88 protein-coding genes and 1 pseudogene are annotated in these 96,270 nt (G+C 70.3%); 47 read left to right on the top strand and 42 right to left on the bottom strand.

Annotated features, from left to right (window positions below):
• On the top strand, positions 1 to 427 hold a 427-nt coding region (locus ACFOWZ_RS39210), incomplete at its 5' end, for an HNH endonuclease signature motif containing protein (RefSeq protein ID WP_382379024.1).
• 539 nt (positions 428 to 966) lie between these two features.
• Here ACFOWZ_RS39210 and ACFOWZ_RS39205 read toward each other — a convergent pair.
• Together ACFOWZ_RS39205 and ACFOWZ_RS39200 are read right to left on the bottom strand one after the other, a co-directional pair.
• On the bottom strand, positions 967 to 1,485 hold the full coding sequence (locus tag ACFOWZ_RS39205) for a hypothetical protein (RefSeq protein WP_382379023.1): 519 nt from the start codon (positions 1,483 to 1,485) through the stop codon (positions 967 to 969).
• Between the two features lie 87 nt (positions 1,486 to 1,572).
• Positions 1,573 to 1,872 (bottom strand): hypothetical protein, encoded by a 300-nt coding sequence (locus ACFOWZ_RS39200; protein WP_382379022.1) that lies wholly within the window; start codon positions 1,870 to 1,872, stop codon positions 1,573 to 1,575.
• Positions 1,873 to 2,069: 197 nt separating this feature from the next.
• On the opposite strand from ACFOWZ_RS39200, the gene ACFOWZ_RS39195 reads away from it, so the two are divergent.
• From ACFOWZ_RS39195 to ACFOWZ_RS39140, 12 genes are all read left to right on the top strand, one after another.
• A complete protein-coding gene (locus tag ACFOWZ_RS39195) occupies positions 2,070 to 3,320 on the top strand; it encodes an ATP-grasp domain-containing protein (protein WP_382379021.1) in 1,251 nt (416 codons plus the stop codon).
• Positions 3,317 to 4,099, top strand: coding sequence for a Rossmann-like domain-containing protein (locus ACFOWZ_RS39190; RefSeq protein ID WP_382379020.1), 783 nt, complete (start codon positions 3,317 to 3,319; stop codon positions 4,097 to 4,099). The genes ACFOWZ_RS39195 and ACFOWZ_RS39190 overlap by 4 nt, the downstream gene beginning before the upstream one ends.
• The gene (locus ACFOWZ_RS39185; protein WP_382379032.1) at positions 4,099 to 5,154 is read left to right on the top strand and encodes a PLP-dependent cysteine synthase family protein; all 1,056 of its coding nucleotides are present in this window, start codon (positions 4,099 to 4,101) and stop codon (positions 5,152 to 5,154) included. Before ACFOWZ_RS39190 ends, ACFOWZ_RS39185 begins: the two co-directional genes overlap by 1 nt.
• The gene (locus tag ACFOWZ_RS39180; RefSeq protein ID WP_382379019.1) at positions 5,151 to 6,158 is read left to right on the top strand and encodes a dipeptide epimerase; all 1,008 of its coding nucleotides are present in this window, start codon (positions 5,151 to 5,153) and stop codon (positions 6,156 to 6,158) included. Before ACFOWZ_RS39185 ends, ACFOWZ_RS39180 begins: the two co-directional genes overlap by 4 nt.
• On the top strand, positions 6,155 to 7,324 hold the full coding sequence (locus ACFOWZ_RS39175) for an MFS transporter (RefSeq protein WP_382379018.1): 1,170 nt from the start codon (positions 6,155 to 6,157) through the stop codon (positions 7,322 to 7,324). Before ACFOWZ_RS39180 ends, ACFOWZ_RS39175 begins: the two co-directional genes overlap by 4 nt.
• Positions 7,321 to 8,085, top strand: coding sequence for a class I SAM-dependent methyltransferase (locus tag ACFOWZ_RS39170; protein ID WP_382379017.1), 765 nt, complete (start codon positions 7,321 to 7,323; stop codon positions 8,083 to 8,085). The genes ACFOWZ_RS39175 and ACFOWZ_RS39170 overlap by 4 nt, the downstream gene beginning before the upstream one ends.
• Positions 8,086 to 8,096: 11 nt before the next feature.
• Complete coding sequence (locus tag ACFOWZ_RS39165) at positions 8,097 to 9,614, top strand: ABC transporter substrate-binding protein (protein WP_382379016.1); 1,518 nt, start codon at positions 8,097 to 8,099, stop codon at positions 9,612 to 9,614.
• Positions 9,611 to 10,555, top strand: a complete 945-nt coding sequence (locus tag ACFOWZ_RS39160; RefSeq protein ID WP_382379014.1) for an ABC transporter permease — start codon at positions 9,611 to 9,613, stop codon at positions 10,553 to 10,555. Before ACFOWZ_RS39165 ends, ACFOWZ_RS39160 begins: the two co-directional genes overlap by 4 nt.
• Positions 10,552 to 11,325 (top strand): ABC transporter permease, encoded by a 774-nt coding sequence (locus ACFOWZ_RS39155; protein WP_382379013.1) that lies wholly within the window; start codon positions 10,552 to 10,554, stop codon positions 11,323 to 11,325. Before ACFOWZ_RS39160 ends, ACFOWZ_RS39155 begins: the two co-directional genes overlap by 4 nt.
• Positions 11,322 to 12,740, top strand: a complete 1,419-nt coding sequence (locus ACFOWZ_RS39150; protein WP_382379012.1) for an ABC transporter ATP-binding protein — start codon at positions 11,322 to 11,324, stop codon at positions 12,738 to 12,740. The genes ACFOWZ_RS39155 and ACFOWZ_RS39150 overlap by 4 nt, the downstream gene beginning before the upstream one ends.
• Positions 12,737 to 13,297 carry a GNAT family N-acetyltransferase gene (locus ACFOWZ_RS39145; RefSeq protein ID WP_382379011.1) on the top strand — a complete coding sequence of 187 codons (561 nt, stop codon included), beginning with the start codon at positions 12,737 to 12,739 and terminating at the stop codon, positions 13,295 to 13,297. The genes ACFOWZ_RS39150 and ACFOWZ_RS39145 overlap by 4 nt, the downstream gene beginning before the upstream one ends.
• Before the next feature lie 74 nt (positions 13,298 to 13,371).
• Positions 13,372 to 13,713, top strand: coding sequence for a Fur family transcriptional regulator (locus tag ACFOWZ_RS39140; RefSeq protein ID WP_382379010.1), 342 nt, complete (start codon positions 13,372 to 13,374; stop codon positions 13,711 to 13,713).
• Here the strand turns inward: ACFOWZ_RS39140 and ACFOWZ_RS39135 are convergent, their stop codons facing one another.
• A complete protein-coding gene (locus tag ACFOWZ_RS39135; RefSeq protein WP_382379009.1) occupies positions 13,714 to 14,076 on the bottom strand; it encodes an ArsR/SmtB family transcription factor in 363 nt (120 codons plus the stop codon).
• Positions 14,077 to 14,126: 50 nt separating this feature from the next.
• Here ACFOWZ_RS39135 and ACFOWZ_RS39130 point away from each other — a divergent pair, with 50 nt between their 5' ends.
• Together ACFOWZ_RS39130 and ACFOWZ_RS39125 are read left to right on the top strand one after the other, a co-directional pair.
• Positions 14,127 to 16,004: a heavy metal translocating P-type ATPase gene (locus ACFOWZ_RS39130; RefSeq protein ID WP_382379008.1), complete on the top strand. Its 1,878-nt coding sequence runs from the start codon at positions 14,127 to 14,129 to the stop codon at positions 16,002 to 16,004.
• A gap of 25 nt (positions 16,005 to 16,029) precedes the next feature.
• A complete protein-coding gene (locus tag ACFOWZ_RS39125; protein WP_382379007.1) occupies positions 16,030 to 16,329 on the top strand; it encodes a hypothetical protein in 300 nt (99 codons plus the stop codon).
• A gap of 10 nt (positions 16,330 to 16,339) precedes the next feature.
• On the opposite strand, the gene ACFOWZ_RS39120 is transcribed toward ACFOWZ_RS39125, so the two are convergent.
• Positions 16,340 to 18,649 (bottom strand): ATP-binding protein, encoded by a 2,310-nt coding sequence (locus ACFOWZ_RS39120; protein WP_382379006.1) that lies wholly within the window; start codon positions 18,647 to 18,649, stop codon positions 16,340 to 16,342.
• Between the two features lie 191 nt (positions 18,650 to 18,840).
• Between ACFOWZ_RS39120 and ACFOWZ_RS39115 the strand changes: the two genes are divergently transcribed.
• Both ACFOWZ_RS39115 and ACFOWZ_RS39110 read left to right on the top strand, forming a co-directional pair.
• Positions 18,841 to 19,014 carry a DUF5999 family protein gene (locus ACFOWZ_RS39115; RefSeq protein ID WP_169774246.1) on the top strand — a complete coding sequence of 58 codons (174 nt, stop codon included), beginning with the start codon at positions 18,841 to 18,843 and terminating at the stop codon, positions 19,012 to 19,014.
• A gap of 195 nt (positions 19,015 to 19,209) precedes the next feature.
• Positions 19,210 to 19,353: a hypothetical protein gene (locus ACFOWZ_RS39110; RefSeq protein ID WP_156093764.1), complete on the top strand. Its 144-nt coding sequence runs from the start codon at positions 19,210 to 19,212 to the stop codon at positions 19,351 to 19,353.
• Here the strand turns inward: ACFOWZ_RS39110 and ACFOWZ_RS39105 are convergent.
• The 5 genes from ACFOWZ_RS39105 to ACFOWZ_RS39085 all read right to left on the bottom strand — a co-directional run bounded on the left by ACFOWZ_RS39105 (position 19,350) and on the right by ACFOWZ_RS39085 (position 24,623).
• Positions 19,350 to 20,204 carry a hypothetical protein gene (locus ACFOWZ_RS39105; RefSeq protein WP_382379005.1) on the bottom strand — a complete coding sequence of 285 codons (855 nt, stop codon included), beginning with the start codon at positions 20,202 to 20,204 and terminating at the stop codon, positions 19,350 to 19,352. The genes ACFOWZ_RS39110 and ACFOWZ_RS39105 overlap by 4 nt on opposite strands.
• Before the next feature lie 271 nt (positions 20,205 to 20,475).
• On the bottom strand, positions 20,476 to 21,456 hold the full coding sequence (locus ACFOWZ_RS39100) for an RNA polymerase subunit sigma-70 (protein WP_382379004.1): 981 nt from the start codon (positions 21,454 to 21,456) through the stop codon (positions 20,476 to 20,478).
• A gap of 64 nt (positions 21,457 to 21,520) precedes the next feature.
• Entirely contained in the window at positions 21,521 to 22,288 is a 768-nt protein-coding gene (locus tag ACFOWZ_RS39095) for an isocitrate lyase/PEP mutase family protein (RefSeq protein ID WP_382379003.1), read from the bottom strand.
• Positions 22,289 to 22,291: 3 nt separating this feature from the next.
• Positions 22,292 to 23,668, bottom strand: coding sequence for a DHA2 family efflux MFS transporter permease subunit (locus tag ACFOWZ_RS39090; RefSeq protein ID WP_382379002.1), 1,377 nt, complete (start codon positions 23,666 to 23,668; stop codon positions 22,292 to 22,294).
• A 64-nt stretch (positions 23,669 to 23,732) separates the two neighbouring features.
• A complete protein-coding gene (locus tag ACFOWZ_RS39085) occupies positions 23,733 to 24,623 on the bottom strand; it encodes an NmrA family NAD(P)-binding protein (protein ID WP_382379001.1) in 891 nt (296 codons plus the stop codon).
• Between the two features lie 56 nt (positions 24,624 to 24,679).
• Here ACFOWZ_RS39085 and ACFOWZ_RS39080 point away from each other — a divergent pair, with 56 nt between their 5' ends.
• From ACFOWZ_RS39080 to ACFOWZ_RS39065, 4 genes are all read left to right on the top strand, one after another.
• Positions 24,680 to 25,390, top strand: coding sequence for a TetR/AcrR family transcriptional regulator (locus tag ACFOWZ_RS39080; RefSeq protein ID WP_382379000.1), 711 nt, complete (start codon positions 24,680 to 24,682; stop codon positions 25,388 to 25,390).
• Between the two features lie 151 nt (positions 25,391 to 25,541).
• Positions 25,542 to 28,130 (top strand): rifamycin-inactivating phosphotransferase, encoded by a 2,589-nt coding sequence (gene rph, locus ACFOWZ_RS39075; RefSeq protein ID WP_382378999.1) that lies wholly within the window; start codon positions 25,542 to 25,544, stop codon positions 28,128 to 28,130.
• A gap of 113 nt (positions 28,131 to 28,243) precedes the next feature.
• On the top strand, positions 28,244 to 29,095 hold the full coding sequence (locus tag ACFOWZ_RS39070; RefSeq protein ID WP_382378998.1) for a trypsin-like serine protease: 852 nt from the start codon (positions 28,244 to 28,246) through the stop codon (positions 29,093 to 29,095).
• 60 nt (positions 29,096 to 29,155) lie between these two features.
• A complete protein-coding gene (locus ACFOWZ_RS39065) occupies positions 29,156 to 29,452 on the top strand; it encodes a DUF4326 domain-containing protein (RefSeq protein WP_382378997.1) in 297 nt (98 codons plus the stop codon).
• Positions 29,453 to 29,530: 78 nt separating this feature from the next.
• On the opposite strand, the gene ACFOWZ_RS39060 is transcribed toward ACFOWZ_RS39065, so the two are convergent.
• Entirely contained in the window at positions 29,531 to 30,310 is a 780-nt protein-coding gene (locus ACFOWZ_RS39060; RefSeq protein WP_382378996.1) for a hypothetical protein, read from the bottom strand.
• A 148-nt stretch (positions 30,311 to 30,458) separates the two neighbouring features.
• Here ACFOWZ_RS39060 and ACFOWZ_RS39055 point away from each other — a divergent pair, with 148 nt between their 5' ends.
• The 5 genes from ACFOWZ_RS39055 (at position 30,459) to ACFOWZ_RS39035 (ending at position 35,713) form a co-directional block, all read left to right on the top strand.
• Positions 30,459 to 31,085 (top strand): RNA polymerase sigma factor, encoded by a 627-nt coding sequence (locus tag ACFOWZ_RS39055; protein WP_382378995.1) that lies wholly within the window; start codon positions 30,459 to 30,461, stop codon positions 31,083 to 31,085.
• Between the two features lie 34 nt (positions 31,086 to 31,119).
• Positions 31,120 to 31,749: a hypothetical protein gene (locus ACFOWZ_RS39050; protein WP_382378993.1), complete on the top strand. Its 630-nt coding sequence runs from the start codon at positions 31,120 to 31,122 to the stop codon at positions 31,747 to 31,749.
• A gap of 122 nt (positions 31,750 to 31,871) precedes the next feature.
• Positions 31,872 to 32,141: a hypothetical protein gene (locus tag ACFOWZ_RS39045; protein WP_382378992.1), complete on the top strand. Its 270-nt coding sequence runs from the start codon at positions 31,872 to 31,874 to the stop codon at positions 32,139 to 32,141.
• Between the two features lie 339 nt (positions 32,142 to 32,480).
• The gene (locus ACFOWZ_RS39040; protein WP_382378990.1) at positions 32,481 to 33,473 is read left to right on the top strand and encodes a LacI family DNA-binding transcriptional regulator; all 993 of its coding nucleotides are present in this window, start codon (positions 32,481 to 32,483) and stop codon (positions 33,471 to 33,473) included.
• 152 nt (positions 33,474 to 33,625) lie between these two features.
• Positions 33,626 to 35,713, top strand: a complete 2,088-nt coding sequence (locus ACFOWZ_RS39035) for a beta-galactosidase (protein ID WP_382378989.1) — start codon at positions 33,626 to 33,628, stop codon at positions 35,711 to 35,713.
• A 197-nt stretch (positions 35,714 to 35,910) separates the two neighbouring features.
• Here the strand turns inward: ACFOWZ_RS39035 and ACFOWZ_RS39030 are convergent, their stop codons facing one another.
• Both ACFOWZ_RS39030 and ACFOWZ_RS39025 read right to left on the bottom strand, forming a co-directional pair.
• On the bottom strand, positions 35,911 to 36,933 hold the full coding sequence (locus tag ACFOWZ_RS39030) for an LLM class flavin-dependent oxidoreductase (RefSeq protein WP_382378988.1): 1,023 nt from the start codon (positions 36,931 to 36,933) through the stop codon (positions 35,911 to 35,913).
• 75 nt (positions 36,934 to 37,008) lie between these two features.
• Entirely contained in the window at positions 37,009 to 38,403 is a 1,395-nt protein-coding gene (locus tag ACFOWZ_RS39025) for a glutamate--cysteine ligase (RefSeq protein ID WP_382378987.1), read from the bottom strand.
• Between the two features lie 174 nt (positions 38,404 to 38,577).
• Between ACFOWZ_RS39025 and ACFOWZ_RS39020 the strand changes: the two genes are divergently transcribed.
• From ACFOWZ_RS39020 to ACFOWZ_RS39010, 3 genes are all read left to right on the top strand, one after another.
• Positions 38,578 to 39,288: a GAF and ANTAR domain-containing protein gene (locus ACFOWZ_RS39020; protein ID WP_382378986.1), complete on the top strand. Its 711-nt coding sequence runs from the start codon at positions 38,578 to 38,580 to the stop codon at positions 39,286 to 39,288.
• Positions 39,289 to 39,406: 118 nt separating this feature from the next.
• Positions 39,407 to 40,576, top strand: a complete 1,170-nt coding sequence (locus ACFOWZ_RS39015; RefSeq protein WP_382378985.1) for a glycosyltransferase — start codon at positions 39,407 to 39,409, stop codon at positions 40,574 to 40,576.
• A gap of 116 nt (positions 40,577 to 40,692) precedes the next feature.
• The gene (locus tag ACFOWZ_RS39010; RefSeq protein ID WP_382378984.1) at positions 40,693 to 41,076 is read left to right on the top strand and encodes an anti-sigma factor antagonist; all 384 of its coding nucleotides are present in this window, start codon (positions 40,693 to 40,695) and stop codon (positions 41,074 to 41,076) included.
• Between the two features lie 20 nt (positions 41,077 to 41,096).
• Here the strand turns inward: ACFOWZ_RS39010 and ACFOWZ_RS39005 are convergent, their stop codons facing one another.
• Together ACFOWZ_RS39005 and ACFOWZ_RS39000 are read right to left on the bottom strand one after the other, a co-directional pair.
• Complete coding sequence (locus ACFOWZ_RS39005) at positions 41,097 to 41,483, bottom strand: ATP-binding protein (RefSeq protein WP_382378983.1); 387 nt, start codon at positions 41,481 to 41,483, stop codon at positions 41,097 to 41,099.
• 132 nt (positions 41,484 to 41,615) lie between these two features.
• On the bottom strand, positions 41,616 to 41,969 hold the full coding sequence (locus ACFOWZ_RS39000) for an FHA domain-containing protein (RefSeq protein WP_382378982.1): 354 nt from the start codon (positions 41,967 to 41,969) through the stop codon (positions 41,616 to 41,618).
• A 114-nt stretch (positions 41,970 to 42,083) separates the two neighbouring features.
• On the opposite strand from ACFOWZ_RS39000, the gene ACFOWZ_RS38995 reads away from it, so the two are divergent.
• From ACFOWZ_RS38995 to ACFOWZ_RS38980, 4 genes are all read left to right on the top strand, one after another.
• The gene (locus tag ACFOWZ_RS38995; protein ID WP_382378981.1) at positions 42,084 to 42,941 is read left to right on the top strand and encodes a DivIVA domain-containing protein; all 858 of its coding nucleotides are present in this window, start codon (positions 42,084 to 42,086) and stop codon (positions 42,939 to 42,941) included.
• Between the two features lie 82 nt (positions 42,942 to 43,023).
• On the top strand, positions 43,024 to 43,923 hold the full coding sequence (locus tag ACFOWZ_RS38990) for an NADP-dependent oxidoreductase (RefSeq protein WP_382378980.1): 900 nt from the start codon (positions 43,024 to 43,026) through the stop codon (positions 43,921 to 43,923).
• Between the two features lie 111 nt (positions 43,924 to 44,034).
• Positions 44,035 to 45,990 carry a DNA ligase D gene (gene ligD, locus ACFOWZ_RS38985; RefSeq protein ID WP_382379031.1) on the top strand — a complete coding sequence of 652 codons (1,956 nt, stop codon included), beginning with the start codon at positions 44,035 to 44,037 and terminating at the stop codon, positions 45,988 to 45,990.
• Positions 45,991 to 46,095: 105 nt separating this feature from the next.
• A complete protein-coding gene (locus ACFOWZ_RS38980; RefSeq protein ID WP_382378979.1) occupies positions 46,096 to 46,785 on the top strand; it encodes a GAF and ANTAR domain-containing protein in 690 nt (229 codons plus the stop codon).
• Here ACFOWZ_RS38980 and ACFOWZ_RS38975 read toward each other — a convergent pair.
• The 7 genes from ACFOWZ_RS38975 to ACFOWZ_RS38945 all read right to left on the bottom strand — a co-directional run bounded on the left by ACFOWZ_RS38975 (position 46,739) and on the right by ACFOWZ_RS38945 (position 52,113).
• Positions 46,739 to 47,932 (bottom strand): glycosyltransferase, encoded by a 1,194-nt coding sequence (locus tag ACFOWZ_RS38975; protein WP_382378978.1) that lies wholly within the window; start codon positions 47,930 to 47,932, stop codon positions 46,739 to 46,741. The two genes, ACFOWZ_RS38980 and ACFOWZ_RS38975, sit on opposite strands and share 47 nt — an antisense overlap.
• Positions 47,929 to 48,789: a DUF3152 domain-containing protein gene (locus ACFOWZ_RS38970; RefSeq protein ID WP_382378977.1), complete on the bottom strand. Its 861-nt coding sequence runs from the start codon at positions 48,787 to 48,789 to the stop codon at positions 47,929 to 47,931. The genes ACFOWZ_RS38975 and ACFOWZ_RS38970 overlap by 4 nt, the downstream gene beginning before the upstream one ends.
• A 31-nt stretch (positions 48,790 to 48,820) precedes the next feature.
• A complete protein-coding gene (locus ACFOWZ_RS38965; RefSeq protein WP_382378976.1) occupies positions 48,821 to 49,531 on the bottom strand; it encodes a hypothetical protein in 711 nt (236 codons plus the stop codon).
• Positions 49,528 to 50,109 carry a DivIVA domain-containing protein gene (locus tag ACFOWZ_RS38960; protein ID WP_382378975.1) on the bottom strand — a complete coding sequence of 194 codons (582 nt, stop codon included), beginning with the start codon at positions 50,107 to 50,109 and terminating at the stop codon, positions 49,528 to 49,530. The genes ACFOWZ_RS38965 and ACFOWZ_RS38960 overlap by 4 nt, the downstream gene beginning before the upstream one ends.
• Before the next feature lie 192 nt (positions 50,110 to 50,301).
• Positions 50,302 to 50,832 (bottom strand): hypothetical protein, encoded by a 531-nt coding sequence (locus ACFOWZ_RS38955; protein ID WP_382378974.1) that lies wholly within the window; start codon positions 50,830 to 50,832, stop codon positions 50,302 to 50,304.
• 81 nt (positions 50,833 to 50,913) lie between these two features.
• A complete protein-coding gene (locus tag ACFOWZ_RS38950; RefSeq protein ID WP_382378973.1) occupies positions 50,914 to 51,303 on the bottom strand; it encodes a hypothetical protein in 390 nt (129 codons plus the stop codon).
• Between the two features lie 3 nt (positions 51,304 to 51,306).
• On the bottom strand, positions 51,307 to 52,113 hold the full coding sequence (locus ACFOWZ_RS38945; protein WP_382378972.1) for a lysozyme: 807 nt from the start codon (positions 52,111 to 52,113) through the stop codon (positions 51,307 to 51,309).
• Between the two features lie 219 nt (positions 52,114 to 52,332).
• Here ACFOWZ_RS38945 and ACFOWZ_RS38940 point away from each other — a divergent pair, with 219 nt between their 5' ends.
• Entirely contained in the window at positions 52,333 to 54,720 is a 2,388-nt protein-coding gene (locus ACFOWZ_RS38940) for a penicillin-binding protein (RefSeq protein WP_382378971.1), read from the top strand.
• Between the two features lie 154 nt (positions 54,721 to 54,874).
• On the opposite strand, the gene ACFOWZ_RS38935 is transcribed toward ACFOWZ_RS38940, so the two are convergent.
• Entirely contained in the window at positions 54,875 to 55,426 is a 552-nt protein-coding gene (locus ACFOWZ_RS38935; protein WP_382378970.1) for a hypothetical protein, read from the bottom strand.
• Positions 55,427 to 55,547: 121 nt separating this feature from the next.
• On the opposite strand from ACFOWZ_RS38935, the gene ACFOWZ_RS38930 reads away from it, so the two are divergent.
• Entirely contained in the window at positions 55,548 to 56,102 is a 555-nt protein-coding gene (locus tag ACFOWZ_RS38930; RefSeq protein WP_382378969.1) for a TetR/AcrR family transcriptional regulator, read from the top strand.
• Positions 56,103 to 56,249: 147 nt separating this feature from the next.
• Here ACFOWZ_RS38930 and ACFOWZ_RS38925 read toward each other — a convergent pair whose 3' ends face one another.
• From ACFOWZ_RS38925 to ACFOWZ_RS38915, 3 genes are read right to left on the bottom strand one after another with little or no spacing between them, the layout of a single operon-like run.
• Positions 56,250 to 57,266, bottom strand: coding sequence for a Ppx/GppA phosphatase family protein (locus ACFOWZ_RS38925; protein ID WP_382378968.1), 1,017 nt, complete (start codon positions 57,264 to 57,266; stop codon positions 56,250 to 56,252).
• A 36-nt stretch (positions 57,267 to 57,302) separates the two neighbouring features.
• Positions 57,303 to 57,719: a nucleoside deaminase gene (locus ACFOWZ_RS38920; RefSeq protein ID WP_382378967.1), complete on the bottom strand. Its 417-nt coding sequence runs from the start codon at positions 57,717 to 57,719 to the stop codon at positions 57,303 to 57,305.
• Positions 57,716 to 58,543 carry an LLM class flavin-dependent oxidoreductase gene (locus ACFOWZ_RS38915; protein ID WP_382378966.1) on the bottom strand — a complete coding sequence of 276 codons (828 nt, stop codon included), beginning with the start codon at positions 58,541 to 58,543 and terminating at the stop codon, positions 57,716 to 57,718. The genes ACFOWZ_RS38920 and ACFOWZ_RS38915 overlap by 4 nt, the downstream gene beginning before the upstream one ends.
• Positions 58,544 to 58,636: 93 nt before the next feature.
• Here ACFOWZ_RS38915 and ACFOWZ_RS38910 point away from each other — a divergent pair, with 93 nt between their 5' ends.
• Both ACFOWZ_RS38910 and ACFOWZ_RS38905 read left to right on the top strand, forming a co-directional pair.
• Positions 58,637 to 59,095: an Lrp/AsnC family transcriptional regulator gene (locus ACFOWZ_RS38910; RefSeq protein WP_382378965.1), complete on the top strand. Its 459-nt coding sequence runs from the start codon at positions 58,637 to 58,639 to the stop codon at positions 59,093 to 59,095.
• A gap of 50 nt (positions 59,096 to 59,145) precedes the next feature.
• Positions 59,146 to 59,559 (top strand): DUF3592 domain-containing protein, encoded by a 414-nt coding sequence (locus ACFOWZ_RS38905; protein ID WP_382378964.1) that lies wholly within the window; start codon positions 59,146 to 59,148, stop codon positions 59,557 to 59,559.
• A gap of 1 nt (position 59,560) precedes the next feature.
• Here ACFOWZ_RS38905 and ACFOWZ_RS38900 read toward each other — a convergent pair whose 3' ends face one another.
• Entirely contained in the window at positions 59,561 to 59,821 is a 261-nt protein-coding gene (locus ACFOWZ_RS38900) for a hypothetical protein (RefSeq protein WP_382378963.1), read from the bottom strand.
• Positions 59,822 to 59,938: 117 nt separating this feature from the next.
• Here ACFOWZ_RS38900 and ACFOWZ_RS38895 point away from each other — a divergent pair, with 117 nt between their 5' ends.
• Entirely contained in the window at positions 59,939 to 63,130 is a 3,192-nt protein-coding gene (locus ACFOWZ_RS38895; RefSeq protein ID WP_382378962.1) for a S8 family serine peptidase, read from the top strand.
• Here ACFOWZ_RS38895 and ACFOWZ_RS38890 read toward each other — a convergent pair.
• Complete coding sequence (locus ACFOWZ_RS38890) at positions 63,123 to 63,374, bottom strand: hypothetical protein (RefSeq protein WP_382378961.1); 252 nt, start codon at positions 63,372 to 63,374, stop codon at positions 63,123 to 63,125. The two genes, ACFOWZ_RS38895 and ACFOWZ_RS38890, sit on opposite strands and share 8 nt — an antisense overlap.
• Positions 63,375 to 63,567: 193 nt before the next feature.
• A complete protein-coding gene (locus tag ACFOWZ_RS38885; protein WP_382378960.1) occupies positions 63,568 to 63,903 on the bottom strand; it encodes a hypothetical protein in 336 nt (111 codons plus the stop codon).
• Between the two features lie 277 nt (positions 63,904 to 64,180).
• On the opposite strand from ACFOWZ_RS38885, the gene ACFOWZ_RS38880 reads away from it, so the two are divergent.
• Entirely contained in the window at positions 64,181 to 65,266 is a 1,086-nt protein-coding gene (locus ACFOWZ_RS38880) for a VanZ family protein (protein WP_382378959.1), read from the top strand.
• A gap of 149 nt (positions 65,267 to 65,415) precedes the next feature.
• On the opposite strand, the pseudogene tnpA reads toward ACFOWZ_RS38880, so the two are convergent.
• Positions 65,416 to 65,823, bottom strand: a pseudogene (tnpA, locus tag ACFOWZ_RS38875) (IS200/IS605 family transposase); the annotation flags it as partial.
• A gap of 26 nt (positions 65,824 to 65,849) precedes the next feature.
• On the opposite strand from tnpA, the gene ACFOWZ_RS38870 reads away from it, so the two are divergent.
• Both ACFOWZ_RS38870 and ACFOWZ_RS38865 read left to right on the top strand, forming a co-directional pair.
• Positions 65,850 to 67,118 (top strand): RNA-guided endonuclease InsQ/TnpB family protein, encoded by a 1,269-nt coding sequence (locus ACFOWZ_RS38870; protein ID WP_382378958.1) that lies wholly within the window; start codon positions 65,850 to 65,852, stop codon positions 67,116 to 67,118.
• The gene (locus tag ACFOWZ_RS38865; RefSeq protein WP_382378957.1) at positions 67,115 to 67,423 is read left to right on the top strand and encodes a hypothetical protein; all 309 of its coding nucleotides are present in this window, start codon (positions 67,115 to 67,117) and stop codon (positions 67,421 to 67,423) included. Before ACFOWZ_RS38870 ends, ACFOWZ_RS38865 begins: the two co-directional genes overlap by 4 nt.
• An 88-nt stretch (positions 67,424 to 67,511) precedes the next feature.
• On the opposite strand, the gene ACFOWZ_RS38860 is transcribed toward ACFOWZ_RS38865, so the two are convergent.
• The 10 genes from ACFOWZ_RS38860 to ACFOWZ_RS38815 all read right to left on the bottom strand — a co-directional run bounded on the left by ACFOWZ_RS38860 (position 67,512) and on the right by ACFOWZ_RS38815 (position 87,165).
• Positions 67,512 to 68,135 carry a glyoxalase gene (locus ACFOWZ_RS38860; protein WP_382378956.1) on the bottom strand — a complete coding sequence of 208 codons (624 nt, stop codon included), beginning with the start codon at positions 68,133 to 68,135 and terminating at the stop codon, positions 67,512 to 67,514.
• Positions 68,136 to 68,202: 67 nt separating this feature from the next.
• Entirely contained in the window at positions 68,203 to 69,441 is a 1,239-nt protein-coding gene (locus tag ACFOWZ_RS38855; protein ID WP_382378955.1) for a neprosin family prolyl endopeptidase, read from the bottom strand.
• Between the two features lie 11 nt (positions 69,442 to 69,452).
• Positions 69,453 to 71,438, bottom strand: coding sequence for a WD40 repeat domain-containing protein (locus ACFOWZ_RS38850; RefSeq protein ID WP_382378954.1), 1,986 nt, complete (start codon positions 71,436 to 71,438; stop codon positions 69,453 to 69,455).
• Entirely contained in the window at positions 71,435 to 73,477 is a 2,043-nt protein-coding gene (locus ACFOWZ_RS38845; protein ID WP_382378953.1) for a WD40 repeat domain-containing protein, read from the bottom strand. The genes ACFOWZ_RS38850 and ACFOWZ_RS38845 overlap by 4 nt, the downstream gene beginning before the upstream one ends.
• A complete protein-coding gene (locus ACFOWZ_RS38840; protein ID WP_382378952.1) occupies positions 73,474 to 76,887 on the bottom strand; it encodes a hypothetical protein in 3,414 nt (1,137 codons plus the stop codon). The genes ACFOWZ_RS38845 and ACFOWZ_RS38840 overlap by 4 nt, the downstream gene beginning before the upstream one ends.
• Complete coding sequence (locus ACFOWZ_RS38835) at positions 76,884 to 81,545, bottom strand: WD40 repeat domain-containing protein (RefSeq protein WP_382378951.1); 4,662 nt, start codon at positions 81,543 to 81,545, stop codon at positions 76,884 to 76,886. The genes ACFOWZ_RS38840 and ACFOWZ_RS38835 overlap by 4 nt, the downstream gene beginning before the upstream one ends.
• Positions 81,546 to 81,783: 238 nt before the next feature.
• Positions 81,784 to 84,168 (bottom strand): bifunctional salicylyl-CoA 5-hydroxylase/oxidoreductase, encoded by a 2,385-nt coding sequence (locus tag ACFOWZ_RS38830; RefSeq protein WP_382378950.1) that lies wholly within the window; start codon positions 84,166 to 84,168, stop codon positions 81,784 to 81,786.
• Entirely contained in the window at positions 84,165 to 85,751 is a 1,587-nt protein-coding gene (locus tag ACFOWZ_RS38825) for an AMP-binding protein (RefSeq protein ID WP_382378949.1), read from the bottom strand. The genes ACFOWZ_RS38830 and ACFOWZ_RS38825 overlap by 4 nt, the downstream gene beginning before the upstream one ends.
• A gap of 38 nt (positions 85,752 to 85,789) precedes the next feature.
• Positions 85,790 to 86,686 (bottom strand): acyl-CoA thioesterase, encoded by an 897-nt coding sequence (locus ACFOWZ_RS38820; protein ID WP_382378948.1) that lies wholly within the window; start codon positions 86,684 to 86,686, stop codon positions 85,790 to 85,792.
• The gene (locus ACFOWZ_RS38815; RefSeq protein ID WP_382378947.1) at positions 86,683 to 87,165 is read right to left on the bottom strand and encodes a cupin domain-containing protein; all 483 of its coding nucleotides are present in this window, start codon (positions 87,163 to 87,165) and stop codon (positions 86,683 to 86,685) included. Before ACFOWZ_RS38815 ends, ACFOWZ_RS38820 begins: the two co-directional genes overlap by 4 nt.
• A gap of 40 nt (positions 87,166 to 87,205) precedes the next feature.
• Here ACFOWZ_RS38815 and ACFOWZ_RS38810 point away from each other — a divergent pair, with 40 nt between their 5' ends.
• From ACFOWZ_RS38810 to ACFOWZ_RS38800, 3 genes are read left to right on the top strand one after another with little or no spacing between them, the layout of a single operon-like run.
• Entirely contained in the window at positions 87,206 to 87,622 is a 417-nt protein-coding gene (locus ACFOWZ_RS38810; RefSeq protein WP_382378946.1) for a RidA family protein, read from the top strand.
• Positions 87,623 to 87,663: 41 nt separating this feature from the next.
• Complete coding sequence (locus ACFOWZ_RS38805; RefSeq protein WP_382378945.1) at positions 87,664 to 88,515, top strand: fumarylacetoacetate hydrolase family protein; 852 nt, start codon at positions 87,664 to 87,666, stop codon at positions 88,513 to 88,515.
• Entirely contained in the window at positions 88,512 to 89,372 is an 861-nt protein-coding gene (locus ACFOWZ_RS38800) for a PaaX family transcriptional regulator (protein WP_382379030.1), read from the top strand. Before ACFOWZ_RS38805 ends, ACFOWZ_RS38800 begins: the two co-directional genes overlap by 4 nt.
• Before the next feature lie 76 nt (positions 89,373 to 89,448).
• Here ACFOWZ_RS38800 and ACFOWZ_RS38795 read toward each other — a convergent pair whose 3' ends face one another.
• A complete protein-coding gene (locus ACFOWZ_RS38795) occupies positions 89,449 to 90,594 on the bottom strand; it encodes a hypothetical protein (RefSeq protein WP_382378944.1) in 1,146 nt (381 codons plus the stop codon).
• Positions 90,595 to 90,853: 259 nt separating this feature from the next.
• Here ACFOWZ_RS38795 and ACFOWZ_RS38790 point away from each other — a divergent pair, with 259 nt between their 5' ends.
• On the top strand, positions 90,854 to 91,966 hold the full coding sequence (locus tag ACFOWZ_RS38790) for a DUF3068 domain-containing protein (RefSeq protein ID WP_382378943.1): 1,113 nt from the start codon (positions 90,854 to 90,856) through the stop codon (positions 91,964 to 91,966).
• On the opposite strand, the gene ACFOWZ_RS38785 is transcribed toward ACFOWZ_RS38790, so the two are convergent.
• Positions 91,951 to 93,078 carry a hypothetical protein gene (locus ACFOWZ_RS38785; RefSeq protein ID WP_382378942.1) on the bottom strand — a complete coding sequence of 376 codons (1,128 nt, stop codon included), beginning with the start codon at positions 93,076 to 93,078 and terminating at the stop codon, positions 91,951 to 91,953. The two genes, ACFOWZ_RS38790 and ACFOWZ_RS38785, sit on opposite strands and share 16 nt — an antisense overlap.
• Before the next feature lie 238 nt (positions 93,079 to 93,316).
• Here ACFOWZ_RS38785 and ACFOWZ_RS38780 point away from each other — a divergent pair, with 238 nt between their 5' ends.
• Entirely contained in the window at positions 93,317 to 94,273 is a 957-nt protein-coding gene (locus ACFOWZ_RS38780; protein ID WP_382378941.1) for a DUF3068 domain-containing protein, read from the top strand.
• Here the strand turns inward: ACFOWZ_RS38780 and ACFOWZ_RS38775 are convergent.
• Positions 94,270 to 94,884 carry a class I SAM-dependent methyltransferase gene (locus ACFOWZ_RS38775; RefSeq protein ID WP_382378940.1) on the bottom strand — a complete coding sequence of 205 codons (615 nt, stop codon included), beginning with the start codon at positions 94,882 to 94,884 and terminating at the stop codon, positions 94,270 to 94,272. The two genes, ACFOWZ_RS38780 and ACFOWZ_RS38775, sit on opposite strands and share 4 nt — an antisense overlap.
• A 210-nt stretch (positions 94,885 to 95,094) precedes the next feature.
• On the opposite strand from ACFOWZ_RS38775, the gene ACFOWZ_RS38770 reads away from it, so the two are divergent.
• Positions 95,095 to 96,261 (top strand): glycosyltransferase family 4 protein, encoded by a 1,167-nt coding sequence (locus tag ACFOWZ_RS38770; protein WP_382378939.1) that lies wholly within the window; start codon positions 95,095 to 95,097, stop codon positions 96,259 to 96,261.
• The last annotated feature ends 9 nt before the right edge of the window (positions 96,262 to 96,270 follow it).

Here is a 96,270-nt window from a genome sequence, read left to right as displayed (position 1 = left end):
GCAGGTCGGCGAGGCGATGCTGGACACCGGCCAGCACCTCCCCGCCGACCAGCTCCGCCGATTGGCCTGCGACACGGGCATCATCCCCGCCGTACTGGGCGGCGAAGGCCAGCCACTGGACATCGGCCGCAAAACCCGCACCTTCCCCGCCCGCATCCGCCGCGCCCTCGTCCTCCGAGACCGAGGCTGCGCCTTCCCCGGCTGCGACAGACCACCCCGGCACTGCGACGGCCACCACGTCCGGCACTGGGCCGACGGCGGGGACACCTCGGTCGACAACGCGGTGCTGCTGTGCCGTGCGCACCACACGCTGATCCACCAGAGCAAGTGGGAAGTCAAGATGGCCAACGGCATCCCGACCTTCTACCCGCCAGCCTGGCTCGACCCCCAGCGAACGCCCAGACGCAACCTGATCAACACCGCCTGACCACGGCCAGGCGGTGCCGATGAAGGCCGCCCCGGCCACGGCCAGGCACTCTCGCCACGCCGAGAAACCAACGGCGGCATGGGGCGGTCGTTACCCCCCTGCCTCGCGGTACTACAGCCGCGTAGAGACAATTCCGGGAGGCGATTCCCGCGAGGCTAATCCGGCGAGGGCAATCCCGCGAGATCAATCCTGCGGAGCTAGTCCCGCAGAGGTAATCCCGCATGAGCGTCCTGCGTGGTCACGTCCAGTGCAGTCAATCTCGCGGAGCCGAAACCGAGCACCCAACAACCGCGATGGCGAAGCCGAGCCGGACAGGGCAATGCGTCATCGGGCAACCGGTAATGACGGAAGCCGACCAACAAACGCAACCACGCACGCTTGCGATTGGGGCTTGACTTTGGGAGCGAGGTGCTACGCTGGTTGGATCGGCCGGGCTCCTTATTGCCCGGCTTTTCAAGGCCGATGAGCGCCTCGCAAGGGCCCCGAAGTCAAGCCCCAATCGCACTCGTCGCGAAGCGGCGATGAAATGACCCGGCTCGTCAGTTGCTGTTGCCGGGCTTCCAGCCGAGGTAGTTGCGGAAGTACCGCACCGAGCTGCCGTGCCCGATCTTGCCGCCGACGCTGGTCGACCAGAAGCCGCCGTTGCCGTCGGCGATGCCCACGTGCCCGTACTGGCTGGTGTTCCAGAAGACGAACGCGCCCTTGGGCGGCGTGCCGGTGGTGTGCCGGGCGCCGTCCGAGGACCTCCAGTGCGCGATGGCCGACGCGTGGTGCGTGCTGCGGCTCCACGCGAGGCGCACGGCCCGCTCGCAGTACCCCTCGTACGCGGTGCTGCCGCGGCGGTCGGACATCCACTTGATCGCGCCGGCCGCGGTCTGCTGGATGCCGATCTCGCTGTCGACCGACGGCGCGGTGGCGGTGTCCTCCAGCCACGGAGCCGCGACCTCGACGCCGGTGACGTAGGCGTCCCCGGCGGTGGCGCCCGCCTGCCCGGCGGTGCTGATGAGAGCCGCGCCCAGCAGGCCGACGACCGCGGCCGTCACTTTGGTGAACCGCATGAACATCCCCTTTTCACATGACTGCTGTGTTGCTCACGCAGCCTGAAGGGGCGTCATCCACGGCCGATACACGCTCAATACATGGCGTCAGTGCTCGTCGTAGTGCTCCTCGTGGACGGCGTGGCGGTGGCCGTCGTGCACGTAGTCGACGTGGTCGCCGTGCGGAACCGACACGTGCCCGCACCCCTCGCCGTGCGCGTGCCCGTGGTCGGAGTGCGGGCGGTGGTTGTCGCCCGGCTCGCACTCGTCGAAGTGCCCGTCGTGGGCCTTGTGCAGGTGGCCGTCGTGCACGTAGTCGACGTGATCGCCGTGCGGAACCGACACGTGCCCACAGCCCTCGCCGTGCGCGTGGCCGTGATCGGAGTGTTCCAGGTGTGTCGTGGTCATGAGCCTGCCTTTCCCCTGTCACTCGGACGACCTGAGCGGTCACCGAACGCAGCAAAGTATTAGGCCATGCGCATGAACGGCGCACGCCGAACGCGCACCCGATCGGCCGCCAACAGGAGGCGGTGGATCTTCACAATCGACAATGATTACCATGTTCCTCAATCCGCCGCGGGTGTCGCGGCCGACGAGGAGGACACGTGGCTCACCTGTTGATGATCGAGAGCTGGGTCGGCGCGATGAGCTCGCTGCTGCCCAGGGCGATCAACGAGTCAGGGCACCGCTTCACCTTCATGACCCGCGATCTGCACCACTACCTGCGTGCCGCGCCCGCGCAGCCGCACCCGTTGCTGGCGGCGGAGAACGTGCTCACCGCGGAGACCAACGACGTGAGCGCCCTGCTCGGCCACGTCGAGCGCCTGCACGCGGTCCTGCGCTTCGACGGCGTGATCTCCTCGTGCGACTACTACCTCCCGACGACCGCGCGGGTCGCGGCCCACCTCGGTCTGCCCGGTCCTGATCCACTGGCCGTGGAACGGGCCTGCCGCAAGGACCTCACCCGCACCGCCCTGCACGAGGCCGGGGTGCCGGGTCCCCGTTTCGCCCTCGCCGAGGACTGGCCCGCGCTCGCCAAGGCCGCCGCGGAGCTGGGCTACCCGCTGGTGGTCAAGCCGGTCGACCTGTGCGCCGGGATGTACGTGCGCAAGGTGACCGATGAGGCAGAGCTGCGCGAGGCGTTCGCCGCGATCGAGGCGTTCCCGGTCAACGCCCGCAACCAGCCGAGGGTGCCCGCGGTGCTGCTCGAGGAGCTGCTGACCGGGCCCGAGGTGAGCGTGGAGACCGTCACGGTGGACGGTGCGACGCACGTCGTCGGCGTCACCGACAAGAGCGTCGCGGGCGAGCCGTGGTTCGTCGAGAGCGGGCACATGTTCCCCGCCGATCTGGACACCGCCGCGGCCGAGGCGGTCGCCGTCGCCGCGATCGAGGCGCTGGGTCTGGACCGCGGTGTCGCGCACACCGAGGTCAAGCTGACGCCGGAGGGCCCGAAGCTCGTCGAGGTCAACCCGCGGCCCGCGGGCAACCAGATCACCGAGCTGGTCCGGCGCGTCACGGGCATCGACCTGCCCGCCGCGTACGCCCAGCTGGCCGTCGGTGAACGGCCGGACCTGCGCCCGGCGGACACCGGGGTGCGCAGTGCCGCGATCTCGTTCCTGCTGCCTCCGCGCTCCGGCCAGGTGGCGTCCATCCGCGGTGCGGAGAAGCTCGCCGGCACCGAGGGCGTCGTGGAGTGGGCGGTCAAGCAACCCGGTCACCGGGCGGGCGATCCGACCAGCAACAACAGCTACCTCGGGCACGTCGTGGTGACCGATCCGGCCGGTCTCGGCGCGCGTGCACGGGCCGAGCAGCTCGTGGGTGGCCTGTCCGTCGACTACGCCGAGGAGTCCGAGTGACGCTCGCAGACCTCGTCGAGCTCGTCCGCGGCGGCGGGCTCGGGCTCGACCCGGCCGGTTGTCCGGTGAGCGTCGGGTTCACGACCAGGCAGGGCGCCCGGCACGCCACCCGTGGGCAGTCGTACCGCAACACGGTCGTGAGCCTTCGTGTGGAGGAGGCGGTCGGTTCCTGCGCGGTGGAGGACATCTCCGACGGTGAGGTGCACGGCTGTGTCGGCGCATCGGTGCTCGACCTGCTCGACCATGCGAACCCTGCCATCCGCACCGCCGCGCTGGACGCGTACCTCGCGCACGTGCGTCCGCATCACTTGTGCGCCACCAAGTCCATCACCGTCGGACCCGGCAGCTCACTGGCGAAGTCGATGGCTCGTGCGGAAGCCGTGATCGACCTTCTTGACCCCGCACCGGGTGACCAGGTGTTGGTGGTGGGCGTCGTCAACTCGCTGCTGCACCACCTGCGCTCGCGAGGCGTGACGTACGTGCCGTGCGATCTCAAGGGCGGTCGGACCGAGTGGGACGAACCGATCGCCACGGACGCAGAGAGCGCGCTGGACGCGTGCAACCTTGTGCTGGCATCCGGCATGACGGTCGGCAACGGCACGTTCGAACCGTTGCTCGCTGCGGGCAAGCCGATGGTGATGTTCGCGCAGACCGCCGGCGCGATCCTGCCGTGGTTCATCGGCAGCGGCGTGCGTGCCGTGTCCGCTGAGCCGTACCCGTTCTTCTGGCTCGACGGCGGCCCGACGACGATCCACCACTACACGGAGCGTCCGTCGTGATGATCCCGCGCCAGAACCGGCACCTGCTCGGTCTCCTGGGTCAGAGCCCGGTGGCCCGCATAGAAACGCCGCTGCCGCACCGGCACGGTGGTTTCTGGGCCAAGCTGGAATGCCTCAGCGCCGGCGGCATGAAGGCGCGGCCCGCCGTGTCGATGCTGCGTGCCGCACGCGAACGCGGCGAGCTGCGGCCCGGCGCGGTGGTCGTGGAGTCGACCAGCGGCACGCTCGGCGTCGGCCTCGCGTTCGCCGGTCAGGCCTTCGGCCACCCGGTCGTGCTGGTGGTGGACAGCGAGCTGGAGCCGTCGATGCGTGCCCTGCTGCGCGCGCACGGAGCCAGGTTGGAGGTCGTGGACCGGCCGCACCCGGTGGGCGGCTGGCAGCAGGCGCGGCTGGACCGGCTCCAGGCGGTGCTGCGCGAGTTCCCCGACGCGTACTGGCCCGACCAGTACAACAACCCGGACAACCCCAGGGGCTACGCCGGACTCGCGAGGGAACTGGTGGAGCAGCTGGAACCTGTCGACGTGCTGGTGTGCAGCGTCGGCACGGGCGGGCACAGCGCGGGCGTCGTCCGGGAGCTGCGGCGGTACTGGCCCGGTGTGCGGCTGATCGGCGTGGACACGATCGGTTCGACGATCTTCGGCCAGCCCGCGCGGTCCAGGGTGATGCGAGGACTGGGCAGCAGCATCCACCCGCGCAACGTCGCCTACGCCGAGTTCGACGAGGTGCACTGGCTGGGCCCGGTCGAGGTGGTCGACGCCTGCCGCAGGCTCGCCCGCGACGCCTTCGTCACCGGCGGCTGGAGCACCGGCGCGGTCGCACTCGTCGCGGCCTGGGCCGCCAGGGTCGAGCCGGGGGCGGTGGTCGCGACGATCTTCCCCGACGGCGCGCACCGCTACCTCGGCACGATCTTCGACGACGAGTTCTGCCACGCCCGCGGCCTGCTCGGCACGGCTTCGGACCGTCCGGTGGAGATCGGCGACCCGCACCACGTCGAGGCGACGGGCTGGACGCGGACCCGGTCGGTCGTCGCGCCCAGGGCGGCGGTGCTCGCGTGAACCTCACCTGGGAGGTCTACGGTCTCGACCTGGCCACACCGCTGCGCATCTCCAGGTCGGTGATGTCCCGCCGGGACGCCGTGCGGGTCGTTCTCGAGCACGACGGGCTGCGCGGCCACGGCGAGGTGGTGACGAGCACGTACTACGGCCTCTCGGTTGAGGCAATCACGTCCTGTTTGGACAGTCTCTCCCTGGACGAGCCGGAGACCGCGCTCGACGTTCTGCACGCGGACGACACGATCCCGGCGGGAGTGCGGGCGGCGGTGGACGCGGCTCTGCACGACCTGCTCGGGTTGCGCGGGTCTGTCCCGGTGCACGCGCTCGTGGGTGTTGAGCGCTGGCAGGACGTGCCGACGGCCTACACGATCGGCATCACGGACGACCCCGCGGCATTGGCCTCGGGTCTGGTCGAGCGCGGGTTCTCCGTGCTGAAGCTCAAGGCTGGGGCGGATCCGGAACGCGATGTCGCCACCGTGACCGCGGTACGGGCCGCCGCGCCCGACGCACGCCTGATCCTCGACCCCAACGGCGGCTGGAGCCCGGACGAGACGATGCGGGTGGTCGAGAAGATCACCGCGGCCGGTGTCGTGCTGGACGCGGTGGAGCAACCGATCCCGCCCGGTGATCCAGATGCGCTGGCGTGGGTCCGGGAGCGTTGTCCGGCACCGCTGGTCGCCGACGAGGACGCCGCCACGGTCGCCGACGTGCGGCGGCTGGCGGGCGCGGTGGACGGCGTGAACGTGAAGCTCGCGAAGTGCGGTGGCCTGCGCCCGGCGCTGGAGATCGTGGCGGCCGCTCGTGAGGGCGGGCTGGATGTGATGCTCGGCTGCCTGGTCGCCAGCTCGCTGGGGATCGCGCCGGCCGTTCACCTCGCGGGGCATGCGCGGTGGGTCGATTTGGACGGGCACCTGTTGCTGGCGCACGACCCGTGGGCGGGGATCGGCGGGGAGGACGGCACGTTGCGGCTCGCCGGGGCGCCGGGGCTCGGGGTGGTGCGGCGATGACCCGCCGCTTCGCCCTCCCCGTCCGGCTCCTGCTGGTCAACCAGTTCGCCGTCAACACCGGCTTCTACCTGCTCATCCCCTACCTCGCCACCCACCTCGGCAGCCTCGGCATGTCCGCCGCCGTGATCGGCGTCGTGCTCGGCGTGCGCACGCTCAGCCAGCAGGGCCTGTTCCTGGTGGGAGGCACGGCGTCGGATCGGCTCGGCCCGCGCACCGCCATCCTCGTCGGCTGCGCCCTGCGCGCGGTCGGGTTCGGGCTGTTCGCGATCGGCGAGTCGCTCGCCGTCGTGCTGGCCGCGTCGGTGCTCAGCGGGCTGGCCGGGGCGCTGTTCAACCCGGCCGTGCGGGCCTACATCGCGTTGGAGGCGGGTGAGGCGCGCACCGAGGCTTTCGCGCGGTTCAACGTCTACGCGCAGGCCGGTGCGTTGTTCGGCCCGGTGCTCGGCAGTGTGTTGCTGCTGTGGGACTTCCGGGTGTCCGCGCTCGTGGCGGCCGGGATCTTCGCGGTGCTGACGGTCGCGCAGGCCGTCGTGCTGCCCGCGCGTCCGGCGACCCGCAAGGGCGGCTCGATCCTCGGCGACTGGCGGGAGTGCATGGCCAATCGCCGGTTCGTGGCGTTCACGTGTGTGTTGAGTGTGATGTTCGTGCTGCAGAACCAGCTCTACCTGTTGCTGCCGATCCAGGCGCAGAAGGCCACCGGGTCGAACGCGGTGGTCGCGGCGCTGTTCATCGTCTCCACCGTCGTCACGCTGCTGTTCCAGGTCCGCCTCACCCGCCTGCTGGCCGAACGCGAACGCGGCCCGGTGATCGCGGTGGGACTGGGCGTCATGGGGGCGGGTTTCGCGGCGCCCGCGCTGTGGTCGGGGCTCGTGCCGGTGCTCGTCGCCACGCTCGCGCTGGCCGTCGGGGTGATGATCGCGCATCCCCTGGTCTACGACCTGATCCCGAAGTTCGGCCCGGACAGCCTGGCCGGCACCCACTTCGGCGTGTTCTACCTGGGATCCGGTATCGCCGCGGCCGCCGGCAACGCCGCTATCGGCTGGGTGAGCGGGTTCGGCGACCGGCTCGCGTCGCTGCTGTGCGTCGCGATCGGGCTCGCCGGGGCCGCCGGGATGGCCTGGGTGCACCGCCGTGGGGCTCTCACCCTGGAAGGGGCCGTCCGATGAACCTGCTCACCGACAACCCCGAGCTGTACGAGCACCAGTTCCCCGACCCCGGCCACGTCGCGGCCCGGTTCGTGGACGACGTGGTCACCAGGTTCGACGGGGGCCGGGACCTGCTCGACGTCGGATGCGGCACCGGCCGTGACGCGGGGTGGTTGTCCCGCAACGGTTATCGCGTCGCCGGGATCGACAGCTCGGAGAGCATGCTCACCCACGTCCGGATACACCACCCCGAAGTCGACGTGATGCTGGCCGACATGCGCGGCTTCGACCTGAGCCGCACGTTCGACGTGATCACGTGTCTGGACAGCGCGATGCTGTACTGCCACACCAACGCCGACCTCGACGCGTTCCTCAGCCGGTGCCGCGCGCACCTGAGGCCCGGCGGGCTGTTCGTCGCGGAGATGCGCAACGGCGCGTTCTTCCTCGGCAACACCGAACTGCTCGACGGCGTGCGCACCCGCTCGGTGACGTGGCGCGGCACCGAGTACACCTCGCACACCGAGCTGTGGATCGACCACGCCGCACAGTTGTTGCGCCGCCGCCGCACCTGGGAGTGGGGCGCCGAACCGCTCGTGCAGCGGTCGGCGTGGCGGCTGCTGTTCCCCCAGGAGCTGCGCCACCTGCTCGACCTCGCCGGGTTCGAGGTCCTCGCCCTGTTCGACTCCCCCGGTCCGCGCACGGACCAGCCGTGGTCGGCGAACGCCCCGCTGAGCACCGCGCTGTCCGGCGACCGCCTCCACGTCGTGGCCCGCCTCCGCTGAAAGGAACCAGAATGTCCCTCAACCGCCGCGGTTTCCTCGGTCTCACCACCTTGACGGTCGCCACCCTGGCAGGGTGTGGCAGCACTCCGGCTTCGGCCCCGCGCACCGGTGGCAGGCTGCGCGCCGCCTTCGCGGGGGGCGGTGCCAAGGAGGTCCTCGACCCGCACCTCGCGAACCTGTTCGTCGAGGCCGCTCGGTCCAAGGCGCTGTACGACAAGCTCGCGGACCTCGGCAACGACGTGTCCCCGCAGCCGAGGCTGGCGGAGAAGTGGGAGCCGAGCGCGGACCTCGCCCGCTGGCGGATCACGTTGCGCCAGGCGAAGTTCCACGACGGCAGACCGGTTCGCGCCCAGGACGTGCTCGCCAGCTACGCGCGCATCCTCGACCCGAACCGGGCGTTCCGCGCCAAGTCGAGCCTCGCGCTGATCGACCTGCCGAACAGCCGCGCCGTCGACGACCGCACGGTGGAGTTCGCGCTGAAGCGGCCGTTCGCCGAGTTCCCCAACGCCCTGGCGGCGTTCGGCGCGTACATCGTGCCCGAGGGCACCGAGGACTTCACGAAGCCCGTCGGGTCGGGAGCGTTCAGCTTCGTGTCGTTCGAGCCGGGCAAGTCCGTGCTGCTCAAGCGGAACCCGGACTACTGGGAGGGCGCGCCGCTGCTGGACGAGCTGGAGTTCCTGATCGCCAACGAGGAGTCCGCGCGCACCAACGCGTTGCTGGGCGGCCAGGTCGAGTACGCGCACGACCTGACGCCGACCACCGCGCGCAGCCACGCCTCCGGTGACCGGATGGCGATCCACCGCGCGCCCAACAGCGCCGTGCAGGCGTTCGCCATGAAGCTCGACCGGGCGCCGTTCGACAACCGCGACCTGCGCGAGGCGTTGTTCCTGCTCGTCGACCGCCCCCAGCTCGTGGAGTCGGTGCTCGCGGGCAGCGGCCAGGTCGGCAACGACCTGTTCGGCAAGGGCTACCAGCACTACGCCTCGTCGATTCCGCAGCGGGAACGGGACCTCGACAAGGCGAAGTTCCTGATCCGCAAGGCAGGCGCCGAGGGCCTGACGGTCAAGCTCGACACGTCCACCGCCGCAGCCGGCATGGTCGAGGCCGCCACGGTGTTCGCCGACCAGGCCAAGGGATCCGGCCTGACGATCGAGGTCGTCCAGGGCAACAAGGACAGCTACTGGGCCGACACGCTCAAGAACGGCTCGCTGTCGAGCTTCCGCTCCGGCGCGATGCCGATCGAGACCCACATCGCGCAACGCCTGCTGAAGGGCGCGGGCACCAACGTGACCAAGTGGAACCGCCCGGAGTTCGACGCCCTCTACGAGAAGGCGGTGTCCACTTCGGACGAAGGCGCGCGGAACGAGGCGTACGTGGAGATGCAGCGCGTGCTGCACGCCGAGGGCGGCTACCTGATGTGGGGCTTCGCCGACTGGATCGTGGGCGCGAAGCCGAACGTCGGCGGCATCTCCACCGCGCCCGCGAACACCCTGGACTGGGCACGTTTCGACAAGGTGTGGCTCGGGTGAGCCTCGCCTCCTACGCGGCCCGCCGGGTGGCGCTCGGGCTGGTGCAGGTGCTGGCCGTGGTCACTCTGGTGTTCCTGCTCGTCCAGGCCCTGCCCGGCGACGCGGCGGTGGCGCTGGCGGGCGACAACCCGGACCCCGCGCGGATCTCGGCGATCCGCGCGGCCATGGGCCTCGACCGCCCGATGTCCGAACGGTTCGTGTCGTGGCTGGCTGGCTTGCCCCGACTGGACTTCGGCGTGTCCCTCGTGTCGGGACGGCCGGTGGCGGACTTCCTGTTCGCCGGGATCGGCCCGACAGTCGTGCTGGCAGCGCTGACCCTGGTGCTGCTGGTGCCGATCTCGGTCCTGGCCGGCGTGCTGGCCGCATTGCGCGAGGGCAGCCTGCTGGACCGCGCGCTGACGTCGGTGAGCGTGGCGCTGCACTCGATCCCGGAGTTCGCGCTGGCGATCGTGCTGATCGCGGTGTTCGGCGTGCAGCTGGCCTGGCTCCCCCCGACCGCGGTGGGCGCGGACCTCCTGACCCAGCCCGCGGTGCTGGTGCTGCCGCTGGTGGTGCTGCTGGCCCGCCCGATCTGCTCGATCAGCCGCCTGGTGCGCGCGGGCATGCTCGACGCGCTGGCCTCGGACTACGTGCGCCACGCCCGCCGCCTCGGGCTGGGCGAGACGCGGATCCGCTTCGCCCACGCCCTGCCGAACGCCCTGGCGCCGGCGGTGCAGCAGGTCGCGCGGACCACGGACTGGTTGCTGGGCGGGGTGATCGTGGTGGAGGCGGTGTTCGTGATTCCGGGGCTGGGGACGGTGCTGGTGGACGCGGTGGCGGGCAGGGACCTGCCGGTGGTGCAGGGCCTGGCGGTGGTGTTCGCGGTGACGACGGTGGCGGTGAACCTGGTGGCCGATCTGGTGGCGTTCCGGCTGGCGCCGCGGGCGGGGGTGGTCGCGTGAAGCGCGCAGGCATCGGCGCTCTCCTCATCGCCGCACCCCTGACCCTGGCCCTCCTGGGCCCCCTGTTCGTCCCCGACGACCACCCCCGCACCGCCCCCTTCATGCCGCAAGGCCTCCTGGGCACCGACTTCGTGGGCCGAGACGCCTGGCACCAGGTCCTCGCAGGCGGCCAAACAGTCGTGCTCGTGGCGCTGATCGCCACCGCCCTCTCGTACGTAGTGGGCGTTCCGTACGGCGTCGTCGCGGCCACCGCCCGCCTCAGGCTGGTCGACGAGGCGCTGATGCGACCGCTCGACGTCGTGCTGGCGGTGCCGTCACTGCTGGTCCTGATCCTCGTAGCGGCCATTGCGGGACAAGGACTTCCGGTCCTCATAGCGGTGGTCGCGCTCGTCAACTTCCCCGACGTCGCCCGCCTGTCGCGTGCGGCGGCGCTGGAGATCTCCGGACGTCCCGCCTTGGAGGCGATGCGCATGCAGGGCGAGTCGTGGTGGCAGACCTCGATCGTCTACACCGGACGGTCGATGGTGCGCACGTTCGCCGCCGACCTGGGTGTGCGGCTCACCGGGGCGTTGTACCTGGTGGCGTCGGCCAGTTTTCTCGGGGTCGGGGTGCCGCCCGGCGCGGCGGACTGGGCCGTGATGGTGGATCGGAACCGGGGTGGGTTGTTCCTGCAACCGCTGACGGTCGTGGTGCCCGCGTTGCTCATCGTGTCGTTGTCCGTCGGGCTGAACCTGGTGTTCGACCGCGCCCTCAGGAAGGTACGGACATGAGCCCGGTCGTGCTTGTCGAGGACCTGCGGGCCGAAGCGAACGAAAACGTGCTGCTCGACGGGGTCAGCTTCGCGCTGTCCGCGGGACGGGTCCTGGCACTGGTCGGCGCTTCCGGCAGCGGCAAGACCACGACCGGCCTGGCGTTGCTCGGAGAGCGGTCGTCCGGCGTGACCGTCAGCGGTCGGGTGAGCCTCAGCGGACGTGTCGGGTTCGTGCCCCAGCAACCCGCATCCGCGCTCAACCCGGTGCGCAGGCTGGACTCGGTGTTCCGGGAGATCGCGGCGCTGCAAGACGGTGATCCCGAAGTGCTCATCAGCACCGCGCTGCGCCGGGCGCGGGTGCCGGCCGACCTGCTGCGGCGCTACCCGCACCAGCTCTCCGGCGGGCAGCAGCAACGGGTCGTGCTCGCGCAGGCGCTGGTCGGCGATCCGGCGGTCCTGGTGGCCGACGAACCCACCACCGGGCAGGACGCCCTGACCCGCAACGAGGTCGTCGACGAGCTCGCCGCCGTTGTCGCTCAGGGCGTGGCGCTCGTGCTGCTGACGCACGACGTCGAGGTGGTGCGGGCGCTCGCCGACGAGATCGTGGTGCTGCGCGCCGGACGCGTCGTCGAAGCCGGACCAGCCACAGAACTGCTGACCGACCCGCGCGACGACTACACCCGCGCGTTGCTCGACACCGTGCCGCCGGCACGCACCACTGCGCCGGAACGGGCACCACGGCTGCGGGTCCGCGGCCTGACTGCCCGGTACCGCAACGCGATTGTCCTGCACGAAGTCGAGCTGGAGGTCGGCGAACGGCTGGCGGTCGTCGGGCGCTCCGGCAGCGGCAAGACCACCCTCGGCCGGTGCCTCGCCGGGCTGCACCAGCAGGCCACCGGCGAGGTGCTGCTGCACGACCGGCCGCTCGCCCGGTCGCTGCGCCGCCGGTCACGGGCGGAACTGGCCGCCGTGCAGTACGTGTTCCAGGACGCGCGGGGGTCGTTCGACGAGCACCGCGATGTCCTGAACCAGGTCGCCAGGACGGCGGTGCGCCTGCGCGGAGTGCGTCCGGCCGACGCACGTGCCGCAGCACTCGCTGCCCTGAACCGCGTCGGACTCGCGGAGGAGACGGTGCTGCGCCGGCCGCGCGGCCTGTCCGGTGGCGAGCTCCAACGGGCCGCGCTGGTGCGCGCCCTGCTCGCCGAACCCGAGGTGCTCGTGTGCGACGAGATCACCTCGGGCCTGGACGCGGTGACCCGCCAAGGGTTGCTCGACCTGCTCGCGGGCGTGCCGTGCGCGCTCGTGCTGATCAGCCACGACCTCGACGTCGTGGCCCGCCTCGCCGACCGGGTGGTCGTGCTCCACGAAGGCCGTGTCGTCGCGCACGGCCCCGTGGAGACGACCCTCGACGGCGCCGAAGAGAGGATGAAGTGATCAAGCACCACAAGGGGTCCCACGAGGTGCGGCTGGCGACCCACGCCGACCTGCCGGGCGCCCGCAGCGTCATGCTGGACACCTTCTACCGCGAGTTCGGTCACGGCTACCGCCCCCAGTGGCACACGGACGTGATCGACCTGGCCGGCACCTACCTGGACACCCCCAGGCACGCGCTGTTCGTCGCGGTCGACGGCGACGAGGTCGTGGGCACCACGGCCGTGCGGGCCCAGGGACCGGCCAGCCCGCCCCACCCGGCCTGGCTCGCCGAGCGCTACTCGGGCGACCGGACAGCGCAGCTGTTCCGGGTGTACGTCCGGCCGTCACACCGCCGCCTCGGCCTCGCCCGCGCCCTCGTCGACGCCGCGGTCCGGTTCATCGCCGAAACCCCCGGCTACGAACAGATCTACCTGCACACGGACACCCGAGTGCCCGGCGCGGAAGCGTTCTGGCGCTCGGTCGCGGTCGAGGTGTGCGACGCCCGCGACGGAGATCCCGAGCGCAACCAGACCGTGCACTTCGAGATTCCCGTACCGGCCATGGCCGAACTGAGGTGACGCACGTCGTGGGTGGAAAACGCAGTGCTCGCAACGGTTTCCACCCACGACCGCTGTCGCCCAGCACACGGTTCGTGCTGACAGCCCTCGGGCGTGAAGGCACGTTCGCCAGCACGAGCGAGCTCCACCAGCGGATCCACGACCTCGGCCACCCGCTGGGAACGTCCACTGTGTACAGAGCGCTCCGGCGCCTCCGCGACCGCGGCCTGGTCGACGTCATGGTCGACGAACACGGTGAACGGCGCTACCGCCGGTGCTCGGACCGCCCCCACCACCACCTCGTCTGCTCGGCGTGCCACCGCACGATCGAGATCCCGGCGAGCTCGGCCCCTCTCCCGGCTTGGACACCCGCCGAGGGCTACACAGACGTGCTCGTGCGTGTGACGATCACGGGCACGTGCGCCGAGTGCACCTGATCAAGCGGTGTCGATGACGTCGTCGGTCGCACCGAGACCCAGGTGTTCGATGTGGTAGACGGCCTCGTCCAGCAACATCGCGACGTGGTTGTCGTACAGGCTGTAGACCACGCTGCGACCCTGGCGCGTACCGGTCACCAGCCCCAGCGCGCGCAGCAGCCGCAGCTGGTGGGACACCGCGGACTGCTCCATCTCCACGGCCTCCGCGAGCTCGCCGACCGGACAGGCCCCGTGCCGCAGGCGGGTCAGGATGCGCAGGCGGCTCGGCGTGGCGAGGGCCTGGAGCGTGGCGGCCACCGTCGCCGCCGACTCCGCGTCCAGCTGTGCGGGCGGCGTGGACCTGCCCTCGACTCCGTGACCCATGACGACATCTTACTCAGTGAACACATGAAGAGGTCTTCAGATGTTCCTGTATGGTGCTGATCGTGACTACGACGCTTGCCCTGGACGCGCCGCACCGCACACCACCACCCCTGCACCGTTCCGTCTTCACCCTCACCGAGGTCCGGTGGGCGACCGCCGCCACCGCGTTGTTCCTGGCAGGGCTCACCGTCAAGCTCGCAGGCGGTCCTGCGTGGAGCTGGTGGGCGTTGCTGCTGGGCTGCTACCTCGCGGGCGGCTGGGAGCCCGCGCTCGCCGGGTTCCAGGCGCTGCGCGAACGGACCCTCGACGTCGACCTGCTGATGATCGTCGCCGCGATCGGCGCCGCCGCGATCGGACAGGTCGTCGACGGCGGTCTGCTGATCGTCATCTTCGCCACGTCGGGTGCGCTGGAGGCCGTGCTCACCCAGCGGACAGCCGACTCCGTGCGCGGCTTGCTCGACCTCGCACCGCAGCGAGCCACCCTGCTGGAGGACGGCCGCGAACGGGAGGTCGACGCGGTGGCTCTGCGCATCGGCGACGAGATCCTGGTGCGCCCCGGCGAACGGATCGGCGGGGACGGCGTGGTCGTGACCGGCCGCAGTGAGGCGGACCAGGCCTCGATCACCGGCGAGTCGCTGCCGATGCCGAAGGAACCCGGCTCCGAGGTCTTCGCGGGCTCGCTCAACGGCACCGGTGCCCTGCGCGTCCGGATCACCCGCGCGGCCAGGGACACCGTCGTCGCCCGGATCGTGGCGATGGTCGAGGAGGCGTCCGCCACCAAGGCGAAGACCCAGCTGTTCATCGAGAAGGTCGAGCAGCGCTACTCGTTCGGCGTCGTGGCCGTGACTCTGGCGTTGTTCGCGGTGCCGCTGCTGTTCGGCGCGGCCCTCGAACCGACGCTGCTGCGCGCGATGACCTTCATGATCGTCGCTTCGCCGTGCGCGCTCGTGCTGGCCACCATGCCGCCGCTGCTGGCCGCCATCGCCAACGCCGGAAAACGCGGCGTGCTGGTGAAGTCCGCCGTGGCCGTGGAGCAGCTGGGCACGGTGGACGCGGTCGCGTTCGACAAGACCGGCACGCTCACCGAAGGCACCCCGCACGTCGTCGGCATCACCACCGACGAGAAGGAGGACGAGGTCCTCGCGCTGGCCGCCGCGGCCGAACAGTTCAGCGAGCACCCGATCGGCCGCGCGATCGTCGAGGCCGCGCGGCAACGCGACCTGGTCGTGCCGTCCGCCACCGGTTTCCGCGCCACGCCCGGCATCGGCGTGACGGCACGGGTCGGGCACCGCACCGTCTCGGTCCACCGGGCCGACTCTTCGCCGAACGACAACACGACCGTCGTCGTCACCGCGGACCACCGGCAGATCGGTGTCATCGAACTGGCCGACCGCCTCCGCCCGTCCAGCGGCCAGGCCGTCCGCGATCTCGCCGTCCTGACCGGACGAAATCCCGTGCTGCTGACCGGGGACAACCATCTCGCCGCCCAGCGCGTCGCGAACGCGGTCGGCATCATCGACGTCCGCGCGGAACTGCTGCCGCAGGACAAGGTGAGGGCGGTCGGCGAGATCGGCGGCAGGGTGCTGTTCGTCGGAGACGGCGTGAACGACGCTCCGGCACTCGCGACCGCGCACAGCGGCATCGCCATGGGGCGCAAGGGATCCGCGCTCACCGTGGACACCGCCGACGCCGTGGTGGTGGGCGACGACCTGGCCGTGGTGCCCGCGCTGGTGGCGCTGGCCCGCCGGGCGAGGAGGGTCGTGATCGCCAACCTCGCGATCGCCGGCACGTTCATCGTGGCGCTGTCCGCGTGGGACCTGTTCGGCACGTTGCCGCTCCCGCTCGGCGTCGCCGGGCACGAGGGCTCGACCGTGCTGGTCGCGCTCAACGGCATGCGGCTGCTGAGCAAGCGGGCCTGGCGGTCGTGAGCCGCACTGGGCACACTGACGAGTCGTGTCCGACCGACCTGAGATCGTGTGCATCTGCGGCTCCACCCGGTTCGTCGACGAGCTGCGTGCGGCGAACCGCGAGCTGACCCTCGCGGGCGTCATCGTCGTCGCGCCGAGCGAACCAGGTGAGTCGATCACCACCGAGCAGCGGGCCGTGGTGAACGCCCTCCACCTGCGCAAGATCGACCTGGCTGACCGGGTTCTGGTCGTCAACCCGGGCGGCTACATCGGCGAGGCCACGAGCAGGGAGATCGCCCACGCCTTCGCGACCGGCAAGCCGATCTCGTTCACCGACCCCGTATGACCAGCTCGGCCTAGGACCGTTGCTCCGACACCCAGGTCGCGACCTGCACCCTGGACTTGAACCCGAGCTTGGCGAGGATGTTCTCGGTGTGGGTCTCGGCCGTCCGCACCGAGATCACCAGGCGGTCCGCGATCTCCCTGCTGGTCAGGCCTTCCGCGATGAGCCCGGCGATCTCCGTCTCGCGCCGGGTCAGCACGCGGGGCGCCTCCTGCACCGGTTCGGCCGGAGCTTCCTCGTTCAGGGAGAACGCGATGGCCTCGTCGACGCTCATCCTCCGCCCGCGTTCGAACGCGGCGTCGAACCCGGCGTCGCCCAGCTGTGCGCGCGCGACCCGCTCGGCTTCCTCGTGGTACGGGTACATGTGCTGGTAGGTGCTCAGCGGGCGGGCCATGATCTCCCAGACCTTGTCCGCCGCGCCGAGCAGCGTCGCCGCCGGTGCCGCGTGGCCCAGGGCGGCCTCCACCCACGACAGCGACTCCACCGACCAGCCGATCCCGGTGAGGTCGCGGATGTCGCGGCGCAGGCTGATGCTCTCGCGGTACAGCTCGGCGGCGCGGTCGTGTTCGCCCCGCGCCATCGCGAAGATTCCCATGGACCAGAGTGCGTACGAGCGGTGGAAGCACTCGCCCGGTGGTTCGGTGATCCGCAGCCACTCCTCGTGGCAGGCGGTCGCGCGGGCCACGTCACCGACGAGTCCCACCGCGCTCGAGTAGCTCAGCATCAGGTCGAGGCGGCGTGGCACGTCGACGCCGGGTGGCAGCAGCGCGAGGCCCCGCTCGAACACCTCGATGGCCTTCGGCAGGTTTCCGCTGTACAGGTCGACGCTGCCCTCGACCCAGTCGGCGAAGGCGGCGACGGTCGGATCGGCCATGATCTCTGGAACGGCCGTGACGTCGGCGAGGCGCTTCAGAGCGACGTCGAACTCGCCGTCCGCGGACGCCAGGCTGCCGTCGGTGAGCACGGCCCTGGCACGGATGGCGGACGGCGGGACGCGCCGGTCGAGGGCCCGCGCGAGCCACAAGCGGCCCTCTCTGGACCACCCTCGGCCCCACCAGTAGAAGTGGAAGAGCCCCGAAAGCATCCGGAACGCGGCGTCCAGCTCCCCCGGTTCCTTCAGGCTGTGGTCCACGGCCGCCTGGACGTTGGCGTGCTCGCGGTCCAGCCGGGCGAACCAGAACACCTGCCGGGAGCTCACCCACTCGGCGTTGGCCTGCTCGATGAGGCCGAGGTAGAAGTCGCGGTGCGCGCGGAGCAGTTCGGCGTGCTCGCCGGTGTGCTGCAGCTGCTCGACGCCGAACTCCCGGATGGTCTCCAGCATCCGGTACCGCATCACGTCGCCGTGCTGCTCCGCGACGAGGATCGACTTGTCCAGCAACGAGGTCACGGTGCTCAGCACGTCCTCGGTCGCGAGTCCGCCCGCGCAGCACACCTGCTCGGCGGCGTCGAGCTCGAACCCACCGGCGAACACCGAGAGCCGGGCCCACAGCTGCCGTTCCCGTTCCGAGCACAGGCCGTGGCTCCACTCGATGCACGAGCGGAGCGTCTGCTGCCGGGCTGGCAGGTGCCGCAGCCGGGTGGTCAGCAGCTGCGGCTGGTCCAGCAGCCGGGTGAGGATCTCCTTCTCCGACAACGCCCGCACCCGTGCGGCTGCCAGCTCGATCGCGAGCGGCAGACCGTCCAGGCGCTGGCAGATCTGGGCCACCACGTCCCCGTTGTCGGCGCTCACGGTGAACCCGAGCCGCACGGACGCCGCCCGTTCGGCGAACAACACGACGGCCTCGGACCTGCTCAGCTCCTGCTCACCCACCGGTCGCTCCGGGTCGGGGAGGCTGAGCGGTGGCACCGGCATCACGACCTCGCCCGGCACACCCAGGCACTCCCGGCTCGTGGCGAGGATCCGCAACTCCGGACAGTGCGGCAGCAACGCGCCGGCCAGCCCGGCGACCGCGTCCACGAGGTGTTCGGAGTTGTCCAGCACCAGCAGCAGCCGGCGGGACGTCAGGTAGGCGACGAGCATCTCGACGGACGTGCGGCCCGCCTCGCGCATCCCGACGGCCAGCGCCACGGCGTTCGCCACCAGCTCCGCGTCGCGCAGCTCGTCCAGTTCGACCAGCACCACACCGTCCGGGAACGCCCGGTGCACCGCGCGGCTCACTTCGAGGGCCAGTCGCGTCTTGCCCACTCCGCCCGGTCCTGTGAGAGTCACGAGGCGTGACGCCGACAGCAGGCGCCTGCCCTCGTCCACCTCGCGCCGGCGGCCGACGAAACTGCTCAGTTCCAGAGGAAGTCCCGACGCCCTCCTCCGGACGACCGTGCTCATACCAACGCACGGTAGTGCGGCGTCGTCCGCCACGCAGAGTGGAATCCGGCAACGTTTCGGCCAACATCCGTACGCGTCTACGTACTTCTCCCGATGTGTTCGCGAGCCGGGAGGACCACTCTTTCTTCATGTGGCCCGGAACACACAGGCCGGTGCAGAACCGGCCGCCGGGTTCACCGGGAGCGCAAGCCATGTGCCAGCACCAGCCGCAGTGCCCCGCCGCGGCGGATCCGCGCGGCCAGTGGGCCGAGATCGCGGTCGCCCACCCCGAGCAGGGCTGGTACCTGCTCTGCAACGGGATCGTGTTGTTCGACGACGGCGGTCTCATGCTGCCGGACCACCGCGTCGTCGCTCCCGCCGCCTGAACTCGCTCGGGGGTGGTCTGCTTCGTCGGCTGCCCTCAGCGGTGCCCGGTGCACTCCCCGATGCCTGTGTCGCCTCCCCCGACGGACGCAGGCTTCCACCGGGCGGGCGGGGGTGGACGGTCTGCTCGCCGCAGCGCGCCTCTGCGGTCGGGCCGTCCGCCCCGCCTTTCGACCTCACGACTTCGGAGAGACGTCATGACCATCGACTCCGCACCACAACCCTGCCCGCGGTGCCTGCGGCCGACGGTGCTGGTCACCAACCGGCGCGGCCGCGAGTGGCTGCACGTCGGCACGTGGCTCACCCGGTGCGGCCGGGTCGCCGCGGAGCTCGTGCGTTAAGACGGCCGGAGAACCTCGCGCAGCGCGTCCGACACACCGCGTCCGTCGCCGGGGTCGAGCGCCGCGTAGATGAGCGCCTGCACCGACGTGACGAACAGGTCGCGGCTCTCCTTCGTGTCGTCCCCGGCTCCCGCCAGGTGCTGTGCGAACCCCGACGTCTGGGCGGACACCATCGCGCTGAGCGTCTCGGCCGTGACGCCGGGCCGGAACTTCACGCCGAGCAGCCGCAAACCCTCCTCGTACACCGGTACCCATCGCGTGGAATAGGCGTCGAGCAACTCGCGGTAGGCGGTCATGGCCACGGCTCGCCACTTCTCGTCGATGACGAGTGAGAGCTGGAAGAGCCAGTACTTCGCGAATCGGATGCGCATCCGCAGGTCGTGGATCGCGATCTTTGAGACGAGATCGGTGAGGTCGAGCTCACCGCCCCGCACTTTCGGCAGTGCGGCGAGCGCCTGGCGCGGTCCGTAGTTCAGGAAAAGTCCCCAGCGCGGCGCCTTGCACGTGTACTTGACGAGGCACATGAAGTAGTTCGCCATGCCGCCGGCGCCTTTCCACCGGTCGGTGAACGCGCCTTCGCCGACGTGCACGTCGTCGTACGGCAACTTCTCCGCGATCTCGGCGGCCCGGCGCAGCACCATGGGCCTCGTCAACCGGGCGCCCGCGAGCTCGTCGCGGCTGCCTCGGCTCCGGCCGGAGAGCTGGTCCTCGATTTCCTTGAGCCCGGCCTTGAGGAACACCATCGTGGCGATGTAGACGCATCGGCGCGGGTTGCGCGGATCCGCCTGGCTGGGCCGGGAGATGTAACCGCGGAACAGTTCCGGCCAGTCGACTTCGTCGTTGAAGTGCACTGGACCCCCTTGAAGATCACCTCATTCCAGCACACCGGTGGGGTGGCGACAACGTCCTGAACAGGAGGATGACGGGCCGCATTTCGGCCGCCATCGTGGAATCACGGTGTTCGGCCGAGAGGAAACGTCATGGAGAACCTGGTGGAGAGCTCGTTGTTGTCCGCTCGACTGGTCGAGGTGCTGCTCGTCCTGCTGGCGGCCGTCGTGTGCGGAAGCTGCCGGGAGAAGGGCCCTCCGCAGTGACCGGTCGCCGCGGTGGTGGCCCACCGCCTCAGCGACTCCACACCGGAGGGAAACCCGCGGCGGTGACGAGCTCTAGCCCCTCGAACTTGGTCGAGCGGGAGAAGCGCCCGTCGACCAGCGTCAGCACCCACAGGCAGTCCGCGCGCAGCACGCCCGAGGCGTCACGCCGGTAGCCGGCCATCGCGGGCTGACCGTTGGCCCTGGTCGGCAGCAACCGGACGTTGCCCCGCGTGGACGCGAAGTTCCGTTCCAGGAAAGGAATGCAGACGTGCACCCCCTTGAACCAGCTGGTGTGCGGCACGGCTTCGAGGCTGAAGTCGTCGTGGATGACCTCCCGGATCGCGGCGGCATCTCCCGCTTCGAACGCGGTGATGTAGCGGTCGAGCAGGGCGCGTTCGAGCTCGAGGTCCGGCGGCTCCAGCCGTTCGCCTTCCAGGTCCAGCTCGTCGAGCCTCCTGCGGGCGCGTTGCAGGAGGCTCTTCACCGCCGCCACGCTGACGTCGAGCGTCTCGGCGATCTCCGCGGCGGACCACGAGAGCACTTCCCGCAGCAGGAGCGCCGCCCGTTGCCGCACCGGCAGGTACTGCAGGGCCGCGATCAGCGCCAGCCGCACCGACTCCCGCCGGACGACCACGTCCTCGGGGCGGTGGCTCAGCACGGCGTCGGGCAGCGGCGAGAGCCAGGCGATGGACTCGTCACCGGCGACGCGGACACCGGGGTCGCTCTCCGGTGCGCCGAGGCCGGAGGGCAGCACCCTCCGGCTCCGGTGGTTCAACGCCGTGATGCAGGTGTTGGTCGCGATCCGGTACAGCCAGGTCTTGACCGAGGACCGTCCCTCGAACCCGGCCAGGCCGCGCACTGCGCGCAGGTACGTCTCCTGGACGGCGTCCTCGGCGTCCTGGTACGAGCCCGTCATCTGATAGCAGTGCACGACCAGCCCGTCGCGCAGCAGGCCGAACTCGTCGTGCAGCCGCACGCTGGTCAACGGTGGTAGCACCTCAGCAGACACGTCACGCTCCCGGTCGCAGGTCTTCAACTCTTCCTCGGACTCCGCGGCCGGGCAAAAGGAATCGCTACCGCAGCAGATTCGTCTCTGCGCTGAGCCGGTCGAGCGCGGCGCTGAAGCCGGACGCCCCTGCGCGGTAGAAGCGCGGGCCGTAGGACACTCGCGCCACCCCGAGTGCTCGCAACGCCTCCAGGTCGAGCTCGTCGGTGGTGTTCCCGTTGACCGGCGCCGGCACCTCGGCGACCATCCGGGCCAGGTTGTGGCTGGTCGACCCGCCGATCGGGTAGACGCAGTCCGCGCCCGCGTCCCGGTAGAGCCTCCCCCGCCGGATCGCCTCGTCGAGCCGGTCGGACTCGGCGATCCCGCCCGACGGCAGGAACACGTCGATCCTCGCGTTGACGACGATCGGGACTCCGGCGGCGTCCGCGGCGGCACGCACCTGAGCGAGCCGATCCGCTTGCGCCGCAGCGTCCACGAGGCCGCCCGCCCGGTGGTCGGTGTCCTCCAGGTTGCAGCCCGCGGCACCGGACTCCACCAACCGCGCCACCAGCTCGTCCGGCGGCAGGCCGTAGCCCGCCTCCGCGTCGACCGTCACCGGGACGGGCACGGCGGCGGTGATCCGGGCGACGACCGCGAACATCTCCTGCCACGGCGCGTTCTCGCCGTCGCGGTGGCCGAGCGACTCCGCCACGGCCGCGCTCGACGTCGCCACGACGGGAAAGCCCTTCTCCGCCACGAGTTCCGCGCTGGGCACGTCCCACGCGTTCGGCAGGACGAGCATCTTCCCGTGGTGGAGCTCGCGCAGCAGGTCGGCGTGCGCCTTGAGGTCGGACATGAACTACCCCTTCCGCGGAATGACGGTTCCGGCGAGCGCACCCACGACCGCGAGGCCCGCACCGGTCAGGACGGCGGCGGTGAAGCCGCGGGAGAACTCCTCGCTCGACGCGTAGCTCCCGGCCGCGGTGAAGCCGACGACCAGCACCGCGCCGCCGAACGCGCCGCCGAGCTGCCGCATGGAGCTGAAGGCGCCGGACGCCTTGCCGATGAACTGCGGCGCCACCGAGGTCAGCACGGCGCTCTGCGCGGCGGGCAGGCACATCGCGATGCCCGTTCCGGAGAGCACCATCGGCACGACGATCGCCGCGTACCCGACCGACGGCTCGGCGACGAGGGCGATCCAGACCATGGACAGCGCGTGCAGGCCGAGCCCGGCGACGACGAAAGGCCGTTCACCGAACCGGCCGACGTTGCGCCCCACCCACTGCGGCACGACCACCGTGGTGAGACCCCACGGTGCCAGCGCGAGCCCCGCCGCCAGCGGCCCGTACCCCAGTCCGGTCTGCAGGAACTGGGCCATGAAGAACACCACGCCGAACGCGGAGCTCCAGTGGAAGAAGATCACCACGTTGGCCGCGGTGAACCGGCGCGAGCGGAACAGGTGCAGAGGCAGCATCGGATGCGCCGCACGGCGTTGCCAGGCAACGAACATCCCGATCGCCACCAGTCCCGCCACGCCGGACCCCACGACCTCGGCGCTGCCCCACCCCTCCGCGTTGCCCTGGATCAACGCCCACATGAGGCCGAACGTCCCGGCGCCCATCAGCACGACTCCCGGCACGTCGACGGCGCGGTCCGGGCCGTGGCTCTCGTCGATCCTCGTCAGCGCGAGCCACAGCAGCACCACGCCGATCGGGACGTTGATCCAGAAGATCCACGGCCAGGAGATGCCCGCCACGACCGCACCGCCGACGAGCGGCCCCAGCGGCACGGCGATCCCGCTCACGCTCGCGAACACGCCGAGGGCCTTCGGTCGCAGCTCCGGCGGGAACGCCGCCCCGAGCAACGCCAGGGCGAGCGGCATGACGAACGCCGCCCCGGCGCCCTGGACCACCCGTCCCGCGACCAGCACCTCGATGGTCGGCGCGACCGCGCAGACCAGTGACGCCACCGAGAACACCGTGACACCGGCCGCGAACACCCGCCGGCGACCCCACCGGTCACCGGCCGCCGCAGCAGTCATGAGCAGCACGGCGAAGCTCAGCCCGTAGGCGTTCACCGTCCACTCCAGCTCGGTGATCGACGCACCGAGGTCCGTCCTGATCGCCGTCAGCGCGGTCGCGACGACCAGCGCGTCCAGGACGACCATCAGCGACGCGACCGAGGTGATCACCAGCACCCACGTCCGCGTCGATCTCCGCTTCACCACCGTGACCACGTGCATCTCCTCCTGCCGGAACTTCGCGGAGACATGGACTCCGAGCGGCGGCAGGAGGAATCGCTCAGCGGCGCACGACTTCCTCGAGCACCGCGCGCGCCGGGATCGCCGGACGGCCGAGCAGGTGCTCCAGCGTCGGATCGGTCACGGCGAACTCACCGGCCCGCGCCGCGCGGAACATGCCGAGCGTGAACTCGGCCGCCGCGACCGGTACGCCCTGGGCCGTCACGGTCGCCTTCCACTCCTCGTCGTCCACGACGACACGGCTGATCGTCCGGCCGGTGAGTTCGCTGAGAACCCTTGCCACGTCGGAGAAGTCGAGCGTCTCGGGAGCAGTCAGCGGCGGCGTGACACCGTCGAGCGCACCGGGACGCGTCAACGCGACGACGTCCGCCTCGACCAGGTCGTCGTGCGCGGTCCACGAGACCGGGCCGTCCTGCGGGAGCCGGAACTCGCCGGTCTCCAGCGCGGCGGGCACGTACAGCTCGAACGTGCTCGCGTAGAAGCCGTGGCGCAGAGCGGTGTGCGGGATGCCCTGCCCGGCCAGGTGCTTCTCGGTCCCCGCGTGCTGACGCCCCGGGTCGAACAACGAACCGGGCGACGCGGCCTGGTGGCTCGTGTAGAGCACGCGAGAGACACCCGCGCGCACGGCGGCGTCGATCGCGGCCGCGTTGGCCTCGGCGGCCTGCGGGCCCCGGATCGCGGCCGAGACGACCAGCACCTGATCGGCATCCGCGAATGCGTGCTCCAGCGTGGCGGGGTCGGTGAAGTCGCCCGCACGCACACGAACGCCCCTGTCGGCGAGCGCGGCGGCCTTGTCCGGGTCGCGCACGCTGACGCCCACGGTGTCGGCGGGAACGTGGTCGAGCAGCTTCTCGACGATCTTGCGGCCGAGCCGTCCAGTGGCTCCGGTGACGACGATCATGGCTTCCTCCAGCCTGAACCAGTGATTCACAGAAACGCTACCACTGATTCGGATCACTGATATCAAGATCCTGATACCATCGATCCATGCCGGAGCTCACCGACACCCGGTCCGCGATCGTCTCGGCCGCGACCCACCTGCTGCGCACCAGCGGCGCCCGCGCGGTGACGACCCGCGCGGTCGCCCAGGAGGCGGGTGTGCCGCCACCGACGATCTTCCGGCTGTTCGGCGACAAGGACGGTCTCCTGGAGGCGGTCGCGGAACGCGTGATGGCGGACCACGTCGCGGACAAGGCGGCGAAGGCGGCCGGCGAGAACGGCGACCCGGTCGAGGACCTGCGTGCCGCCTGGCGCGCCCACCTCGCGTTCACCCTCGCGAACCCCGACGTGTTCCTGCTCCTCGTCGACCCGGAGCGGCGACGCCGGTCGTCCGCCACCGCGGCCGGAACCGAGGTGCTGCGGGCCAGAGTCGCACGGGTGGCGGCCGCGGGGTTGTTGAAGTTCTCGCAGGAACGCGCGGTCGACATGATCCACGCCGCCGGCAGCGGCGCCGCGCTCGCGTTGCTGGGCAGGCTAGAAGAACACCGCGACCCGGATCTCGCGGACGCGTTGCTGGACGCGGTGCTCGGGGAGATCCTCACCAACACGCCCGCACGGCCCGACACCGGGCCCGCCGCCCTCGTCGTCGCGTTTCTCGCGGCTCTGCCTCAGCTCCCCGCACTCAGCGACGCGGAAAGAACGCTGCTGTCGGAGTGGCTCACCCGTGTGATGACCGAACTCCAGGCCAGACGATCGTGAGAATTCGGGCGAAAAAAGCAAAGGCAAGGAGATTCGCACTCCCTGCCACTTTCAACTTATAGCGCACAGGGGGTCTTGCGGCAAGGCCCCCGTCGTGCCGCAGAATCTGCACCCGCAGCCACCACCTGCGGAAATTGGGGGAAAGGTACGGATGGGCAGCTTTGTGCTCGATCTGAGGGAGATCGACCGAACGCACCTCGCGACGTGCGGCGGGAAGGGCGCACACCTGGGAGAACTTTCACGGATCGACGGCGTTCGAGTACCGCCGGGCTTTTGCGTCACCACTGACGCGTTCGAGCGATTCATGCGGAACATCCCGTCGATCGACGAGCACCTGGACCGGTTGGCGGGCCTGGACCCGGACGACCGAGAGGCGATCCGCACGGGCAGTGCGGAGATCCGGCGGGTGCTGGAGGACAGCGCCGTTCCCGACGACGTCGCCGCGGCGATCAGGGACGCACTCGCCGAGGCCGCGTACGCCGTGCGGTCGAGCGCGACGGCGGAGGACCTGCCGACGGCGTCGTTCGCGGGCCAGCAGGACACCTACCTCAACGTCGTGGGACCGGACGCGGTCCTGGAACACGTCCGCCGGTGCTGGGCCTCGTTGTTCACCGAGCGGGCCGTGACCTACCGGCTGCGCAACGGTTTCGGCCACCGCGGGGTCAGCATGGCCGTGGTCGTGCAGCAGATGGTCTTCCCGCACGCGGCCGGCGTTCTCTTCACCGCCGACCCCGTCACGTCGAACCGGAAGGTCGCGGCCGTGGAGGCCGGTTTCGGCCTCGGCGAGGCCGTGGTGTCAGGCCTGGTGAACACCGACGTCTACAAGGTCGTCGACGACGAGATCGTCGAGAAGACGGTCTCCGCCAAGGCTTTGGCGATCCAGGCCGTGCCGGACGGCGGTACCCGGGAGCAGGCGATCGACCCCGCCGAGAGGGAGGTCCCGACGCTGACGGACGCCCAGGTCGTGCGGCTCGCGCGGCTCGGACGGCGGATCGAGGCGCACTTCGGCCGCCCGCAGGACATCGAGTGGTGCCTGGCGGACGACGAGTTCCAGGTCGTGCAGAGCCGGCCGATCACCACGCTGTTCCCGATTCCGGAGAGTGGCGACCAGGAGAACCACGTCTACGTCTCCGTCGGTCACCAGCAGATGATGACCGACGCCATGAAGCCACTGGGTCTGTCGGTGTGGCAGCTGACGACGCCGCGGCCGATGGCGGTGGCGGGCGGACGGCTGTTCGTCGACGTCACCCCGATCCTGGCCGCGCCCACGAGCCGGGCGGCGTTCATGGACGTCGCGGGGAAGTCCGACGCGCTGATGGGCGACGCGCTGCGGACCGTGATCGACCGCGACGGCTTCCTCCCGTCCGTTCCCGGCGACGGCACCGCGCAGCCGATCCCCGGTGCCGTGCCGGCGACGATCGAGACCGATCCGGACGTCGTCACGGAGTTGATCGCGAACGCCGAGGCGTCCGTCGCCGCGCTGAAGAACGACATCGCGGTGAAGACCGGAGCCGAGCTGGTCGACTTCGTCCTCGCCGACTTCCAGGAGCTGCGCCGGATCCTGTTCGACCCGCGCAGCAGCCAGGTGATCATGGCGGGGATGCAGGCCACCTGGTGGCTCAACGAGAAGCTGCACGAGTGGCTGGGCGAGAAGAACGCGGCCGACACCCTCACGCTCTCCGCTCCCCACAACGTCACGTCGGAGATGGGCCTCGCGCTGCTCGACGTCGCGGACGTGATCCGCCCGCATCCCGAGGTCGTGGCGTTCCTCCAGAACGTCGAGGACGAGGACTTCCTGGACGAGCTGGACGGGCTCGCGGGCGGGAAGGAAGCACGCGGTGCCCTGGAGGACTACCTCGCGAAGTACGGCATGCGCTGCGTCGGCGAGATCGACATCACGAGGCCGCGGTGGAGCGAACGTCCCTCCGCACTGCTGCCCCTGATCCTCACCAACGTCAGGAACTTCGAGCAGGGCGCCGGTGAACGCCGCTTCGAGCAGGGACGGCAGGAGGCGGCGGACTTCGAACAGCAGCTGCTGGAACGCCTGCGGGCCCTGCCGGACGGGGACGAGAAGGCCGGCGAGACCAAGCGGATGATCGATCGCGTCCGGACGTTCATCGGCTACCGCGAGTACCCGAAGTACTCCATGATCAGCCGCTACTCCGTCTACAAGCAGGCCTTGCTGGACGAGGCCGGACGTCTCGTGCGAGACGGCGTGCTGCGGGACGTGGAAGACGTTTTCTTCCTGACACTGCAAGAACTCCACGACGTCGTGCGGTCCGGGCAGGTCGACGACGAGCTGATCCACGAGCGCAGGGAGGCGTTCGGAACGTACGAGACGCTCACGCCGCCGCGGGTGCTGACCTCCGACGGTGAGGCCGTCACCGGGGCGTACCACCGCGACGACCTGCCGGACGGCGCGCTCGCGGGCCTGCCGGTGTCCGGCGGGACGATCGAGGGGCGGGCCCGAGTCGTCCTGGACATGGCGGAGGCCGACGTCGAACCCGGTGACATCCTCGTCACCGCGCACACGGATCCCAGCTGGTCACCATTGTTCGCGGCGATCGCGGGCCTCGTGACCGAGGTCGGGGGCCCGATGACCCACGGCGCGGTGGTCGCACGGGAGTACGGCCTGCCGGCGGTCGTGGCGGTCGAGAACGCCACCCGGTTGATCAGGGACGGGCAGCGGATCCGGATCAACGGGACCGACGGGTACGTGGAGATCCTCGACGCGAAGTGACGAGCGGGGTGCCGGACACCGCGTTCGGCACCCCCGCGAGTCATCTGTGAAGGGTGTTGCGGCGGTTGGCGCAGAGGTTGAATCCCCCGCACGCCGTCGAAAGGGCTTCATCCATGCGTCTGATCAGAGCAACCGCGGTCACCGCCGCGCTCCTCGTCGTCTCCGCACTGCCCGCGTCCGCGATCAACTCCTACAACGCCGCTCCCGCGCCCGAACGCACCGAGGTCGGTGCGCTCGTCGCGACCTGGGACAACGACGACGACCCGGCGACCCCGGACCGCGTCGACTGGGTCTGCAGCGGCACCATGATCGATGCCGACACGTTCCTCACCGCCGCCCACTGCACCAGCGACTGGCCGGCGAACGTGAAGTTCTTCGTGTCACTCGCCCAGGACGTCCAGACCGCACTGGACAACGCCACGGGCACCCCGGCGCAGATCGCCGCCGCGGTCGCCGTGCCGGGCACCGCGCACACCCACCCCGCCTACCCCGGTTCGGCCGACGACACGCACGACATCGCCGTCATCCAGGTGTCCGCCCAGCAGATCAAGGCGCGCTGGTCGTTCACCCCGGCGACGCTGCCCACGGCGAACCGGCTGGGCGAGCTCGGGCCGCAGGGCCTCAACACCACGTCCTGGCTGGTCGCGGGCTACGGCACGCAGGAGGCCCGCCGCGGCCCCGGCGGCCAGACCCACCCCGGCGGCGGCGTCCGCATGAAGGCGCCGGTGACGTTCAACGCGCTGAACAACGCGTGGGTGCGGCTCGCCATGACCGCGCCGCAGGGCAACGGCGGCGCCTGCTACGGCGACTCGGGTGGCCCGAACTTCGCCACGATCGACGGCAGGTTCACCCTCGCCGCCACGACGATCACCGGTGACACGCCGTGCTACGCGACGAACGTCGTCTACCGGCTCGACACGCCCGGTGCCAGGGACTTCCTGCGCCCGTTCGTGACGCTGCCCTGATCGAGGGACGAGGTGTGCCCGGCCGGGCACACCTCGTCCGGGCTGCCCGATGATGGTGCGATGACCGTGGTCAACCTCAAAGGACACCGCGACGACCCGGACTACGCCGACGTCGTGTACGTCGGCAGGGCGATGCACCGCGGCGGGTGGCACCTCGACGCGTCCCCGTTCGCGAACCCGTTCAAGCCCGGCCCCGACGGCACGCGCGAAGAGGTCGTGGAGAAGTACCGCGCGTGGCTGCTCGGCCGCCCGGACCTGCTCGCCCGCCTGCCGGAGCTGCGCGGCCGCACGCTGGGCTGCTGGTGCGTGCCGCTGCCGTGTCACGCGGAGGTGCTCGAGGAGCTCGCCAACGCGTGACTCGGGGTGTCCCCTGGCGGCCTGCCGGCTGCTGGTGCGCGCCGCTTCCGTGCCACGACGAACCCGCCACCGCCTGACTCAGGGCGCCCCGTTGACCTCCTGTCGCGTGCGCTCGTGCTCCTCCTGGTCGAGGATCTCCCAGGTCGCCTGGCCGATCGCGAGCACTCCGCGCGCGGGCAGCGGAATGTTGCCGATCATCGGGTTGTCCTTCGCCCTCACCGGTTTGCCGAGGTCGGTTCCGTCGAGCGTCGCGCGTGAGGACTCGATGAAGTACATCCGCTCCGGCATCAGCTTCCCGTTGTGGCCGTTCGGCATGACGCCGGCCATCTTGACCCGGCCCAGGCCCAGGGTGCGGGCGATGAGTTCGCGGGCGCGCACCAGGGGCTGCGGTCGCCAGGTCGCGAGGGGCAGCGCGGCGCTCATGGCGTTGACGACGTCGAGCAGGCGCGTGGTGCCGACGGTCATCGTCCAGTCCAGCGCCGGCGAGTCCACCGTGACGCGCAGCGAGGTCCTGCCGGTCCAGGTGACGTCGATGCGGGCGTGGGCGGTGTGGCGGCACGCGGCGCCGTAGTAGCGCGGGCACGCCGTGTCCAGGCGTGGGCCGTCGACGTGGATCGACCAGTCGCCGCCGGGCTCGCGGTGCCAGAGGGAGCGGTACGGGCCGAAGTCGCTTTCGGGGAACACGCGCAGGGCGAGCACGTGGCCGGAGTCGAACGGCAGGCCGAACACGCCCCACCCCTTGGCGTACTCGTGGCCGGGCCACGGCGCGGTTCCTGTGCCTGCGGGCAGGGTCGACAACGAAGACAGGTCGATCACGATCATCACCTCACGTCCGAGTCCACGGCTCGGTCGAGTCACGGGAGTCGACGGTAGGCCGATCTACCCGAAACCGCGCGTCGACGCAGCTCACGGGCGGTCAGCGTCCGATGTGGACGAGCGGTTGGTACACATCCGGCTCGATGACAAGGGGTTGGCAGGAGGCTGACGTTCGTTCAGGATGCCGCGCGTGCAGAGTGCGGCGGGGTTCGGCGACAGCGGTGAGATCTCCGGTGTCACGTGGGTGCCGCAGCGCTCGGCCGCTGTCACACCGGACGAGGTGCTGGCCGCGGCCCGCCGGGGTGACGAGGACGCGTTCCGGGTGCTCTACCGGGACTTCCAGCCGAAGCTGCTGCGATACCTGCGGGTGCTGGTGGGCGCGGACGCCGAGGACGTCGCGTCCGACTCCTGGTTGCAGATCGCGCGGGACCTGGGGTCGTTCCGCGGGGACCTCGACGGGTTCCGCGGCTGGGCGACCACGATCGGCCGCAACCGCGCGATGGACCACCTGCGCCGCCAGCAGCGGCGGCCGGTCGTGCAGGGGACCGTCGAGGAACTGGCAGAGCCCGCAGGGCCGGACGACACCGCCCAGGCCGCCGTGGACTCCGTGGCCACCGACGCCGCACTCGCGCTCATCGCCCGTCTGCCCAGGGATCAGGCGGAAGCGGTGCTGCTGCGAGTCGTCGTCGGCCTCGACGCCAAAGCCGCCGCGAAGGTGCTCGGCAAGCGCCCCGGCGCCGTCCGCACGGCAGCGCACCGGGGCCTGCGCACACTGGCCGCACACCTCGATCCACCAGGGCGAACACCACCGGAGTGACAAAAAACGAAGCCCTGACGCTGAAGGACATGAGATGAGCGACCACCGTTCCCGCCGCATCGGCCGACGCACCGCGGAGCACCTGCTTCGCGGACGGTCGAGGGCCACCGGACACGACCGCCTGAGCGACCTGCTCACGGCGGCCGCCGCCCCGGCCCGCGACGGTGAGCTGGCCGGTGAACAGGCCGCCGTGGCCGCGTTCCGCGCCGCTCGTCTCGCCCCGGCCCCTCAGCGACGGAGACCCTGGATGCTCAAGATCGCACTGGCGAACGTGCTGACCGCGAAGATCGCCGGCGTCACGGCCCTCGCCGCGGGCGGCATCGCACTGGCCGCCGCGACGGGCACCCTGCCCGGTCACCAGCGCGAGGAACCCGTGCTCCCGGCGGGTTCGGAGGTCGTGACGACCACCCCTGCAACGCAGACTCCGGAGAAGAAGCCCGACAACACCGCATCCCCCTCGCCGTCGCTCAAGGGCCTCTGCCAGGCCTACACCGCCGGCGCGGGCGGCAAGGCCAAGGACAACCCGGCGTTCAGCGCGCTGGTCACGGCCGCGGGCGGCCCCGACCGCGTGCCCGCCTTCTGCGCCGACCTGCTCGGCGACAAGCCCGGCAAGCCCGAGAAGCCCGACCACCCCCAGGGCAAGCCCACGCACCCGAACCGCTGACCCCCGGACGACCCGGTTGCCCCTCTCCCTCACCGGGTCGTCCACTCCGGACGGGCGGCGGCCTGCCCCTCACGCCGCCGCTCGTCCGCCCCTTCCCACCGCTCGGAAGTTGGAGGATCGCCTTGACCGACGACTGTCCGCACGTGATCTCCGCCGGCAGCTACCTGCTCGAGATGCTCACCCCTGAGGAGACCGCCGAGTTCCGCCTCCACAGCGCGCACTGCCTGCAGTGCCAACGGGAAATCGTGGCTCTGACGCCCGGCGCCCTGTTCCTGCAGGAGCTCAGGGCCGACATCCTGGCGTGCGAGCAGAACCTGTGCGACGCGCCGCCGCTGCTGTCGACAGTGGCGGCGCGGGAGCTGCGGTGGCTGCGGGACTGCAGCACGGCGTGAAGCCCGGCCGCGCGGCTGCACCCCACTCACCGCGGGTTGTTTGGCGCGAAAAGCACGTTCGGGCCATCTAGCGGCCCGAACGTGCTTTCCCCGCCAAACAGCAGGGGGCGACACGTCGTGTGCACCCCTGGCTGTTCGACCTCAGTAGCGGCCGGCCACGCATGCGCCCTACCGCTCACCGATTCCGTCCCGTCTTTCTGCAAGTAGCCCCTTGACGCCGCGTCCCCGCCCCCGCACTATGACTGCGCAGTCATGACTACGCAGTCATACAGTCCACGCAAGATCGGCAAAGCAGCCGCGGGAGCTACCATGACCCAACAGATGAGTGGGAGCTCAGCAATGCCGCGCAGCGTGGACGTCGCCCGTCTGGCCGGTGTCTCGCAGAAGACTGTGTCCAGGGTCTTCAACGACGAGCCGTACGTGTCCGCCGACGTCCGCCGCCGAGTGCTGGACGCCGCCGAACAGCTCGGCTACCGGCTCAACAACGCGGCACGTGCGCTCGCCTCGGGACGTACCCGGTCCATCGGCGTGATCGCACTCGGCACCGCCCTCTACGGTCCGGCTTCGCTGCTCCTCGGCATCGAGCGGGCCGCGCGGGACACCGGCTACGCGTTGCACGTCGTCAGCACCGCGGAGGGCGACCCGGCCGGGGTGGCCGGGGCGGTGAGCTCGTTGCTGGACCAGGGTGTGGACGGCATCGTGGTCTCCGAGCCGATCGACGACGGTCCCGTGCCGGTCAAGGTCGACGTGCCGGTGCTCGTTCTCGGCGCGCCACCGGCCTTCGCGGCGCCGCGCGTCCTCACCGCCAGCGTCAACGCTCACGACATGGCGCGGGTGGCCACCGAGCACCTGCTCGACCTCGGCCACGCGACCGTGCACCACGTCGCGGGTCCGCAGCGCTGGTTCGCCGCCAAGGACCGGCTCGACGGCTGGCGCGCCGCACTCGCCGCGCGTGACGCCGCCGAGCCACCGGTGTTCGAAGGCGACTGGTCAGCGGGCTCCGGGTACGAAGCCGGTCGTCAGCTGCCCGCGGATGCCACCGCGGTGTTCGCGGCGAACGACGACATGGCGATCGGGCTGATCCGCGCGCTGACCGAGGCCGGCCGGAAGGTGCCGGAGGACGTCAGCGTCGTCGGCTTCGACGACGTTCCCGTCGCCGCCTACGTCACCCCTCCCCTGACGACGGTGCGACAGCCGTTCGACTCGGTCGCACGAGAAGGACTCGCCCTTCTGGTGCACGCCATAGAGCAACCGGGACAGGCACTTCCGGTCACGGACGGCCAACAGGTCGACCTGATCGTCCGCGCCTCCACCGCACCCCCGCCCGCCTGAACGCGAGCACCACCCTTCCCGAGCACGCCACCGGCTCGCGTGCCGGTCACCCCTGCCCGCCTCCAGGAGGCGGCTTTCCTGCTGCTCCAACGGTATTGGCAGACCGGTCTGGCCACCGGCGCCGTCAAGTGATGATTTCGGAGGTTCTGCCCATGGCGGTTCTGCCCGCCCGTGTCCTGTTCGGTGCCGCGTACTACCACGAGTACCAGCTCCGCGACCGGTTGCAGGAAGACCTGGACCTGATGGTGGAGGCCGGCTTCACCGTCATCAGGGTCGGCGAGTCCGTCTGGTCCACCTGGGAGCCGGAGAACGGCCGGTTCGACCTCGACTGGTTCCAGCCGGTGCTCGACGGCGCCCACGAGCGCGGCATCTCGGTGATCATCGGAACGCCGACCTACGCGGTGCCGCCGTGGCTCGCCCGGCAGTACCCGGAGATCACCGGTGAACGCGCCACCGGGCAACGGATCGGCTGGGGCGCGCGGCAGGAGGTCGACTTCACGCACCCGGCGTTCCTCTTCCACGCCGAGCGGGTGATCCGCGCGATCATGGCCCGCTACGCCGACCACCCGGCCGTGATCGGGTTCCAGGTCGACAACGAGCCGGGCAACGAGCTGCTGCACAACCACGGCGTGTTCCAGCGGTTCGTCGACCACCTTCGCCAGAAGTACGGCGACGTCGAGACGCTCAACCGCGAGTGGGGCCTGGTCTACTGGTCGCACCGGCTGTCCACGTGGGCCGACCTGTGGACCCCCGACGGCAACTTCCAGCCGCAGTACGACGTCGCGTGGCGGGAGTTCCAGGCCCGCCAGGTGACCGAGTTCATCGCGTGGCAGGCCGGCATCGTGCGCGAGTACACCCGGCCCGGGCACTTCGTCACCACGTGCATCTCGTACACGCGGCGCGCCGTGGCCGACGACGAGCTGAGCGCGAACCTCGACATCGCGTCCGGCAACCCCTACTACGACATGCAGGACGGCCTGGCGCTGCCGGACCAGACGCCGGACGACTTCGAGCAGCACTGGAAGACCACCGGCGTCTGGGCGCTCTACCAGACCGCCGACTGGATGTTCTCCTCGCGCCAGGAACCGTTCCTGGTCACCGAGACCAACGCCGGCTACATCGGTCACGCCTGGGACAACCGGCCCGCTTTCGACGGCCAGTGGCGGCAGGCGGCGTGGGCGCTGGTGGCACGGGGCGCGCGCATGATCGAGTACTGGCACTGGCACACGCTGCACTTCGGCGCCGAGACCTACTGGGGCGGAATCCTGCCCCACAACGGCAAACCCGGCCGCACCTATGCGCAACTCGCCGCGCTGGGGGCCGAGTTCGACACCGCGGGCGCGCTCGTCGCGGGCCTCGAACCGGACGCCGACATCACGATGGTCTACTCGACGCCCAGCAAGTGGCTCATGCAGAAGTACCCGCCTCTGTCCACTGCGGACGGTGAGCCGGACCCCGCCGCGTACCACCGGATCATCGACCCGTTCTACCGCGGTGCCTTCGACGCGAAGAGGCAGGTGCGCATGGTCCACGCCGCGCAGCTGAGCGACCGGATGACACCGGAAGAGGCCGCGGCGCGGCACCCGGTGCTGATCGCGGCCGCGCTGTACGTGGTGGACGACGCGACGATCGACTGGCTCGAGGCCTACGCCCGCGCGGGCGGTCACCTCGTGCTCGGGCCGCGCACCGCGTACGCCGACCACGAGGCACGGGCCCGTCCCGAGATCGCCCCGGCGCGGCTGGTCGAGGCCGCGGGCGTGAGGTACGACGAGTTCAGCAACCTCCGCACGCCGGTTCCGGTGCGAGGCCTGACCGAGAACGCCACGGCCACGCACTGGGTCGACGGGCTCACCGTGATCGACGCGGAGGTCCTGGCGGAGTACGACCACCCGCACTTCGGCCGCTGGCCCGCCGTCACCTCCCGCGCGCACGGCAGCGGGCGCGTGACGTGCGTGGGCACCGTGCCGGGCCGCGACCTGGCGTGTGCCCTGGCCGAGTGGTTGGTGCCCCTGCCCACCAGCGGATGGCGCGACCTGCCCGCGTCCGTCACGGCGACGACCGGCACCTCGACGGACGGCCGCCGCGTCCACGTCCTGCACAACTGGAGCTGGGAACCCGTGCGCGCCAAGGCACCCGTGGAGCTCACCGACGTGCTGGCGGGCGACTGCGTCCCGGCCGGAGCGGAGGTGGAACTGGGCGCCTGGGACGTGCGCGTGTTCGCTTCCGTTCCGACCGGGTGAGGAGCAACAGTTGATCTCCCTGCACAGACGCCGCACGTGGTTGGTCGCGGTGTTGCTCGTCCTGGCGGGTGGCACGCTCAGCGCGTCACCCGCCGTCGCCCAAGGTCCGTCGGTGCTCGTGGCGCCGTCCGGCGACTGGCCCTCCCGTACTCGACGAGAGTGCGAAAGCTCCTCGCGTACTCCACCGCCGGCTGCGGTCAGCGCCAGCCCAGTGCCGGCGCGACGTGCACGAGGATGTTCTCGATCACGTGTGCGCAGTACTCGGCGCCGAGCTGGTTCGGCACGGTCAGCAGCAGCGTGTCGGCCTCGGCGATCGCCTCGTCCCCGGCCAGCTGCTCGACGAGCACGTCGGGCTCGGCGGCGTAGGAGCGACCGAAGATGGCCCGGTTCGGGCCGTCGATGAAGCCGACCTGGTCGCTGCTCTCGCCGTCACCGCCGAAGTACATGTCGTCGAGGTCGGTCGTGATCGCGAAGATGCTGCGCGACACCGAGACGCGCGGCTCGCGCTCCCACCCGGCCTCGGTCCACGCCTTGCGGAACGCCCGGATCTGGTCGGCCTGCTGGACGTGGAACGGCGCGCCGCCCTCGTCGAACTTCAGCGTCGAGCTCATCAGGTTCATGCCCTGCTCGGCCGCCCACACCGCCGTGCCGTTGGACCCCGCGCCCCACCAGATGCGGTCGCGCAGGCCCGGCGAGTGCGGTTCCAGGCGCAGCAGGCCCGGCGGGTTCGGGAACATCGGCCGCGGGTTGGGCCGCGCGAAGCCCTCGCCCTCGAGCACCTTCAGGAAGACCTCCGTGTGCCTGCGGGCCATCTCGGCGTCGGTCTCACCCTCGGCGGGCTGGTAGCCGAAGTGCCGCCAGCCGTCGACGACCTGCTCGGGCGATCCCCTGGAGATGCCGAGCTGGAGCCTGCCGCCCGCGATGAGGTCGGCGGACCCCGCGTCCTCGACCATGTACATCGGGTTCTCGTACCGCATGTCGATCACGCCGGTACCGATCTCGATGCGCTCGGTCTTCGCACCGATCGCCGCCAGCAACGGGAACGGCGACGCGAGCTGCCTCGCGAAGTGGTGCACCCGGAAGTAGGCGCCGTCCGCACCCAGCTCCTCCGCGGCCACCGCCAGGTCGATCGACTGCAGCAACGTGTCCGACGCGGACCTCGTCTGCGAGCCCGGGCTCTCCGACCAGTGCCCGAAGGACAGAAAACCGATCTTCTTCATGCGGCGCGACACACTTCCGTCCGTGTAGTTGAACTTGAAACTAATAACACAGCGGCGTGCGCTCGCATTCCACGCTCAGGCCGCCGGGGGCACTCGCAGCGGCAACAGGGTGTCCATGGCGGTCGCGTGCAGCATGCGCGCGACCGTCGAGCTGGCCACCACGCTGATCGGCACGCCCCGGTCGAGTCCGAGCGCGCGGATCCTGGCGAGCGCGGGAATGCAGGACGAGCCGAAGAAGACCGCGTCGGACAGGTCGAGCACGATCTCCCGCGCACCCGCGTCCACCGCCTCCGCACATCGCCGCTCCAGCGCGTCGCTGTTCGACAGGTCCACGTCCGCGGCCATCTTCACCTCGACGACGCCGCGGCGCGACGGGTGATCCGCGGCATCGGCCTCCAGCAGGTCCAGCACGGCCTCGACGCCGCCGTCTCGGAACGCGCGGCGCTGGCGGTCCGCACCACAGCCGTCGCGGTCCAGCGCCCGCAGACCGTGCTCGACCAGCGGCAGGTCACCGTTGACCGCGAGCACCGGCCGCAGCCGGTCCACGAGCCCGTCCAGCTGCTGCCGCACCGGGACCAGCCGTCCGGACAGCACGTCCAGGGCGCTGCCGGCGAGGCCGTCCCTCGCCGCGCGCCAGCAGGCCTGGCGCAGGGTCTCGACGGGGACCGGCACCGGCGGAACACCACGTTCGACGTCCATCACCGCGTTGGCGACCAACGCGCGCACGAGGGCCGCGAGCAGCACGGCGTCGTCCACGCTGGCGGCGACGTCCGCGACGCGCACCTCGACCGTCGGCCAGCGGGAAGAGGGCCGAACGTCCCAGTAGACCATCGCCGGGTCCAGGGCCGTGCCCGCCTCCAGCAACATGTCACACACGGCCTGATAGTGCTCCCACGACGTGAAGAACGGCGGTGGACCGGCGACCGGCCACTGCGACCAGACCATCGAACGCCAGCTCGCGAACCCGGTGTCCGCACCGCGCGAGAACGGCGAGTTGGCGGTGACCGCGCCCAGCACGGGCAGCCACGGCCGCACGTGGTTGCTGACCTGCACCGCGGTCTCCCGATCGGGAACGGCGACGTGCACGTGGCACCCGCAGATCAGCTGCTGCGTCGCCAGCGCCCCGAACTCGTGGGCGATCAGCCGGTACCGCACACCGTCCGTGATGACACCCTCCGTGTCGCCGACCGGCGGAGCGCCCACCGCGATCGCACGGCAGCCCGCCTCCCGCGCGGCCTTCGCGACGGCCCGCCGCAGGGCGCGCAGCTCACGCCGCGCCTGCTCGGCGTCGCCGCACACCGAGGTGTTGATCTCCACCTGCGTCCAGGTGAGCTCGTGCTCCAGCTCCAGCCCGAACGCCTCGCGAGCGACGGCGACGACCTCGGCCGCCTTGTTCACGGCGACACCGGTCACCGGATCGACCAGGAGGAACTCCTCCTCCACGCCAACGGTCGGAAGTGTCTGCTCCACGTCTCACCGCCCTGCTCAGAGCGCGCGTGCGCGGCGAAGGTCGAGGCATCCGTCCGTCCCGACGGGACCGGACGGCCACGACCGTCCACCTGGGATACCCCGGATCGGTGTCACCAACCGGATGGCCCCCAACGGCACCGCGTGATTCGGCGCCGGTTCGGGTAACCGCCTCTCATGGCCGACCACACCGCAGGAGAAAGCCAGGACCTGGCCACCCACCTGACCCAGATCGCCCGCATGCTCCAGCAGCAGGGCGGCGAGCAGGCGACGATGGACGCGATCGTGCACGCGGCGGTGGGCACCATTCCCGGAGCCGAACACGCGGGCATCATGACCGTGCTGCGCCGGAGCGAGGTCCGGACCGTCGCCACGACCGGCGACCTGCCGTGCGAGGTCGACCAGGCCCAGCTCGAAGCCGGCCAGGGTCCGTGCCTGACCGCGCTGTTCGACGAGAAGATCGTCTCGGTGCCCGACCTCGAACAGGACGGCAGGTGGCCGCTGTTCGTCGAGAGGGCGGTGAAGCTGGAGGTGGCGAGCATGCTGTCGTTCCAGCTGTTCGTCGAGAACGACGACCTGGGCGCGCTCAACCTCTACGCGAGCGGGGTCAACGCGTTCAGCGACGAGTCCGAGCACGTCGGTTCCTTGTTCGCCGGGCACGCGGCGATCGCCCTGTCCACCGCGCAGGAACGCAGGCACCTCGGCGAAGCGGTGCAGACGCGCGACCTGATCGGGCAGGCGAAGGGCATCCTGATGGAGCGCCACGGCCTCGACGCGGACCAGGCGTTCGCCGCGCTCACCCGCGTCAGCCAGCTCACCAACACCAAGCTGCGCGACCTCGCCGAACAGCTCACCCGCACCGGAAAGCTCCCGAAGCCCGGCCACTGACCAGGACAACGGTTTCCGATCACCGAATGTGGGTACCCGCCGCCATCGTCGAAGATCGACGACCGGTGACTCCGAGTTGAGCAGACAGCTCGTCTTACCTCAACCGTTGGAGTGCCAAGTGAAGATCGCCATGGTGTCCGCCCACGCCAGTCCGCTGGGGCAGGACCTGGATCCGCACGTCACCGGTCTCGCGGCTGCCCTGTGCCGCCACGGCCACGACGTGACGGTCTACCACCGCCGAGACGACCCGGACCTGCCCGACCGAGTGCGCGCGGCCCACGGGTACGACGTGGTGCACGTGCCGGCCGGGCCTCCGACGCGGCTCGACGACGACCACGCCCTGCCGCACATGGGCGACTTCGCGTCGTTCCTGTTGCGCGAGTGGGCCGGGTCCCAGCCCGACGGGGTGCACGGGCACCGCTGGATGTCCGGACTGGTGAGCGTGCTCGGCGGGCGACGGGTGCGTGTACCCGTCGTGCAGACGTTCCACTCGCTGGCCGGGTCCGGGAACCACCGAGGTCCTGTCGAGCGCGGCAAGATCGAGGCGCTGGTCGCGAAGGAGGCCGCGCACGTCCTCGCCACCAGTTCGAGCGAAGCCTTCGCCCTCACGGCGGCGGGCGTCGACCGCAGGAAGATCTCGGTCGTGACCAGCGGCGTCGACCTCGACGCGTTCACCCCGGACGGACCTCTCGCTCACCGCGATCAGAAGTACCGCGTCGTCGTCGCGGGATCGTTGCCGTCGCACGAGAACATCGACGCCATGTTCACCGCACTGTCGCGAGTGGACGGTGCCGAGCTGGTGATCACCGGACTTCCCGGAGACTCTCCCGCGACCGCGGAACTGCGGGCACGGGCGGAGAAGATCGGTGTGGCGCCGAGGGTCGTGCTCGTCGGCTCGGTCGCACACGAGGCCGTTCCCGCGCTGCTGCGGTCTGCCGACGCGGTGGTGTGCGCGCCCGCGCACGAACCGTCCGGTGCTGTCGCGCTCGAAGCGATGGCGTGCGGCGTTCCGGTCCTCGCGACCGCGGCCGGTGAACTCGCCGACGTAGTGGTCGACGGCGTCACGGGACTGCTCGTCACGCCCGATGACTCCGACGGTCTGGCACGGGCGCTGCACAGGCTGTTGCTGGACGACACCCTGCGGCAGGAGTTCTCGATGGCGAGCCTGGACCGCATCGACGCCAGGTACTCCTGGAACCAGGTCGCGCGGGAGGTCCTGCGCGTCTACGAACGCGCGGGCGTTTCGTCTGCGAAAACCACTGAGCTGTCAGTGGATCCGGTCCTGTAGGGCAGTTCGCGGGAGGCGGCGTGGTTGGCGATTGTCGTTTCGACGTCTACAGTCTGAAGATGACCGGTTGAGCCTGCAGCTGCGTCTTCCGACACCGGGGGGCGAGGAGGCTCGAAATGCCGAACATCTTTCACTTGCCGATGCACGTGCAGCGCGAGGTGCACGGGCTGGCGATCGTCGTGCGCGCCGCCGGCGAACTCGATCAGGAGACCGTCCACGCTCTGCGGCTCGAACTGAGGACCGCGGTCGCGATGGCCACACCACCGTTCCCGGTCGTGGTGGACCTGACCGGACTCACGTTCTTCGGCTCCGCCGGACTCAACGAACTCGTGAGACAACAGCGCCGCGCCGGTGCCACCGGCATCCCGTTGCGGATCGCCGCGGCCCACCGCGCGGTGCTGCGCCCGGTCACGGCGTCCGGCCTCGACCAGGTGCTCGAGCTGTACCCGGACGTCGAGCAGGCGCTGACCGCCGGCAGGAGCGTCCGGCCGACGGGCTGAACCAGTCCGATGTGGACGTTTCAGGCGGGGTGCGCCGCGCCGTCCAGCGAGAACTCGGCCCACACCGTCTTGTGGTCGCCTCGGCTCAGGACACCCCACCGGCTCGCCATGCGCTCGACCAGCACCAGACCGCGCCCGCGGAACGACCCAGCGGTGGACTTCCCCGGCGCGGGCAGCGCCTGAGGGCTGCTGTCGTCGACCTCCACGCGGACCACCCTGCCACCAGCCTTCAGCGCCACCCGCACGTCACGCGGACCTCGCGCGTGGTCGTAGGCGTTGCTGACGAGTTCGGTGCACACCAGCAGAACGTCTCCGAGCAGGTCGTCGGGGAACTTCGCGAGGGTCGTCCGCAGCCAGCGCCTGATGTGCACCAGAGGCGGCGTCTCGTCCGGAAGCTCGTGACTCACGACCTCGGCTGACGCCAATGGCACTCTCTCGCCAGACTCACACCCGTCCAAGAATTGCTCCATTGCTCGCAGCACGTGGGCCGAACGAAGGAGTACCCGCGCCGCGAGCGCGCAAACTGGCCCCCTGCGCCGTCAGCTCGCACGGGCGAGTGGCCGCAGGTCCACGGGCCGGCGCGCCGGCCGAGGCGCACGGAAGATCATCCGGTGGTCGCCGATCCAGATCGCGTCACCGTCGTGCAGCACCGCCCGCTGAACGGGACTGCGGTTGAGGTAGGTGCCGTTGAGCGAGCCGAGGTCTTCGAGGACGACCAGGTTCCCTTCGCGACGCAGCTCCGCGTGGCGCCGCGACACGGTGACGTCGTCGAGAACGACGCCACAGCCGGGATCACGTCCGATGACGACCGACTCCGTGAGTTCGACGGTGAGAGGGTGCGGTCCGGTGATCGTCAGCGTCGCGGCGCCGACGGGTGCGGCTTCACCGATCATGCTCTGCTCCTGCTGTTCCCTTCGTCAGTTCCACCGAGAGCTTTCTAGCACTCTCCACGCCCGAGTGCTAAGAGTGGTGCAGAGGCTCGCACACACCGGAAGGAGCGGAACACCATGCAGACCCGCGGGGACCTCCTGCCCCTGCGCACCGGGTTCGACGTCGTCTGGCGCGGCTACGACCGGGAACAGGTCGATCAGCACGTCGACGCCGTCGAGAACGACCTGAGGATCCTCACCGCCGACCGCAATGCCGCGGTGACACGCGCCGACGCACTGGCACAGCAGTTGCAGGCCGCGCGGTCCGAGATCACCGAGCTGCGCGGGCGGATCGACCGGATCTCCCGGACCCCGGTCGACACCGAGGGCCTCACAGAACGGCTGCGGCGCATGGTGGAGCTGGCGCACGACGAGGCCGAGGAGATCACCCAGCGCGCCAGGGCGGTCGCCGACAGGAGCTGGTCGTCCGCGGACGAGACGACCCGCCGGCTGCGGCGCCGGGCCGAGCACCTCGTCGGGCAGCTCGAGCAGCGGCACGCGGAGGCGGAGGCGGAGCACCGGGCGTTGATGGACCGCGCGCACGCCGAGGTGGAGGCGATGACCCGGCAGGCCGAACGCCGCCGCCGCGAGCTGGACGAGCAGGCGGCGCAGGCGCGCAGGCGTGTACAGGACGACTTCGAGCAGGCCGTGGCGCTGCGGCGGGCCGAGGCCGCGCGGGCGCTGGCCGAGCAGGAGCGTGCCGCACGGGCCCGCGCCGAGAGCTGCGTCCGCGAGGCGGCCGAACACGCGCGGCGCATCGTGGCCGACGCCGAGGAACGCGTCGAGGTGTTGCGGCGGGTGCGGTCCCGGATCGCCGCCCAGCTCCGGGCCGTCGACCGGCTGCTCTCCGACACGGCGCCGCTGCTCTCCGAACCGGAGGACGAACCGCGGCTGGCGGAACTGATTCCCGTGCAGGAACGTGCCCTGGCCGGTTGACCCGTCGCCGAGCCGGAAGCCGCGGCCAGGTCCACACTGGTGGTCCGCTGGGGAATCCCTTCCAGTGAAAGGCAGATCCGCCATGCGCGCTGTGCGTTTCCACGAGTTCGGCGACCCGCACGTCCTCACCGTCGAGGACGCCCCGGATCCGCACGCAGGACCCGGTGAGATCCGGATCAGAGTCCAGGCCACGAGCGTGAACCCGATCGACTGGAAGATCCGCGCCGGGTACATGGCCCAGGTCATCCCTACCACGTTCCCCGCGATCACCGGCTACGACGCGACCGGTGTCGTCGACGAGATCGGCGAGGGCGTCACCGGCGTGAAGACCGGTGACCGGGTGTTCGGCCTGGGCCAGGGCACCACCGCCGAGCACGCCGTGCTCACCGCCTGGGCACCTGTGCCCGGCACGTGGACGACCGAACAGGCCGGCGCGGCGGGCCTGGCCTCCGCAACCGCCGTCGAGAGCCTCAACACCCTGGGCGACCTCTCCGGCAAGACGCTGCTCGTCGAGGGCGCCGCCGGTGGTGTCGGGTCGGCCGCCGTGCAGATCGCCGTCGCCCGCGGCGCCACGGTGATCGGCACCGCGAGCGAGCGCAACCACGACTACCTCCGCGAGCTCGGCGCGATTCCGACCACCTACGGCGAAGGCCTGGCCGAACGGGTCGCCGCCGTCGCACCCGCCGGTGTGGATGCCGCGCTGGACACGGCGGGCTCCGGCTCGCTGGCCGATCTCGTGGCCATCGTCGGTGACGCCTCGCGCGTCGCGACGATCGCCGACTTCGGTGCCGCCGCGCTCGGTGTCGCGCTCGTCGCGGGCAACGCGAACGCCGCCGCCACCCTCGCGGACGCGGCGCGGCACGGCCAGGCCGGCGCCTACACCCCGCACGTGGAGGCCACCTATCCGTTGGAGAAGGCCACCGACGCCCAGGCGCACGTCCAGGGCGGTCACACCCGAGGCAAGGTCGTCATCACGCTCTGACGCGCACGGTTAGGCCGATCGGGCTACCTTCAGATTCCTGGTGAGCGGGCAACACACCAGGGATCGGAGGCCGCCGTGGCACACGACTCCGTTCCCCCGTGGATCGACCCCATGCTCGCCAAGCCCGACGGCGGCCGGCTGCGCGAGGGCCCGCAGTGGGCGTACGAGTACAAGCTGGACGGCTACCGCGTGGCGATGAGGATCGCCGCGGACGGTACGACGGTGCTGACCAGCCGCAACGGGCTCGACCTCACGGCGGAGTTCGCCGAGCTGACCGGGGTGCTGCGCGGGCGTACCGCCGTGCTCGACGGCGAGGTGGTGGTCTACAACGAGTCCGGCCAGATCGACTTCGGCCTGCTGCAGCAACGAAGGGGCCGCTTCCAGAAGCACCGCACCGCCCGCCGCGACGACCCGTTCACCGACGTCCCGGTGCGGTTCCTCGTGTTCGACCTCCTCCAGCTCGACGACGAACTGCTGCTGGGCCGGCGCTACGAAGAGCGACGACGCTTGCTCACCTCGTTGCCGATGCCCGACCCGTTCCACGTGGCGGTCGTGCCGTCGTTCAGCGCCGTCGAACTGGCCGCCGAACGCCTCACCCCGCAACGACTGCTGGAACGGGTGGCCGCGGAGGGCCACGAAGGGCTGGTCGCGAAACGCCTCGACTCGCCCTACATCCCCGGCAAAAGACCGGATTTCTGGTGCAAGCACCCGCTCGTGCAGACCCGTGAGGTCATCGTCTGCGGCTGGCGGCCGGGCCAGAGCGGTTTCACCGGCACCGTGGGCGGCCTGCTGCTCGGCGCGCACGACCCGGCCACCGGCGAGCTCGTCTACATCGGCGACGTCGGCACCGGCTTCACCCGGCAGGAACGCGACCTCCTGCGCGACCGCCTCCAGCCCCTGGAACGCCGCAGCCACCCGTTCGCGACCACTCCCCCGCGCGAGGACGTCGTGCGCGCCAGGTGGGTGGACCCGGTGCTGGTCGGCGAGGTGAGGTTTCGGCAGTTCAGCCGCGGCGAGGGCGGCAGGCTCCGGCACACGGCGTGGCGCGGCCTGCGTGCCGACCGCGAGCCCGGCGAGGTGACCGCACCGGAACCCGGCCGCCCGCAACCCGCACCTCTCCCGACCACCAGAACAGACGACCACCCCGCACCTCCCGAGGTGACCAACCGGGTCACCGTCAAGGCGGGCGGCCGCACCCTCGCACTGTCCAACTTGGACAAACCCCTGTACCCGGACGGCACCGCCAAAAGCGAGGTGATCGCCTACTACACCCGGATCGCACCGTTCCTCCTGCCGCACCTGCGCGACCGCCCTGTCACGTTCGTCCGGTTCCCCGACGGCGTGCACGGCCAGAAGTTCTTCCAGAAGAACGTCGACGCCAGCGCACCCTCCTGGCTGCCGGCAGTTCCGTTGCGCGGCGGCGGTTCCCGGCGCGGCTCGGACGAGATCGTGCGGTACCCGTTGATCCACGAGCTCGCCGGGCTCGTCTGGGCCGCCAACCTCGCCGCCCTCGAACTGCACGTTCCTCAGTGGACGGTCACCGGCGGCACGAGGAACCTCCCGGACCGGCTCGTGTTCGACCTCGATCCCGGTCCCGGCACCACCGTCGTCGACTGCTGCCGCGTGGCGGAACGGCTGCACGACGTGCTGGCCGGTGACGGGCTCACCCCGGTCGCCACCACGTCCGGGTCGAAGGGCCTGCAGGTCTACGCGGGGATCGACGCACCGGCGGCGCAGTCGCCGTCCGCCTACGCGAAGGCCGTCGCGGTGGCGTTCGAGCGGGAGACACCCGATCTGGTGACGTCGACGATGGCGAAGGTGCGCCGCGAGGGCAAGGTCTTCATCGACTGGTCGCAGAACAACCCGGCCAAGACCACCATCACGCCCTACTCGCTGCGCGGCCGCGACGAGCCGACAGTGGCCACTCCGGTCACCTGGGACGAGGTCCGCCAGTGCCGCCGTCCCGAGCAGCTGACGTTCACCGCGGACGACGTGCTGGACCGCGTCGCGGAGGTCGGTGACCTCTTCGCGCCGATCGAGCAGAGGAGGGCGCCGCTGGCCGGTTGACGGTTCACCGAAACGGTGACATGTGTGACACGACAACGTGTTTGCACAGACCGCCGTTCAGGGTACGAAAATCAGGTGCGCCGGACATTTGATGATGGAGGCATCATGACCGCGACTGATGACGGCGGGTTCAGACAGCTCGCCGAGACCCTCAGCCACGTGGCGAGAACCCTGCAAGCCGAGCCGGACGTGGACACCACGTTGCACGCGATCGTGAAGGCCGCCGTCGAGTACGTCCCCGATGCCGAACACGCCGGGATCTCCCTGGTCGAACGCGGCAAGATCCGCACCGTCGCCCCGACCAGCGGCATCGTCGAGATCATCGACAAGCTGCAGTACGACTTCCACGAAGGGCCGTGCGTCGACGCGATCGCCGAGCGCCAGACCTACCGCGTCGGCGACGTCGGCAAGGAAATCCGGTGGCCCGCCTTCGGCCCGACAGCGGCGGAGAACGGCATCCACTCGTTGCTCTCCTATCGGTTGTTCGTGACGGACCGGACACTCGGCGCGCTCAACCTGTACTCGAGCCGCTTCGACGCGTTCGACGAACGCACCGAAGAAGACGGTCTGCTGTTCGCGACGCACGCCGCGATCGCCCTGGTCGGCGCGCAGCGTGAGGCGCAGCTCGGCATCGCCGTCGAGAACCGCGACATCATCTCGACCGCCAAGGGCATCCTCATGGAGCGCCACCACCTCGACGCCGCCTCCGCCTTCCGGATGCTGGTGGAGGCTTCGCAGTCGACGAACGTCAAACTGCACGACGCGGCGGCGTGGCTCGTGGAGAACCGCAGCTAGGCGCGCGCTGCGCGGCGATCACCTCGGGTCCTGCCGCGCGCTCGTAGGCCCGTGCGATGTCGAACGCCACGCGGTCCCACGCGTAGCGGACGCGCGTGCGGTCCTGACCGGCGGCACCCAGCTCCTGACGTCGGGTGTCGTCGGCCAGCACTCCCCGCAACGCCCGTGCCAGCAGCACGGGTTTGCGCGGCGGCACGTGCAGGCCGGTCACCTCGTGCACCACGGACTCCGTGTGGCCGCCTGACGACACCACCACCGGTACGCCGCACGCCATCGCTTCGAGCGGCACCATGCCGAACGACGCGTGCCACTGAGGACACGCCACGACGTCCGCGGACCGGATCAGCGCGGGTACGTCCGAGTGCGGCACGCGCCCGAGGAAGGTGACCCTGTCGGCGACGCCGTGCCGTGCCGCCAACGCCCGCAGCCGCTGGAGGTCCTCGGGCAGCCCGGAACCGGCGACGACCAGTTCGGTCCACGTCACCGCGGCGAGCGCGCCGATCAGGTCGTCGACGCCGTCGCGCGGCGAAAGTCCTGCCACCGCGAGGATGCGGGGCATCCCGTTGCGCGGCGCGACCGGGCCGTTCAGCGTGAACATCCGCGTGTCCACGCCCCACGGGACGATCGAGATCCTGGATCGGCGCACGCCCAACCGGGCGAGCTCGTTCGCCTCGTGGCCGGACGTGGCGATCACACCCGCCGCCCCGCGCCCGGCGAGCCGTTCGATTCCCGCCGAGTCGCCGCCCTCGATCCCGTGGTAGCTCAGCACTACCGGGATTGCAGCTCGGCGCGCGCCGAGCACCGCCGCCAGTCCGGACGTCCAGTGGTGCGCGTGGACGACGTCCGGCGGTTCGCTCGCCCAGCAGGCGTCCAGGTTCCGTGCGAACTCCCCGATGTGCGGGACGACCGCGTCCTGACCGAGCACCGCGGCGGGACCGGCCGGCACGTGCACGACCTCGATGCCGCGCTCCACCCGGACGTGACGCGGTAGCCGCGGATCGGTCCGGCGGGTGTGGATCGTCAGCTCGTGTCCCTGCCGTGCCAGCGCTTCCGAGAGCTGTGCGACGTGGAGGCGCTGCCCGACGGCGTCCGGGTCGCGCCGCGCGGTGAGGGGGTTGTCCCGCACGGAGACCATCGCGATCTTCACCTCGCCACCTCCGGGTGCGGCCACGGGTTCGCGACGCACGTCTTGCCGTCACGCGGGATGCGCAGGCCCTGGGGTGCGGTGGCGGTGATCGCGGCGAGCTCGTCGTTCGAGACGGAGAACGTCTGCTGCATCATCACGGGCGCGGGAGCGCCGTTGGCGGGACAGGGTTCGTGGCCGTGGCCGAGGAAGTGCCCGATCTCGTGGTTGATCAGGTACTTCCGGTAGCCCGCCAGGTCACCGGCGAACGACTCGGCGCCGCGGAACCACCGCGGCGCGCTCACGTACACGACGCCGTTCAGGTAGCACGAGGTGTCGTAGGGCAGGGCGAACCCGCAGGTCGCCCGGGCCGTTTCCGTTGCGGTGAGCCGGATCCGCACGTCCGGCTGCGCCACGTCCACGCGGCGGAACGCGACGTCACCGGACGCGATCCAGCCCCTCGGGTCCGCCAGAACCTGGTCGACCGCCGCGGCGAACGGTTGCTGGGCCTGTGGTGGCACGACGCCCTGTTCGACCTCCACGGAATAGGTCCGCACCCGGCCCGCGCCGACCTGCGCGGTCGTGCCCGCGACGGTCCGCCACCAGCCTTCGCCCTGGGAGCGCACCGGTTCCCCCGGCGGCAGCTCAGGACCTGGCCTGCGCGCGGCCTGAGCGGCCACGGCGGCGCTGGACGACGGTGGTGGGGTTGACGACGGCGGCGACGTCCGGACGGAGATGCTCGCCACCACGGGCGGAACCTGCGGCTGCGCGACGTCCTGGTGTTGCGGCGGCGCAGGAGCGGGCCAGCTCTTCAGCAGACCGATGGTCACTCCTGCCAGCATCGCGGCGAAGACGTACATGACGATTCTGCCGATGGTCACGTGAGGTCACTCCCCCCTGTCACGAGCACGATCACGAGCAGCTGAACAGCACCGGGCAGGTCGCTTGGTGCAGCGCCGCCCGCGCCGCCGGTTGGAGTCCTTCCGCCGGTGCGCGTTCCCGGCCCGACACCACGAGCAGGTCGCTCGGGAACGACCGCACCTCCTGGCCCACGGACCTGGTTTCGCGCACGAGTTCGACGATCACGCCGGGACAGGCGGCGTGAACGAGGTCGGCGGCGGCGTCGAGCGAGTCGGCCGCACCCGCGTACGGACGTGTCAGCACCCGCAGGCGGGTGGCTCCGCGCGCACGGCAGAACGTGATCGCCCGGCGCAGCACGCCCTCTCCCCCGACGGGATCGGTCACCGCTGTCACCACCCCGTGGCACCCGGCGAGCGCGGCGTTGGAACCGCCCAGGACGACGACGTCGCGGAGATCGCGGCCCGCGAGCGGCGGCGCGGTCATCGCGCAGGCGCGGGAGATGACCACCAGTCCGCCTTCCCAGCGGGCCAGGTGGTGGCCGTGGTGTTCGATGTGGACGGACAGATCCGGGTGCTGCGAGAGCAAAGCCGCGATGTCGGCGTGCGCGGGGTCGTTCTCCGCGGCGGCGTGCACCACCAGGCCGACGCCGAGCGCGGACGCACACGCGGCGGCCCACCGGACACCGGCGGCACCGCAGTCGCGGACGTCGACCAGCACGCAGGTCGCTGTGACGGCAACGGGTTCGGGAACGAGGGCGGTCATCGTGTCACGCTCGGCACGTCTGTCCGTTCGACGACGGCGAGAACGGGTTCGCCGTGCCGGGGCAGCGGCAGGTTCGGCGTGGTCGCGACCTCGTCGTACCAGTGGTCCAGCAACCGTTGCCGCTCAGCCAGATCGGCGAGCATGAGCCGGGACTGCTCCAGCGCCTCGCCGACGATCTCCCTGGCGCGCCGGTTCGCCTCGGCCAGCCTGCGCTGGGACTCCTGTTCGGCTTCGTCGAGCAGGCGGGCGGCGTTCTCCTCGCGAGTGCGGGCGCCGGCCTCGATCTGCTCGGCCTTCTGCCTCGCCACGTGCAGCAGGTACCGGATGCACCCGGAGACGGCGTTCTCGTTGCTGTAGCCCGCATGGATCTTCCGGTACTCGGTGAGCTCCGTGCGCGCTTCCTCCAGGTGACGGCTGAGGTCCTCCGCCGTGGTGAGAGCGGCGTCGCGGTCCGCGCAGGCGCTGCCGAGCAGGTGCTCGAGCCGCGCGTACGCCTCGTCGACCTGGTCCCGGTCGTAGCCGAGCCATCGGGTCCGGAAGCTCCTCCGACCCTCGTTCAGGATGTCGTCGATGGCCATTGCCCTTGTCCCTCCTGAACGTGGGCGGTGGTTCTGTCGAGTGGCAGATACCCCTGCTCAGGCCTGCCAGTCATTCTTGACCAGGTAAGCACCCTCTCTAGTGAATTCCTCACAGAGTGTCATCGGCAGCGGCTGTGCGCACACGTAGGCGCGCCGATCCGTGCGCACCGGCGCGCCTCGGACGTGCTCGGGTCAGCTCTGCCGGTTCCGCAGGAAACCGAGGTAGGACTCGGCGGCCGCGCGAGCCCTTTCCCGCAGCGCCTGGGGATCCGTGGCGGCCGCGGCCTCGAGACCCTCGCAGCTGGAGGCGAGCACGTCGGGTCCGAGCGCGGTCATGGCCAGGTCGGGCAGCTCGCTCTTCACGCACCGGGTGGCGCGCCCGACGGCGTCGGGACTGCAGTAGTCCTGCGGCGAGTAGCACTTCTCGACGACACCGTCGAGAACGGGCTTGGCGCGCGCGTAGATCAGTTCGAGTCCACCGAGCCCGGACACGGCCTTGGGCAGCACGACGTCGGTGAGCTCCTTGACGTCGCGCCGGTCTGTTCCTGGCCGTAGCTGGGCACCGCAGACGCGCGACATGAACTCCTCGCGGGTGATCTTCGTCAGCGTGCCGACGGTGTCGCTGAGGTTGCCGTAGCACGCGATCGCGTTCGCTGCCGTGGGAGCGAGCACCAGCGGGATCGCGGCGCACAATGCGGCAAGTGCGGTCGTCCGGGTTTTCACGTCGTCCTCCTGGGAATGCGGTCGATCGGACGATCCGCTGGTACCCGGGCACGATCGTGAATTGAACATCGGCGGCGAAGTTCAACCGCATCGAGTGACGGTGAATTCGTGTTCGACTTTCGCGTCCAGCACCAGCGGCGTCGCGCTGCGGACACGTGCCAGGAACGTGTGACCCCCTTCAGCGGGTGAGAAATTCTCGAGAGTGACGCGGTTTCCGTCGCGGCGAGTGGCGATCGTCGCGTTGTCGACGAGAACTTCCACTCGATCCAGGACGCTGTCGTCACCGGCCGTCACGCTGATGTCGGGCACGGCCGCCGCCGTCAGGACGGCGCCGTCGTTCAGACCGTCGACGACGAGGCCGGCTCGTTCGATGTGGACGACGGAGCCCACCACGACGGTCGACGACACGGCGAAGACCACGGCGAGGAAGACGAGCAGGACGAGCTCCGACCTGCGGGCCGACGCGTGCACCGGTCATCCCGAAGCGAGCGCGGCGAGCCGGTCTGCGCCGCCGTTGAAGACGTTCTGGTCGATGGGCGACGAGGTGAACTGCCAGATCGTGTGGAACGGCCAGCGGTACGGCAGCGGGCCGACGGCGGGCGCGTACCTCGCGATCCACAGCGCGTTGGTCGAGCTGAAGTCGCCCGTGCGGCCGGTGCACCTGTCCCACCACAACGTGGACGTGTAGATCACCGGCCAGCGCTTGGTGAGCGCGTGGTAGGTGTCGCTGAAGCTGCGGATCCAGCCCACCATCGCGGCGTGGTTCAGGCCGTAGCAGGTGTCGCCGCCGTACGGGTTGTACTCGATGTCGAGTGTGCCGGGCAGGGTCTTGCCGTCGCGCGACCAGCCGCCGCCGTTCTGCACGAAGAACCTCGCCTGCGTCGCGCCGTCGGACTTGTTCGGCAGCGCGAAGTGGTAGGAGCCCCTGATCATCCCCACGGCCGCGGAACCGGTGTACTGCTGCGTGAAGTTGGGGTTTCGGTACCCGGTCCCCTCGGTCGCCTTGACGTAGGCGAACCTCTTGCCGTTGCGCCACCAGTGTCCCCAGTCGACCTTGCCCTGGTGGCTGCTGACGTCGATGCCGTCGACCCGGCCCACGCCGAGGTCCGGTGGGGTCAGCGGCATCTCGCCGGTGCCCTCGTGCTTGGCGATCTGCGAGCCCGCGGAGTGGTCTTCCGAGCCGTCGGCCGCGTGCGCGGTGGCCGGGCTCAGAATGCTCACGACCAACGCGATCGCAGCGGTGCGAATGACGAGATGACCGGCACATGGTTGCGACGACATTGGTTTTCCTCCCCGCACGTGAATGGTCCTGATGGCCAGCTACCCGTGCCGGGAACGGAAAAACCGGACAGCGATTTGTTGACACAAGAGGGTGAGCAAGAGGCTGCATTGGCACTCGCGGTGACGAATTCTCGTCGTCCAGTTCATTCGATGCGGGCGCCTGATCGCTGTTTCGCCGGGTAACCGTCTTCAGGCGCATTCAGCGAGGGGAGTCCGACCGTGGAACGCAAACCGATCGTGCGCTGTGCCGGCGAGCTCGCCGCCTGCTGCCTGCTCGCCGGTGTGCTGCTCGCCGGGCTCCTCTTCCCCGCCACCGCGACGCTCGGAGCGTTGTCCAACAAGATCAGCGACCAGGTGAAGTCGACCCTGGCGCTGATGCTGACGACGGATCCGCCGCTGATGACGACCGTGACGGACTCCGGCGGGGCGCCGATCGCGCACCTGTACGACCAGTACCGGGTGCGGACACCACCGGACAAGATCTCGCCGCACATGAAGACCGCGTTGCTCGCGATCGAGGACCGCCGCTTCTACGACCACCACGGCGTCGACTGGCTCGCGACCCTGCGTGCCGCCGCCCGCAACAACTCCAGCGGTTCGGTGCAGCAGGGCGCCTCCACGCTCACGCAGCAGTACGTGAAGAACTACCTCGTCCACGTGCTCGCCCGCACCGACAAGAACGCCCAGCGCGCGGCCCAGGAGCAGAGCGTCACCCGCAAGCTCCGCGAGGCGCGCATCGCGGTGGGCCTGGAAACCGCGCTGAGCAAGGACGAGATCCTGGCGCGCTACCTCGACCTGGTCCCGTTCGGGTCGACGATCTTCGGTGTCGGCGCGGCCGCGCAGGCCTACTTCGACACGACGCCGGACAAGCTGACGATCACCCAGGCCGCGACGCTCGCGGGCATGGTGAACAGCCCGACCGCGCTGGACCCGGAAGCACGGCCGGACAAGGCTTTGGAGCGCCGCAACCTCGTGATCGACGCGATGATGGCGGACGAGAAGCTCCCGAAGGACGAAGCCGAACGCTACAAGGCCGCACCTTTGGGCCTCAGCGAACCCGTGCGCCCGTTGCAGACTGGCTGTGTGGGCGCCGGACCGTCGTACGGCTTCTTCTGCTCGTTCCTCGTGAACTACCTGACCGAGGCCGGGTTCAACCTGGAGGAGCTGAAGATCGGCGGTTACCGGATCGAGACCACGCTCGACCCGCGCATCACCGAGAACGCGAAGCAGGCCGTCGAGAGGCAGGCCCCGAAGACCACTCCCGGCGTGGCGAACACCATGGCGGTCGTCCGTCCGGGCAAGGACGCGCACGAGGTCGTCGCCCTGGTGGCCAACCGCGACTACGGCCTGAACAAGGACCAGTTCCAGACCCAGTTCGACCTGCCGAGCGGCGTGGAGAACAAGTTCGGCACGGGCTCGGTCTACAAGATCTTCACCGCGGCCGCCGCCCTGGAGAAGGGCCTCGGCATCGACACGGTCGTCGCCGCCCCCAACTCCTACACCTCGAAGGTGTTCAAGGGCGGCGCCACGTCCTGTCCTCCCACCGGCGAACCGAACACCCATTGGTACTGCCTCGCCAACCACAACGACCGCTACCCGCCGCAGATGCCGCTGCGCCAGGCACTCGCGACCTCGCCCAACACGGCGTTCGTGATCCTGGAGGAGAAGACGGGCCTGGACGCCGTGGTGGACATGGCTTCCCGGCTGGGCATGCGCAGGACGATGGCCACGAACATCGCCGGCGTTCCTCCAGACCCCAAGGGCGACAAGGAACTCCGCGTCTCCCAGGCCGAGTACTACAAGTCCAACGGCAACGCCTCGTTCACCCTCGGCCCCGCGCCGTCCAGCACCCTCGAACTCGCGAACGTGGCCGCGACCATCATCAGCGGCGGCACGTGGTGCGACCCCACCCCCGTCCGCCGAGTCCTCGACCGGCACGGCAAACCCGTTGACCTGAAACGACCTGCGTGCGAACAGGCCGTGCCCACGCCGTTGGCCAACGCGCTCGCCGTGGGCCTGAGCGAGGACAGCAAGGGCATGGGTACCGCGTCCCTGACCGCGCGCAAGGCCGGCTGGAAGCGCCCGATGATGGGCAAGACCGGCACGACCGAGGAGTACAAGTCCGCCGCCTACCTCGGCGCCACCCCCGACTACGCCGGCGCGGTGCAGGTGTTCAACGACAGCACCTCGCCGAAGGGCATCTGCGTCAGCGCGGGCCCGCCCCGCCTGTGCGCTTCGGGCAACATCTACGGCGGCACCGTGCCGGCCGCCACCTGGTTCGACACGATGATGAAGGCGCACGCCGACCTGCCGGAGAAGCCCCTGCCCGAGGTCGAGGACCGCTACCGGCACGGCGACGGCCAGATGAAGGTGCCCGACGTGGTGGGCTCCGACGTCGGCCGGGCGTCGGCGGTGCTGCGGGAGGCGGGCTACCAGGTGACGACCGTGCAGGTCAGCTCGCCGCAGCCACCTGGCGCGGTGGTCGCACAGTCGCCCCAGGGGATCGCTTTCCGGGGCACCGCGGTGACGTTGTCCGTCAGCAGCGGGGCGCCGCCGACCGATGCCGCGCCGCCGGTGGACGCGGCTTCGGCGCCGCCCACGAGCTGACCGGAGTGGCGGGGAGCCGGGGTGGTGTGACGGAAGCAGGGTGGGGCGACTGGAAGCAGGGTGGTGCGGGACGCGGAGTGGGGCGGGAAGTGGGGTGGAGCGGGAAGCGGGGTGGGGCGAAGTTGGTGAGCGTGCCCCACCCGACGCCGCACGCTCAGCGCCCGCTGGCCACCCCAGGCCGCAACCGCACCGCCGACACCAGGAAGAAGATCCCACCGATCAACGCGTACCCCGCCAGGTTCGCGAGCGTCGCACCGTCCGCCCCGGCCTGGAGGATGAACGACGTTCCCGCCAGAACCGAGATCCCACCGCTGAGGATCATCGGCCACTGCCCGCCCATGCCCCGCCGCACGACACCGACGCCGAGCTGCACCAGCCCCGCCACGATCGCCCACGCACCCCACACCCGCAGCACGCCGGGAATCCCCGACGACGCGGCGACCGCAAGACCCGCAGCGGCCAGCAGGCTGATCGCGACGTTCACGTAGAGCCCGGCGCCCGCCCTCGTCTCCTTCGACGCGCGGAGGTCGACGATCGCGGCGGCCACGTCGAACACCGGGTACAGCACCAGCAGCGCGACGCTCACCGGCCCGAGGCTGGACGCCGTCGCGAACAGCAACCCTGCCCAGACCAGGGCGAAGGCGAAGCGGACGAAGTACAGGCGCCGCAGTGCGGTCCCGCTGTCCTGAAGGGCAATGGTGCTCATGACTCTCTCCGAGTAGATAGAACGTTCGGTCTCCCTATCGACCATCGCAGCCCCACTCGCCCACGTCAAGACCGAACGTTCTATCTGCTAACGTGGCCACCACGACGAAGGGGAACAACACGTGTCCGAAGCGCGATCGCGACTGCTGACCACAGCAAGCCGCCTCTTCTACTCGGAGGGCCTCCACTCGGTGGGCGTCGACCGGATCATCTCCGAGGCGTCCGTGACCCGCGCGACCTTCTACCGCCACTTCCCCGGCAAGGAAGACCTGCTCGTCGCCTACCTGGACTTCGCCGACCAGGCAATCCGCACCCAGGTGGAAACCGCCCGCAACACCATGCAAGACCCGACCGACGTCCTGCGAGCCGTAGCGAGGTCGATCGCCGACGGCATCCGCTCACAAGGCTTCCGCGGCTGCGCCTTCCTCAACGCCGCAGCGGAATACCCCGACCCCGAACACCCGGTGCACCAGGCAGTCCTCGCACACCGGCAGTGGTTCCTCGACACCGTCACAGACCTGCTGGCTCGAACCGGAGAAGGCTCACCCGGCCCCGCCGCACGACACTTCGTCATGCTGCGCGACGGCGCGATGGCGGCGGGCTGCCTCACCGATCCGGCGCCGATCTGCGAGACGTTCCTGCAAGGGGTCGAAGGGATCCTGCGGTACCGGAGCTGAGCGAGCGGAACGGCAGCGGACCCGCGACGCCAGATGCTGCGGCAGCATGCGCGCGGCACCAGCCCCCACAGCACCACCCGACGGCACCAGACCCCGCGGCACCAGACCTGAGCTGCCGGACCTCAGCGACTCGCCCGGCCCCGAGCCCTACACCGGGTCCCCGTGCAACGGCGTAACCGTCGCATCAGCAGCCTCAGGCAGCCGAACCAGCGGCTGCAACGGCAACGCCACCTCCGCATCCGCCATGGTCGCGAGGTGCTGCAGCATGATCCCCTCCCGCAACGCCCACGGACAGATCCGCACCTGCTCAACCCCCAACGCCGACATGGCCGAATGGGCCACCACCGCCCCGGCCAGGATCTGCCGCGCGCGAGGCTGAGACACCCCGCGCAGCCGCCCCCGTTGCTTGGCCGACAGCTGGGCCAGCCGAGGAATCCACTCCCGGACATCGCTGACGTGCAAAGTGCGCCGAACGAACGGCCCCTCCCGCTGCGGCGGTGCCCCAGCCAGGCGAGCCAGCTGCTTGAACGTCTTGGACGTCGCGACCACGCGCTGCGGCACGCTTTCCCACCGCAGCCGGTCGACCACCTCGGCGAGGGTGTCGTGGACGTGTCGCCGCAACGCCTTGAGCTGGCCGCGGCGCGGTGGGTCGTGGTGCAGGAAGGCTCGTGTCAGGCGGCCCGCGCCCACGGGCAGCGACAACGCCAACTCGGGCTCGGCGTCGCGGCCCAGGGCTATCTCCATCGAGCCGCCGCCGATGTCCAGCAGCAGCAAGCGTCCAGCCGACCAGCCGTACCAGCGGTGTGCGGCGACGTAGGTCAGGCGGGCTTCCTGCTGGCCTGACAGGTACTGCGGGCGGATGCCGACCACGCGCTGGATCTCGTCGATGATCTCCTCGCGGTTGGTCGCGTCCCTGATGGCGGAGGTGACGAACGTGTAGAGCTGGTCGACGCCGTGGTGGTAGGCGGCCGCGACCGCGTCCTTGACCGCCCGCACCGCCCGTTCGACGCCGGCCTGGTCGATGGAGCCGTCGGCGTCGATCGCCTCGCCGAGCAGGGTCGGTTCCTTCACGCAGTGCGCCGGCAGCGGTGGTGCGCCCGCGCGGACGTCGACCACCTGCAGCTGTGCCGAGTTCGATCCGATGTCCAGTACGCCCAGACGCATGGACTGTCCCTACCCCGCCACGGTTGCGGCAAACCGTCAGGGGTAGTAGCCCTCGACCGGCACCTTCGCCTCGTCGTACAAGTACGGGCCGTCGGTGGGCACGGCCGGGAAGCCGCCCGACGTCTTCAAGCCGTTCAGCTGGTCGCCCGACAACGCGAACACCACGCGGCCGATTCCCGACCGGGCCAGCGCGCCCGCACACATGCCGCACGGCTCGCAGCTCGTGTACATCGTGGTGCCGGCGGCCGTGGCGGCGTCCAGGGAGCGGGCCGCCCAGCGGGCCAGCTTCAGCTCGGGGTGGGCCGAGATGTCCTCGTCGGTGATGGTGGAGTTGCGTTCCTCCGCGAGCACGGAGCCGTCCGGGCCGACCAGCAGCGAGCCGAACGGCGGGTTGCCGCCTTCGCGTGCCTCGGCCGCCAGTGCGATCGCCCGGCGCAGGTGTTCCTCGTTCACGTGAAGTCCTTTCGTACTGCGGCCAGTGCGTCCCAGGCGACGTCCGGACGCCGCGTCTCCTCCGGATCGCCCGCGAACGGGTCGAGCACCACGGCGTGTGCTCCGTCCGCTCGCAGTTGGCGCAGGTCCCCCACGACCTGCTCGAGCGTGCCCTCGCCCAGCCTGCGGTCGGCGAGCGGTTGGTCGGTCAGTCTCAGGAGGATGCGTGGCGCCAGGGCGGGTCGCGGGCGTCCCTCCTCCAAAGACAGAGTTTCCAGCCGTGCCAACGTTTCCCGCCACACCTGGGGTGTCTGCCGCAACGGGTGCCAGGCGTCGCCGAGCCGGATCGCCCGGCGCAGGCCGCCGTCGCTGTGGCCGCCGACCCAGATCGGGATGTCGCCCGCGCGGTAGCCCTCGTCCCGCCACGCCTCGCGCACCGTCGTGATCAGCTCGTCGGTGAGCTTGCCGCGACGCTCGAACGGCACGCCCAAAGCGGCGAACTCCTCGCGCGCCCAGCCGATTCCGAGCCCGAGCACGAAACGGCCGCCGCTCAGGTCGGCCAGGTTCGCCGCCATCCGCGCGACCAGCAGCGGATGCCGGTACGGCGCGATCAGCACGGTCGTGCCCAGGGTGATCCGCTCGGTCACGCCGGCGAGCCACGACAGCGCCGTGAACGGTTCGTAGAACGGTGCCGGGTACTGCGAGGCCACGTCGGGGGTCACCACCACGTGGTCGGACATCATCAGCAGGTCGAAGCCCAGACCCTCCACGGTCCGCGCCCACTCGCGCAGCACGGCCGGGCTGGTGCCGGGACCGAAGTTCGGGACGTTCACGCCGATCAACACGTGATCAAGGCTAGGGCCCCCGAAGCAGCCGGTGAAGGGATTCTTCACGGCATCCAACGCCGCAGACCGTGGATTTGACGGTAACTTGCCCGTATGACCGAGACCTTGGACCTCACGGACTGGGCGATCCTGGCCGAGCTGCAGCAGGACGGCAGGGTCCCGATCACCGAGCTCGGCCGCCGGGTGAACCTCAGCGCCTCGGCCACCACCGAACGCGTGAAGCGCCTGGAGAGCATCGGCGTCATCACCGGCTACCACGCGAGTGTCGACCTCGGAAAGGCCGGCTACGGCGTCCTGGCCGTGGTGCGCCTGAAGTACCCCGGCAACCAGCACCAGCCGCTGCACAAGCTGCTCGCCGAACGCACCGAGATCCTGGAGTGCCTGCGCACCACCGGCGAGGACTGCTACACGCTCAAGGTCGCCGCCACGTCGATGCCGCACCTGGAGAAGGTCGTCGACGAGCTGATGGCGTTCGGCAGCACCACGACCAGCATCGTCTACAGCCAGAGCATGGCGTACCGGGGCGTGGGCGCACCGCCTCCGGAGAACTGACCTGTCACGTTCGGGGTCGGCGAAACGATGTTGCGGACGAGGGAGGCGTGGTGGCGAAGCTGAAGTCGGGGACCGGCCGGTTCATGGCCGGGGTCCTGCTGGTGGGCGCGGTCTGGGGGCTCGTGGGCGTGATCCAGGCGTCCACCGAGCAGAGGTCGTGGGCCAGCACCGAGGGCACCGTCCAGGAGCGCCTGAAGTCGGGCAAGAGCGTCTCGGTCAAGGTCGAGTTCCCGCTCCCGGACGGCTCGAAGCAGGTCGCGACCCTGTCGGAGAACGGACCCGCACGCCAGCCCGGTGAGCGCGTGACGGTCCGCTACGACCTGCAGGACGGCAAGGTGACCGAGGCCGCGCTGGCGGACAACGACGAGGCGCACTGGGTGTGGAGCGTCATCCTGGGCTTCGTGATCCTCGGTGCCCTCTTCGCGAACTTCGTGGCCTGGACGTCTCCGCCGAGGTACGACTGAGTCACCTCCGCCAGCCCGCCAGCACGGCACGTGCCGCGACGAGGTCGTCGACGGCCACCACGTCGTGTCCGCCGGCCAGCACGAGGTCGTTCTCGGAGGCGACCACGAGCATGGCGCGCTTCTCGGCCAGCGACTTCGCCTGCCGGACAACGCCTTTCGCGTCGACGCGGACGAGCGTGACCGACGGGTCCGTCCAGTGGTACCCGTCCACGGCGCTCAACCTCTCGACGCCGTCCAGGCTGAACCGAGTGAATCTCGGCATGTCACCCACCTCCAGTGGTGCTCACCGAATTGGTCTACACCAATAGGCCGCACGAAGGTAAGGGGCCAGTCGGTTCCGGCCCCTCCACGATCGCGCCGGGTGACGTAGACCGGCGACATGCGACGACTTCGAACGCTGGCGGCCGGGTTCGGGTTGATCATGTCCCTCGCCGCCGCGGCACCGGCCGGCGAGGTCCCACCGTCCGAACAGGACAGATCTGTCACGCTGGTCACCGGCGACCAGGTGCTGGAACGCAAGATTCCTGGCGGCTCCTCGGTCTACGTGCCGCAGCCGGGGAACGGGCGCGACGGGATCCGGTTCGTGCAGTACGGGATTTCCGGGCACCACTACGTCATTCCGTCCGACGCGGCACCGCTCGTGGCGGCGGGCAAACTCGACGAGCAGCTCTTCGACGTGCCGGAACTGCTCGCCCAGGGTGAAGAACTGCGGCTCGTGGTGCAGCACGGCGACAAGACCGCGCTGCCACACTCTCAACGGCTCGCGAGCCTGCCCGCAACCGCTGTGCAGGTGCCGAAAGCCCGCACGGCGGACCTCTGGCCGAAGCTCACCGGCGCCGACGTCACCAAGGTGTGGCTCGACCGCAAGGTCCAGGTCTCGCTGCACGAGAGCATGCCGCAGATCGGCATGCCGGCGGCGTGGTCGGCCGGGTACACCGGCCGGGGCGTGCCGGTCGCGGTGCTCGACACCGGCGTGGACGTGAACCACCCCGACCTGGCCGGCGCGGTCGTGGCGGAACGCGACTTCACCGGCAGCACCAGCGGGACGGCCGACCGGTACGGCCACGGCACCCACGTCTCCTCGATCATCCGCGGCACCGGAACCGCGTCGGACGGCCGGTTCCGCGGCGGGGCGCCCGCCACGTCGCTGCTGTCCGGCAAGGTGCTGGACGACTGGGGTTCGGGCTACGTCTCCTGGGTCGTGGCGGGGATGGAGTGGGCGGCGGAGAACGGCGCGCGGGTCGTGAACCTCAGCCTGGGCACGAGCGTGCCCAGCGCGGGCGACGACCTCATGTCGGTCGCCGTCGACCGTCTCACGAAGCAGACCGGCGCGTTGTTCGTCGTCGCCGCCGGGAACAACCCGGCCGTGCTGGGCTCCCCCGCCGCCGCACGGGAGGCGTTGACCGTCGGTGCGGTGACCAAGCAGGACGTCGTCGCCGGTTTCTCCGCTCGCGGCCCCCGCTCGTTCGACAGCCTGCTCAAGCCCGACATCACCGCCCCTGGCGTCGACATCACCGCGGCACGGGCGAAGGACACCGAGATGGGCGCACCGGTGGACGACCGCTACACCACGGCTTCGGGCACGTCGATGGCGGCGCCGCACGTCGCCGCGGCCGCCGCGGTGCTGGCCGGGAGCCATCCCGGCTGGCGGGCACCGGAGCTGAAGGCCGCCCTCATGAGCACCGCGAAGGCGCTGCCGGGCGAGACCGTGTACGCGCAGGGTGCCGGGCGGGTCGACGTCGCACGGCTGGTCCGCCAGCACACCTACGCGAGGCCGGGTGCGGTGAGCTTCGGCCCGGTGCACGACCAGGACCAGCAACAAGTCGTGACCGTGCACAACACCGGAACGGCACCGGTCACCCTGAAACTCGCCCTCGACGTGCGCGACCCGAGCGGAAACCCCGCCCCGGCAGGAATGTTCGGCACGGACACCGACCAGGTGACGGTCCCGGCCACGGGTAGCGCCCAGGTCACCGTGCGGGCCCGGACGCAGGCGTCCGCACCGCCCGGCAACTACGGCGGCTGGCTGGTGGGGTCCTCTGTGGACGACGTCGTCCGGGTCCCGGTCGCGCTGACCAAGGAGGCCGTGCCGCACCACGTCATCGACCTCGTGACGCTCGACAGCACGGGCAAACGCGTGACGGGCTACCCGATCTGCGTCAGCCTCGACACCGGCGAGCGCTGCCAGTTCATCCAGCGCGAGGACGGCCGGCTCTCGGCACGGGTTCCGGCGGGACGGCACCTGCTGGCCACGAACGTCTTCGAGCCGGGATCGAAGCCGGACACCTGGCAGGTGTCCGCGGTCGTGCGGTTCGTCTCCGTCGGCAGGGACAGCACGTTCGCCCTCGACGCGAGGACCGCCCGTCCGTCCCAGGTCACCGTGGACCGGACCGGGAGCACCGACCTGGGCGGCATGATCACGCTGGCCTGCGACACGCCCGCGGGCAAGGCGATGTTCAGCGCCTCGGCACCGCGGCTCACCGACCTCCGCGTCGCACCGGCGAAGGACGAGATCGACGCGAAGTGCCGCAGCACGTTCGGCACGGTGCTCGTGTCCGAAAAGGACACCTACCACCTCGTGTTCCCGTCCGTCGGCGACGTTCCCGCGCCGGAGTGGGCCGTCCACGACGACCAGCTCGCGGCCGTCGAGACCAGGAACGCCGTCCAGGGCACCGCAAAGCAGCACGCCGTCAAGACCATCTCCCCGATCTCCGACGGGTGGTTCGTCGTGCCGTGGACCTCGCTGACCGTGCCGCTGCCCAGCACGCGGACCGAACACCGCTCGCCAGGGCCGTGGACCTGGTACACGTACTTCAACACCTACAACAGCGACGGCGAGATGTTCCTGTCGCAGCAGATCGCCAACACCACGTACCCGACGGCAGGCCCGCGCACCGAACGGTGGAACGCCGCCGTGTTCGGGCCGAGCCTCGCGCCCGTGGACAGCACGGCCTACCGCTACGGCGACACCGTGCTCTTCCAGATCCCTCTCTACGGCGACCAGTCCCCCGACCACTCGGGTTACCTGCCCGGCATGACCGGCACGGTGTCGTTGTTCCGCGACCACGAGCTCATCGGGCCGGGCTCGATCCCGTTCGGCAACGTGAGCGCCTGGGCCCAGATCCCGGCCGAACCGGGCCGCTACCGGCTCGTCGTGGAGGCCGAGCAGTCGTCGCTACCGCTGTCGTCGCGGATCAACGCCGAATGGACGTTCCACTCGGGCCACGTCGACGACTCGACGCAGATCCCGTTGCCGCTTCAGGTGATCCGGTTCGCGCCGCCGGTCGACGACCGCAACACGGCACCGGTGGGCCAGGAGTTCCGCGTTCCGGTGTCCGTGCAACGGCTCGCGGGCGCACCGCCGTCCGTCGTCATGGGCATCTCCGTGTTCGCCTCGTACGACGAAGGAACGACGTGGTTCCCGGTGCAGCTCGTGCCGTCCGCGACGGGCTGGGACGCGGTTCTGCACCACCCGCCGGGCGCTCGCACGGTGTCGTTGCGCGCCACGGCGACCGACGCGGAGGACAATTCGGTGCAGCAGACCGTCCTGCGCGCCTACGAGCTCAGGTAGCCGAGGACCAGTCGACGTCGTCCCACTCCACCTCGTGAGTCCCGCGGTGCAGCACGCGCTCGATCCGTTCGAGCAGCCACGGCGGCTGGATGCCGGGCCGCTCGAACCCGAGCAGGCGTCCTCGCCACCGCGGGGACACACCACCGATCTCCGCGCTGAGCGTGAGCAGCGTGACGAGGTAGGAGCCGGCCAGGTTCGCCAACGCGGCGCGGGGTCCGAGGCGTTCGCGGACGAGGTCGAACACGGACGTCCGCTCACCGCGGCGACCCTGCCGGACATCTCGGCGTAGAGGCAGATGCCGACGACACCGACGACCACGACCCAGGCGAGCCGCATGCCGAACCGGGCACCCGTCTCGGAGTTCGCGACCAGGTCGCCGATGTCGACGAAGCCGCCGATCGCGGTGAGGATGCCGAGCGTGACGGCCAGGAAGCGTTTCACCGCAGGCCCTCCAGCACCGTGGTGAGCTCGTCCCCGACCGCGGCGAGCCCGTCCACCGCACCGGTCGCCGCGGCCCGGTCGTCGTCCTCCAGCCCGGCGTCGAGGTCACCGAACAGGCGAGCGGAGTCCTGCAGCAGCGGCAGCACCTCGTCCCGCAGGTCCCGTGAGCTCTGGTCGTGCACCTGCGACTCGGCGATGTCCGAGATCGCGGCCGCCACGCTCTTGCGCGCGTCTTCGAGCACAGTGGACTCGTACGGGCCGAACGTGTTGCCTCCCAGGGCCGTTTGCCCGGTGATGCAGGCGGTGCCGACCGAGGGCACCGCGTTCTGCACGCTCGTCTCCACAGTGGACCGGAACTGTCCCGGTGTCCGGGGCCGGACACGATCAGCACCACGGCGAGCAGCAACGCCCCCCAAGCCGATCAGCACCGCCCGTCGACGCGTTCGCACCCCGACCGCCTACCCGCGTTCGGTGTGCTCGAAACCTGGGACCGACCGGCGGTACCCGCTGCCGCCGTCCGACGGATCTTCACCGGACGTGGTTTGGCCGGGTGGCGCCAACGGGCACAAGAGCGCTCGGTGTGGGAGCACGAGTCGGAGCGGTGAAAGCATGATGGTGTCGTACTGGGAGACCGCACGAACGGGGTTCCTGGCGTTCGTGGGCACAGGGCTGCTGGTGCTCGTTCCCCTGGTGTCGCTGCACTACTACCGGTTCGGGCGGGTGGAACCGCGGCGGGCGTTCGTGCTGTACGGCCTGCTCCTCTACGGGCTCGTGGCGCTGGCGTTGATCTTCCTGCCGTTCCCGGCCGCGCAGGTGTGCCGGGGCGAGCAGATGCTCTCGACGGTGCCGTTCCAGTGGTGGACGGACATGAACAACAACCTGGCGGCGAACGGGCGTTCCGGCATCACGGCGATGGTGACCTCGCAGGCGTTCCTCCAGCAGCTGTTCAACGTCGCGCTGTTCGTGCCGCTGGGAGTGGTGCTGCGCAAGGCGTACGGCAAGGGGGCGTTCGCCGTCGTCGCGATCGGCCTGGCGCTGTCCCTGGCCGTGGAGGTGGTCCAGTACACCGGCAACCTCGGCTACTACCCGTGCCCGTACCGGATCGCCGACGTGGACGACCTGATGTCGAACACCTTCGGCGCGTTGCTGGGGTGGATGGTGGCGCCGGCCGCGCTGGTGGTGCCGAGGGTTCCGCACCCGGACGACTCGACCGCGCCCGCCGGCACCGTGACCGTGCCCCGCAGGCTGCTCGGGCTGGTCGCGGACCTCGTGCTGGTGATCGTGATCGCGAAGCTGTTCCTGCACTCCGATCCGCGGTGGGCGGTGTGCGTGCTGGTCGTGTTCCGCGTCGTGGTGCCGGCCGTGGCCAACGGGAACACCGTCGGCGGAGTGCTGCTGGGCTACCGGATCCGCGCCGAGGACGGCTCGCGGGCGAACCCGCTGCAGCTCGCGTTGCGGGAACTGCTCGGCGTCACCGGTCTGGTGGCCTACGCGGCCGTGGTGTCGCCGATCATCGGCATCGGCAGGTTCGACCTCGTCGTCGTGGCCTGGTTCGTCCTCGGCACGTTCGTCGTCCCGGTGTTCCGGCGTGACCAGCGCGGCTGGCACGAGCAGGTGGCGCGGACCCGTGACGTGTTCGCCGCCCGGACGTCCGGGTACCCGGACCGCCATGACGACCTACACGCACACGGCTGAGGCCGACATCCCGGCCGACACGCTGTTCGGGTTCCTCGCCGAGCCCAGGAACCTGCCGCGCTACCGGTAATGCGGGTCAGTGCGCCGGGCTTCAGCCCCGTGGTGAGGTCCCGCGTGGGAGGCCGGTGACGGCCGAGCGTGTCCTGGACCGGTCGGTTTTGCTGCTCGATGTACTGGCGCAGTATGGAGATCGGGGCGCCACCGACCGAACCTGCGAAGTAGGAGCCCGACCAGAGTCGTTGTGCCCGCCAGTAGTGGCGGGCGAGTTCGGGGAATTCCTGTTGTATCCGGCGGAAGGAGACGCCCTTGAGGGAGTTGACCGGCTTCGAGATCGCGGCCGTGGGCGGAAAGTTCACGAGCAGGTGCACGTGGCTGTTCTCGCCGTTGAACTCGACCAGCTCGGTGCCGAAGCCGACGCAGACCGCTCGCATGATCTCTTCCGGCCGGGTCGGGTGCCGGTTGCTGAACACCTTGTGCCGGTCCTTCGTAACGAAGATCATGTGCGTGCGAAGCGAAAGACTGTGCCGACCAGTACGAACACCCGCAAGATCTGCCATTTGGGTCAATCCGATACGGTCCGGTTGTGCAGCTGCGGTACAACTTTCGCGTCTACCCGGAGCCCAGTCAGCGGGACGCGTTGGCGCGGGCGTTCGGGTGTGCGCGGGTGGTGTTCAACGACGCGCTGCGCGCACGCCGGACAGCGCACGAGAACGGTGAGCCGTACCCCTCGGACGGTGCACTGTCGAAGCAAGTCATCACGCTGGCCAAGGCGACGCCAGAGCGGGCGTGGCTGGGTGAGGTGTCGGCGGTGGTGTTGCAGCAGGCGCTGGCGGATCTGAACACCGCGTACCGCAATTTCTTCGCCTCGGTCACGGGTAACCGGAAGGGCCGCAAGGTGGCGCCGCCGCGGTTGCGGTCCCGCAAGGACAGCCGGCAGGCGATCCGGTTCACGCGCAACGCCCGGTTCACGGTGCTGGGCAACGGGCGGTTGCGGTTGCCGAAGATCGGTGACCTTCCCGTGCGCTGGTCGCGTGAGCTGCCGGCTGAGCCGTCCTCGGTGACGATCGTCAAGGACGCGGCAGGCCGGTACTTCGCCTCGTTCGTCGTCACCGCGGGGCGGGACGAGTCGTTGCCGGTGGCCGGGTCGGAGGTCGGTATCGATCTGGGGCTGACGCATTTCGCGGTGCTTTCGGACGGTACGAAGGTGGCCGCGCCGAGGTTCCTGCGGCAGGCGGCGCGCAGGCTGCGGCGGCTGCAGAAGTCGTTGAGCCGCAAGGCCAAGGGCTCCAACAACCGCAGAAAAGCTGTCGCCAAGGTGGCCCGCGCGCATGCGCGGGTGGCCGACACGCGGCGGGACTGGCAGCACAAACTGTCCACGGCGATCATCCGCGACAACCAAGCGGTGTACGTCGAGGACCTGTGCGTGGCCGGTCTCGGCCGGACCCGGCTGGCGAAGTCCGTGCACGACGCCGGGTGGTCCGGTTTCACCGGCATGCTGGAGTACAAGGCTGTACGCCACGGGCGTGTATTCGCCCGGATCGACCGGTTCACACCCACGTCGCAGACCTGCTCGGAGTGCGGGCGGGTCGACGGGCCGAAACCGCTGTCCGTGCGGTCGTGGACGTGCCTGTGCGGCGCGACTCATGACCGGGACGTCAATGCTGCCAGGAATGTGTTGGCCGCCGGGCAGGCGGACAACTCAAACGACCGTGGAGCGCGGGTAAGACCAGCACGTGTGCTGGCACCGCGCCGTGAAGCGGTAACCCACCCGGACGCCGCGCGGTCCACGCGCAGCGTGGAAGGAATCTCCGTCGCCCTTCAGGACGGAGAGGATGTCAATTTCCGCAGATGACGGCCGCCGAACCCGAGGGCGGTGACCAGGTCCACGTGGAGGCCGAGGTGCACGGCCACCACGTCGAGGGCGAGGCGTGGGTGCGGCCCGACGCGCAACGCCGCACGCTCGAGTGGGGAGCCGAGGGACCGGACGACTACCACGGCGAGCTCCAGGTCGAGGAGCTGTCGCCGGGACGGTCGCGCATCACCGTGAGCCTGCACAGCGTGCGAGAGGCGCAGGGCGACGAGGTGCAGCGCGGGCTCGAGCAGACGGTCGCGGTGCTCACGCAGACGGCGGCGGCCGACGACCGCTCGTCCGGCTGAGGCCTGGGAGCATGTCACCCGAGTAATGCCCGGCGGTGGGCGGCGGCCGCAGGCCGAGCGGGCGGCCGGCCCGCTCGCCGCACCCGGATCACGCGCCGAGCTGGCCGACCGGTTGCCCTGACCAGGCGAACCCGTCCGGGTCGGTGAACGAGGTCGCACCACTCACGACGATCCGGTGCGATCCGGAGCCCTCCGGGGACACGCCGGCGTCCTTGGCGAGCGCCTTCCGCCGGTACAGGCCCAGCTTCACCGGCCCGGAGGACGCGAACTGCACGTACATGCGGCCGAAGCTCTTCTCCACCGTGAAGCCCTGGTCGAGGTAGCACTGCTTGGTCGCCGCCACGTCGGTGACGCCCAGGAGCAGCACGACGTCGTCGATCTGCCCGGTGGCGGGGCCGGTGTCCTTCTTCGCCGAGGTCGCGATCTTCCAGATGGTGCCGTCGGGGGCCTGCACGACACCGCCCCAGCCCCAGATGGACTTCGAGACGGGCTTGAGCACCGTGGCGCCGGCGTCCACCGCGGCACCGACCAGGGCCTTGACGTCGGCGGGCTGCGACACGACGAGGGACAGGGTGAAGCCGCGGAAGCCGGTCGTCGGTTCCTGCGACTCGCGCAGGCGCAGCTGGGGGCCGAGGCCGAAAGCCTTGGCGTAGAAGCGTTCGGCGGCCGCGAGGTCGGCCACTTCGAGGATGATCGCGTCGATTGAGGTCATGCCGGAAACGGTAGGTGCGGCCCGGCAGCCGGTGCTTCTCGATTCCTGACCGACTGCCGGACGAGGCTCACAGCGGGCAGTTCGTCCCGCCGGGTCCGCCGAAGAAGATGTGGGTGCCCCACGCGCTGTCCGTGCTCGACGCGATCGCCACCCGGTAGCAGCCCGGCGACACCTCTCCCGGAACGAGCTGGGCCGCGACCGGGATGCCCGCCGTGTTGTTGACGCCGATCAGTCGCTGGTAGGCGGCCTTGCCGAAGCCCTCGGACGGGAACCGGCCCGAACCCATCGGCGGGAAGAAGCTGAACCCGGTGGTGGTCTCCCCGCCGAAGGACGCCTGGAACGCACCGGATCCGAGGGTGCCGTTCGAGAAGAGGCTCGCGGGGTAGGAGCCGACCCACACACCGCTGGCGTGGAACCACCACCGGTTCTGCGTCAGCGTGAAGCCCATCCGGACGTGCCACTGGGTGCCGTCCGTCTGCGACACCGGTGTCATCGCGCCGTGCAGGACGTGGTTGGCGCCAGGCGTGTAGGCGAAACCGCCTGGGCTGTAGTCGTTGTAGAAGCTCGCGCCTTTGGCGTAGTTGTTGTTGGTGTAAAACACGAACAGGCGTGGCAGCGTGTCGTGGACGACGTTCGGCGGAGCGGCGATGACCCCGGCCCGCCAGCCGCACTCCACGGTCTGCAAGGTGACGAAGGGAAGCATCCCGGTCGAGTACCACTGCTGCGACGCGGACGACAGCAGTGTCGGCGAGGTCAGGTTGTGTGGCCAGATGTTGACGTCGCTCGCGCCACCGAGGTTGGGCACCTCCTGCCTGGCTTGGGCGTGGCGGCGCACGTTGTCCCCCGCCTTCGGCCCGATCAGGAAGTCGTCCAACGTGGAGTGGTCGGCGGCCAGCCGTTCGAGGTTGTGGCGCAGCACCGGGACCGTGCCGGGCGGGCACCACCTCTGGTTGCCGTAGTCGTCGTGGTTCTCGGGGCTCAGCGGCGGCGGGATCGGTCTGCTCTCCCCCAGGGCGGGGTCGTCGTGGTCGCCACCGGTCAGCTCCAGAGGCGGGTCGGGCGGTTCGGGGACCTCGCTGCTGTCGCGCAACGCGAACTGCTGCTCGACCGGCACGCAGTCCACGACCTCGCCGCCGGGTTCGACGAAGCTGTGCCGCACGTCCACGCCGTCGTAGCGGCTGAGCAGGAACTCGCGCATCTGGTCGAACGAGTCGTTGTCCGGTTTCACCTCGCTGCTGCTCTCCTGCAGCGAGGCGTACTTGACGGACGAGAGCGACTTGCGGAAGTCCTCGAACGGTTCGATCATCGCGGTTCCTCTCACAACGGGATCGTGCTGAACGTTCGGACGTGCTCGTCGTCGCACGCGGTGGCCAGCACCGTGCCGTCGGCGCTGTGGGCGAGGTGCCGCACGACAGCCGGATGGGCGATGCGACCGGCCGGCGCGCCGTCCGGGTCGACGACCGACACCAGGCCGGACTCGGTCGCGATCGCCAGCGACCGGTCGGGGTGGAAGCTCAGCGCCGTGACCGGGCTGGTCTGAGGAAACGTGTGCAGCAGCACGCCGGTGGCGTTCCACAGCCGGACGGCCTGTTCCGCGCCCGCGGTCGCGAGTGTGCCGTCCGCGCTGATCGCCACCGCCACGACGTCGCTGGGGTGCGTGACCTGGCGCAGTGTCGTGCCGGTGGCCGCGTCGACGACCCGCGCCGTGCCGTCCGTGACGCCGACGGCCAGCAGGTCGCCGCTGAACGCGATCCCGGACGCCTTGCCGTTGGGGTGGGAGATCCGGTGCAGTTCGGTGCCGTCGCGCAGGTCGAGGATTCTCGTGACGTGGTCGTTGCAGGCCGTCGCCACGTGGTGCGCGCCCAACGCGACGGCTGTGACCGACTGCGGGTGCAGGTGAATCCACAATGGACTCTGTTGCGCTGGATCAGCGCCAGCGTCGAGGGCGTACAGACGGGCGGTGCGGTCGGCGCACGCCACGGCGACCCGCTGGCCGCTGGTGGCGACGTCGTTCACCGCGCCACCGAGCGTCGCCGCCCAGACCGGCACGCCCTTCTCGGCGGTGAACACGTGCACCAGCCGCGCGGTGCTGCCCGTGACGACGTGCTGACCGTCGTCGCTCATCGCGATCGAGGTCAGCTTGCCCGTGTGCGATCGTTCCATCAGCACCGCGCCGGTCGTGGCGTCGACAGCGGTCGCGGTGGACGCGTCGTCTGCCGCAGCGGCCCGTCCGGCACCTGCCGCGACCTGGAAGATCTTGCCGCGCACCCGCCGTCGGGACAGTTCCAGCTGCCGGGTGTCGTAGAGCCTGAGGAACCCGTTTCCGCCCGCGGCCAGCTGGGAGCCGTCAGGACTGTGGGCGAACGCGCGCACGGGATCGCGGACGTCCTGCCACAGCACCGCACCCGTGCGCGTGTCGAGCACAGCGAGACCCTGCTCCTCCGATTCAGCGCAGAACTCGCGGTTCGTGGCGAGGCGGTTGCCGTTCGGGCTGAACGAGACCGGGCGGGTGAAGTTGGAGTCCAGGGTGCCGTACTCGGTCAGGCACACCCGCTGGCCGTCGTCGACCCGGCAGACGGCGATTCCGCGCATCAGCAGCGCGGCGGTGGTTCGCCCGTCCGGGCTGATCCGCCGGGGCCGGATGCTGTCGAAGCTCACGGGGGCCAAGTCGAGCGTCGAGGTCGCCACGACCCCTCCGGTGCCCGGATCGACGAGCGTTGCCTGGCTGGCACGGCACAGCACCAGCCTGTTGTCGTCGCGGAACGCCATGGCCATCGGCACCGCGGTCACCGGAGTGGTCACGAGGACGGCACCGGTCGTGAGATTCCACAGGAGCAGGCGCGAGCTCTCAGCGACCGCGAGGGTCTTCGAGTCGGAGCTGAACGCGACCCTCGATGCGCCGTCGCCGACGTCGCGCACCACCTGCCCGGTCGCCGCGTCGACCAGCAACACCCGAGAGGAACCGGTCTCGTGCACCAGGAAGCGTCCGTCCGGGCTGAAGAGGACGTCCGCGGTTCCGGCCAGGTCGAAGATCGTGTCGCCGGTCGAGCCGACCAGCAGCTTCACCCGGCCCGTCGACTCGGACACCGCGACGCGTCCGTCCGCCCGGACCGCCGCACCGGTCACCCCTCGGTCACCGGAAACGTGCCACCGCACCGATCCTGTGGAGGCGTCGACGCGCACGACCCCGCCGGTCGGTGGGGCGGCGCCCACGACGAGCCACTGGCCCGACGGGTGCCAGGCGACGACGCCGCTCTGGAACGGCAGTGCCACCTCGGTCCGCACCACCGCCACCGCGGTCACGGCGGGCCCGCGGCGAAGACCCGGACGACGTCGTCCTCGCACGCGGTCGCCAGCAAGGCGCCGTCCGCGCTGAAGGCGAAGTCCCGCACCGGTTTCGGGTGCCGCAGCACCACCAGGTCCTGTCCGGTCCGCACATCGCTCACCACGACCGTCGGTCCGCCGGAAGCCACGCACAGCCCCGTGCCACCCGCCGCGAAACCCAGGCTCGTCACCGGACTGGTCGTGGTCACCCTGCGCACTTCGACCGGTTGCGCGGTGATGTCGTGGACCAGCACGAGGTTGTCTGCCCACGCGGTCGCGAGCAACGTCCCGTCCTGGCTCACAGCGACCAGGGAGCAGGCGAAGTTGCGGGTGACGCGGGTCCGCACGGCCAGCGCGACGGGGTCGACGATCGTGACTGCGCCGTCCTCGTTCGCGGTGACCAGCACGGAACCGAACGCGAGGCCGAACACCTTGCCGTCGCCCTCGACCGACATCACCTCGGCGCCGGTTTCGGCGTTGAACAACCGCGTCCTGCGGTCGACGCATCCGGTGGCCACCCACCGTCCGTCGGGACTGATCGCGACACGGGTGACGGTCTGCGGATGGGTCACCGGGTTCGCCCACCGGGCGCCGCCGTCGAGGCTGCGCAGCAACCGGGCCGTCCGTCCACTCGCGACAGCGATCCACTCCCCCGCGGTCCCGCCGACCGCGAGCCCGTTGACCACGCCGATCTGCTCTACCTTCCACGACCGGTCGCCGACGACGGAGAACAGCCGCGCGCCGCTCGTTCCGCCGACCACGACCGACTGGCTGTGGTCGGCGAACCCGAGCGCGGACACACCGCCCGGCACAGGTTTGCGCGCCACGGGCACACCGCTCTCGGCGGCGAGCACGGTCACCGAGGAGTTGTCGTCGGCCACCGCGACGAACGGAGTCCCTGCCGGTGACATCTCGATCACCGTGATGGCGCCGACCTTCTGACGGGACACTTCGAGACCGGTCTCGTGGATGCGCACGAACCCGGTCAGGTCGGCGTTGGCACCGCACGCGGCGATCCGCGTGCCGTCCGGGCTGAACTCGACGTCGCGCACCCGGTCGGACGTGGTGGCCTGCCACAGCGGGGTTCCCGTGGCCGCGTCCAGCACGACGAAACCGGCGATCGACGGGTTGCCGACGGTCTGGTTCACCGCCATCCGCCGCAGGTCGGGGCTGAAGACGACCTTGCTCGCCTCCGGCACGTCGGCCAGCGCTGCGAACCGCGGTTTGCCGTCGTCCACCCGGTACAGGCCGACGCCCGGCTCGACCACGCCCGCCACCCACCGCGAGTCCGGGGTGAACACCACCCCGCCCACCTGGAGTTCGGGATGGGGCCGCACCTCGGGCCCCGGCACGATGTCGGGGAACGCGTAGAGCCGGATCGTCCCGTCCCAGCACCCCGCCGCGAGCCACTTCCCGTCCGGGCTGAAGGCCACGTTCAGGGTGCCGCGGTCGATCGCCACGACGCCCATGCCCTGGGGGTTGTCAAGGTCGACCAACGCGATGCCGGCGCCTCCTGGCGCGGCGATCCAGCGCGAGTCGGGGCTGAACACCACCTGGGCGCGGCCGCTCTGCCACTCCCACGGACCGAGCTGCTGCCCGGTGGCGACGTCGGCGGCCCAGAGGATCTGCCGCATCCCGTGGAACACGTCGGTGCCCCACCACGCCGCGCGCCGCCCGTTCGCGCTGAAGGCCGTGCTCTCCGCCCAGATGCCCTGGAACCCGAACCGCAGCGTGCCGTTCTGCGCGTTCACCACACCGGTCATCGCGCCCGCGACCGCGATCGACTGGCCGTCCGGGCTGAAGGCGACGTCGTGGACCGGGCCGCAGTTCGTCACCGACCAGCCCGGCGGGCCCGGTTCCGCGGACAGCGTGCTGAGCACGCCGACGGTGTTGAAGTCACCGATCCACGCGCCTGGCTGCGCGGCGCCGATCGCCACCTGCGAGGAGTCCGGCGCCCACGACACCCTGGATCCCGGCTGGGTCAGGGCCGTCGCGTTGACCTGTCGTCCGGCGCTCATGACTGCCACTCCGCGGGGATCAGGACCGTGTCCACGAACACGGTGCGCTGGGTCAGGTCCTTCGGGACGTCGGTGTTCGCGACACCGGGGAGGTTCTCGGACTCGCACAGCCGCAACCGCACCCGGCCGGACTGCGGCAACGTGAGCGGCGGGATGGTGCCGTCAGCGGCGCGGACGACGGTGTTCACCCTGCGCCACGCGGACACGGCCGGGTCGTCGGAGACCAGGTCCAGCTTCTCCGCGTCGATCCCGGCGGGACAGCTCTCCAGCACGACCTCGAGCCGGTTGAGCGGTGTCGGCGAGACCCCGCTGACCGTGACGCGCACCTGGTTGCCGTTGCGCTCGACGACAACGCGCCGGTCGGGCATCACCGGAACGGTGTCAGCACTGACCACAGTGGACAGTTGCAGCCCGGTGATGCTGTCCGGCTGGTAGCGGGCGACGACGAGGCTGACGAACGGGTGGTAGGACTGACCGGTAGAGGGCAGGGACAGCTCGACGTCGGCGTGCCAGCGGTCTCCGTTCGGCGAGACGGGATACGGCACCACGGTCACCGGCTGGCCGGTCTCGGGCAACGTCAGCTGTGTGATCACGCCGGGCGTGCGGAACCAGTCCGCCGGCGTGACCGTCGCGACGGAAGGCGTGCCGAACAACGGATCGCGGCCCGTCCTCGTGCCGCCCGGTCCGACGATCACCGCGAGCTGTTCCCCCTCACCGGTCTCGAACCACGGCCGCCCGACCTCGACGCGCAGTCGTTGCCCCAGGCGCGTGTGCTCGATCCGGTTGGGGCTCGGCCGGGTGCGCTGCCACCGGAACGCGGGCGTCACACCAAGCACGGCGGGCGGGGTGGGCCGTGCGGACGACAGGACGTTCACCCGCCCCTGGGTCACCCTCGCCTCGAACGCGCTCTGGGGCTCGCTTTCCTTGAAATACTCCCGGAAACGGCTCAGCGCGTTCAACGTATAGGTGATCCAGCGGTGCTTGGTGTCGCCGAACTCGTGCCGCACCGGCACGCGCGTGACCGGGTCGTCGCTGCGGGCGATGGTCTCGCTGTGCAGGTGCTCGACGACCACCTGCCGTCCGCCGGGACCTGCCTGTGCGCCGACGTCCTCGAACTCGGTCCACGTCGCGGAGATGTCGAGCCGCCCGGTGCTGTCGGTGTCGAGGCCTTCCTTCGGGAAGACCGCGTTGAGGACAGCCGTGGTGTCGTGGTGGGCACGGGTGACGTCGAGTGGCGTGGTCCAGCGCGGGTCGGCGAGCGGGCGTTTCACCGCGTGCACGACCAGGATCCGGCGTGGCGGGGTGACCACGGGGTTGCGGCCGCGTTTGGTGTCGTCGGGTGAGATCGGCGGGTTCGCCGCCAGGAAGTCTCGGATCGCCAGGTGGTTCTCCAGCTCTCCGTCTATTGTGGACGAAAGTTCGACAACGGCCTGCTCCGCCTTGGCGAGGGTGAGTTCGAGCGTGTTGGCGTCCCGCCAGCGCAGTGTCACCGGGACCGACGGGTCGGTGTGCGCGGCGAGTTTCACGACCTTCGGCTTGCGGTCGGGCCAGCGCGGCACCCAGTCGCTGTCGTCGCCGAGTGGCTCGGGTGGTCCGCCGGGTGCCTTGGGGACGTGGGCCATGACGCCGTTCGCGACCGGGTCGGGCAGTCCGGTTCCTGTTGCGTCGGCGTGCATCGCCCGTTGGGCCAGCGCGAAGGACTGTTCGTCGGTCAGCGCGTCCAGCATGCGGTGTTGCTCGACGAGGGTGAACGACACGGTCGGCGGGTGCAGCTCCCGCGTCTCGGTGAGCGGGTAGTCCGGGTCGTCGGCGTGGAGCTGTTCCGGGGTGCGGTCGCGGTCGCTGCGGACCACCATCCGGTCGAGCGCGGCGCCTGCGGCGAACGTGGCGGGACCGCGCAACGCGGGCGGCTGCACGGGGTCGTGCCTGCGGTAGGTGACGCTCGCGCTGGCCGCCGCGTTGCCGTCCAGCTCGGTGAGCCCGAGGCCGCCGCCCGCCATGTCGGCGACGCGCACGCGCAGCTGGTAGCGGTCGGCGAACCGCAGCGCGGGCAGCCGCCCTGGCGGGATCGCGAAGTTCCAGCCGAAGTCGAACGGCAGCGGGTGCTCGGGGTTGCGCGCGGGACCCGGTGTGTCCGCGCGCAGGTTCGGCCGGGGCAGCGTGAGGCTCCAGCCGTCCCAGCGCAGCACGACCTCGTCGGCCCGCAGCACCCCGTCGGCGCCGCGCACGGCCGCGAACGGCTTCATGTGCCCTTCCTCGCGTCCGGCGGCGAGATCGATGCCGTTGACGCTGTATTTCGCGTCGCGTTCGCACACCGACCGCCACGCCGAGCCTTCGCGCCGCACGTCCACGCGGTAGCCGAGCACGAGGTCGTCCGCGGTCAGCTCGGCGTCGGCCATCGAGTCCGCGGCCTGGTGCAGGTCGCCGAGGTGCAGCCGGTTCGCGAAGTCCGCCTGCCGTCCGGGCCGCAGCACCGCGAACCCGGCCGAGCGGATCGACGGCATCGTGGCGTGCTGCGGCGGGTTCTTCGCGTTGTCGTGCGCGGCCTGGCGCAGCCCGCCGACCACCCCGTCGACGTCGAACGTCGAGATCGCCCACCGGCCGGGTTCTGGTGGGGCGGTCGGGTCGGTGAGCGAACGGGAGTCCGACAGGTCCAGCACACCGGCGCGGATCCCGGACGCCGTGCCCGGCGTGGCGGCGGGGCGGAAGACCGTGTCGGTCAGCTCGTAGCGCGTCCACGGCGAGGTGACCAGCGCCCGCAGGAACGGCGGGTCGACGCACCGCACGGACAGCGCCCGGCCGCCGGTCGGTGCGCCCAGCTTGAGGTCCGCGACGTCGACCAGCAGCTCGAACACCAGCCCCAGCTCCAGCAGGACGGCCGGGTGCTCACGCAGTGTCGAGACGGTGCGGTGGAAGTCCGGTGCTGCGGGAACGGGCGGCTCGACCGCGGTCGGCGGCGCTGTGGGGAGCGGCGCGGCCCAGCCCGCGATCTCGCGGCGGATCAACGCGTCCGTGCCACCGGGGTCGTTCTTCGCGCCCTCGCGCGTGACGGCGCGGAACGTCTCGGCGGCCTTGCGCGCGTCCTGGAACGTGCCCGACACCGTTGGCGGGGGCACGGTCTTCTGCTCCCACTCGTTGACCAGTCCCGCGTCGCCGCCGAAGAACGCGGTCCACACGTTCGACCGCGCGCGAGCGACGTGCTCGATCCGGTGCGTGCCAACGGCTTCTCCGGCCGAGGTGCGGGTGCGCAGCTGGAAACCCGCGTCGTTGACGAGGGTGGACGGCCAGTCGTCGAGCCCGAAGTCGCTGATGCTGCCGGCCGCGAGTCGTGGCACGACGAGCACGCGGATCGAGGCTTTGCCGGTCGGCCTGAGGCCGTTGGGGACCGCCACCCACAACAGCTCGCTCATGGCCTCACCTCGAACATCCGCACCACGTGGTCGTCGCACCCCGTCACGACACCTGGCCCGAACGCCAGGCACCGCACCGGTCTCGGGTGGATCAACCGGCCGATCTCGCTGCCGCTCACCGGATCCAGCACCCGTGCCACCGGGTGCTCGGTCGCCACCACGAGAGCGCCGTCCGCGTCGAACCCGAGCGCGGTCACCGGTGCGGCGGGGGTGAACCTGTGCAGCGGGGTGCCGTCGGTCCGCCACACGCGGACGTCCGGTCCCGCCGTGGCGACCAGCGATCCGTCGCTGTTCACCGCCACCAGGCCGACCGGGCCGTCGTGCTCGATCCGGCGCCGGTTCCCGCCGGTGATCACGCTCGCGCTGCCGTCGTCGCTGGCGCTCGCGATGGTCCCGTTCGCGCTCGCGGCCAGCGCTCGGATCCGCGCGTCGTGCTCGAACTCGTGCCGCACAGCGCCCGTGGCCAGGTCGAGCACGCGGATCCGGCGGTCCTGCGCGGCGGTGGCCACGAAGTCGGGACCGGTCACGACGTGCGTGACCGCCGCGGGGTGCTGCTGCGCCCACCGGGGCTGGTGGTCGTCCACGCTGTCCGCCGCCTCCTGGTCGAACAGCCGCGCGAACCGGTCGTTGCTCGCGGTGGCGACGAACCCGTCCTGGCTGAACGCCACGGCGTTGACCGGCCCACGGTGCTTCGCCACCCAGCGCTTCTCCGTGCCGAGGTCGAAGTGGCGGCACCGACCGTCGGTGTTGCCCGTCACGACTCCTCTGCCGTCGGGGCTGACCGCGACCGAGGTGATCACCCCGGAGTGCACGCGTTCGAGCAGCAGACCGTTCTCGCGGAAGACCGTCAGAACCGCCTCTTCGCGGGTCGACACCGCCGCCACGACGCCCGCCGCGGTGGCCACGGCCGTCACCGGACCGCCGCAGTCCTGGCGCGCCCGCACGGCGTTGCCGGTCTCGTAGACCCGCACGAAGTCCACCCCGCACGCGACGACCCGCGCCCCGTCGCCGCTGAACGCCAGGTCGGTGACCGGCTGCCGGTCCTGCCACACCACCGCACCGGTCCGCGTGTCCAGCACCGTCACACCAGAGCGCAGGCCGATGGTGTTGACCGCGAACTCACCGCCGTCGGGCCGGAACGACATGGCCGTTGTGGCCGGAATCGACGGCAAATTCATCCCGGCCAGCGTCTGTCCACTTGCGACATCGATGAGGTTCACGACGTGCCTGAAGAGCCCGACCTGCGAGATGGACGCGAGGGCCCGCCCGTCAGGGCTGAAGCGGATGGTGTCGGCGGCTCGGTCGCTCGCCCTCCGCAGCTCGGGAGCGCTGACGCGAGACCGTTCGGTGATCACCCCGTCGACGAGCCGCGGCTCGTACTCGATGACCGTGGCGAACCGTCCGCTCGCCACGAGCACACCGCCGTCCTCGGTGAACGCGCAGGCCGACGCGAACCCGTCGTGCTCGTTCATCTGCCACACCACCGCTCCGGACCGGCTGTCCACCAACGAAGGCGTGCCCGTGCAGAGCTGGGCCGAGTCGGCGCTGAAGACCGGTGACGCGAGGCAGCGACCCTGCCGGTGCAGCAGGGCTCCGGAATCGGCGTCGAGCACCAACACCGCGTCGCTGAGAACACCGAGCAGCTTCGAGTCAGGGCTGAACCCCGGGCGTCCCTGACCGGGCACGCTCCACCGCAGTTGTCCGGTCTCGGCGTCGAGAACGCAGAGGCGCGCGTCGCCGGTGCCCACCGCGATCCGCTTCCCGTCGGGCGACACCGCGATCTCCAGACACCACAGTTCGTCGACCCGCCAGCGCTCCTGACCGGTCTGGGCGTCCAGCACGGTGAGCCCGAGCGGGTCGTTGCCGAGGCGGCCGGCACCGACCGCGACCCACCGGTCGTCCGGGCTCCACACGACCCGGCCGGCCGCGTGCGCCACGGCGGTGTGGAACACGACGCGGAACTCGTGCGGTGGCGTGGTTTCCGCTTGCACGGCAAGCATGATCTGGTTGTCGTTGCCGGACTCGTCGGCGAACGCGGCCCGGTACTCCCGCCACTGCGCCAGCGCGTCGAAGGCAGCCACGTCGTCCAGCGGGTGCATCCGGGTGCCGCTCCCGCCCGCCAGCACCCACTCACCGCTGTCCAGCTCGACGCTGTCCGACCACAGCGTCAGGTCGATCTCGATCACCAGCGTCGCCCGGCCGACCAGTGCCTTGCGCTGCGCGTGGTAGGTCATCGACAGGCACAGCTCGATCGACACCGAGATCAGCCCGAGCACCTCGACGCACCCGCCGATGCGCAGGTACCCGGTCAGCGTCACCGCTCCCCCGCGTTCGAGCGCGAACCGGACCCCGCCCAGCGCGTGGACCTCACCGGACGCGATGACGAAGTCCACCGCGACGAACGCGCCGAACTCCAGTGCGATCTCGAACAGCCGCAGCCCGTCCCGGTCGAGCTCGATCTCGACGTACCCGCCGCCGCCGAACATCATGACGCTGAGCTGGAACGGGTTGGCGCGGCTCGCGAACCCCAGCGCGACCACGACCGGTCCACCGGTGAACGGGATGTCGATGCGTGCCGAGAAAGCGATGTTGCGCATCACGAACACACCGGCCGCGATCGGCGCCAGCGGTAGCGCGTACCGGACCCTGATCCCGGTCGGCGACACGTCGAGCAGCTTGCCCGCCGCGCCGAAGTCGACCGCGTCCTGGAGCTTCTCCAGCAGCTGCAACGCCCCCAGGAACTCGGCCTTCACCCCGCGCACGTCCACCGAGGGCGCGCTGCCGCCGCGCTGGGTGAACTTCATCTCGGCGAACGTCAGCCGCAGCACGGCCTTCGGGCCGGGTGGCAGCTCGAACGCGAAGTCCTTGACCGTGCACACCCTCTCGTTCGTGCCGACGTCGAGGTCGAGCCGCGCCGACGGCCGCGCGACGAACGGCCCGACCGACTTGAGCGTCACGTCGGTCCACCGCAACCGGATCTCCGGCGGCGACCCGGGAATCGGGACCGACGTGATCTGCGGCGGCCGTTTGAGCTGGTGCAGCAACGACTTCAGCGACATCCCCAGCAACGTCGCCGCGTCGGACGGGAACAGACTCGCGGGGTCGATCAGCCCGGTGGCCGGGTTCGGCAGCGCCTGCAGGCTGACGGGCCCGAGCGTGCGCGAGATGGCGTTGGTGGCGTACTTCAACGCGACCAGCCCACCGGACTTGTCCGCGTTGCGGGAGAAGTCGATGTCCCGCCCCTGCGCGGGCAGCATCTCCAGCAGAACGTCCTCGGCCGCGCTCTGCAGGTACTTCGGCGCGAACCGCACCTTCGACACCGCGTTGTCATTCCGCAACACCCGCAACGCCGGCAGCGCCACCTCGAGCTCGGTCAGCACCGGCCGATACCCGTCACGCACCTCACCGAGCCCGCCCACGGTGATCGAGTGCACCTCGTGCACATCACCCGCGGCCCGCTGCGGCGCCTTGACCAGATCCAGCACCGCCCCCGGCAACGCCGCCCTGCTCGTCCCGTAGTCGGCCGCGAGCCGCCGCGCGAGCTCCGGACTGGCCAGCGTGTCGACCGCGGGCCGCCGGTCCTCGACGAACAGCAACGGCAACCTGAAGCTCACCCCACCGGCCCGCACCCCGAACTGCACCACCTGCCCGGTGAGCGTGGTGGGCCAGAAGTGCGTGAGCACGTTCCCCGCACCCGGCAACGCGGTGGTGAAGTGGTTGGGTGACGCCAAATCCGTTATAGAGGCCGTCGTGATCTCCACGTCCCCCAACGGAAACCCGCGCCGCACCACACCGTCACTCGGCGCGCGCCTCACCGGTTCGACCACGGTCAACACCCGCGTCGCCCGCACGACAGCCGCCCCACCCGCCGCCGCGTCGAACGTCCTGGTGAACACCTGCACGAACTGCGCCCGGTGCCCCAACGGGTAGAGCACGCCCCGCGCCAACGTGCGCACGTGCATGTCCCGGCCGAGCACGGCGTGGTGCTCCCACTCGAAGTTGGGCCACGTCCCAACCACGTCGAGCGTGCCCCCAACGGTGCTGAGCTCGAGCCGCTTCACCGCCGCGGGCTTCTGGTTGCTCTCGTCGAACACCCGCAACCGACCGTCGCGCGCCAACGTCAGCGAGTTGCCCGATGCGAACGCCGGGTCGGCCGTGTCCGCGCGCTGCCGGTCGCTGGCGCGCACCTGGTCGGCTGTCAGCCGGGTCCGCCACATCCCGCTGACCTCGGCGGACGTCACCGGGCTGACTGGGTGGCGGCACGCGACTGGGCCGGCTGGGCTGAGGAGCAGTCGCCACGGGAGCTCGACGGCCGCGGCGACCACGGGATTGGCCGCCAGTGCGGCGAGCACGCCCTGTGTGGTCAGCGGGATGCGCGTACCTGCGGGGACCTCGACGGTCACCTGGCTTCCTGCCGACAGCACGCCCCGCCAGCCGGGCACCGTGCCCCCGGCCCCGTTGGACAGCTGCACGGGGGCGGCGGAACCGGGCGGCGATGCCTCCTCGCCCACGTGCTGGGGCGGGAACAACACCTCCAGCCTGGCTCCGGCGGACGCGGTCAGCACCGGCACGCCGGATTCCGTCTCGCTCGTGAAATTGGACCACCGGACGCCGACGACGAGGTGGTCGTCGGGGCGCACGAGCAGGTGGGACGCCATCGGCCGACACCTCCGTCCACGGGAAGCGGGTCCCGGTGTAAGGGAGTCGGTGGTGGTATCCGGGTGTTACGCGCCGCCCGTTCGGATCTGCGGCACAACACCCGATCGGCCTAACCGCGCGGCCCGGCTCAGCCCTCCGTTGATCTCGGTCAGGCCGGTGCCCGGTATATCCGATATGAGTTGTCGGCGAGATGGATGAAGGGAACCTTCCTCCACCTGAGGTCGATGAAGTTTCCCTTCATCGAGGAACCACCACCGCCTCACGCCGCGGCACCCACCGCAGGTGCACGTTCCGATCCCCCTCCTCCGCCCGCAACAACGACAACCGCGGCCGCACCGCATCCGTCCGCGCCGAAGGCGGCTTCCGGCTCCCCGCCCGGTACTGCACAGGCCACTCCACCCGGTACTCCTGCTCAGCAGCCGCGTGCAGCGTCCAATGCGGGTCGTACAGGTGCGTCCGCCCGATCGCACAAAGATCCGCACGCCCAGCCAGCAAAATCGAGTTCACGTCGTCGTAAGACGCGATCGCCCCGACAGCGATCACCGCAGCACCGGTACCCGCCGCGACCTCGTGACGGATCCGGTCAGCGAACGGCGTCTGGTACGACCGCCCGTACGCCGGGCGCTCATCCGCCGTGACCTGCCCCGACGACACGTCGATGGCGTCGGCACCGGCCGCGATGAACGCGCGGGCGATCTCGACGGCGTCGTGTTCGGTGTTGCCGTCGGGGGCCCAGTCGGTGGCCGAGATGCGCACGATCATCGGGCGGTCGGCTGGCCACACCGCGCGGACCGCCTCGAACACCTCCAGCGGGTACCGCAGCCGGTTCTCCACACAGCCGCCGTACGCGTCGGTTCGCTGGTTCGCAAGAGGCGACAGGAACGACGACAGCAGGTAGCCGTGGGCGCAGTGCAGTTCGAGCAGGTCGAACCCACAAGAGGCACCGCGGCGCGCGGCGGCTGCGAACGAAGCCGTGATCTGGTCCATCTCGGCGCGGTCCAACTCGCGCGGGACCGGGGAGCCCGGACCGTACGGCAGGGGTGACGGGCCCACGACGGGCCAGTTGCCGTCGGGCAGCGGCTCGTCCATGCCCTCCCACATCAGGCGGGTCGAACCCTTGCGGCCCGAGTGGCCCAGTTGCAGGCCGATGCGGGCGGTGCTCCGCGTGTGGACGAACGACACGATTCGCTCCCACGAGTCGCGCTGCTCGTCGGTCCACAGGCCGGTGCAGCCCGGCGTGATCCGGCCCGATGCAGAGACGCACACCATTTCGGTCATCACCAGGCCCGCGCCGCCCATGGCCTTGGAACCCAGGTGCACCAGGTGGAAGTCACCCGGCACGCCGTCGACGGCGGAGTACATGTCCATCGGCGAGACGATCACGCGGTTCTTCAGCTGCAAACTCCCCAACCGGAACGGCTGGAACATCGCCGGCGCAACAGCCGAACACCCCTCCGAGGCCGCGAAAGCCGCGTCCACGCGGTCGGCGAACTCCGAGTCGCGGGTGCGGAGGTTGTCGTAGGTGATGCGGCGGGAGCGCGTCAGCAGGTTGAAGCAGAACCGGGTCGCCTCCTGGCCTGCGTACATGCCGATGTTCTCGAACCACTCCAGCGACGCCTGCGCGGCACGCTGCGTCGACAGCACGACCGGGCGGCGCTCGGCTTCGTAGGCGGTCAGCGCCGTTTCCACGTCGGGGTGTTCGTGCAGGCACGCGGCCAGCGCCAGCGAGTCCTCCATGGCGAGCTTGGTGCCGGAGCCGATCGAGAAGTGCGCGGTGTGGGCGGCGTCGCCGACGAGGACGAGGTTGCCGTCGTGCCAACGCTCGTTGCGCACGGTGGTGAAGCTCAGCCACTTCGAGTTGTTCGCGAACACCTCGTGGCCGGCCAACTCCTCGGCGAACAGCGAACGGATCCGGTCGACGGCACGCTCGTCGGACTCACCCGGCGCGAACTCCTCGAACGTGTCGAAACCCGCCCGGCGCCACACGTCCTCGTGCATCTCGACGATGAACGTCGACCCGGTGTCGGAGTAGGGATAACCGTGGACCTGCACGGTCCCCCACTCGGTGTCCTTGATGAAGAACTGGAACGCCTCGAACACCAGGTCCGTGCCCAGCCACATGTACTTGTTGTTCCGACGGTCCAAAGTGGTCCGGAAAACATCCGCAAAGGACTGTCGCACCAACGAGTTGACGCCGTCCGCCCCGACCACCAGATCGTGAGCACCGCGCAGGAACGAGACATCCGGCGCGGGCGTCGAGAAGTGCACCACCACGCCGAGATCGCGGCACCGCTGCTGCAACAGGGCGAGCAGCTCCTTGCGGCTCATCGCGGCAAATCCCTGCCCGCCAACGGTGTGGGTCTCGCCGCCGTAGTGGATGTCGATGTCGGTCCACCGCGCGAACCGGCGCGTCATCGCGTCGGCGAACTCCGGGTCGGCGTTCTCGATGCCGCCGAGGGTCTCGTCGGAGAACACCACGCCGAAGCCGAACGTGTCGTCCGGCGCGTTGCGTTCCCAGACGGTGATGTCGTGCGCGGGGTCGAGCTGCTTCATCAGCGCGGCGAAGTACAGGCCGCCCGGCCCGCCGCCGACGACGGCGATCTTCTTGGCAGCGATCTTCACGCGGGCACCTCGTCCTCGACGATCTTGCGGAGCGCGAACCGCTGCAGCTTGCCGCTCGCGTTGCGCGGCAAGGCTTCCACGAACCGCACGTCGCGCGGGTACTTGTAGGGGGCGATGGTCCGCTTCACGTGGTCCTGGATCTCCTCGGCCTTCGCGGCGTCGCCCTCGACGCCCTCCCGCAGCACCACGAACGCGCACACGACCGAGCCGCGTTCGTCGTCGGGTTTGGCGACGACGGCGGACTCCACCACGTCGGGGTGGGTGTCGACGGCCTCCTCCACCTCGGGGCCGCCGATGTTGTAGCCGGAAGAGACGATCATGTGGTCGCTGCGGGCGTGGTAGTGGAAGTAGCCGTCGGAGTCCCGGTGGAAGACGTCGCCGGTGACGTTCCAGCCGTTGACCACGTAGTCCTTCTGGCGTTCGTCGTCGAGGTAGCGGCAGCCGACCGGGCCGATCACGCCGAGGCGTCCCGGAACGCCTGGGCCGAGTTCGAGACCGTCGGGGTCGAGCACGGTGGCGCGGTAGCCCGGCACGGGCTTCCCGGTGGAGCCGGGACGGATGTCGTCACCGGCGGCGGAGATGAAGATGTGCAACAACTCCGTGGCACCGATCCCGTCGATCACCCGCAGGCCGAGCCGGTCGCGCAGCCGTTCCCACGTCTGCAACGGGATGTGCTCCCCTGCTGACACCGCGGTCCGCAGACCCTTGAGCTTGACGTCGGCGCCGTCGCGCAGGATCGCCTTGTACGCGGTCGGTGCGGTCGCGAGCACGGTGACTCCGTGCTGTGCCACCAGATCCGCGACCTGCGCGGGCGTGGCGGCCTCGGTCAGCAGGGCGCAGGCACCGGCGCGCAACGGGAACACCACGAGCATGCCCAGGCCGAACGTGAACGCGAACGGCGCCGTGCAGGCGACGAGGTCGTCCGGGTTCAGCCGCAGCACGTGCCGGCCGAACGTGTTGTCGATCGACAGGACGTCGCGGTGGAAGTGCATGGTGATCTTCGGCGACCCGGTGCTCCCGGACGTGGGCGCCAGCAACGCCACGTCGTCGGCGGCGGTGTCCACGGCGGTGAACTCCCCCGGCTTGCCGGCACAACGCGCCGCGAGGTCGTCGTAACCCACTACCGTCAAAGACGGAAGGGCTTCGACGTCCTCGATGAACCTGTTGTCCACCAACGCGATCGTCGGACGCGTCCGCTCCACGATCGGCGCGAGCTCACGGGTGCGCAGTGCGGCCATGGTCGTCACCAGGACACCACCGGCCTTCAGCACTCCGAGCCAGGCGGCCACCGTCCACGGGTTGTTGGGCGACCGCAGCAGAACCCGTTGTCCCGGCACGAGACCGAGGTCCTCGACCAGGACGTGCGCCACCTGGTTCGCGCGGGTGAGCAGGTCGCCGTAGGACCACACCTCCCCCGACGGCGTGCGCAACGCCGGGCGGTCCGGTCCGAACCGCGCCGCCGGGACGTCGATCAGTTCGGTGGCGGCGTTGAGACGGTCCGGGTACTGCAGCTCCGGCGTCGTGAACTCGATCGCCGGCCACAGCGCCGCCGGTGGGAGATGATCACGAGCGAAGGTGTCCATGGTCAGTCCTTCCGCGGGCGGCGGGTCAGGCAGTGACGTCAAGCGGGGCGGATCATGCCCTCCTGGGCAACGGTGGCGAGGTGGCGCTGGTCGCGGGTGAAGAACCGGCCGGTGCCGAGCCCTCGCCCCGCATCGGCGGCGACCGCCTCCTGCACGTAGAGCAACCAGTCGTCGACCGGTGCCTCGCGGTGGAACCACATGGCGTGGTCGAGGCTCGCGGTGACCAGTCCCGGCTGCGCCCACGGCAGGTCGAGCACCCGCAGGATCGGCTCCAGGATCGTGTAGTCGCACATGTACGCCAGTGCGGCCAGGTCGCGTTGGGCGTCGGTCAGGCCCTCGACCGGGCGCAACGCGTCGAACGGCTTGAGCCACACCGCCTGGTGCGGCACCCGCTCGCCCTCGACCGAGAGGTAGACGGGACCGGGCACGTGCCGCATGTCGAAGCTGCGACCGGCGGACCAGTAGGCCTTCGACTCCCCGGTCATCGTGCCGCCGCTGCGTCCGGCGAGGTACTCCGCCGAACTGGGCAGCGTCTCCGGATCGGGCAGCCCTTCGGTGAACGCGGCCTGGAAGCTGCCACCCGGCTCCCCGGCGGCGAAGTTCGCCAGGCAGACGTAGAGAGGCTTGCCGTTCTGGTAGCCGCGGACCTGACGGGTGCTGTAGCCCCGGCCGTCGCGCAACAGCTCCACCTCGTACCGCACCTGCGCGCCGATGTCGGCCGGGCGCAGGAAGTAGCTGTGCATCGAGTGCAACGTCTTGCCGTCGGTCACCGAACGCATCGCCGCGGCAGCCGCGGCGGCGACGAGGTCTCCCCCGTAGGCCTTGGGCCAAGGACAGGGCTGGGTGACGGCGGTGAACGCCAGGTCGAAGTGCTCCGGATCGGCCTTCTCCAACGCGATGGCCTGCGTGAAGATCGCGGAGGTCCCGGCCGTCATCGGGTCAGCCAGTCGCGCAGGTCCTCGTCCAGGACGTCGTCGAGGTTGACGACGATGTTCTCCGGAGTGCGCGTCGTCATCCACGTGAGCGGCTTCGTGCGCGAGAGGTTGCACTCGATGTGCGGCATGAACGGCGGCACGAACACCCAGTCGCCCTCCTCCATGTCGACGTAGTCCTCGAACTTCTCGCCGAAGTAGATCCGCGCCCGTCCCGACAGGACGTACCCGCCGGTCTCGGCCTCGCCGTGGTGGTGGGTGACCGAGCGGTAGCCGGGCTCGTTGCTGACCTTGCCGAACCACAGCCTGCGGGCCGGCGTGTGCTGGATGCTCACGCCGGAGATCCGCACCGCGCCACCGGAGTCGGCGGTGTCCGGGTTCTCCGCGCCACCCCGCGTCACCACCGGGGCGACGAGGCCGCTGGGCAGCCGGTACATCGAGTTGTCGCCTTCGAGCTGGTACTTGCTCAAGTCGGGCTCCATATCTCGTATTCTTCACGACCGTCAGATAGTGTCAATACGCATGAGGCCTGTAGCAGTGAATCCGGCGAGTCTTCCGGCACCGAGCGGCTACTCCCACGGCACGCTCGTGGGCACCACGCTGCACCTGGGCGGGCAGACGGCGACCGACGCCGACATGAAGATCGTTCCCGGCGGCATCGTCGAGCAGTTCCGCCAGGCGTTCGGCAACGTGCTCACCACGTTGCGCGAGGTTGGAGGCCAGCCGGAAGACCTGGTCAGCATCACGATCTACCTCACGGACATCCCGGACTACCAGGCGCACGGCAAGGAGATCGGCAAGGTGTGGCGCGAGCTCGCCGGACCCGTCTACCCGGCCATGGCGGGCATCGGCTGCACCGGGCTGTGGCAACCGGACGCCCTCATCGAGATCCTCGGCGTCGCGGTCATCCCGGAAGACCGCCTGGTCACGCCCAGCTGAATCGATAGCGTTTTCATGATCAGCGAAATGGAGACGCCATAGTGAAGCTCGCTTCTCTCACCGTCGACGGTGTCCGCCGCGCCGGTCTCGTGGACGCCGCCGAGCAGTCGATCACGCTGCTGGACACGACCGTCGACGACGTCGTGCGGGGCGGACCGACGGGTGCCCGCGGCGAGGTGCTGCCGCTCTCGCAGGCCCGGCTCGAGTCGCCGTTGCACCGCTTCAACCGCGACGTCCTGTGCACCGGCTGGAACTACCTCGACCACTTCCTCGAGTCATCAGGCAAGCGCGAGGGGCAGGGCCCCGCCGAGATGCCGCTGCGCCCGACGTTCTTCACCAAGGGTCCGGACACGGTCATCGGCCCGTCCGACGACATCGCCTACGACCCGGACATCTCCCAGAAGTGGGACTACGAAGCCGAGATCGCCGTGGTCATCGGGCGCGACGGCCGTTCGATCCCCGAGGAGAAGGCGCTCGACCACGTCTTCGGCTTCCTCGTCGCCAACGACGTCTCGCAGCGCGATCTCCAACGCGCGCACGGCGGGCAGTGGCTCAAGGGCAAGAGCATCGACGCCACCATGCCGCTCGGACCGTGGATCACCACACCCGACGAAGTGGACCTCGCGGACATGCAGGTGCAGTGCGAGGTCAACGGCGTGCTGCTGCAGAACGCCTCCAGCGCGCAGATGGCGTTCTCGTTCACCCGGATCATCGCCGAGCTCAGCCACGGCATGACCCTGCGCGCCGGAGACGTGATCCTCACCGGCACGCCCAGCGGCATCGGCAGCGCCCGCGAGCCGCAGATCTTCCTCCGCGACGGCGACGTGGTGGTGACTCGTGTGAGCGGGCTGGGCGAGCTGCGCAACACTGTCACCCTGACGGAACTCAGCTGACCGAGGAGAGGGCCCTGAACGTCGCGCTGACCACAGAACCGACGGCTGCCACCGGGCGCGACCGGCTCGGCCCGCTCATCGTCACGATCTTCGGCCTCTACGCCCGCGGCGAGGACAACTGGCTCTCCGTGGCGTCCGTCGTGCAGCTCATGGCGGACCTCGGCGTGGAGGGCCAGGCCGTGCGGTCGTCGATCTCCCGGCTGAAGCGCCGCGGCGTGGTCCGCAGCGACCGCCGCGACGGCGCCGCGGGGTACGCCCTGTCCGAGCAGACCCTGGAGACGCTCGCGGAAGGCGACGCCCGGATCTTCGAACGCCGGCGTGCGACCGCCGACGACGGGTGGCTCGTGGTCGTGTTCTCCGTGCCCGAGTCCGAACGGGAGAAGCGCCACGAGCTCCGCACCAGCCTGACCCAGCTCGGCTTCGGCACGGCGGCGCCGGGGGTGTGGGTCGCGCCGGGCAACCTCGCCGCGGAGACCCGGCGGACCCTGGAACGCCGCGGGCTGGCCGAGTACGTGGACATCTTCACCGGCCGGCACTTCGCGTTCGGGGACCTGCGGTCGAAGGTGCGCGCGTGGTGGGACCTCGACGAGCTGGCCGACCTGTACACGGACTTCCTGCGCCGCCACCGGCCCGAGCTCGACATCAGCGTGACGACCCCGGAGCAGGCCTTCCAGATCTACGTGCCGATGCTGACCCAGTGGCGCCGCCTGCCCTACAGCGACCCCGGCCTCCCCCTGGCGCTGCTGCCTCCCGGATGGAACGGCGTCACCGCGGAAGCGTTGTTCGAGGAGCTCAACACCACGCTGAGCGCACCGGCACGCGAGCACGCCCTGTCCGTGATCCACGGCCAGCCCTGACCCGCACCGGCTCTCGATGAACGGCGCTTTTGTCCACCTGACGTGGACAAAAGCGCCGTTCATCGTTCTCAGGCAATCACCAGATGGAGTAGGAGGCGATCACCGCGCGGAGGCGGAGCGGGCTCGTGCCGGGCACGTCGGTGTAGCCGACGGCGAAGACCCTGTCGGTGCCGGGAACCGCCGCGATGGCGTTGTAGGCCGTGCCTGAGGCGTACGGCGGCGCCGGCGTGGTCGCCCACGCGCCCGACGCGTAGGTGTTGAAGGCGGCCAGCGGCATCATGTTGCCGATCACCCACGGAGTGCCCGACCTGCTGATCGCGACACCGGGCACGCGTGGCGCGTTCAGCCCGCCGATCTGCTGCCAGGTGGTGCCGTCACCGCGCACGATCACGTTGCCGGAGCCCATGCCGCCGGAGTCACCCACCGCCCAGATGTCCTTCGAGGACCTGCCGTCGAGCGACTGGAAGGCCGTCTGCTGGCTCCCCGCGACCTGGATCGCGCGCCACGCGGTGCCGTTCCAGTGGAACAGCAGCGGACCGGCGAACCCGTTCCACATGCCGTTGCCCGCCGCCCAGACGTCGTTCGGCGCGAACGCCTTCACAGCGTTGACGGTGCAGAAGTTCACGATGCCGCCGCCGTTCACGCACTCGGCCGGTGCCTGGTGCTCGGTCCAGGACTGACCGTTCCACTCGTGGAACACCGGCCTGTTGTCCCGGTACCCGACGAGCCAGGCCCGTCCGTCCACAACGGACAGATCCCGGATGCTCAGCGTGCTCGGCGTCGCACCGGCCGGGTAGGGCACCTGGCTCCACGCCGAACCGTCGTAGCGGTACACGAAGTGCGTGTTGTCGCCGGGGTCGTGCGCCGTCAGCGAGCCCGTCACCCAGACGTTGTTCACGGACGACGCCGCCACGTGACGGAGGGACACCTTGCCCTGCACGGCGGGAACCGAGCTGCGCGACCAACCGATCCCGTCCCACTTCAGGATCAGCGGATCACCGGTCGTGTACTGCTGCTCCGGGTCGTAGCCCTCGACACCGACGGCCCAGGCGTGAGCGGAGTCGGCCGCGGCCACGTCCCTGAGGACGCTCGTCATCGTTGTCTGCGGGATCGACGCCAGCCGCCAGGCGGGCGACGGCCTGGCATCGGCCGGACCGGACAGAACAGCGGAAGCGGCGACCCCCACCGACAGCGCGGCGGTCAACCGTCTGCGAACACCCATGCATACCCCCAAGAAATCGCTATGCCCAGGACAGTCGCGTCGGATCATGCATGACCGCGGCCGGGAAACCAGGGGTTCGCGGGCACATTGGTACGGATGCGCGGCGATCGTGACGCCGCCGCGACGGCACTTAAACCCGAACGAGATTCGGGTTAGTCTTGTGATCTGGTTCACTCCGGAGTACAACTGAACGCACGGTTACCGGAAAGCGCGCCTCACGGGACTTACCTCCCTGCCAACCGAATAGTTGTGAGGACTCGTGCGAACCGCAGTCTTAGCCGCCCTGCTCGGACTGGGTGCGTTCGCTGTCGCCACCGGACTGGTGCTGCAGCTGCACACCCACCCCTACCTCGCCAAGTTGCAGCACAACATCGACAACGTCTCGGTCTCCTCCGGCGAAGGCGTCACGGCGATCGTCTATCCGCCGAACGGGCTTCCCGAGATACGCCACAACCTCAGCGTCACGGCCACGACGCACGTCGAGGGCGACCTCTCGGCGCCGGAGGTCAAGCAGAACGGTGACGTCACCGTCTGGAAGCGGTCGACGATCGTCAAGGAGGGCAGGGACGACCTCGTCCTCAGCGCCGAGGTGCGCCGGATCTGCATCGACCGCCGCACCGGCGAGGCCGTCGCGCCGTGCCACGGCGAGTTCTACGAGACCGAGCAGGGCAAGCGGACGATCGGCCAGGGCGCCAAACCGCTGCACCCCGGGCTCAACTTCGTGTTCCCGTTCGGCACCGAGAAGCGCGACTACCGTTGGTACGACACGGTTCTCAAGGAGCCGGTCCCGATCCACTTCGCCGGCGAGCAGCTGTTGCAGGGACTCGACGTCTACCGGTTCGTGCACACGATCGAACCGAGGGAGCTGGGTAATTTCCAGGTGCCCGGTTCCATGATCGGCAGCTCGGAGTCCTCCGTGGACGTCACGCAGTACTACGGCGTCACCCGCACGTTGCTGGTCGAGCCCGAGACCGGGGCGGTGCTGTCGCTGCGCGAGGACATCAAGCAGGAGCTGCGCACGGTGACGCAGCGCGAGGGCGAGGGGACCTACGCGTTCGACGGCGAGCTCGGACTCACGCCGGCCTCGGTCACCGCGAACGTCGACGAGGTCAAGAAGAACCGGCCGCTGCTGTTCATGATCACCACGCTGCCGACGATCCTGTGGGTGTCCGGTGCCGTGCTGATCGCGGCCGCGCTCGTCCTGCTGCTGCTCCACCGCCGGGGTTTCCTCGTTGCCGGAGTGGCGCTGGTGATCGGCGCGTGCCTCGGTGCCGGCACGACCTACTGGGTCACCAACGCCAGCGACCCGGACAGCTCGCTCGACCTGAAGAACGTCGTGTCCTCCACGAACGTCGACTACGGCCTGCGGTGAACTTCCTCTTCCTCCTCGATGATCCGGGCGACGCCGAGCAGCGCGCCCTCCGCCGCCGGGACCGCGATGACGGTCACCGGCAGCGGGTTGCCGTCGGCGTCCCAGCTCGCCCGCACCGACACGGCCGGATAGCCGCTGACCCTCCACAGCGGTGCGAACGGCGTCGTGGCGCCGTTGCGCACCAGCACGCCGCCGGGCAGCGCCATCGTCTCGGCCGGGCCGGTGTAGCCGGGCGTCACGAGCACGTCGACGCCCGCGAACATCTGGTCCAGCATCACGCGTTCCGCAGCCCTCAGCGACCGGCACAGGCCCCGGAACGGCGTCGGCACGACCTTGCCGAGCAGTTCGAGCTCACGCCTGCCCGCGGTCAGGTGGGGCGCCAGCAGGAGCCGCGACTCGCTGGCGAGGTGCGGGTCGTGGTCGACGACCTCGTTGGCGTGCATCGACAACAGGGCGGCGACGTCCTCGACGGCCCGTCGCATGGGTGCGCGTGTGCGCGTTGTCATCGAGACACCACGCAACGACACACCGATCCGCAGTGGACGATCAGAGGGCTTGGCCTGCCAGCCGAGTCCGGTGAGGACGTGCGACACGTCGGTCACACTCCTGGCCAGAACACCGGCCCCGCCGGACGCCTCGTAACCGACGACGCCCGCGGCACCGGCCGGAACCCGGCCCGCACCGGGCGCGCGGCGCGCCAGCACGGCGGACACCACACCCGACGAGACGGCGACCGCGGTGCCGGACACCCGAGGGTCGAGCAGCGTGGCGGGCAGTGCCGGCGAGGGGTTGCGATGTCTTTCGGCGGCAGACGTCCGTCCCACCACGACGGCACCGGCGGCGGTCAGCACGCCGGAAGCCGAGTGCGGCAAGGAATCCTCGACCGCGAGCGGCAGGCCGAGCAGGGCGCCGCGCTCGCCGCGGGCCAGCCGCCGATCGGCCTCCTCGGCACTGCGCCGAGCGGCGGCCAAATCGACATCTGTGAAAACCTCGCGCAGGGAGCCGAGCCGATGTTCCGTCGTCGCAAGGAGTTCTGCTGCGGTGGTCGTACCGCTGGCGAGCAGCCGGGCCTGGTCGGCTGCTCCGGGATAGCACACAGGGGTTTCTGCCACGTGTCTCTTCCTCCGGCATCGTCGCCGATGAGTCAGGAGCTGGTTCTTTCAGCTGCTACCCGTTGGACAGCAGGGGTTGCGCCGAACGGCTCTGCGTTGCGGCGCCCGAGTAGCTGCTTTCGTCACGCGGACCGATCAAGATGACTTCTGTCACCCCACCCAGGGGGTTGCGCAGAGGTTACTGTCCGGTAGTTTGCACGCCACTGTGACGTCCATCTCACGTCTATAAGGAGGACGGGTGCGACGTGTCGCGAGCCTCGTACTAGTAGCACTGGGCATCTTTTCGTTGGCGCTCGGAGCAGTGCTGCGTTTCTACGTGTACCCCGAGCTCGCCGTCGTGCCGCTCGACCAGAAGGTGGAATCCGTTGCGGAAGGTGCCGCGAAGGTGTTCTACCCCAAGGATCTCGTCGTCAAGAACGCTCAGCTCACGGCCACTCGCAAGGTCGAGAGCAACCGGGTGCTGCCGGACGGCAAGTCGGGCGGCAACGTCATGGTGTGGGACTCGGGTCTGGTCGTCACCGACTCGAACAACCAGCTGGTCTCCGCGATGGAGCACCGGGTGTGCCTCGACCGGCACACGAACATGGCGCTCGACAAGTGCAGCCAGCAGTACGTGACGGACGAGGAGAAGGGCCCCACCCCCGCTGACAAGGCGGTGCGCCAGGAGGGTCTGAACTACAAGTTCCCGTTCGCCACCGAGGCGAAGGACTACGAGTACTTCGACACGACCCTGCGCAAGGCGACGACGGCGCGGTACGAGGGCACGGACGAGATCGGCGGGCTGCAGGTCTACAAGTTCGTCCAGAAGATCCCGTCGACCAAGTTCCGCGACCAGGAGGTGCCCGGTTCGCTGGTGAACAGCACCGAGGCGTCGGTCAAGGCGGAACGCCGCTACTCGAACACCCGAACCATGTGGGTGGAGCCGAAGAGCGGAATCATCGTCAAGGGTTCGGAACAGCAGCGGCAGGTGCTGGTCGGGCCTGACGGCAAAGAAGGCACGGTGCTGCTCGAAGGCACTTTGACCTTCACCGAGAAAACGGTCAAGGAATCGGTCGCCCGCGCCACCGAGGCGCGCGACAAATTGACCCTGATCAGCAGCACCGGGCCGATTGTTCTGGCTTCCCTCGGAGCACTGCTCCTGCTGGCCGGAATTCTGCTCGGCGTGTTCGCGCGGCGGCCCAGGCACGTCGCCTAGGCACGTCGCCTGAGCACCACCACGAAGTTCCACGAGGCGACCTCCCGGACCCCCGGCACGCGGGTGATCCACTTCGCCCACCACGGGTGGTACCGGGGGAACGTCTCGACCACGTCGGCAACGGTCTGGCGGTGAGCCCACCGCTGGACCGCTCCGACGCTCACCGGGAACAGGGAAGTACCGAAGTAGTTCTTCGGCGGTTTGCCGTTGCGGTGCTCGTAGCGTCGTCGCGCGTAGTCACCGCCGAGGAAGTGCCAGGGCGCGGTCTCGTGGCCGCCCCAGGGTGACCACCAGGGCGTGTACGACATGAAGATCGTGCCTCCAGGCCTGGTCACGCGCACCATCTCGGCGAGCATCAGCCACGGGTCGTCGACGTGCTCGAGGACGTTGGACGAGTAGCAGACGTCCACCGAACCGTCACGGAACGGAAGCGCCGTCCCGCTGGCGCGGATCATCCCGGGGTCGGGCTCGCCGCGGGCGGAGAGCTCACCGACGTCCGGGTCGAGACCCACGTAGCGGGCGCCGGCCGCGCGGAACGCCTCGGCGAAGTAGCCGGGCCCGCCGCCGACGTCCAGCACGACGGCACCCCGCAGAGGCACGTAAGAGGACACCTGACCGACCGAGTCGTCGGCCAGGATCGAGTAGAAGTGGTCGGGGTCGGACTGTTCTTTCAGAAATGCGCGAAAAAGCCGAACAGAGCGCTTGAAAGTTGGCTTGTGCGAACTTTCTCGGGCCGAAACTGAACCGATCTCGACCATTGCCATCCCCTGTATTCCGTCTACGATGACTACTTGGCGGTAACCTAGCACCCGGGAGAGTAGATGTCGCGTTGTCCCGATAACCGGCCGAGCATTCTGCTGGTGAATTGGCGCGACACCAGACACCCCGAAGGCGGTGGTTCCGAACGATACGTGGAACGCATCGCCGAAGGGCTGGCGCGGCTCGGTTACCGGGTCGCGATCCAGTGCGCCGACCACGGTCGCGCCCCGCTCGGCGACTGGGTCGCCGGCGTCCGCTTCCGCAGGCGCGGCAACAAGTTCACGGTCTACCTGCACGCCCTGCTCGCGATCCTGCGCTCCGACGCGGACGTGATCGTGGACGTGCAGAACGGCATGCCGTTCTTCAGCCGCCTGGTCGCGCGCTGCCCGGTCCTCGTGTTGGTGCACCACGTGCACCGCGAGCAGTGGCACAGCGCGCTCGGCCCGTTCTTCGGCCGCATCGGCTGGTGGATCGAGTCGTGGCTCGCACCCCGCCTGTACCGCAAGTGCCGCTACATCACCGTGTCCAACGTGACGCGCGACGAGCTCGGCCAGCTCGGCATCGAACTGCGCCGCACGGTCGTCGTCCCGAACGGACTCGACGCGCCACCTGCCGTCACCGCCCGGCGCACCGAGGCACCGGTCCTCGTCGCGGTCTCCAGGCTGGTGCCGCACAAGCGTTTGGAGCACGCGATCGACCTGGTCGCGCAGCTCCGTCCTCAGTGGCCGAACCTGCGGCTGGAGCTCGTCGGCGACGGACCGTGGAAGGAAGTCCTGACCCAGCACGCGATCGACCGCGGCGTCCAGGACAGCGTCGTCGTCCACGGCTGGGTCGACGAGCAGACCAAGCACGAGATCCTCGCCGGCGCCTGGGTGCACCTGTGCCCGTCGGTGAAGGAGGGCTGGGGCATCGTGATCATGGAGGCCGCGGCCCACGGCGTGCCCACTGTCGCGTACCGGTCCGCGGGCGGCGTGGCCGAGGCGATCGTGGAGCACGAGACCGGCCTGCTGGCCGAGGACTTCGACGACTTCGTCCGGCACACGGACACCCTGTTGCGGGACAAGCCGTTGCGCAAGGCCATGGGAGCGGCGGGGCGTCAGCGGGCGCAGCAGTTCTCGTGGGAGGAGAGCCTCGACGCGTTCGAGAGCGTGGTGCACAGCGCACTGCAGCTGCCGCGACGGCCCGTGACTCGCGAGCACCGGCTCACACAACAGGTCAACCAGACCTGACTGTTTTGG

Source organism: Lentzea rhizosphaerae, assembly GCF_042649515.1.
In the GTDB taxonomy this organism is placed as follows: domain Bacteria; phylum Actinomycetota; class Actinomycetes; order Mycobacteriales; family Pseudonocardiaceae; genus Lentzea; species Lentzea aerocolonigenes.
Note: the sequence above shows the minus strand (reverse complement) of the source record. Positions and strands in the feature narration are given on the sequence as shown.

What these genes read in the sequence shown, in the direction of transcription:
- ACFOWZ_RS38865 (WP_382378957.1), top strand. Translation starts at nt 67,115, where the DNA reads ATGACGGCCGCCGAACCCGAGGGCGGTGACCAGGTCCACGTGGAGGCC.
- ACFOWZ_RS39050 (WP_382378993.1), top strand. Translation starts at nt 31,120, where the DNA reads ATGAGCGACCACCGTTCCCGCCGCATCGGCCGACGCACCGCGGAGCAC.
- ACFOWZ_RS39115 (WP_169774246.1), top strand. Translation starts at nt 18,841, where the DNA reads ATGTGCCAGCACCAGCCGCAGTGCCCCGCCGCGGCGGATCCGCGCGGC.
- ACFOWZ_RS38945 (WP_382378972.1), bottom strand. Translation starts at nt 52,113, where the DNA reads ATGTCGTCGCAACCATGTGCCGGTCATCTCGTCATTCGCACCGCTGCG.
- ACFOWZ_RS38845 (WP_382378953.1), bottom strand. Translation starts at nt 73,477, where the DNA reads ATGAGCGCCGGACGACAGGTCAACGCGACGGCCCTGACCCAGCCGGGA.
- ACFOWZ_RS39135 (WP_382379009.1), bottom strand. Translation starts at nt 14,076, where the DNA reads ATGGGTCACGGAGTCGAGGGCAGGTCCACGCCGCCCGCACAGCTGGAC.
- ACFOWZ_RS38840 (WP_382378952.1), bottom strand. Translation starts at nt 76,887, where the DNA reads ATGAGCGAGCTGTTGTGGGTGGCGGTCCCCAACGGCCTCAGGCCGACC.
- ACFOWZ_RS39200 (WP_382379022.1), bottom strand. Translation starts at nt 1,872, where the DNA reads ATGACCACGACACACCTGGAACACTCCGATCACGGCCACGCGCACGGC.
- ACFOWZ_RS38855 (WP_382378955.1), bottom strand. Translation starts at nt 69,441, where the DNA reads ATGATCGAACCGTTCGAGGACTTCCGCAAGTCGCTCTCGTCCGTCAAG.
- ACFOWZ_RS39065 (WP_382378997.1), top strand. Translation starts at nt 29,156, where the DNA reads ATGACCGTGGTCAACCTCAAAGGACACCGCGACGACCCGGACTACGCC.
- ACFOWZ_RS38810 (WP_382378946.1), top strand. Translation starts at nt 87,206, where the DNA reads ATGAGGCCTGTAGCAGTGAATCCGGCGAGTCTTCCGGCACCGAGCGGC.
- ACFOWZ_RS39130 (WP_382379008.1), top strand. Translation starts at nt 14,127, where the DNA reads ATGGTGCTGATCGTGACTACGACGCTTGCCCTGGACGCGCCGCACCGC.
- ACFOWZ_RS39070 (WP_382378998.1), top strand. Translation starts at nt 28,244, where the DNA reads ATGCGTCTGATCAGAGCAACCGCGGTCACCGCCGCGCTCCTCGTCGTC.
- ACFOWZ_RS39110 (WP_156093764.1), top strand. Translation starts at nt 19,210, where the DNA reads ATGACCATCGACTCCGCACCACAACCCTGCCCGCGGTGCCTGCGGCCG.
- ACFOWZ_RS38770 (WP_382378939.1), top strand. Translation starts at nt 95,095, where the DNA reads ATGTCGCGTTGTCCCGATAACCGGCCGAGCATTCTGCTGGTGAATTGG.
- ACFOWZ_RS38815 (WP_382378947.1), bottom strand. Translation starts at nt 87,165, where the DNA reads ATGGAGCCCGACTTGAGCAAGTACCAGCTCGAAGGCGACAACTCGATG.
- ACFOWZ_RS38990 (WP_382378980.1), top strand. Translation starts at nt 43,024, where the DNA reads ATGCGCGCTGTGCGTTTCCACGAGTTCGGCGACCCGCACGTCCTCACC.
- ACFOWZ_RS39120 (WP_382379006.1), bottom strand. Translation starts at nt 18,649, where the DNA reads ATGAGCACGGTCGTCCGGAGGAGGGCGTCGGGACTTCCTCTGGAACTG.
- ACFOWZ_RS38935 (WP_382378970.1), bottom strand. Translation starts at nt 55,426, where the DNA reads ATGAGCACCATTGCCCTTCAGGACAGCGGGACCGCACTGCGGCGCCTG.
- ACFOWZ_RS38995 (WP_382378981.1), top strand. Translation starts at nt 42,084, where the DNA reads ATGCAGACCCGCGGGGACCTCCTGCCCCTGCGCACCGGGTTCGACGTC.
- ACFOWZ_RS39035 (WP_382378989.1), top strand. Translation starts at nt 33,626, where the DNA reads ATGGCGGTTCTGCCCGCCCGTGTCCTGTTCGGTGCCGCGTACTACCAC.
- ACFOWZ_RS39150 (WP_382379012.1), top strand. Translation starts at nt 11,322, where the DNA reads ATGAGCCCGGTCGTGCTTGTCGAGGACCTGCGGGCCGAAGCGAACGAA.
- ACFOWZ_RS38980 (WP_382378979.1), top strand. Translation starts at nt 46,096, where the DNA reads ATGACCGCGACTGATGACGGCGGGTTCAGACAGCTCGCCGAGACCCTC.
- ACFOWZ_RS39020 (WP_382378986.1), top strand. Translation starts at nt 38,578, where the DNA reads ATGGCCGACCACACCGCAGGAGAAAGCCAGGACCTGGCCACCCACCTG.
- ACFOWZ_RS38900 (WP_382378963.1), bottom strand. Translation starts at nt 59,821, where the DNA reads ATGCCGAGATTCACTCGGTTCAGCCTGGACGGCGTCGAGAGGTTGAGC.
- ACFOWZ_RS38880 (WP_382378959.1), top strand. Translation starts at nt 64,181, where the DNA reads ATGATGGTGTCGTACTGGGAGACCGCACGAACGGGGTTCCTGGCGTTC.
- rph (WP_382378999.1), top strand. Translation starts at nt 25,542, where the DNA reads ATGGGCAGCTTTGTGCTCGATCTGAGGGAGATCGACCGAACGCACCTC.
- ACFOWZ_RS38925 (WP_382378968.1), bottom strand. Translation starts at nt 57,266, where the DNA reads ATGCGTCTGGGCGTACTGGACATCGGATCGAACTCGGCACAGCTGCAG.
- ACFOWZ_RS38965 (WP_382378976.1), bottom strand. Translation starts at nt 49,531, where the DNA reads ATGACCGCCCTCGTTCCCGAACCCGTTGCCGTCACAGCGACCTGCGTG.
- ACFOWZ_RS38860 (WP_382378956.1), bottom strand. Translation starts at nt 68,135, where the DNA reads ATGACCTCAATCGACGCGATCATCCTCGAAGTGGCCGACCTCGCGGCC.
- ACFOWZ_RS39165 (WP_382379016.1), top strand. Translation starts at nt 8,097, where the DNA reads ATGTCCCTCAACCGCCGCGGTTTCCTCGGTCTCACCACCTTGACGGTC.
- ACFOWZ_RS39040 (WP_382378990.1), top strand. Translation starts at nt 32,481, where the DNA reads ATGCCGCGCAGCGTGGACGTCGCCCGTCTGGCCGGTGTCTCGCAGAAG.
- ligD (WP_382379031.1), top strand. Translation starts at nt 44,035, where the DNA reads ATGCTCGCCAAGCCCGACGGCGGCCGGCTGCGCGAGGGCCCGCAGTGG.
- ACFOWZ_RS39010 (WP_382378984.1), top strand. Translation starts at nt 40,693, where the DNA reads ATGCCGAACATCTTTCACTTGCCGATGCACGTGCAGCGCGAGGTGCAC.
- ACFOWZ_RS39095 (WP_382379003.1), bottom strand. Translation starts at nt 22,288, where the DNA reads ATGTCCGACCTCAAGGCGCACGCCGACCTGCTGCGCGAGCTCCACCAC.
- ACFOWZ_RS38910 (WP_382378965.1), top strand. Translation starts at nt 58,637, where the DNA reads ATGACCGAGACCTTGGACCTCACGGACTGGGCGATCCTGGCCGAGCTG.
- ACFOWZ_RS39205 (WP_382379023.1), bottom strand. Translation starts at nt 1,485, where the DNA reads ATGCGGTTCACCAAAGTGACGGCCGCGGTCGTCGGCCTGCTGGGCGCG.
- ACFOWZ_RS39185 (WP_382379032.1), top strand. Translation starts at nt 4,099, where the DNA reads ATGATCCCGCGCCAGAACCGGCACCTGCTCGGTCTCCTGGGTCAGAGC.
- ACFOWZ_RS39000 (WP_382378982.1), bottom strand. Translation starts at nt 41,969, where the DNA reads ATGATCGGTGAAGCCGCACCCGTCGGCGCCGCGACGCTGACGATCACC.
- ACFOWZ_RS39080 (WP_382379000.1), top strand. Translation starts at nt 24,680, where the DNA reads ATGCCGGAGCTCACCGACACCCGGTCCGCGATCGTCTCGGCCGCGACC.
- ACFOWZ_RS38795 (WP_382378944.1), bottom strand. Translation starts at nt 90,594, where the DNA reads ATGGGTGTTCGCAGACGGTTGACCGCCGCGCTGTCGGTGGGGGTCGCC.
- ACFOWZ_RS39030 (WP_382378988.1), bottom strand. Translation starts at nt 36,933, where the DNA reads ATGAAGAAGATCGGTTTTCTGTCCTTCGGGCACTGGTCGGAGAGCCCG.
- ACFOWZ_RS38895 (WP_382378962.1), top strand. Translation starts at nt 59,939, where the DNA reads ATGCGACGACTTCGAACGCTGGCGGCCGGGTTCGGGTTGATCATGTCC.
- ACFOWZ_RS39170 (WP_382379017.1), top strand. Translation starts at nt 7,321, where the DNA reads ATGAACCTGCTCACCGACAACCCCGAGCTGTACGAGCACCAGTTCCCC.
- ACFOWZ_RS38960 (WP_382378975.1), bottom strand. Translation starts at nt 50,109, where the DNA reads ATGGCCATCGACGACATCCTGAACGAGGGTCGGAGGAGCTTCCGGACC.
- ACFOWZ_RS38820 (WP_382378948.1), bottom strand. Translation starts at nt 86,686, where the DNA reads ATGACGGCCGGGACCTCCGCGATCTTCACGCAGGCCATCGCGTTGGAG.
- ACFOWZ_RS38825 (WP_382378949.1), bottom strand. Translation starts at nt 85,751, where the DNA reads ATGGACACCTTCGCTCGTGATCATCTCCCACCGGCGGCGCTGTGGCCG.
- ACFOWZ_RS38835 (WP_382378951.1), bottom strand. Translation starts at nt 81,545, where the DNA reads ATGGCGTCCCACCTGCTCGTGCGCCCCGACGACCACCTCGTCGTCGGC.
- ACFOWZ_RS39175 (WP_382379018.1), top strand. Translation starts at nt 6,155, where the DNA reads ATGACCCGCCGCTTCGCCCTCCCCGTCCGGCTCCTGCTGGTCAACCAG.